The sequence below is a fragment of the Dactylosporangium sp. NPDC049742 genome (assembly GCF_040674675.1).
In the GTDB taxonomy this organism is placed as follows: Bacteria; Actinomycetota; Actinomycetes; order Mycobacteriales; family Micromonosporaceae; genus Dactylosporangium; species Dactylosporangium maewongense.
The window spans coordinates 5,006-96,070 of sequence record NZ_JBFANF010000036.1 but is presented as its reverse complement, the minus strand read 5'-3'; the positions used below and the strand labels follow the sequence as shown (position 1 = coordinate 96,070).

84 protein-coding genes, 1 other RNA gene and 2 pseudogenes are annotated in these 91,065 nt (G+C 72.5%); 44 read left to right on the top strand and 43 right to left on the bottom strand.

Features of this window, described 5'->3' with window-relative positions:
* Nucleotides 1-1,393 precede the first annotated feature (1,393 nt).
* From AB0J72_RS35555 to AB0J72_RS35535, 5 genes and pseudogenes are all read left to right on the top strand, one after another.
* A pseudogene (locus AB0J72_RS35555) lies at nt 1,394-3,124 on the top strand (HD domain-containing protein); the annotation flags it as partial.
* Between the two features lie 18 nt (nt 3,125-3,142).
* Nucleotides 3,143-3,658, top strand: coding sequence for an NUDIX hydrolase (locus tag AB0J72_RS35550; protein ID WP_363406582.1), 516 nt, complete (start codon nt 3,143-3,145; stop codon nt 3,656-3,658).
* Nucleotides 3,655-4,494, top strand: coding sequence for a sugar phosphate nucleotidyltransferase (locus AB0J72_RS35545; protein WP_363406579.1), 840 nt, complete (start codon nt 3,655-3,657; stop codon nt 4,492-4,494). Before AB0J72_RS35550 ends, AB0J72_RS35545 begins: the two co-directional genes overlap by 4 nt.
* A gap of 36 nt (nt 4,495-4,530) precedes the next feature.
* On the top strand, nt 4,531-4,818 hold the full coding sequence (locus tag AB0J72_RS35540; protein WP_344506344.1) for an Lrp/AsnC ligand binding domain-containing protein: 288 nt from the start codon (nt 4,531-4,533) through the stop codon (nt 4,816-4,818).
* A 148-nt stretch (nt 4,819-4,966) separates the two neighbouring features.
* A complete protein-coding gene (locus AB0J72_RS35535; protein ID WP_344506267.1) occupies nt 4,967-5,983 on the top strand; it encodes an aspartate-semialdehyde dehydrogenase in 1,017 nt (338 codons plus the stop codon).
* A gap of 50 nt (nt 5,984-6,033) precedes the next feature.
* Here the strand turns inward: AB0J72_RS35535 and AB0J72_RS35530 are convergent, their stop codons facing one another.
* Nucleotides 6,034-7,974 carry a S9 family peptidase gene (locus AB0J72_RS35530; RefSeq protein WP_363406575.1) on the bottom strand — a complete coding sequence of 647 codons (1,941 nt, stop codon included), beginning with the start codon at nt 7,972-7,974 and terminating at the stop codon, nt 6,034-6,036.
* Nucleotides 7,975-8,042: 68 nt separating this feature from the next.
* On the opposite strand from AB0J72_RS35530, the gene AB0J72_RS35525 reads away from it, so the two are divergent.
* A complete protein-coding gene (locus AB0J72_RS35525; RefSeq protein ID WP_363406572.1) occupies nt 8,043-8,885 on the top strand; it encodes an alpha/beta fold hydrolase in 843 nt (280 codons plus the stop codon).
* Between the two features lie 110 nt (nt 8,886-8,995).
* Here the strand turns inward: AB0J72_RS35525 and AB0J72_RS35520 are convergent, their stop codons facing one another.
* The 5 genes from AB0J72_RS35520 to AB0J72_RS35500 all read right to left on the bottom strand — a co-directional run bounded on the left by AB0J72_RS35520 (nt 8,996) and on the right by AB0J72_RS35500 (nt 14,128).
* The gene (locus AB0J72_RS35520) at nt 8,996-9,703 is read right to left on the bottom strand and encodes an MBL fold metallo-hydrolase (protein ID WP_363406569.1); all 708 of its coding nucleotides are present in this window, start codon (nt 9,701-9,703) and stop codon (nt 8,996-8,998) included.
* Nucleotides 9,704-9,860: 157 nt separating this feature from the next.
* A complete protein-coding gene (locus AB0J72_RS35515; RefSeq protein WP_363406566.1) occupies nt 9,861-11,498 on the bottom strand; it encodes a ubiquinol-cytochrome c reductase cytochrome b subunit in 1,638 nt (545 codons plus the stop codon).
* The gene (locus AB0J72_RS35510; RefSeq protein ID WP_363406564.1) at nt 11,495-12,589 is read right to left on the bottom strand and encodes a ubiquinol-cytochrome c reductase iron-sulfur subunit; all 1,095 of its coding nucleotides are present in this window, start codon (nt 12,587-12,589) and stop codon (nt 11,495-11,497) included. Before AB0J72_RS35510 ends, AB0J72_RS35515 begins: the two co-directional genes overlap by 4 nt.
* The gene (locus AB0J72_RS35505) at nt 12,586-13,452 is read right to left on the bottom strand and encodes a cytochrome c (protein WP_344506261.1); all 867 of its coding nucleotides are present in this window, start codon (nt 13,450-13,452) and stop codon (nt 12,586-12,588) included. The genes AB0J72_RS35510 and AB0J72_RS35505 overlap by 4 nt, the downstream gene beginning before the upstream one ends.
* A gap of 76 nt (nt 13,453-13,528) precedes the next feature.
* On the bottom strand, nt 13,529-14,128 hold the full coding sequence (locus AB0J72_RS35500) for a heme-copper oxidase subunit III (RefSeq protein ID WP_344506260.1): 600 nt from the start codon (nt 14,126-14,128) through the stop codon (nt 13,529-13,531).
* A gap of 87 nt (nt 14,129-14,215) precedes the next feature.
* On the opposite strand from AB0J72_RS35500, the gene AB0J72_RS35495 reads away from it, so the two are divergent.
* The 6 genes from AB0J72_RS35495 (at nt 14,216) to AB0J72_RS35470 (ending at nt 18,518) form a co-directional block, all read left to right on the top strand.
* A complete protein-coding gene (locus tag AB0J72_RS35495; RefSeq protein ID WP_363406560.1) occupies nt 14,216-15,184 on the top strand; it encodes a cytochrome c oxidase assembly protein in 969 nt (322 codons plus the stop codon).
* The gene (locus AB0J72_RS35490; RefSeq protein WP_363406557.1) at nt 15,181-15,573 is read left to right on the top strand and encodes a hypothetical protein; all 393 of its coding nucleotides are present in this window, start codon (nt 15,181-15,183) and stop codon (nt 15,571-15,573) included. Before AB0J72_RS35495 ends, AB0J72_RS35490 begins: the two co-directional genes overlap by 4 nt.
* A gap of 2 nt (nt 15,574-15,575) precedes the next feature.
* Nucleotides 15,576-16,619: an anthranilate phosphoribosyltransferase gene (gene trpD / locus AB0J72_RS35485; protein ID WP_363406554.1), complete on the top strand. Its 1,044-nt coding sequence runs from the start codon at nt 15,576-15,578 to the stop codon at nt 16,617-16,619.
* Between the two features lie 261 nt (nt 16,620-16,880).
* Nucleotides 16,881-17,654 (top strand): hypothetical protein, encoded by a 774-nt coding sequence (locus AB0J72_RS35480; RefSeq protein ID WP_363406551.1) that lies wholly within the window; start codon nt 16,881-16,883, stop codon nt 17,652-17,654.
* A 49-nt stretch (nt 17,655-17,703) separates the two neighbouring features.
* On the top strand, nt 17,704-17,904 hold the full coding sequence (locus AB0J72_RS35475; RefSeq protein ID WP_363406548.1) for a hypothetical protein: 201 nt from the start codon (nt 17,704-17,706) through the stop codon (nt 17,902-17,904).
* Between the two features lie 77 nt (nt 17,905-17,981).
* On the top strand, nt 17,982-18,518 hold the full coding sequence (locus tag AB0J72_RS35470; protein WP_363406545.1) for a phospholipase: 537 nt from the start codon (nt 17,982-17,984) through the stop codon (nt 18,516-18,518).
* A gap of 47 nt (nt 18,519-18,565) precedes the next feature.
* Here AB0J72_RS35470 and AB0J72_RS35465 read toward each other — a convergent pair whose 3' ends face one another.
* The gene (locus AB0J72_RS35465) at nt 18,566-19,009 is read right to left on the bottom strand and encodes a cytochrome c oxidase subunit 4 (protein WP_363406542.1); all 444 of its coding nucleotides are present in this window, start codon (nt 19,007-19,009) and stop codon (nt 18,566-18,568) included.
* A 16-nt stretch (nt 19,010-19,025) separates the two neighbouring features.
* On the bottom strand, nt 19,026-19,889 hold the full coding sequence (gene coxB / locus AB0J72_RS35460; protein ID WP_363406539.1) for a cytochrome c oxidase subunit II: 864 nt from the start codon (nt 19,887-19,889) through the stop codon (nt 19,026-19,028).
* A gap of 104 nt (nt 19,890-19,993) precedes the next feature.
* Here coxB and AB0J72_RS35455 point away from each other — a divergent pair, with 104 nt between their 5' ends.
* Together AB0J72_RS35455 and AB0J72_RS35450 are read left to right on the top strand one after the other, a co-directional pair.
* The gene (locus AB0J72_RS35455; RefSeq protein ID WP_363406536.1) at nt 19,994-21,130 is read left to right on the top strand and encodes an aminotransferase class V-fold PLP-dependent enzyme; all 1,137 of its coding nucleotides are present in this window, start codon (nt 19,994-19,996) and stop codon (nt 21,128-21,130) included.
* Nucleotides 21,127-21,342, top strand: a complete 216-nt coding sequence (locus tag AB0J72_RS35450) for a sulfurtransferase TusA family protein (protein ID WP_344506251.1) — start codon at nt 21,127-21,129, stop codon at nt 21,340-21,342. Before AB0J72_RS35455 ends, AB0J72_RS35450 begins: the two co-directional genes overlap by 4 nt.
* Nucleotides 21,343-21,830: 488 nt before the next feature.
* Here AB0J72_RS35450 and AB0J72_RS35445 read toward each other — a convergent pair whose 3' ends face one another.
* From AB0J72_RS35445 to AB0J72_RS35420, 6 genes are all read right to left on the bottom strand, one after another.
* A complete protein-coding gene (locus AB0J72_RS35445) occupies nt 21,831-22,241 on the bottom strand; it encodes a DUF4395 domain-containing protein (RefSeq protein WP_363406533.1) in 411 nt (136 codons plus the stop codon).
* Complete coding sequence (locus tag AB0J72_RS35440; RefSeq protein WP_363406530.1) at nt 22,238-22,786, bottom strand: hypothetical protein; 549 nt, start codon at nt 22,784-22,786, stop codon at nt 22,238-22,240. Before AB0J72_RS35440 ends, AB0J72_RS35445 begins: the two co-directional genes overlap by 4 nt.
* A 50-nt stretch (nt 22,787-22,836) precedes the next feature.
* Nucleotides 22,837-23,235, bottom strand: coding sequence for a thioredoxin family protein (locus tag AB0J72_RS35435; protein WP_363406527.1), 399 nt, complete (start codon nt 23,233-23,235; stop codon nt 22,837-22,839).
* Between the two features lie 60 nt (nt 23,236-23,295).
* Nucleotides 23,296-24,276: a carbohydrate kinase family protein gene (locus AB0J72_RS35430; RefSeq protein WP_360569055.1), complete on the bottom strand. Its 981-nt coding sequence runs from the start codon at nt 24,274-24,276 to the stop codon at nt 23,296-23,298.
* 208 nt (nt 24,277-24,484) lie between these two features.
* The gene (locus tag AB0J72_RS35425; RefSeq protein ID WP_239136685.1) at nt 24,485-24,802 is read right to left on the bottom strand and encodes an iron-sulfur cluster assembly accessory protein; all 318 of its coding nucleotides are present in this window, start codon (nt 24,800-24,802) and stop codon (nt 24,485-24,487) included.
* 148 nt (nt 24,803-24,950) lie between these two features.
* Nucleotides 24,951-26,069, bottom strand: coding sequence for a glycerate kinase (locus AB0J72_RS35420; protein WP_363406524.1), 1,119 nt, complete (start codon nt 26,067-26,069; stop codon nt 24,951-24,953).
* A gap of 65 nt (nt 26,070-26,134) precedes the next feature.
* On the opposite strand from AB0J72_RS35420, the gene nadA reads away from it, so the two are divergent.
* The 5 genes from nadA (at nt 26,135) to AB0J72_RS35395 (ending at nt 34,228) form a co-directional block, all read left to right on the top strand.
* The gene (nadA, locus tag AB0J72_RS35415; protein ID WP_363406521.1) at nt 26,135-27,298 is read left to right on the top strand and encodes a quinolinate synthase NadA; all 1,164 of its coding nucleotides are present in this window, start codon (nt 26,135-26,137) and stop codon (nt 27,296-27,298) included.
* A gap of 181 nt (nt 27,299-27,479) precedes the next feature.
* Nucleotides 27,480-28,823: a UDP-N-acetylglucosamine 1-carboxyvinyltransferase gene (gene murA / locus AB0J72_RS35410; RefSeq protein ID WP_363406518.1), complete on the top strand. Its 1,344-nt coding sequence runs from the start codon at nt 27,480-27,482 to the stop codon at nt 28,821-28,823.
* 74 nt (nt 28,824-28,897) lie between these two features.
* Nucleotides 28,898-29,521 (top strand): DUF3043 domain-containing protein, encoded by a 624-nt coding sequence (locus AB0J72_RS35405; protein WP_363406515.1) that lies wholly within the window; start codon nt 28,898-28,900, stop codon nt 29,519-29,521.
* Nucleotides 29,522-29,712: 191 nt separating this feature from the next.
* Entirely contained in the window at nt 29,713-33,219 is a 3,507-nt protein-coding gene (locus tag AB0J72_RS35400) for a WG repeat-containing protein (protein WP_363406512.1), read from the top strand.
* Nucleotides 33,220-33,229: 10 nt separating this feature from the next.
* The gene (locus AB0J72_RS35395) at nt 33,230-34,228 is read left to right on the top strand and encodes an aldo/keto reductase family protein (RefSeq protein WP_360569051.1); all 999 of its coding nucleotides are present in this window, start codon (nt 33,230-33,232) and stop codon (nt 34,226-34,228) included.
* A gap of 36 nt (nt 34,229-34,264) precedes the next feature.
* Here AB0J72_RS35395 and AB0J72_RS35390 read toward each other — a convergent pair whose 3' ends face one another.
* Together AB0J72_RS35390 and AB0J72_RS35385 are read right to left on the bottom strand one after the other, a co-directional pair.
* Nucleotides 34,265-35,053 (bottom strand): site-2 protease family protein, encoded by a 789-nt coding sequence (locus AB0J72_RS35390; RefSeq protein WP_363406509.1) that lies wholly within the window; start codon nt 35,051-35,053, stop codon nt 34,265-34,267.
* 4 nt (nt 35,054-35,057) lie between these two features.
* Nucleotides 35,058-35,261: a hypothetical protein gene (locus AB0J72_RS35385; protein ID WP_344506240.1), complete on the bottom strand. Its 204-nt coding sequence runs from the start codon at nt 35,259-35,261 to the stop codon at nt 35,058-35,060.
* Nucleotides 35,262-35,367: 106 nt separating this feature from the next.
* On the opposite strand from AB0J72_RS35385, the gene AB0J72_RS35380 reads away from it, so the two are divergent.
* Both AB0J72_RS35380 and AB0J72_RS35375 read left to right on the top strand, forming a co-directional pair.
* Nucleotides 35,368-37,140 carry a bifunctional adenosylcobinamide kinase/adenosylcobinamide-phosphate guanylyltransferase gene (locus AB0J72_RS35380; protein ID WP_363406506.1) on the top strand — a complete coding sequence of 591 codons (1,773 nt, stop codon included), beginning with the start codon at nt 35,368-35,370 and terminating at the stop codon, nt 37,138-37,140.
* Complete coding sequence (locus AB0J72_RS35375; RefSeq protein WP_363406503.1) at nt 37,128-37,895, top strand: adenosylcobinamide-GDP ribazoletransferase; 768 nt, start codon at nt 37,128-37,130, stop codon at nt 37,893-37,895. Before AB0J72_RS35380 ends, AB0J72_RS35375 begins: the two co-directional genes overlap by 13 nt.
* A 159-nt stretch (nt 37,896-38,054) precedes the next feature.
* Here AB0J72_RS35375 and gcvT read toward each other — a convergent pair whose 3' ends face one another.
* On the bottom strand, nt 38,055-39,152 hold the full coding sequence (gene gcvT, locus AB0J72_RS35370; RefSeq protein WP_363406500.1) for a glycine cleavage system aminomethyltransferase GcvT: 1,098 nt from the start codon (nt 39,150-39,152) through the stop codon (nt 38,055-38,057).
* Nucleotides 39,153-39,269: 117 nt separating this feature from the next.
* Between gcvT and AB0J72_RS35365 the strand changes: the two genes are divergently transcribed.
* The gene (locus tag AB0J72_RS35365; protein WP_363406497.1) at nt 39,270-40,823 is read left to right on the top strand and encodes a leucyl aminopeptidase; all 1,554 of its coding nucleotides are present in this window, start codon (nt 39,270-39,272) and stop codon (nt 40,821-40,823) included.
* On the opposite strand, the gene AB0J72_RS35360 is transcribed toward AB0J72_RS35365, so the two are convergent.
* Nucleotides 40,820-41,131, bottom strand: coding sequence for a hypothetical protein (locus AB0J72_RS35360; RefSeq protein WP_363406642.1), 312 nt, complete (start codon nt 41,129-41,131; stop codon nt 40,820-40,822). The genes AB0J72_RS35365 and AB0J72_RS35360 overlap by 4 nt on opposite strands.
* 167 nt (nt 41,132-41,298) lie before the next feature.
* On the opposite strand from AB0J72_RS35360, the gene lpdA reads away from it, so the two are divergent.
* The 3 genes from lpdA (at nt 41,299) to AB0J72_RS35345 (ending at nt 45,520) form a co-directional block, all read left to right on the top strand.
* Entirely contained in the window at nt 41,299-42,681 is a 1,383-nt protein-coding gene (lpdA, locus tag AB0J72_RS35355) for a dihydrolipoyl dehydrogenase (protein WP_363406494.1), read from the top strand.
* Between the two features lie 61 nt (nt 42,682-42,742).
* The gene (gene sucB, locus AB0J72_RS35350; protein ID WP_363406491.1) at nt 42,743-44,542 is read left to right on the top strand and encodes a 2-oxoglutarate dehydrogenase, E2 component, dihydrolipoamide succinyltransferase; all 1,800 of its coding nucleotides are present in this window, start codon (nt 42,743-42,745) and stop codon (nt 44,540-44,542) included.
* Between the two features lie 78 nt (nt 44,543-44,620).
* Complete coding sequence (locus AB0J72_RS35345; RefSeq protein WP_363406488.1) at nt 44,621-45,520, top strand: TIGR01777 family oxidoreductase; 900 nt, start codon at nt 44,621-44,623, stop codon at nt 45,518-45,520.
* On the opposite strand, the gene AB0J72_RS35340 is transcribed toward AB0J72_RS35345, so the two are convergent.
* Complete coding sequence (locus tag AB0J72_RS35340; RefSeq protein ID WP_363406485.1) at nt 45,493-46,713, bottom strand: PHB depolymerase family esterase; 1,221 nt, start codon at nt 46,711-46,713, stop codon at nt 45,493-45,495. The two genes, AB0J72_RS35345 and AB0J72_RS35340, sit on opposite strands and share 28 nt — an antisense overlap.
* A 120-nt stretch (nt 46,714-46,833) precedes the next feature.
* Here AB0J72_RS35340 and lipB point away from each other — a divergent pair, with 120 nt between their 5' ends.
* The 3 genes from lipB (at nt 46,834) to AB0J72_RS35325 (ending at nt 49,348) form a co-directional block, all read left to right on the top strand.
* A complete protein-coding gene (gene lipB, locus AB0J72_RS35335; RefSeq protein WP_363406482.1) occupies nt 46,834-47,472 on the top strand; it encodes a lipoyl(octanoyl) transferase LipB in 639 nt (212 codons plus the stop codon).
* Nucleotides 47,473-47,667: 195 nt separating this feature from the next.
* Nucleotides 47,668-48,603, top strand: a complete 936-nt coding sequence (lipA, locus tag AB0J72_RS35330; protein ID WP_344506230.1) for a lipoyl synthase — start codon at nt 47,668-47,670, stop codon at nt 48,601-48,603.
* A gap of 46 nt (nt 48,604-48,649) precedes the next feature.
* Nucleotides 48,650-49,348 carry a DUF4191 domain-containing protein gene (locus AB0J72_RS35325; protein WP_363406479.1) on the top strand — a complete coding sequence of 233 codons (699 nt, stop codon included), beginning with the start codon at nt 48,650-48,652 and terminating at the stop codon, nt 49,346-49,348.
* A 17-nt stretch (nt 49,349-49,365) separates the two neighbouring features.
* Here AB0J72_RS35325 and AB0J72_RS35320 read toward each other — a convergent pair whose 3' ends face one another.
* Nucleotides 49,366-49,731, bottom strand: coding sequence for an RDD family protein (locus AB0J72_RS35320; RefSeq protein ID WP_363406476.1), 366 nt, complete (start codon nt 49,729-49,731; stop codon nt 49,366-49,368).
* Nucleotides 49,732-49,913: 182 nt separating this feature from the next.
* Between AB0J72_RS35320 and glnA (AB0J72_RS35315) the strand changes: the two genes are divergently transcribed.
* Entirely contained in the window at nt 49,914-51,338 is a 1,425-nt protein-coding gene (gene glnA, locus AB0J72_RS35315; RefSeq protein WP_344506227.1) for a type I glutamate--ammonia ligase, read from the top strand.
* Nucleotides 51,339-51,612: 274 nt separating this feature from the next.
* Here the strand turns inward: glnA (AB0J72_RS35315) and AB0J72_RS35310 are convergent, their stop codons facing one another.
* The 3 genes from AB0J72_RS35310 to AB0J72_RS35300 form a co-directional block, all read right to left on the bottom strand.
* Nucleotides 51,613-52,362, bottom strand: a complete 750-nt coding sequence (locus AB0J72_RS35310) for a ferredoxin reductase (protein WP_363406473.1) — start codon at nt 52,360-52,362, stop codon at nt 51,613-51,615.
* A complete protein-coding gene (locus AB0J72_RS35305) occupies nt 52,332-52,931 on the bottom strand; it encodes a sulfite oxidase-like oxidoreductase (protein WP_360569040.1) in 600 nt (199 codons plus the stop codon). Before AB0J72_RS35305 ends, AB0J72_RS35310 begins: the two co-directional genes overlap by 31 nt.
* A gap of 114 nt (nt 52,932-53,045) precedes the next feature.
* Nucleotides 53,046-53,945: an LD-carboxypeptidase gene (locus AB0J72_RS35300; protein ID WP_363406469.1), complete on the bottom strand. Its 900-nt coding sequence runs from the start codon at nt 53,943-53,945 to the stop codon at nt 53,046-53,048.
* A 23-nt stretch (nt 53,946-53,968) separates the two neighbouring features.
* Here AB0J72_RS35300 and AB0J72_RS35295 point away from each other — a divergent pair, with 23 nt between their 5' ends.
* Together AB0J72_RS35295 and AB0J72_RS35290 are read left to right on the top strand one after the other, a co-directional pair.
* Nucleotides 53,969-54,763, top strand: coding sequence for a type 1 glutamine amidotransferase (locus AB0J72_RS35295; protein WP_363406639.1), 795 nt, complete (start codon nt 53,969-53,971; stop codon nt 54,761-54,763).
* Nucleotides 54,763-57,660: pseudogene (locus tag AB0J72_RS35290) on the top strand (bifunctional [glutamine synthetase] adenylyltransferase/[glutamine synthetase]-adenylyl-L-tyrosine phosphorylase); the annotation flags it as partial. The gene AB0J72_RS35295 and the pseudogene AB0J72_RS35290, both read left to right, overlap by 1 nt.
* Nucleotides 57,661-57,729: 69 nt before the next feature.
* Here the strand turns inward: AB0J72_RS35290 and glnA (AB0J72_RS35285) are convergent.
* Nucleotides 57,730-59,082: a type I glutamate--ammonia ligase gene (glnA, locus tag AB0J72_RS35285; RefSeq protein WP_360569037.1), complete on the bottom strand. Its 1,353-nt coding sequence runs from the start codon at nt 59,080-59,082 to the stop codon at nt 57,730-57,732.
* A gap of 151 nt (nt 59,083-59,233) precedes the next feature.
* On the opposite strand from glnA (AB0J72_RS35285), the gene AB0J72_RS35280 reads away from it, so the two are divergent.
* Nucleotides 59,234-60,958 (top strand): NAD+ synthase, encoded by a 1,725-nt coding sequence (locus AB0J72_RS35280; protein WP_363406466.1) that lies wholly within the window; start codon nt 59,234-59,236, stop codon nt 60,956-60,958.
* Nucleotides 60,959-61,179: 221 nt separating this feature from the next.
* Nucleotides 61,180-62,010, top strand: coding sequence for a 3-methyl-2-oxobutanoate hydroxymethyltransferase (gene panB / locus AB0J72_RS35275; protein WP_363406463.1), 831 nt, complete (start codon nt 61,180-61,182; stop codon nt 62,008-62,010).
* A gap of 112 nt (nt 62,011-62,122) precedes the next feature.
* On the opposite strand, the gene AB0J72_RS35270 is transcribed toward panB, so the two are convergent.
* From AB0J72_RS35270 to AB0J72_RS35255, 4 genes are all read right to left on the bottom strand, one after another.
* Nucleotides 62,123-63,313 (bottom strand): cytochrome P450, encoded by a 1,191-nt coding sequence (locus tag AB0J72_RS35270; protein ID WP_363406460.1) that lies wholly within the window; start codon nt 63,311-63,313, stop codon nt 62,123-62,125.
* A complete protein-coding gene (gene npdG, locus AB0J72_RS35265) occupies nt 63,310-64,002 on the bottom strand; it encodes an NADPH-dependent F420 reductase (RefSeq protein WP_354891426.1) in 693 nt (230 codons plus the stop codon). The genes AB0J72_RS35270 and npdG overlap by 4 nt, the downstream gene beginning before the upstream one ends.
* Nucleotides 63,999-65,411, bottom strand: coding sequence for an RNB domain-containing ribonuclease (locus AB0J72_RS35260; protein ID WP_363406456.1), 1,413 nt, complete (start codon nt 65,409-65,411; stop codon nt 63,999-64,001). Before AB0J72_RS35260 ends, npdG begins: the two co-directional genes overlap by 4 nt.
* Nucleotides 65,412-65,504: 93 nt before the next feature.
* Nucleotides 65,505-66,389, bottom strand: coding sequence for a hypothetical protein (locus AB0J72_RS35255; RefSeq protein WP_363406453.1), 885 nt, complete (start codon nt 66,387-66,389; stop codon nt 65,505-65,507).
* Between AB0J72_RS35255 and AB0J72_RS35250 the strand changes: the two genes are divergently transcribed.
* The 5 genes from AB0J72_RS35250 to AB0J72_RS35230 all read left to right on the top strand — a co-directional run bounded on the left by AB0J72_RS35250 (nt 66,355) and on the right by AB0J72_RS35230 (nt 72,769).
* Nucleotides 66,355-68,997: a hypothetical protein gene (locus AB0J72_RS35250; RefSeq protein WP_363406450.1), complete on the top strand. Its 2,643-nt coding sequence runs from the start codon at nt 66,355-66,357 to the stop codon at nt 68,995-68,997. The genes AB0J72_RS35255 and AB0J72_RS35250 overlap by 35 nt on opposite strands.
* Nucleotides 68,998-69,556: 559 nt before the next feature.
* Complete coding sequence (locus tag AB0J72_RS35245; RefSeq protein ID WP_363406447.1) at nt 69,557-69,940, top strand: hypothetical protein; 384 nt, start codon at nt 69,557-69,559, stop codon at nt 69,938-69,940.
* Nucleotides 69,941-69,991: 51 nt separating this feature from the next.
* On the top strand, nt 69,992-71,272 hold the full coding sequence (gene aroA / locus AB0J72_RS35240) for a 3-phosphoshikimate 1-carboxyvinyltransferase (protein WP_363406444.1): 1,281 nt from the start codon (nt 69,992-69,994) through the stop codon (nt 71,270-71,272).
* Nucleotides 71,269-72,048 (top strand): inositol monophosphatase family protein, encoded by a 780-nt coding sequence (locus AB0J72_RS35235; protein WP_363406441.1) that lies wholly within the window; start codon nt 71,269-71,271, stop codon nt 72,046-72,048. The genes aroA and AB0J72_RS35235 overlap by 4 nt, the downstream gene beginning before the upstream one ends.
* 64 nt (nt 72,049-72,112) lie before the next feature.
* Nucleotides 72,113-72,769 carry a hypothetical protein gene (locus AB0J72_RS35230; protein ID WP_363406438.1) on the top strand — a complete coding sequence of 219 codons (657 nt, stop codon included), beginning with the start codon at nt 72,113-72,115 and terminating at the stop codon, nt 72,767-72,769.
* Here the strand turns inward: AB0J72_RS35230 and AB0J72_RS35225 are convergent.
* From AB0J72_RS35225 to rnpB, 4 genes are all read right to left on the bottom strand, one after another.
* Nucleotides 72,753-73,196, bottom strand: a complete 444-nt coding sequence (locus AB0J72_RS35225; protein WP_363406435.1) for a pyridoxamine 5'-phosphate oxidase family protein — start codon at nt 73,194-73,196, stop codon at nt 72,753-72,755. The two genes, AB0J72_RS35230 and AB0J72_RS35225, sit on opposite strands and share 17 nt — an antisense overlap.
* A 46-nt stretch (nt 73,197-73,242) precedes the next feature.
* Nucleotides 73,243-73,725, bottom strand: coding sequence for a hypothetical protein (locus AB0J72_RS35220; protein ID WP_363406432.1), 483 nt, complete (start codon nt 73,723-73,725; stop codon nt 73,243-73,245).
* Nucleotides 73,718-74,188, bottom strand: coding sequence for a sigma-70 family RNA polymerase sigma factor (locus AB0J72_RS35215; protein ID WP_363406429.1), 471 nt, complete (start codon nt 74,186-74,188; stop codon nt 73,718-73,720). Before AB0J72_RS35215 ends, AB0J72_RS35220 begins: the two co-directional genes overlap by 8 nt.
* A gap of 471 nt (nt 74,189-74,659) precedes the next feature.
* Nucleotides 74,660-75,030, bottom strand: an RNA gene (gene rnpB, locus AB0J72_RS35210) — RNase P RNA component class A.
* 30 nt (nt 75,031-75,060) lie between these two features.
* On the opposite strand from rnpB, the gene AB0J72_RS35205 reads away from it, so the two are divergent.
* On the top strand, nt 75,061-75,828 hold the full coding sequence (locus AB0J72_RS35205; RefSeq protein ID WP_363406427.1) for a sulfite exporter TauE/SafE family protein: 768 nt from the start codon (nt 75,061-75,063) through the stop codon (nt 75,826-75,828).
* A gap of 107 nt (nt 75,829-75,935) precedes the next feature.
* Here the strand turns inward: AB0J72_RS35205 and AB0J72_RS35200 are convergent, their stop codons facing one another.
* The 5 genes from AB0J72_RS35200 to AB0J72_RS35180 are packed head-to-tail and all read right to left on the bottom strand — an operon-like array spanning nt 75,936 to nt 80,676.
* Nucleotides 75,936-77,342: a bifunctional RNase H/acid phosphatase gene (locus AB0J72_RS35200; RefSeq protein ID WP_363406424.1), complete on the bottom strand. Its 1,407-nt coding sequence runs from the start codon at nt 77,340-77,342 to the stop codon at nt 75,936-75,938.
* Complete coding sequence (locus tag AB0J72_RS35195; RefSeq protein WP_363406421.1) at nt 77,339-78,079, bottom strand: C4-type zinc ribbon domain-containing protein; 741 nt, start codon at nt 78,077-78,079, stop codon at nt 77,339-77,341. The genes AB0J72_RS35200 and AB0J72_RS35195 overlap by 4 nt, the downstream gene beginning before the upstream one ends.
* The gene (locus tag AB0J72_RS35190) at nt 78,076-78,867 is read right to left on the bottom strand and encodes a Nif3-like dinuclear metal center hexameric protein (RefSeq protein WP_344506193.1); all 792 of its coding nucleotides are present in this window, start codon (nt 78,865-78,867) and stop codon (nt 78,076-78,078) included. Before AB0J72_RS35190 ends, AB0J72_RS35195 begins: the two co-directional genes overlap by 4 nt.
* 9 nt (nt 78,868-78,876) lie before the next feature.
* Nucleotides 78,877-79,419: a flavoprotein gene (locus AB0J72_RS35185; RefSeq protein ID WP_363406417.1), complete on the bottom strand. Its 543-nt coding sequence runs from the start codon at nt 79,417-79,419 to the stop codon at nt 78,877-78,879.
* 24 nt (nt 79,420-79,443) lie between these two features.
* Complete coding sequence (locus AB0J72_RS35180; protein WP_363406414.1) at nt 79,444-80,676, bottom strand: helix-turn-helix domain-containing protein; 1,233 nt, start codon at nt 80,674-80,676, stop codon at nt 79,444-79,446.
* A gap of 193 nt (nt 80,677-80,869) precedes the next feature.
* On the opposite strand from AB0J72_RS35180, the gene AB0J72_RS35175 reads away from it, so the two are divergent.
* Nucleotides 80,870-81,508 carry a bifunctional DNA primase/polymerase gene (locus AB0J72_RS35175; RefSeq protein ID WP_363406411.1) on the top strand — a complete coding sequence of 213 codons (639 nt, stop codon included), beginning with the start codon at nt 80,870-80,872 and terminating at the stop codon, nt 81,506-81,508.
* A gap of 358 nt (nt 81,509-81,866) precedes the next feature.
* Here AB0J72_RS35175 and AB0J72_RS35170 read toward each other — a convergent pair whose 3' ends face one another.
* The 6 genes from AB0J72_RS35170 to aceE form a co-directional block, all read right to left on the bottom strand.
* Nucleotides 81,867-82,289, bottom strand: coding sequence for a hypothetical protein (locus AB0J72_RS35170; RefSeq protein WP_363406408.1), 423 nt, complete (start codon nt 82,287-82,289; stop codon nt 81,867-81,869).
* A 281-nt stretch (nt 82,290-82,570) separates the two neighbouring features.
* Entirely contained in the window at nt 82,571-83,308 is a 738-nt protein-coding gene (locus AB0J72_RS35165; protein WP_363406405.1) for an ABC transporter permease, read from the bottom strand.
* A 2-nt stretch (nt 83,309-83,310) separates the two neighbouring features.
* Nucleotides 83,311-84,192 carry an ABC transporter ATP-binding protein gene (locus AB0J72_RS35160; RefSeq protein ID WP_363406402.1) on the bottom strand — a complete coding sequence of 294 codons (882 nt, stop codon included), beginning with the start codon at nt 84,190-84,192 and terminating at the stop codon, nt 83,311-83,313.
* On the bottom strand, nt 84,192-84,494 hold the full coding sequence (locus AB0J72_RS35155; protein ID WP_363406400.1) for a transcriptional regulator: 303 nt from the start codon (nt 84,492-84,494) through the stop codon (nt 84,192-84,194). The genes AB0J72_RS35160 and AB0J72_RS35155 overlap by 1 nt, the downstream gene beginning before the upstream one ends.
* Nucleotides 84,487-85,128, bottom strand: coding sequence for a transporter (locus AB0J72_RS35150; RefSeq protein WP_363406397.1), 642 nt, complete (start codon nt 85,126-85,128; stop codon nt 84,487-84,489). Before AB0J72_RS35150 ends, AB0J72_RS35155 begins: the two co-directional genes overlap by 8 nt.
* Nucleotides 85,129-85,204: 76 nt before the next feature.
* A complete protein-coding gene (gene aceE / locus AB0J72_RS35145; protein WP_363406394.1) occupies nt 85,205-87,949 on the bottom strand; it encodes a pyruvate dehydrogenase (acetyl-transferring), homodimeric type in 2,745 nt (914 codons plus the stop codon).
* A 251-nt stretch (nt 87,950-88,200) separates the two neighbouring features.
* On the opposite strand from aceE, the gene AB0J72_RS35140 reads away from it, so the two are divergent.
* From AB0J72_RS35140 to AB0J72_RS35125, 4 genes are all read left to right on the top strand, one after another.
* Nucleotides 88,201-88,650: a hypothetical protein gene (locus AB0J72_RS35140; protein WP_363406391.1), complete on the top strand. Its 450-nt coding sequence runs from the start codon at nt 88,201-88,203 to the stop codon at nt 88,648-88,650.
* Between the two features lie 13 nt (nt 88,651-88,663).
* Nucleotides 88,664-89,077, top strand: coding sequence for a YjbQ family protein (locus AB0J72_RS35135; RefSeq protein WP_363406388.1), 414 nt, complete (start codon nt 88,664-88,666; stop codon nt 89,075-89,077).
* Between the two features lie 48 nt (nt 89,078-89,125).
* The gene (locus tag AB0J72_RS35130; protein WP_363406385.1) at nt 89,126-89,569 is read left to right on the top strand and encodes an NUDIX hydrolase; all 444 of its coding nucleotides are present in this window, start codon (nt 89,126-89,128) and stop codon (nt 89,567-89,569) included.
* A 54-nt stretch (nt 89,570-89,623) separates the two neighbouring features.
* Nucleotides 89,624-91,065 (top strand): thiamine pyrophosphate-dependent enzyme (locus AB0J72_RS35125; RefSeq protein ID WP_363406382.1); only part of this gene is annotated, 1,442 nt, incomplete at its 3' end.

The following is a 91,065-nucleotide window of genomic DNA, read 5'->3' as shown; positions in this document are numbered from 1 at the left end:
CGACAGCGCCTCGCACGACAGCGCCTCGCACGACAGCGCCTCGCACGACAGCGCCTCGCACGACAGCGCCTCGCACGACAGCGCCTCGCACGACAGCGCCTCGCACGACAGCGGCTCGCACGACAGCGGCTCGCACGATGCGGCACCGCAGGGCAGCACGTCACAGGACAGCGCCTTGCAGGATCAGGTCTCGCACAACGGGCACCCACAGGACAGCGCCTCGCAGGACCGGGAAGCTCAGAGCGAGGGCCCGCAGGACGAGGCGGGACGCGGCCGGACGGCGCAAGTTGAAGGCGCCCAGGACGAGGGCCGCTGGAGCGGTACGGCGCAAGGGCAGGAGCCGGAGGCCGGGCAGGCCCAGGACCCGGCGGCCCAGGACGGTGCGGGGCGGAGCTGGGGGTCGCGGGGCGAGGGGTCTCGGGACGCGGACTGGCAGGGTGGCGCGCGGGTAGGCCGGGACGTGGGGACTGTGGAGAGTCAGGCTGCGGTGGTGGCGGCCCCGGGCGAGGCCGTGAGCGAAGCGGCGCCCTGGCAGCGGGTGCCGGTGGATGGGAAGAGCTGGCAAGGAGCGGCCGGGGGCCAGAGCGCCGCGGACGCGGAGCAGGACGGAGCGGGTGGCTCCGGGCACGACGGTGGCGTTGGCGTATGGGGCGAGCAGCAGACACCCGGGCAGAGCACCGCAGGCGGCTCCGGGCACGACGACCTTGGCGTACGGGACGAACAGCAGACGCCCGCGCAGTGGACCGGGCACGACAACCTAGGCGTACAGGGCGAGCAGCAGACACCTGCGCAGTGGACCGGGCAGGAGGCGGCAGGCGGGTCCGGGCGCGACAACCTGGGCGTACGGGACGAGCAGCAGACGCCCGCGCAGTGGGCGGGGCAAGGGCAGCGACCGCAGCGGGCGGCGCAGGATCAGAGTGACGGGCGCAGGGACTGGCCGGCCAACGAGCGGCCGCCGGCGCCGCGGGGCAATCCCGGGAGTGCCGCCGGTGGGCGGGCACGCAACGAACGGTCCGCCGGGGAGCGGGCGGGGTCGGACCCGGGAGCCGACGCCGGGGGCGAGCGGGACGTCGCGGGCAGGAACACCGGCGCGGAAGCGAACGGTGCCGCCGGGCAGAACGGTGCCGCCGGGCAGACGGGCGCGGCCGCCGGTGCACGCGACGACACGACCGCCGGGAAGGCCAAGGACAAGGCGGCCCGGAAGGGTGGCAGGGACGCGGCGGTGAAGCGGGCGGTGCCCGTGGACGACCGGTTCGCGGCGCCGCGGGCCAGGCTCACCGCGCCGCCCACCGAGGACTCGCCGGCGGTGCCGCCGCCGCCGTCGTATTCGGCGCTGGTCGGCGGGGCGGTGCCCGGGGACCCGACGTCGACGTACTCGGCGATCATCGGGTCGCGGCTGCGGGCGATGCTGCCGTGGCAGTCGGCCGAGGACCCCATGTCCAACGTGCTGCGGTCGCACCGGACGATCCACCCGACGGGCGACGTGGCGTTGCTGCGGCGGGCGTACGCGACGGCCGAGCAGATGCACCGCGGGCAGATGCGCAAGAGCGGCGAGCCGTTCATCTCGCACCCGCTCGAGGTGACGGAGATCCTCGCCGACCTGGGGATGGACACGACGACGCTGGTGGCGTCGCTGCTGCACGACACGGTCGAGGACACGGACTACACGCTGGGCGCGCTGGAGCGGGACTTCGGCGGCGAGGTGGCGCTGCTCGTCGACGGCGTGACGAAGTTCGACAAGATGTTCTACGGCGCGGACGCCGAGGCCGAGACGATCCGCAAGATGATCGTCGCCGCCGGGCGGGACGTGCGGGTGCTCGTCATCAAGCTGGCGGACCGGCTGCACAACATGCGCACGCTGGACGCGCGGTCGATCAAGTCGCAGGTGCGGATCGCGACCGCGACGCGGGAGGTGCTGATCCCGCTGTGCGAGCGGCTCGGCATCCAGGCGCTGAAGCGGGAGCTCGAGGACTGGGTGCTGCGGGCGGTCAGCCCCGGCGGGTACGCGCTGATCGACGAGTACGTGCGGAAGCGCAAGGGCTGGGACGGCTACCTCGAACGGGTCATCACGGCCGTCAACACGGACCTGCGGAAGTTCGGCATCGACGCGCAGGTGTCGCCGCGGCCGAGGCACCTGTACTCGATCTGGAAGGACACCGTCGACGGCAACTACGAGGACCCGCACGACATGCCGCGGGTCGTCATCATCGTCGACGGGCCCGAGACGGACTGCTACGCCGCGCTCGGCGCGGTGCACGGCAAGTGGCGGCCGGTGCCGGGGCGGTTCAAGGACTTCATCGCCACGCCGAAGGGCAACAACTACAAGTCGCTGCACACGACGGTGCTCGGCCCGGAGGGGCAGTCCCTGGAGGTGCTGATCCGCACCGAGGAGATGCACCAGGCCGCCGAGTACGGCATCGTCGCCAACTTCCGGTATCCGCACGTGGCGGCCCGCTTCGGCCCCGCGTCGAAGGCGGAGCAGCTGAACTGGCTGCGGCGGCTGCTGGACTGGGAGGCGGCGGCGTCGGACCCGTCGCAGTTCATCGCGTCGCTGCGGTGCGACCTGGCCGAGGACCAGATCCTGGTGCTCGCCGAGGGCGGCGGGCGGCCGGTGCTGCTGCCGCAGGACGCCACGCCGGTCGACCTCGCGTACATCCTCGGCGCGGACGTCGGCAACCGATGTATCGGCGCGAAGGTGAACGGCCGGCTGATCGCGGTGTCGTCGCCGCTCGCCGACGGTGACACGGTCGAGATCATCACGCGGACCGGGCAGCGCGACGAGTTCGACTTCGACGCCGACGCCCCCGCGCGCGGGCCGTCGCCGGAGTGGCTGGAGTTCGTGAAGACGCCGCACGCCCGGCTGCACATCAGCCGGTGGTTCGAGGCGCACGAGGCGCCCGCGATCACCGTCGCCAACAAGGTGCGGCTCGGCCGGCTCGCGATCGGTCTGGCGCTGCGCCGGCAGGGCCGCGGCCTGGCCAGCGACCTGCCGCTGGTGCGCCTGTCGGCCCGGCTCGGGTACCCGGACCTGGAGACGCTGCTCGTCGCCGTCGCCGACCACAGCCGCACCGCGGACGAGGTCGTCGAGGAGTTGATCGCCCTGGTCGACCACTCGCCCCGGTAGGCCGCTAGCCTTTCGGAGATGGCGGTAATACAACAACTGCGCATGATGGCGTACCGGACGTTCTACCGTCTCCCGTCCCGCTGGAAACGCCGGATCGTGCGGACGTTCCAGCCGACGTACACGGTCGGCGCCGTCATCCTGGTGCGCGACCCCGAGGCGAGCCGGATCCTGCTGCTGCGGCAGCCGCCGGGCGCGGGCTGGTCGCTGCCGGCGGGGCTGATGGACCGCGGTGAGCGGCCCGTGCAGACCGCCGCGCGCGAGCTCGCCGAGGAGACCGGGATCAAGCTGCCCCTGGAGCGCTTCCGGCCGGCGAACCCGAACGCCCTCGTGCACACCCGCGGACAGTGGATCGACATGGTGTTCGAGGTGGAGGTCGAGCCGCCCGCCGAGCTGGTCGTCGACGCCGCGGAGGTCATCGAGGCCGCCTGGCACCGGCTCGACACGCTGCCGCCGCTGACCGTGTCGACGTCGCAGCTGCTCGCGCACTACGGGATCGGGCCGTACAAGGACTACCCCGAGGTGCTGACGAAGTGACCGGCATCTGTGCGGTGATCCTCGCCGCGGGTGAGGGCCGCCGGCTGCGGCCGCTGACCGAGCACCTGCCGAAGGCGCTGTGCCCCGTCGGCAACGTGTCGCTGCTCGACCGGGCCATGGCCAGGGTCGCCGCGCTCGGGATCGCCGGCCCCGCCGACCTGGCGGTCAACGCCTGCTATCTCGGGGACCAGGTCGTCGCGCACGTCGGCGACCGGGCGCACCTCTCCGTCGAGCCTGGTGATCCGTTCGGTACCGCGGGCGGCGTCGCGCTGCTGAAGGACTGGATCGGCGGCCGCGGCGTCCTGGTGGGCAACGCCGACGCGTACCTGGCGCCGGGCGGCGCGGGTGGTCCGGGTGGTCCGGCCGCCGACATCGCGGAGCTGCTCGACGGCTGGGACGGTTCGACGGTACGGATGCTCGGCGTGCCCGGGCCGCCGAAGGAGTTCGGCCGGCACCGGTTCGCCGGGTTCTCGCTGCTGCCGTGGGACCTCGTGGAGCGGCTGGAGGCGGTGCCGTCGGACCTGGTGAGGACCACGTGGCGGCCCGCGGAGCGGGAAGGGCGGCTGGAGGTCGTCGAGTACCGCGGGACGTACCTGGACACGGGCACACCCCGGGACTACCTGACGGCGAATCTGCACGCCGTACACCATGAAACCCTGATCGGTGACGGTGCCGTGGTGACCGGGAGCGTGGAGCAGGCGGTGATCGGCGCTGGGGCCGTCGTCGCCGGTCGGGTGGTTCGCGGGGTGGTGTGGCCGGGCGGGGAGGTCCGCGCGGGCGAAACGCTGCGCGACGCGGTCCGGGTCGGCCGGGAGCTCACCGTCGCGGCGGATTAGCATGACGATGTCCACATGCTGGAAGGAGCACCGCAGGTGATCACCGCGATCGTCCTCATCGACTGCGCGACCGACTCGATCCCCGAGGTGGCCGAGAACATCGCCAACCTTCCCGGGGTCAGCGAGGTGTACTCGGTCGCCGGCAACGTCGACCTGATCGCGATGGTCCGGGTGCGGCAGTACGAGGAGATCGCCGAGGTCATCGCCGGCGGCATCTCGAAGGTGGCGGGCGTGATCGACACCGACACGCACATCGCGTTCCGCGCGTATTCGCAGCACGACCTGGAAGAGGCGTTCTCGATCGGCCTGCCCGACACGGACTAATTTCCAGCAAATTTGCCGCCCCTTGCAGCAAGCCGTTCGCCGCAGCTGTCGGCAAGCCGCAAGAAACCGGGAAAACCGCTGGTAAGGGCCCCGACAGTGCGCCAAATCGCATCGAACCCGGCCCGGCGACGCGGTAGCCTCGACGCCCATGAGGATCGGCATCGTCGGAGCCACGGGTCAGGTCGGCAGCGTCATGCGCCACATCCTGGCCGAGCGTCAGTTTCCGGTAGACCAGTTGCGCCTGTTCGCGTCCGCCCGCTCCGCGGGCCGGCCGATCGACTGGCAGGACCAGCAGATCACGGTGGAGGACGCGGCGACCGCCGACTACTCCGGCCTGGACATCGTGCTGTTCTCCGCGGGCAAGGGCACGTCGAAGGAGCTGGCGCCGAAGGTGGCCGCCGCCGGTGCCGTCGTCGTCGACAACTCCTCCGCCTGGCGGATGGACCCGGACGTGCCGCTGGTCGTCGCGGAGGTCAACCCGCACGCGATCGCGAACCGCCCGAAGGGCATCATCGCCAACCCCAACTGCACCACCATGGCCGCGATGCCGGTGCTGCGCCCCCTGCACGAGGAGGCCGGCCTGGTCGCGCTCGTCGCCGCCACCTACCAGGCGGTGTCCGGCGCCGGGCTCAGCGGCGTCGCCGAGCTCGACGAGCAGGTCCGCAAGGTCGCTGACGGCGCCGCCGCGCTCGCGTTCGACGGCTCGGCCGTCGAGTTCCCGGCGCCGAAGCAGTTCTCCCGGCCGATCGCCTACAACGTGCTGCCGCTCGCGGGCTCGATCGTCGACGACGGCTCGTTCGAGACCGACGAGGAGCAGAAGCTCCGCAACGAGAGCCGCAAGATCCTCGAAATCCCCGGCCTGAAGGTGTCCGGCACCTGCGTGCGCGTGCCCGTGTTCACCGGCCACTCGCTGCAGCTCAACGCCCGGTTCGAGCGGGCCGTCTCGGTCGAGCGGGCGATCGAGCTGCTCTCCGCCGCGCCCGGCGTGGTCCTGACCGACGTGCCGACGCCGCTGCAGGCCGCCGGCGCCGACCCCAGCTTCGTCGGCCGGATCCGGGTCGACGAGACCGTCGAGCACGGCCTGGCGCTGTTCGTCTCCAACGACAACCTGCGCAAGGGCGCGGCGCTGAACGCCGTCCAGATCGCCGAGCTCCTCGTCAAGTGACCAAGGGTGGGGGCGGTCCTCACGAACCGCCCCCACTCCTCACGATCAGCTCACACGTGCCGGCCGAACCACTCCAGGATCGCGTCGAAGCGCGCCACCCGGTGCGACGGCCGCCCGGACCGGGACAGCTCGTGCCCCTCCCCCGGGAAGAGCAGCAGCTCCACCGGCGTCCCGCGCCGCTTCAACGCCACGAACAGCCGCTGGGCCTGCTCGACGGGGCACCGCCAGTCCTGCTCCGAGTGGATGATCAGCACCGGGATCTCGATCTTTCCGGCGTACGTGAGCGGGCTCTGCTGCTCGAACGAGCCGCCGTTCGCGCCGTAGAGCGAGTCCGCGAACAGCCAGCCGATGTCGGAGCTGCCCTGGAAGCTGTCGATCGCGTTGACGGCCCGCTCGGAGACCGCGGCCTTGAACCGGTCGCCGTGCCGGCCCGCCAGCCAGGTGGTCATGAACCCGCCGTGCGACCCGCCGAGCACGCCGACCCGGTCGCCGTCGAGGTCGCCGGCCTCCAGCGCCGCGTCCAGCAGGGCGAGCAGGTCCCTGGCCGAGACCTCGCCGACGTTGCCGCGGACGGCCCGGCCGTGCGCCTCGCCGTAGCCGGACGAGCCACGCGGGTTGCCGTAGACGACCGCGTAGCCCGCGCCCGCGTAGACCTGTGCCTCGTCGAAGAGGCGCCACCCGTACTGCGCGAACGGCCCGCCGTGGATCATCAGCAGCACCGGGTGGGGGCCGTCGCCGGCGGGCCTGACCACCCAGCCGTGGACCGGGTAGCCGTCCGGTGCGGTCGCGGTCACCTCGACCTGCTCGAGCGCGGTGACGCCGGCGGAGAAGCCGGTGAGCCTGACGTCGCCGGCGTAGACCTCGCCCCAGTCCGCCGGCCCCGCGATCGTCGTCACCAGCGTGCCGTCCGCGGCCTCGGAGAAGCCGGCCACCTGGCGCGGCCCGTCCACCACGATCTCGGGGGCCCCGCCGTCGTACGGGACGCGCAGCAGCTGCACGGCGCCGCGGTGCTCGTTGGTGAACAGCACGCCGCGCTCGGTGGCGGCGATGTCACCGCCGGGCGCGGCGAGGGTGTAGGCCTCCGCGTCCAGCAGCTGCCGCGCCGTCCCGCCCTCGACGGGCACGGACCACAGCGACTCGTTGCGGATCACCGGGTCGACGCGCCCCTCGCCGGCCAGGTTCGCGGTGAAGACGACCGACCGGCCGTCCGCCGCCCACCGGCACAGCCCGGCGCTGTACGTGGTGTCCGTCAGCACCCGGATCTCGCCGCCGCCGGCGGGCATCACGCACACGTCGGACGCGAAGTCGTCGCCCCTCGTGTCGTGCCGCTCCGACACGAACGCCAGGGTCCGCCCGTCGGGGCTCCAGTCCGGGTCGCCGTGGCCGAGCTCTCCGTCGGTCAGCTGCGTCACGGTGCCGTCGAGGTCGGCCACGTGCAGGTGGGCCGGCCGGTCCAGGAGGAAGCCGAGGCCGTCGACCCGGTAGAAGTAGCGGGTGATCCGCCGGGGTGGCTCGCCGTCCGCGCCGATCGTCTCGCCGTCGTCGGTCTTCCCCGTGCCGTAGCGGCCGTCCTGCGGTACACGGGCGGAGAACGCCAACCGGGCACTGTCCGGTGACCAGGCCGGCGTGCCGGCGCCCAGCGGCAGGTCCGTGAGGCGGCGCGGTTCGCCGCCGGCCAGGGGCATGACGCACAGCTGCGGCGCGCTGTCGTGCTCGGCCTTCGGGCCGCCCGCCCGGCTCCCCGCCGCCTTCGTCGCCCGCAGGAACGCCAGCCACCGCCCGTCCGGCGAGATCCGCGGCGCGCTGTCGTGCCACCCGTGGGTGAGCTGGGTGGGTTCGGCGCCGCCGTCGGTCCGCACGAGCCAGAGCTGGGAGGTGTACGAGTCGGCGGCGAACTCCAGCCGGGACACCGGCACGACGGCGATCGTGCCGTCCGGGCTGGCCGCGGGCGCGCCGGGGAGGCGCATTTGGGACAGATCGATTGGCTTCACGCCCCGCACAGTAGTCTGAGTCACACTTCTTACTCGCCAGTAACCTCCTACCTCTACCCTACGAATCCATGGAGTCCGTGGAGTTTCTTGATCGCGGCGCCGATCGCGTCGCGCTGCACGCGTATCCAGCGGACGACGCCCCCACCCTCGCGGTGCTGTGGCCCGCGATGGGCGTGCCGGCCCGCTACTACCGGCACTTCGCCGCCGCCCTGAACGCCACCGGCGTCGAGGTCGTCGTCGCCGACCTGCGCGGCACCGGCGACAGCACCCCGCGCCCGTCCCGGTCCTCCCGCTACGGCCTCGCCGAGCTCACCACCGACGTCGAGGCCGTCCTGGACGTCCTGAAGCCCCGCCGCGCCGGCCGCCGGACGCTGCTCGTCGGCCACTCCCTCGGCGGCCAGGTCTGCGCCCTGCACCTCGCCGTCCGCCACGCCGCCGGCCTGGACCCCGGCGTCGACGGCCTCGCCCTGCTCGCGGTCGGCCTGCCGTACTGGCGCTGCTACCCGGGCTTCACGGGGCCCGGCACGCTCGCGTTCACGCAGGCGATCGCCGCCGCCTCGACGGTCCTCGGCGTGTGGCCGGGCTGGGGCTTCGGCGGCCGCCAGTCCCGCCCGGTCATCCAGGGCTGGGCGCACACCGCCCGGACCGGCCGCTATCCCGCGCTGGACGGCGTCGACGTCGAGGCGTCATTGGCAGGTGTACGACTCCCGGTGCTGGCCGTCGACATGGAGGCCGACCAGTACACGCCCGCGCCCACCGTCGACCGCCTGACCGCCAAGCTGTCCGCGGCGACGGTCGTCCGCGAGCACTACTCCGCCGCCGAGGCCGGCTCCCCGATCGACCACTTCACCTGGGCCCGTCACGGCACTCCCCTGGCCGCCCGCGTCGCCGCCTGGGCCGCCACCCTGTAGCGCACCCACCGCTGTTGCGGCGCCAGCCTCTCACCCTGGTGCGGCGTCGGCAGGTTGCTTACCGCGGTGCGGCGCCGGCCTCTTACGCGGTGCGGCCTCGGCCAGGTTGCTTACCGCGGTGCGGCGGCGGTCAGGAGCCTCGCCGCCTGGTCGGTGAGCGGGGCGCCGTGGCCGAAGCAGACCGTCCCCGGGCGCAGGGCGGCCTGCCGGCGGAACGACTCGGCGACCCGGCCGGGGTCCGCGTTGAACACTCCCGGGATGACCGTGCCGTCGGGTGCCCTGGCGATCGTGTCGCCGGTGAACAGGACCCCCGGCCCGGGCAGGTGAAACGCCACGCTGCCCGGGGTGTGCCCCGGCACCTCGACGGCCGTGGCCGTCACCCCGCCGCCGAGGTCGACGAGGTCGCCGTCGCGCAGCTCCCGGTCCACCCTGGCCGGCGGCGCCGGGGCGTCGGGCAGGGTGGCGTGGACCTGCTCGTACAGGTCGCGCTCCCAGCCGTCGAGCACGGGCGGCGGGACGGCCGCCCTGCCCCGGACGGCCTCGGCGTCGCCCGCGTGGGCGTGGACGGTGACGTCGCCCCAGGCGGCGATGTCCGCGGCGGCCCCGGTGTGGTCGGGGTGGGCGTGGGTGAGGAGGAGGTTCCGCACGTCGCGCCGGTCGAGGCCGAGGGATTCGATGGCCGCCGCGATCAGGGGCGCCGAGCCCGGCAGTCCGGTGTCGACGACGGTCAGCCCGTCGGGGCCGCGCCAGAGGTACGCGTGCCCGACGGGGAACGCGAACTGATAGAGACGCTCGGGCAGGAGCTCGACCAGGTCCATCCCCGCACCGTAGGCCCGGCTGCGTGCCGGGGCCCAGAGCGGTCCGCCCACAGCGGATCCGCTATCGGCGAACCCCCGCGAGGTTTCCCATTCGCGGTCCTGACATGACGAAACCCCCGGCTCCGCGAGGGAGCCGGGGGTTTCGCACGGGATCGGGTCAGTGACCGCTGGTGATTTCCTCGCGGTCACGGTCCTCGGCGACCTGGCGCGGCTTGGGAGCCGGGCCGGCCTTCTCGATCGGGTAGAAGAAGCCCTTCACCGTCGGGGCCAGGGCACCGAGGCGGTTCATCTTCTTCGGCACGACCCAGCCGGCGTAGTCGAGGCCGTGGGCCTCGCCGTGCGCCTCCTCGGCGGGGCCGTGGCCGTTGCCCGAGGGCAGCGGCTGGTGGATCTCGACGAACTTGCCGTCGGGGAGGCGGCGGATGATGCCGGTCTCCACGCCGTGGGCGAGGACCTCGCGGTCGTGCTGCTGCAGGCCGAGGGCCACCCGGTACGCCACGTAGTACGCCAGCGGCGGGAGCACCAGGATGCCGATGCGGCCGGCCCACGTCATCGCGTTGAGGCTGATGTGGAACTTGTCCGCGAGGACGTCGTTGCCGCCGGAGATGAGCAGGACCACGTAGAACGCGATGGCCATGGCGCCCAGGGCGGTCCGCAGCGGGTTGTCGCGCGGGCGCTCCAGGAGGTTGTGGACCCGTTTGTCCTTGCTGAACCTGGCCTCGATGAACGGATAGAAGATCGGCAACATCGTCAGGATGCCTGGTAGCACCACCGTCGGCCAGAAGATCGGCGGGATGGTGTACCCGTCACCGTAGAAGAAGTCGAACCGGATCTCCCAGGCCGGGAAGAGACGGGTCGAGCCGTCGAGGAACATGACGTACCAGTCGGGCTGGCTCGCCGCCGAGACGACCGCCGCCTTGTACGGGCCGAACAGCCAGATCGGGTTGATCTGGAACAGGCCCGCGAGCGCCGCGATCATGGCGAACACGATCATGAAGAAGCCGCCGGCCTTGGCCGCGAAGCCGGGGAACATGCGCACGCCGACCACGTTGTTGTTGGTGCGGCCGGGGCCGGGCCACTGGGTGTGCTTCTGCTTCACCAGCAGGCCCATGTGCACGCTGATCAGGCCGAGCAGCGCGCCCGGGACCAGCAGCACGTGCACGATGTAGAGGCGGTCGAGGATGACCTCACCCGGGAACTCACCACCGAACAGCGACGTGGTCACCCAGGTGCCGACGATCGGGATGGACAGCATGATCGCGCTGGCGATGCGCAGGCCGGTGCCGGACAGCGCGTCGTCGGGCAGCGAGTAGCCGCCGAAGCCCTCGAGGAAGCCCATCCAGAAGAGCAGGACGCCGACGATCCAGTTGGCCTCGCGGGGCTTGCGGAACGCGCCGGTGAAGAAGACCCGGAACATGTGCACCACGATCGCGGCCATGAACAGCAGCGCGGCCCAGTGGTGCATCTGGCGCATGAAGAGGCCGCCGCGCACGTCGAACGAGATGTGCAGCGCCGTGTTGTACGCCTGGGACATCTCCACGCCGCGCAGCGGTGCGTAGCTGCCGTCGTAGACGACCTCGCGCAGCGACGGGTCGAAGAACAACGACAGGAAGATGCCGCTGAGCAGCAGGACGATGAACGAGTAGAGCGCGATCTCACCCAGCAGGAAGGACCAGTGGTCGGGGAAGACCTTGTTCATCAACCGCCGCAGCGGGGTGGCCGCCTGGAACCGCTCGTCGAGTGCCTTGGCGGAGTTGGCCGGGAGAGCCCGGACGTCGATCTTACGCCGTTTCATGGCCGCTCCCAGAAGGCCGGTCCGACCGGAATCTTGTAGTCCGAGGTCGCGATGAAGTACCCCTCATCGTCCACCGTAATCGGCAGCTGGGGCAAGGCGCGGCTGGCCGGACCGAAGATGGGCCGCGCGTTGTCCGTGATCTGGAACTGCGACTGGTGGCACGGGCACAGCAGGCGGTTGGTCTGCTGCTCGTACAGGCTGGCGGGGCAGCCGGCGTGGGTGCAGATCTTCGAGTAGGCCACGAAGTTCTGCCACTGGGAGCCCTTGTTGATCTCCTTGGCGTTGCCCAGCGTCGCCTCGGCGTCCACCTCACGCAGGTGGATGAGCAGCGTCGGCGAGTCGGCCCACTTGTTGGTGGCACCGTGCGGGATGCCGGGGAAGACCGTGATCTGGCCGCCGATGCTGACGTCGGCGGGGCGGATCGGGGTGCCGTCCTCGTGGGTCAGGCGCACCGGCTTGCCGTCGTTGTACTTCGGGTCCCAGCCGGTGGTGAAGAAGACGTTGTCGCCGTTCTGCGTCGGCGCCTTGATCAGCGAGCCGACGAGCAGCGCGCCCGCGACCGCGCCGAGCGGGGCGGCACCGGCGAGGAACGCCATGCCGACGAACCGGCGGCGCTTGAGGCCGAGCTCGTCGCCCATGTTCAGGATCGTCGCCGCGGTCAGGACCTGCTCGGTGCTGTCGGACGGGCCGTCGTGCCGCTCCTGGATCGAGACCTCTTCGGGCAGGAGCTTCTTGCTCCACACGACGATGCCGAGGCCGAGGGTGAGCAGGGCCAGGCCGAGCGTCGCGCCGAGGACCGGCGTGTAGTACGGGTACAGGTCGCGGTAGGTCGCGTCGCCCTCGCCGTACTTCCACGGCCAGGCGATGTAGGCGACCACGAACGCGGTCGACGCCAGGCCGGTGAGCAGGAACAGGAACGCCAGGACGCGCTCGATGCGGCGCTCCGCGCGGGTGCCCGGGACCGGGAACCGCGGCGCGTAGTGCACGATCTCGACACCGTCGCGGCGGGCGCCCTCCCTGACCAGGTCGAACCTGGTCAGGGACGCGTCACTCGCGTCGAACTCGTCGTCGGACGGGTGGTGGGTGGTCATGACTTCCCTGCAATCCACAGCGTGGCGAACACGAGCGCCGCGATACCGACGAGGAAGATGACGAGGCCCTCGGGGACTGGGCCGTACCGGCCGAGGTTCCAGCCGCCCGGGTCGCTCGCCTGGCTCTTGTTGAGGTTCTGGATGTAGGCGATGATCGCGGCCTTGTCGTCCGGGCTCAGCTGGTTGTTGCCGAACACGGGCATGTTCTGCGGGCCGGTCAGCATCGCCGCGTAGATGTCGCGGTTGGTCGAGTGCTCCAGCGACGGGGCGAACTTGCCGGACGACAGCGCGCCGCCGCCGGTGGAGAACGCGTGGCACGAGGAGCAGTTGACCCGGTACAGCTCGCCGCCGTGGGCGAGGATCTTGTCGTCGCCCCGGGCCTGCTTGATCTGCTCGTCGAGGCTCGCCGCGCTGGGCAGCTGCGGACCGCCGCCGAGCTCCTGGATGTAGGCGCCCAGCTGCGCGGCCTGCTCCTCGTTGAACTGCGGCTGCTTGCGCTCGGCCTGCGCCTCCTGGCGCGCGAGCGGCATGCGGCCGGTGTTGACCTGGAACTCCACCGCGGCGGAGCCGACGCCGATGAGGCTCGGTCCCCGGTCCTCGACACCCTGGGCGTTGCGGCCGTGGCAGGTGATGCAGCTGACCTCGTAGATCGCCTTGCCCTCGGCGGCCGCGTCGGACAGCTTCACGGTGTCCTCGGCGCGGCCGACGCCGGGCGCGTATGACGTGTAGAGGCCGCCGACGATCGTGAGCGCCGCGACCAGGCGCACAGCCGCCGACAACCGCCGGCGCAGCTTGCCTCGCGCCGCGCGCGCGCCACCCGGCACCAGCCGGGCAAGCGGCCGCTTGCTCTGCTCAGAAGTCATGGCCTCACCTTTGTGATCATCACCTAAGTCGTGGAGGAGAAGTGGTGGTCCCGGGAGCGTGACGCGGCCCGGACTCCTACTGCAGGAAGTAGATCATCGCGAACAGTGCGATCCACACCACGTCGACGAAGTGCCAGTAGTACGACACGACGATCGCCGCGGTGGCCTGGGCGGGGGTGAACCGGCCCATGGTGGTGCGGATCAGATAGATGATGAAGGCGATGAGCCCGCCCGTGACGTGCAGGCCGTGGAAGCCGGTCGTCAGGTAGAACATCGAGCCGTAGCCGTCACCGTTGATCTTCACGCCCTCGGAGACCAGGGTGACGTACTCGTTGGCCTGGCCGAGCACGAAGATCAGGCCCATCACGAAGGTCAGCGCGAACCACCGGCGCAGGCCGTGCACGTCACCGCGCTCGGCGCGGAACACGCCGATCTGGCAGGTGATGGACGACAGCACCAGGACGGTGGTGAAGGTCAACGCGTACCAGACGTTGAGGACCTCGGTGTGCTCGTGCCACAGCTCAGGGGCCGCCGCACGGATCGAGAAATACATCGCGAACAGCGCCGCGAAGAACATCAACTCGCTGGAGAGCCACACGATCGTCCCGACACTGACCATGTTGGGCCTGGTCAGTGAGTGGATCTGGCTCTTGGCAATCGCTGGGGCCGCAGTCACGCCGTCATTATTGCCCCCCGATCATCAGCGACTCTTCACGGGGTCCACCAGAGAGGGACGATTCGGCGTCCGGCATAGGCTGTGCACGTGTTGCGAGCTGCAGAACCAGGGCCTCCGTCCGTCGCGGGCATCCTCGGCACGGTGCACGTGTCGTGGCTGACGCTGCTGCTGGTCGTCGCCGCCGGGGTGTACCTCGCGGGCGTGCTGACCCTGCGCCGGCGCGGCGACGCGTGGCCGGTGGCCAGGATCGTGCTCTTCCTCGGGCCGGGCCTCGGCTCGATCGCGGCGGTCACCATGACCGGCGTCGAGCGCTACGACACGACGCTGCTGAGCGTCCACATGATCCAGCACATGATGCTGTCGATGATCGCGCCGATCTTCCTCGCCCTCGGCGCGCCCGTCACCCTCGCGCTGCGCACGCTGCCGCCGCGGGGCCGGCGGGTGGTGCTGGCCGTGGTGCACTCGCGGGTGGCCCGGATCCTGGCGTTCCCGCTGGTGGCGTTCGGCTTCTTCGTCGTGACGCCGTTCGTGCTGTATTTCACCAGCCTGTACGAGCTGACGATGCGCCACGGCTGGGTGCACGAGCTGACCCACGCGCACTTCATCGCCGTGGGCTGCCTGTTCTTCTGGCCGCTGATCGGGCTCGACCCGTTGCCGGGGCGCTGGCCGTACCCGGCGCGGGCGCTGCTGATGTTCCTGTCGACGCCGTTCCACACCGTCCTCGGGCTGACCATCATGCAGAGCAAGGAGCTGCTCGGCGGCGACTGGTATCCGTCGCTGGGCCTGGCCTGGGCGGACCCGGTGCACGACCAGGTCGTCGCCGGCGGGATCCTGTGGGCGGGCGGGGAGTTCGTCTCCGTCACGATGCTCGCCGTGCTCGTCGTGCAGTGGATGCGCCAGTCGGACCGGGAGGCGAAGCGGATCGACCGGCGCCTCGACCGCGAGGAGCGGCAGCGGATCGAGGAGCAGGAGTGGTCCGCCCGCACCGGCATCACCATCACCGATGACGGTACGATCCCCGAGGCACCCGCCACACGAGGAGCAGCGCGCACATGACACAGCACACCGTCCTGCTGTACAGCGACGATCCCGAGGTCCGCGACCGCATGCGGCTCGCCATCGGCAGCCGTCCCGCGGCCGACCTCACGGTGAAGTTCGTCGACGCCTCCACCTACGCGGAGGTCGTCAAGCTCGTCGACGACACCGACGTGGACCTGCTGGTCCTCGACGGCGAGGCGACCCCCGGCGGGGGTCTCGGCATCGCCCGCCAGCTCAAGGACGAGATCACCGACCCGCCGCCGGTCGTCCTGGCGATCGCCCGGGCCGCCGACCGCTGGCTGGCGTCCTACGCGCGGGTCGAGGGCACGATCATGTATCCGCTGGACCCGGTCACCACGGGCAAGACGGTGTCGGACCTCCTGCGCTCGCTCCCCGTCCAGGGCTGAGCATGGGCGAGCGGACCTGGCCCCAGCTGCTCAACGCCCTGCTCCGGGGCGAGGACCTGTCCAACGACGACACCGGCTGGGCGATGGGCGAGATCATGGCCGGCTCGGCCACGCCCAGCCAGATCGCCGCGTTCGTCGTCGCGCTGCGCGCCAAGGGTGAGACGATCACCGAGGTGGCCGGCGTCGCCGAGACGATGCTGTCCATCGCGCCGAAGGTCCCGCTCACCGACGCCCAGCGCGACGCCGCCGTCGACATCGTCGGCACCGGCGGCGACCGCGCCAACACCGTCAACATCTCCACGATGGCCGCGATCGTCACCGCCGCCGCCGGCGTGCCGGTCGTGAAGCACGGCAACCGCGCCGCCTCCTCCTCCACCGGCGCCGCGGACCTGCTCGAGGCGCTCGGGGTCACCATCGACCTCGGCCCCGACGAGGTGGCCCGCTGCGTGCAGGAGGTCGGGATCGGCTTCTGCTTCGCGGCCCGCTTCCACCCCGGCATGCGCCACGCCTCGGCCACCCGCCGCGAGATGGGCGTGCCGACGGTCTTCAACTTCCTCGGCCCGCTCACCAACCCGGCGCAGCCGACCGCGGCGACCATCGGGTGCTTCGACACGCGCATGGCGTCGGTGATGGCGTCGGTACTGGCGAAGCGCGACTTCTCCGTGCTGCTCGTCCGCGGCGAGGACGGCCTGGACGAGTTCACCACCGGCGCGCCCACCCGCGTGTGGGCGGTCAGCGGCGGCTCGGTCACCGAGACGGTCCTCGACGCGGCCGACCTGGGCCTGGCCCGCTCCGCCCCGGGTGACCTGCGCGGCGGCGACCCGGCCCACAACGTCGCGGTGGCGCACCGCATGTTCGCCGGCGAGACCGGCCCGGTCCGCGACGCGGTCCTGGTCAACGCGGCGGCCGCCATCGCCGCCCGCGACGGCCTCTCCCCCAGCGGCCTGCCCGACCAGCTCCGCGCCGGCATCGCCCGCGCCGCGGCCGCCGTCGACTCGGGCGCCGCGACCGCCCTCGTCACCCGCTGGGCCGCGTTCAAGCCGTAACGTCTGCTTCTCCCTCCTTGATCGAATGGCGGATCTGGTCGTGATGACGGCCGGATCCGCTATTCGACCAAGGTGGGCGGCACGCGGGATGTTGCCTCGGTTATGTCGTGGCGCTGCGCGCCACGACATAACCGAAATTCCGGATATGTCCGCGGAGCGGACATATCCGGGGAAGGGCCGGCGCCGACCGCGTGACCCGGAAGCGGTGCGGGGCGTTGACGAAACGTGGCCAACACTCCCAACTCGCAGAAAAAGGCGCTGGTGTCGGCGGTCCTTGCCGGGGCGTTGACGCTCGGGTTCGCCGGCATGATGGCGAAGTCGTGCGGCGCACCGGTGCAGGAGCAGGCAGAGGCCGCCAACCCCGCCCTCGAGCTGGTCGACAGTCTCGCGTCCAGGCTGGTGCTCGGGCTGCAGACGGACGCGACGATCCAGTACCAGACCGCCGCCGGGGTCGGCGTCGTCGTCTCGCAGTCGATGCCGCGGCGCGCCTACCGGGGGCTCGGTGTCACGTACATCGCGACGCCCGACGGCACGTACCTGTGCCGGAACGTGACCCCCTCGCCGTCCCCGAAGGCCAGGAAGAGCCCTCAGCCGGTCCCTCAGTGCGACGAAGGCCCCGGGGCGGACACGATGTCCCCCTCTCAGGCCAGGGACATCAGCGACGCGTTCGGGGGCGAGTTCATGGCCCCTGAGGCGGCGATGGGCAGGCTCGCCACGATCGCCCGGGGTGAGGAGGTGCGGACGGGCACCTCCAAGCGCGGCGACGCCCAGTGCGTGTCGGTGACGGCGCGCGGGATCCGCACCGAGACGGCGTGCGTCAACCCGGCCGGTCTGCTGGCGTACTTCGAGGGCACCACGGACGCCGGGAAGTACACGCAGCTCACCCTGCAGTACACGACCCCCAGCGTCAGCGACGAGGCGTTCCTGCCGCCGACGGTCAAGCCGGCAGCGAAGGCGCCGGCCTCGGCGAAGCCCGCCGCGAAGGCGACGCCCAGCCCCACCCGGGCCCCGAAGCCGAGCGCTACCGAAAAGTGATGTGACACGCCGCGGGCCGTCCCGGGCTGGGGCGGCCGGCGGTGGCAGCGTGACCCGCATGGAGCTGCACTGCGACACCTGCGCCCGGCAGCGGATCTTCGAACAGCCGGCGTGCCCCGACCACCCGCGGGCGACCTGCCCCGACCGGGCCTGCACGGCCTGCGGCGCCGCGATCATGATCGCGCCGGTCATCCTGCTGATGGACCGCCGGTCGCGGGTGATCCTCCGGCAGCGGCGGAAAGCGGCCTGAACGACCGTTCAGCTCTCCGTGGATACCGTTCGGCGCAAGTTCCCCGCCGGTACACATCGAGGCCGGACAATCTGTTCATGAATCTCCGGCGCGCCGCCGGCCTCGCGCTCGCTTGCGCTGTGGCCGGCATCGTCACCACCGCATCCCCCGCCGCCGCGGCCGGCATCGACGAGAAGCTGGCCGTCATGTCGTCGTGGTCGCAGCCGACCGCCGCGAGCTACAACGCCTGGAACACCGCCCGCCAGCACCAGTCCGACTGGGCCTCCTACGCCTTCGACTGGTCCACCGACTACTGCTCCAGCAGCCCCGACCAGCCGCTCGGCTTCGACTTCCGGCTGTCGTGCCAGCGGCACGACTTCGGCTACCGCAACTACAAGGCGGTCGGGCAGTTCCCGGCCAACAAGTCCCGCATCGACGACGCGTTCTACCGCGACCTGAAGGCCAAGTGCGCCACGTACAACGCGTTCGTCCGGCCGGCCTGCACCAGCCTCGCGTGGACGTACTACCAGGCCGTTTCCGCGTTCGGGAACCTCGCCGTCAGCGACGGCGACCTGCAGCGCGCCGCGGACCTCAAGGAGCGCGGCGAGCTCGCCGCCGCCAAGTCCAGGGCATGAAGAAGGGGGCCACCCGGGGCCCCCTTCACTCAACGAACCTCAGTGCCTCAGTGCTCGGCTCCGCGGCGGCTGCCGGTGTAGTACTCGAACATCAGCCCGCAGGTGGCGACGACGACCGAGATCAGGCCGACCGCGACGAGCCACCACTGGTCGAACGCCAGGCCGACGCTGGCCGTCGCCGCGGCGAGCGCGATGCCGAACGGCCAGTAGCTGCCCGGGCTGAAGAAGCCCAGGTCGCCGGCGCCCTCGTGGATCTCCGCCTCGGGCCGGTCCTCGGGACGCGGCTCGATGCGGCGCGAGATCAGCCACAGCGCGCTGCCGATCATCGTGAGCAGCAGCCCCGACAGGACCAGCGCGACCACGCCGATCCACTCGACGCCGCGGTGTCCCGTCTGCTCGTGCGGGGCCACGTTGGTCCACCAGCCGTAGAGCGCGGCCATCGCGAACACGAACAACGCGAGCACGAAGAACAAGCGTCCTTCTGACTTCATCGCCGTGCGCCCTTTCTCAGCTCGAGGACCGCTTGGTGCGGTCGGTGTCGAACGGCTGCGTCTTCGTCGCGTAGCCCTGGTTCGGGAAGCCCATCTGCGCCAGGGCCTCCGGGGTGCTCTTGCCTTCGGTCCGCAGGGCCAGGTACTGGCTGTACTGCTCGGCCGACACGACCCGCAGCTCGAAGTTCATCATCGAGTGATACGTGCCGCACAGCTCCGCGCACCGGCCGACGTAGGCGCCGGCGGCGTTGTCCTTCAGCTTGATCTCGAACCTGTTCTCCACCCCGGGGATGACGTCCCGCTTGAACAGGATGTCCGGCACCCAGAACGAGTGGATGACGTCGCGCGAGGTCTCCTTGAACTGCACCGACTTGCCCGCCGGCAGCACCAGCACCGGGATGTAGTCGTCGGCGCCGACCGTCGTGATCGGCTTGCCGTCCGGGCCCTTGGAGTCGCTGTACACGAACTGCCAGTTCCACTTCGAGGCGATGACCTCGATGTTGACGTCCGGGTTCTTCGACAGCCGGTCGACGTCGGTCTGGATGATCGCGGTGTAGAAGAACAACACGGCGATGACCACGAACGGCGCGACCGTGTACAGGATCTCGAACGGCATGTTGTACCGCGTCTGGGGCGGCAGCTCGTCGCCGCGCTTGCGGTACCGCACGACGCACCAGAAGATCAGGCCCCACACGAAGACACCGACCACGAGCGCGGCGACCACGGACCCGATCCACAGGTCGTACATGCGATCGCCCTGCTGGGTGATGCCCTTCGGCCAACCGAACCCGGCGAACGCGTCGTCGACGGAGCACCCGGCCAGCAGGGTCGTCACCGCGACGGCCGAGACGGCGAGCCCGACGGCGCGCGCGGGGCTCAAACCCTTTGAGACCACCTGCTCCTGCCTCCTTAGCAGCGCCGCGCGGCCCGTCTCCGGATGCGTCACGCGGCAAGCCTCACCAACGCTGGCGAGCGTACTCGACCATGAGTGGTCCGCCCGGCTTGGGGTGGCAGTGTCCGGCTCGCGATAGCGTTGCCCAGGTGGGTGTCTACTTCGACGCGGCCACCGCGATGCCGCCACATCCCGTTGCGCGGCAAGCTTTTCTGGCCGCACTGGACGACGGCTGGGCCGACCCCGGCAAGCTCTACACCCCTGCCCGGCGGGCCCGCCGGCTGCTGGACGCGGCCCGGGCCACCGTCGCGGACGTCCTCGGCGTCCGCCCCGACGAGCTGCACTTCACCGCCGGCGGCACCGACGCCGTCCGGCGCGCCGTCAGCGGCGTCCGGAAGGCCCGCGACCTGCGCCGCGTCGTGCACAGCGCCGTCGAGCACTCCGCGGTCATCAAGGCCGCGGGCGCCGACGCCACCGCGGTGCCGGTGTCGCTGACCGGCCGGGTCGACCTCGACGCCCTCGAGAAGGCACTGGATTCGCCGGAAGTGGCCCTGGCGGCGGTCCAGAGCGCGAATCATGAGGTGGGGACGCTGCAACCGGTCGAGGCGGCCGCCTCGCTGTGCGCCGCGGCCGGCGTGCCGCTGCTGGTCGACGCCGCCCAGTCGATCGGCCGCGCGCCGCTGCCCACGGGCTGGTCGCTGCTGGCCGGCAGCGCCCGCAAGTGGGGCGGGCCGGCCGGGGTGGGCGTCCTCGCCGTGCGCAAGGGCACCCGCTGGGAGCAGCCGTGGGAGCCGCCCGCGGACGTGCCGGCGGTGGTCGCCGCCGCCGCGTCGTTGCGGGCCGTGCACGCCGAGGCGGCGGCCGAGGCCGTCCGGCTGAGCGCCCTCGTCGACGAGATCCGCACCACGGTCGCCGCCACCGTCCCCGACGTGGAGATCGTCGGCGACCCCACCGAACGGCTGCCACACATCGTGACCTTCTCCTGCCTGTACGTCGACGGCGAGGTCCTCCTGCACGCCCTGGACCGGGCCGGGTTCGCGGTGTCGTCGGGCTCCGCCTGCACCGCCGACACCCTCCAGCCGTCACACGTCCTGGCCGCCATGGGCGTCCTCACCCACGGCAACGTCCGCGTCTCGCTCCACAGTGGAGTCACCGCCGACGACGTCCACCGCTTCCTGGCGGTGCTGCCCGGCCTGGTCGCCGACGTGCGGGCCGAGGTGGGCATGTGAGCGCGCCACTGGTGGTCGAGGCCCTCGGCAAGCGCTGCCCCCTGCCGGTCATCATGCTGGCGAAGCTCGCCGCGACGCAGCCTCCGGGCACGCGCATCGAGGTCCTCGCCGACGACCCGGCGGCCGCGGTGGACATCCCCGCATGGTGCCGCCTGCGCGGCCACACCTTCATCTCCACCGACGACACCCGCCACACCGTCGAGCTCCGCTGACCTGACCACGCTCCCGACTACCGGTATGCTACGTACAGTAGCGACGCCGAACATCAACTTGGATGCCTGGGGTACGGTCGAGGAACAGCGGAGGCCCGTCGCCGGATCATCCGAATCGGGTTCGCCGCGCTTCGGACGGGACGCAATCGGCTTCTACTGCGTTGGACGAAGGGTCACCGAACTGGGCGTAGGTCGACCGCGCTGAAGCACCTGCGTCGGGCGGTCGGGCGACTGCGCCGGGCGACCGCGCCGGGCGGTTGGGCGGCCGCGCTGACGGTTGGTCGATCGCACTGAGCGACTGCGTCGGGCAACTGCGTCGGGAGGTTGGGCGACCACGCTGGGCGAACAGGCCGGGCGACCACGCTGGGCGACCACGCTGGGCGACCACGCTGGGCGACCACGCTGGGCGACCACGCTGGGCGACCACGCTGGGCGACCACGCTGGGCGAAGGCGCTGGGCGAAGGCGCGATCGGGTGTCTCGATCGGGTCACTGCGCCGGGCGGAGGCGCTTGATCAGCAGATACGCCTCACAGCCCAGGCAGAGGCCGAACGCGGAGTTCAGGAAGGCCGCCACCAGCGCGAACGACGCGCCGACGACGCCGAGCACGGTGACGCCCGACAGGTAGCCGGCGACGGTGACCACGGTGAAGAGCAGACCGACCGCCTGGGCGAAGCGCACCGGGGCACCGTCCTCCCGCTCGGCGGGCGGCGCGAGGCGCGGGGCGACCATGTGGCGGTAGAGCAGCCCGTACGGGGTGAGGCGGGGGTCGTACGCGCCGATGGCGAAGATCACCGCCTGGGCGAGGGCGAGCCAGCCGCTGCCGGTGAGCAGGACGATCACGAAGACAACCGTGGTGAGGGCGGCGGCGAAGCGCGGGCCGCGCGGGTCGAGGGTCATACGGCCAGAACCTCCGTGACAGTGGCGCGCGGGACGGCGCGGTTGGGCAGGCCGACGCCGACCTCGATGGCGTGGCGGGCGATGGCGTGGCGGGCGATGGCGTGGCGGGCAATGGCGTGGCGGGCAATGGCGTGGCGGGCAATGGCGTGGCGGGCAATGGCGTGGCGGGCAATGGCGTGGCGGGCGATGGCGCTGCGCCGGCCGCGGGAAGCACGCGATGGAGGCCATACGGCCAGGACATCGGTGACGTCGGCGCGTGGGGAAGCCCAGCTGGCGGCATGGCGAGCGGTGGGGTAGCGGGCTGCGCTGAGGCCGGGGGTCATGCGACCACGATCTCCGCGGGTGGCGCGCCAGACGGCGCGGTCGGGGACGTGGGCGCAGGCGGCGCGACGGGCGATGGCACTGTGCCGAGCAGGCAACCCGGCGAGCGCTTCACCCGGCACGGCGGACAGGTCGCGCGCCGGGGGCCATACGGCCAGGATCTCCGTGGCGATGGCGGGCGGGGAAGCGCAGCCGGCGACCACGCCGTGCAGGGTGGGAGCCATACGGCCATGAGTTCCGTGGGCGGCACAGGCCGGGCCGAGCGGGGTGGAGGTCATGCGGCCAGGACTTCCGTGACGGTGGCGCGGAGGGTGGCGCGGTCGGGGACGCCGACGGTGCGGCGGGCGATGGTGCCGTGCGCGTCCACGACGAGGAGTGTCGGCAGGCGCCAGATGCCCAGCTCGCGGACGGCGTCGAGGTGCTCCTCGGCGTCCAGTTCGACGTGGCGGACGCCGGAGACGGTGGTGGCGAGGTCGGTGCAGACGGCGCGGACCTGGCGGCAGGGGGCGCACGTCGCGGAGGAGAACTGCAGCAGGGTGACCGTGTCGCGGGCCGGGGAGAGCAGGCCCGGGGGCAGGTCACCGCCGGCCGCGCGGAGGCGGCCGTAGCGGGCCCGGTAGACGAGGCCCGCCACGGTCGCGAGGGCGAGCAGCGCCACGACCACGATCGTCACAGCGGCAACTGTACGCCCGTACCTACTACACCGATAGGGATGGTTCAGAGAGCGGAAGGGTCAGGCGGGGAGGTAGGCGCGGATCTCGTCCGCGGCGGCGTCGCCGTACGACTCGGCGATGCGCTTGGTGAACTCGGCGGGCAGGATCTCGTACTCCTGCGGGCCGACGGTCTCGAGGACCAGGGCGGCGACCATCGAGCCGACCTGCGCGGCGCGCTCCAGGCCCAGGCCCCACGACAGGGCGGAGAAGAAGCCGGCCCGGAAGCCGTCGCCGACGCCGGTCGGGTCGTTGGCGACGACGCCCTTGGCGACCGGCACGTGGATCTCGGCGGGCAGGTCGCGGCCGCGGATGAGGGCGCCGTCCTTGCCGAGGGTGGTGACGAGGACGCCGACCTTGTCCAGCAGCGACTCGGTCGTGAGCCCGGTCTTCGACTCGAGGAGCTCCTTCTCGTAGTCGTTGGTCAGCAGGTACGCGGCGCCGTCGATCAGCTTGCGGATCTCGTCGGCGGACATGCGGGCGAGCTGCTGCGAGCAGTCGGCGGCGAAGGGCACGCCGAGCGCGCGGGCCTCCTCCGTGTGCCGGACCATCGCGACCGGGTCGTTGGCGCTGATGAGGACGAGGTCGATGCCGCCGACCCGGTCGTTGACCGGGGACAGCTCGATGTTGCGGGCCTCGGACATGGCGCCGGCGTAGAACGAGGCGATCTGGCACATGTCGTCGTCGGTGGTGCAGACGAACCGGGCGGTGTGCGCGATCTCGCTCACGTAGACGGAGTCGCAGTCGACGCCGTGGCGGGTGAGCCAGCTGCGGTAGTCGCCGAAGTCGGCGCCGACGGCACCGACGAGGATCGGCTCGAGGCCGAGCAGGGCCATGCCGTACGCGATGTTGGGCGCGATGCCGCCGCGGCGGACCGTCAGGTCGTCGACGAGGAACGACAGCGAGACCTTGTGCAGCTGGTCGGGCAGGAGCTGCTCGGCGAAGCGGCCCGGGAAGTGCATCAGGTGGTCGGTCGCGATCGAGCCGGTGACGACGATCTTCATGGAAACCTCGGTCTCAAGACGGCAGGGCCTGAACAGACTACTGGCCCGGTCCAGCCAGCGCGGACACCCCACAGAAAGCTCAGGAAGAGCACCAAAAGGCCACCTTCCAGGAGCAGGAAGAGCACCGAAGGCCGCCCTTCCAAAGGCAGGAAAAGCACCGAAGGCCGCCCTCCAGGGGTCGGAGAGCGGCCTTGGGAAGAGGCGAGATCTAGTGGAAGGAGTCGCCGCAGGCGCAGGAGCCCTGGGCGTTGGGGTTGTCGATGGTGAAGCCCTGCGCGTCGATCCGGTCGGCGAAGTCGATCGTCGCGCCGGTGAGGTAGGGCACACTCATGCGGTCGACGACGACCTCGAAGCCGTCGTAGGTGCTGACCTTGTCCCCGTCGAGCGAACGCTCGTCGAAGAAGAGCTGGTAGCGCAGGCCGGAGCAGCCACCGGGCTGGACGGCGACGCGCAGCCGCAGGTCGTCCCGCCCTTCCTGCTCGAGCAGGCCCTTCACCTTGACAGCGGCATCCGCGGTGAGGCCGATGCCGGCCGGGTTGTCCGTCTGAACAGGCTCGGCAAACTTCGGAGAAGCGGTCACGATCAAGGCTCCCTGCGGTGATGTCTACGGTTCCACCGGTTGCCAACGCGGAGGCGACCGACGGCATTCCCTCTCATAGTGACACGGTTTCGTGCTAGCGGCTCCACTGCGGAGCCAGCCGTTCGCCCAGTTCCCGCAGGCCGTCGGCCGGTCGGGCGAGCGCCTCGGCGACGCTGCCGAAGTGCTGGACCAGGGAATGCGTCTCCGTGACGCCGATGCTGGCGGCCTCCCGGCGGCCCGCGTCGACCCGCCCGGCGACCACGACACAGGGCACGCCGAGGTCACGTGCGGCGTTCGCCACACCCGCCACGACCTTCCCGCGCAGCGACTGCTCGTCGAAGGCGCCCTCACCGGTCACGACCAGGGAGACCTCCTCCAGTTCGGCGTCGAGGCGGGTCAGCTCCCGGACCAGGCCGATGCCGGAGGTGACGCGGCCGCCGAGGGCGAGCAGGGCGGCGCCGAGCCCGCCGGCGGCGCCCGCGCCGGGCTGGTCGGCGAGGCCGGCGGGGGCGGTCGGCAGGGCCTGCAGGACGCCGGCCCAGCGGGTCAGCGCGGCGTCGAGCAGGAAGACGTCCTCCCTGGTCGCGCCCTTCTGCGGGCCGTAGACGGCGCTCGCGCCGTGCAGCCCGAGCAGGGGGCTGTCCACGTCCGTGGCGGCGACGATCCTGGCGTCGCGCAGCCGGGGTGTACCGCCGAGCGAGGCGCACTCCGTCAGCGCGGCTCCCCCGTACGGCAGCGCGTAGCCGGACGGGGACAGCGGCGCGGCACCGAGGGCGGCGAGCAGGCCGGCGCCGCCGTCGTTGGTGCCGCTGCCGCCGAGCCCGACGACGAGCGTGGTGGCGCCGGCCTCGACCGCGGCGAGCAGCAGGGTGCCGAGCCCGAAGGTCGTGGTGTGCTTCGGATCACGTTCGGCGTCGGCGAGCAGGTGCAGGCCGCAGACCTCGGCGCTCTCGATGTAGGCGGTCGTCCCGTCGAGCACGACGTGCCCTTCGGCCGGGCGGCCGAGGGGGCCGGTGGCCGGCACGGTCAGGACGCGTGCGTGCGGCAGCGCCGCCGCCAGTACCCGGGCGAAACCCGGGCCTCCGTCCGACAGCGGCCGCAGGACGAGCTCGTCGCCGGGCCTGGCCGCGAGCCAGCCGGCGCTGAATGCCTCGGCGGCGTCGACGGCCGTGATCGTGCCGGCGAACTTGTCGGGGCACACCAGGACACGCATCCGGACATTGTGCACGTCTGCTAGGTCACAGTTCCGCGGTACCGCACGCGTGGGACGATCGAGTGGTGACCTGGGCTGAACCGTCGTCAACCGCCACCGCGCTCCTGCTGCTGGGCCGCGGCACCGACCCTGACACCGAGAAGGGTGTCGAGTGCCCCGGCGACCTGCCCGCACCGAGCGACCCCGACCTCGTCGAGCGCGCCCGGCGCGCCAAGGCCGCCCTCGGCGACCGCGTCTTCGTGCTGGGCCACCACTACCAGCGCGACGAGGTCATCCAGTTCGCCGACGTGACCGGCGACTCGTTCAAGCTGGCGCGGGAGGCCGCCGCCCGGCCCGACGCGGAGTACATCGTGTTCTGCGGCGTGCACTTCATGGCCGAGAGCGCCGACATCCTGACCTCCGACCGGCAGCAGGTCGTGCTGCCGGACCTGGCCGCCGGCTGCTCGATGGCCGACATGGCCGCGCTCGTGCAGGTGGAGAAGGCCTGGGACCACTTCACCGAGCTGGGCATCGCCGGTGACGTGGTGCCGGTGACCTACATGAACTCGACCGCCGACATCAAGGGGTTCGTCGGCCGCCGTGACGGCGTCGTGTGCACGTCGTCCAACGCGGAGACGGCCCTGAAGTGGTCGTTCGAGCAGGGTTCGAAGGTGTTCTTCCTGCCGGACCAGCACCTGGGCCGCAACACGGCCGTGCTGAAGCTGGGCATGAGCCTCGACGACTGCGTGCTGTACGACCCGCACAAGCCCGCCGGTGGGCTGACCGACCAGCAGCTGCGCGACGCGAAGATGATCCTGTGGCGCGGCCACTGCTCGGTGCACGGCCGGTTCACCCTCGACAGCGTGCGCGACGTGCGGGAGCGGGTGCCGGGCGTCAACGTGCTGGTCCACCCCGAGTGCAAGCACGAGGTCGTCACGGCCGCCGACCACGTCGGCTCGACCGAGTACATCATCCGGATGATCGAGGCGGCGCCGGCCGGCTCGGCGTGGGCGGTCGGCACCGAGCTCAACCTGGTCCGCCGGCTGGCGCTGGCGCACCCGGACAAGCAGATCATGTTCCTGGACCGCAACGTCTGCTACTGCTCGACGATGAACCGGATCGACCTGCCGCACCTCGTGTGGGCGCTGGAGGAGCTCGTCGCCGGTCGCGTGCCGAACGTGATCACCGTCGACGCGGACACGGCTCACTACGCCCGGGTGGCACTCGATCGGATGCTCGCCCTCCCGTAACGCGGACCGTCCCGTCACCCTCTGTGGTGGTTGAAGGTTGATCGCTGTCGGAGTCACGTCTTCGTGCCATGACGGACGTGCGGTCGGCGCTCGCATGCCGTAGATGTGGTTATGCTGCTGCGCGGGTTCACGCTCCGTCAGCACATCAGCCTTCAATCCCTGCCTGCAGGAGGGTCTTTCCGTGACCAACTACGACGCCGGTGACGTCCTCACCGTGCACGGTGGCGCGCCGCTCAATGGCGAGCTGCGGGTGCGCGGCGCCAAGAACCTCGTGTCCAAGGCGATGGTCGCGACGGTGCTGGGCGAGACTCCGAGCACGCTGTTCGACGTGCCGGCGATCCGCGACGTCGAGGTGGTCACCGGCCTGCTGGAGCTGCACGGGGTGAAGGTGACCCGCGGCCCGCTCGACGGCGAGCTGCACTTCGACACCTCTGACGTCGAGTCGGCCAACGTCGACGAGATCAACGTCCACGCCGGCTCCAGCCGCATCCCGATCCTGTTCTGCGGGCCGCTGCTGCACCGCCTCGGCCACGCGTTCATCCCCGACCTCGGCGGCTGCAACATCGGCGGGCGCCCCATCGACTTCCACATCCAGGCGCTGCGCGAGTTCGGCGCGGTCGTGGAGAAGTCCGAGAAGGGCATGGACATCACCGCGCCCAACGGGCTGCACGGGGCGAAGCTGGAGCTGCCGTACCCGAGCGTCGGCGCGACCGAGCAGATCCTGCTCACGGCCGTGCGCGCCGAGGGCGTCACCGAGCTGCGCAACGCCGCGGTCGAGCCGGAGATCATCGACCTCATCTGCGTGCTGCAGAAGATGGGCGCGATCATCAAGGTGCACACCGACCGGGTGATCGAGATCCAGGGTGTACCGCGGCTCACCGGCTACACGCACCGCCCCATCCCCGACCGCATCGAGGCGGCCAGCTGGGGCGCGGCGGCCCTCGCCACCCGCGGTGACGTGTTCGTCCGCGGCGCCCGGCAGGCCGACATGATGACGTTCCTCAACCTGTTCACGTCCGTCGGCGGCGCGTTCGAGATCGACGACACCCCGGGCGTGGGCGGCATCCGCTTCTGGCACCCGGGCGGCGAGCTCAACGCCGTGGCGATGGAGACCGACGTCCACCCGGGCTTCATGACCGACTGGCAGCAGCCGATGGTCGTGGCGCTCACGCAGGCCCGCGGGCTGTCGATCGTGCACGAGACGGTGTACGAGCGGCGGCTCGGCTACACGGCGGCGCTCAACCAGATGGGCGCCACGATCCAGACGTACCGGGAGTGCCTGGGCGGGACGCCGTGCCGCTTCGGCCGGCGCAACTTCATGCACTCCGCCGTGATCGCCGGCCCGTCCAAGCTGCACGCCGCCGACCTGGTGATCCCCGACCTGCGGGCCGGGTTCAGCCACCTGATCGCGGCCCTGGCCGCCGAGGGCACGTCCCGGGTGTACGGCGTGAAGCTCATCCAGCGCGGCTACGAGGACTTCGAGGGCAAGCTCAACGGCCTGGGCGCCCACGTCGAGCTGGGCTGACGTTCTTTCGCGGACAGTGTGCGACCGGCCCGTGGCGTTGGGCCGCTCGCACACTGTCCGCTACCCTTCACGGCGTGCCGTCGTTGTTTTCCCGTAAGTCAGCAGAGCCCGCCGCAGCAACCACCCCTGAGCCCGACGAAGCCGAGGTCACGGCCGGTCGGCGCCAGACGCTGAGCAAGCGCGAGCAGGGCAAGACCACGCCGAAGCGGGTCGTGGCCGGTCGGCGTGTCGCCGAGCCGCCCGCGGCGAACCGGCGCGAGGCCGCGAAGAAGATGCGGGAGCGGCAGCGGGCGGAGCGCCTCGAGGCCCGCGAGGGCATGGCCAACGGCGACGAGCGCTTCCTGCTCGCCCGCGACAGGGGCCCCGAGCGGCGGCTCGTGCGCGACATCGTCGACTCGCGGCGGACCATCGGCACCTTCTTCTTCGGCACCACGTTCCTGGTGATGCTGGTGGGGTTCAACAAGAACCTCAACCCGAGCATCTACTTCGCGGCGAACGCCCTCTTCGGCGTCATGGCCGTCGCGACCGCGATCGACAGCTTCCTGATCTCGCGGACCGTCAAGCGTCTCGTCAAGCAGCGCTTCCCCAACAGCACCGAGAAGCTCGGCCGGCTGTACTTCTACGCGATCATGCGGGCGATCTCGTTCCGTTTCATCCGCAACCCGAAACCGCAGGTGAAAATCGGCGCGACCGTCTGACGGCCGCCTGGCCGGCGGTTCCGGCTCTCCGGGCGACAACGATTCGGCGGCGGCGCTCCGTCCGACGGTGGCGGTGGGAGGCTCCCAAGCCGTACCCTCCCTTCGCGACCGGACCACGATTTTCACCGGGTAGGCGCGTGGCGGGCGCCGGTGCATGATCGGCGCCGGTGTGGGGCGAGGAGAGCGAAGCTGTGAGCGACGAGTACCCGGGGGAAGAGCCGGGAACCGCCGCGCCCACCTGGGCCGCAGCGCAGACGATGCCGTGGACCAGGGTGCCGGAGCAGCGACGTGACGAGCAGGCGCCGCCGGGGCGCGGCGGTCCGGAGCAGCACGGCGGCGAGCAGTGGGGCGACGACCCGTCCGGCCGCCGCCAGCAGGGCCGGCCGTACGGCGACCCGCGCCACCCCGGCGACCCGCGCCTGACCGATCCGCGTGCCGGTGACCCCCGCGGGCCCGTCGACGAGCACGGCCGCCCGCAGCCACGCTGGGTGCAGGGCGGGCCGCCGCCGCAGGGGTACCAGCCGCCGCCGCAGGTGCCGCCGCAGGGCCGCCACCCGCAGCAGGGACGTCCGCAGCAGGGCGGCTACCAGGGGCAGCAGGGCTATCCGCAGGTGCCGCAGCAGGGCCGCCACCCGCAGCAGGGGCGGCCGCAGCAGGGCCGCGACGACCGGCGCGACGATCGCCGCGGGTATGAGCGCGGCCACGACGGCCCGTACGACGACCGCCGCGGGTACGACGCGCCCTTCGACGACCGCCGCGGGCAGGACGCCGGGTATGACGACCGGCGCGGCTACCCCGGTCACGACGACCGCCGCGGCGACCCCCGCCGGGACGACCGGCGCGGCGACCCCAGACGCGACGACCGCCGGGACGACCGGCGCGGGTACGACGACGACCGGCGCGGCGACGTCCGGCGCGACGACCGCCGCGGGTACGAGCCCGGCTACGACGGCCGCGGGTACGAGCCGGGCTACGACGACCGCCGGGACGACTTCCGCCGCGACGACCGCCGTGACGACCGGCGCGACGACCGCCGTGACGACCGGCGCGACGACCGCCGTGACGACCGGCGCGGGTACGACGCCGGCTACGACGACGACCGCCGCGGGTACGACGACCGGCGGGGCTACGACGGGCCGCCGCCCGGGTACGGGCGCCCGCAGCAGGGGCACGGCCGGCCGCGCAACCCCGCCCTGGACGAGCCGACCGACGAGGTCCCCCGGGTTCGCCGCGGCGCCGCCCCACCGGCCGCGCCGCAGTCGGCCCCGCCCGGCGCGGGCCGGGCCACGGTCTACGGCGCTCCCCCGCCGGTGGACGCGCCGATGAGCGCGCCGCCGGCCGGGACGACGTACGGCGGTCAGGGCCGTTCCACCGTCTACGGCGCCCCCGCCCAGCCGGGCGGCGGACCGGGCCAGCAGGGTGCCCCGCAGCAGGGACGCACCTACGGCGCCCCGGTCCAGGGCCCGCCGGCGCACGGCGACCACGGCATGCCCGAAGCGCCCGTCTCGGCCGCACCGGTCTCGGCCGCGCCCGTGTCGGCGGCGCCGGTCTCGTCGGCGCCGGTCTCGGCCGTGCCGCACCACCACGCGCCGGGTCACGCCCGCCCCGAGGACCTCACCGACCGGCCCGTGTCGTCCGCGCCCGCGCGGCACGCCGGGCACGGCCGGCACGAGGACCCGGGCAACCGGCCGGTGTCCGCGGCGCCCGTCTCCGCGGCCCCGGTCTCCGCGGCGCCCGTCTCGTCGGTGCCGGTCTCGTCGGTGCCGGTCTCCTCGGTCCCGGTCTCGTCCGTGCCCGTCTCCGCCGCGCCGGCGCAGGCTGTACCGGCGCACGCCGCACCGGCGCAGGCCGCGCCCATGCCGCCCGTGCCCGTCCAGTCCGCTCCCGTCCAGCCCGCGCCCGTGCCGCCTGCTCCTGTCCCGCCCGCGCCCGTCCAGCCCGCGCCCGCGCCCGTGTCAGCGGCGAACGCGGACACGGCGAACGCGAACGGCGGCGCCGGTCCGGCGGGTGGGGGCGCGGAGCCGCCGGCCGGCGATGACGTGGTCGTGACGGTGGCGCCGCTGAGCGCGCCGCCGGTGGACGCACCGGACCTGCCGTTCAACGCGTTCGGGCCCGCCGGAGGCGGCGACGCGGAAGGGCCGGCGCAGGCAGTACCGACGCCGCAAACGGAACACGAGGGGTCAGGCACGGTGCAGCAGACCGCGATGGACGCCTACCGCTCCGCGCCGTTGACCGGGGCGGGCGTCGACGGGTTGCAGGCGACGGGCTACCTGCCGATCGTGCGGCCCGGGGCGGAAGGGTTCCCGGCCGAGCTGGCGGCGCTGCTGCCGACGTCGCCGGCGGCACCCGGACGCAGCGAGCCGAAGCCCGAGGAGGCCGCGGGGCCCGACCCGGAGCAGGTCCTCGCCGGGTACGTGTGGCGCTTCGACCCCGACACGCTGCGTGAGCAGATCGAGGGCGCCGAGGTGCAGGAGCTCACCGACATCCGCGACTCGCTGACCGCGAAGCTGAACCGCGTCGAGGACAACCCGACGCGGGCGCGGCTGCTGAGCCTGCGCGCCGTGGTGTCCCGGATCCTGAACGACCTGCCGAAGGCGTTCGCGGACGGCAAGCTCGCCCTCGCGCACGCCGAGGCGACCGGTGAGCTGCGCCGGATCGCGATCGCGCAGGCGCGGCTGGCGCACGTGCTGCAGTGGCGGGAGGAGTTCGAGGAGGCCGACCGGCTCTTCACGCTCGCCAACTCCAGCGAGCTGCCGGACCGGCTGCGCGCCACCATGCACCAGCACGCCGGCAAGTGCGCCTACGACCAGGGCCGCTACATGGAGGCCTGCAATCACTTCGAACGGGCCCTCGACCTGCGCAAGGAGGAGGACCCGGAGCTCATCGCGCAGACCGAGCTGGCGCTCGACGCGGTGTTCCGGCGGGTCGCCGAGAAGGGGTGGGGCCCGTACCCGCGCAGCCGCGACGACATCCTGCAGATCCGCAAGGCGCCGGCGCCCGCGTTCGACGAGCAGACCCAGCGCTGGGGGTATGTCGAACCCGACGGCAACTTCTGCATCGGCCCCGGCTACCTGGACGTGCAGCCGTTCCGCGACGGCGTGGCGTGGGTGCAGCGGCAGGGGTCCGAGACGTGGGAGCTCATCGACGACACCGGCAAGCTGCTCATCGAGCCCGCCGCCGGGTACCTGGGCGTCGGCAGCTTCTCCGACGGGGTCGCCTGGGTGTCCCGCGACGGCACGAACCGCTGGATCGCGATCGACAAGACCAACGCGGTGCTCATCTCGACCGGGTACGACGACGTGCGGCCGTTCCGGCGCGGGGTCGCGGCGGTCCGGCGCGGCGAGCACTGGGGCGCCGTCGACAGCGTCGGCCGGGTCGTCGTGTCGTTCCAGTACGACGGGTTCGCCACCGCGCTGCTCGACGGCCGGTACATCGACGGCTTCAGTGACGAAGGTCTCGCCGTCGTGTCCCTGGACGGGCGCAAGGGTGTCGTGGACCGGTCGGGCCGGGTCCTGGTGCCGCCGATCCACCACACGCTGATGATCCACCCGGTCGCGTTCCTGTTCGCGGACGACTCGCAGCGGTGGGGCGCCCTCGACCGGCGCGGCCGGACGGTGATCGAGGCCACGTTCCCGAGCCGGACCGGGGTGACGGACGAGATCGACCGTCTGCTCGCCGACACGCGCCCCGTCATGTAAGCAGTTAGTCATGGAGTTTCGTCACCTCGGCCGGTCCGGGATGCTCGTCAGCGAGATCTCGTACGGCAACTGGATCACCCACGGCTCACAGGTCGAGGCGGAGCAGGCGACCGCCTGCGTGCACGCCGCCCTCGACCTCGGCATCACCACGTTCGACACCGCCGACGTCTACGCCGGCACCCGGGCGGAGGTCGTGCTCGGCGAGGCGCTGAAGGGTCAGCGCCGCGAGGGCCTGGAGATCTTCACCAAGGTCTACTGGCCGACCGGCCCGGGCCGCAACGACCGCGGCCTGTCCCGCAAGCACATCCTCGAGTCGATCAACGGCTCGCTCCGTCGGCTGCAGACCGACTATGTCGACCTGTACCAGGCTCACCGGTACGACTACGCCACCCCGCTCGAGGAGACCATGGAGGCGTTCGCCGACGTGGTGCGCAGCGGCAAGGCGCACTACATCGGCGTCTCGGAGTGGCGGGCCGACGAGATCAGGGCCGCGCACGAGCTCGCCCGCGAGCTTCGCATCCAGCTGGTCTCGAACCAGCCGCAGTACTCGGCGCTGTACCGGGTCATCGAGGCCGAGGTCGTCCCCACGTCGCAGGAGCTCGGCGTCGGGCAGATCGTGTGGTCGCCGCTGGCGCAGGGCGTCCTGACCGGCAAGTACCTGCCGGGCCAGCCGCCGCCGGCCGGGTCGCGGGCCACCGACGAGAAGTCGGGTGCCAACTTCATCTCCGCGCTGCTGCGCGACGAGGTCCTGACCGCGGTGCAGCAGCTCAAGCCGCTCGCCGAGCAGGCCGGGCTGACGATGGCGCAGCTGGGTGTCGCGTGGGTGCTGCAGAACCCGAACGTGTCCTCGGCGATCGTCGGGGCGACCCGCCCCGAGCAGCTGCAGGACAACGTGAAGGCGGCGGGCGTGAAGCTCGACGCGGAGCTGCTCAAGCGGATCGACGAGGTGCTCGACCCGGTCGTGGAGCGCGACCCGGGCAAGACGCAGAGCCCCGCCAAGCGTCCCTGACCGGTGGTGACGGGGGCCGCTTCGGCGGCCCCCGTCTCACGACCAGAAGCGGAACAGGCTGAGACCGTCGGAGACCAGGGAGGACGGCAGGCCGAGCACGTCGCCGAACCCGAACACGACGTTGAAGAACCAGTTGTTGATCACCGGTGACCACAGCAGCGCGATCAGCAGCAGCATCCCGTACGGCGCGACGTGGTTGAACCCCCGCTGCCACTGCGGGCTCAGCCACGGGAAGAGCAGGTTGCCGCCGTCCACGCCGGGTATCGGCACGAAGTTGAGGATGCTCGCCGTCAGCTGCAGGAACGCCAGGAACGCCAGCGCCGACCAGAACGCCTCGGTGCCGCCGTTGTCCATGCCCATAGCGAACGGCAGGACCAGCACGACGGCGAGGACCATGTTGGTGGCCGGGCCGACGAAGCTGATCAGGCTGTCCGTGAACCGGCTGCGGATCGCCGAGTGGTTGACCCACACGGCGCCGCCCGGCAGGCCGATCCCGCCGATCAGCAGGAACACCACCGGCAGCACGATGGACAGCAGCGGGTGGGCGTACTTCAGCGGATCGAGCGTCAGGTAGCCCCGGTGCGCCACGTCGTGGTCGCCGCCCTTGTACGCGACGAGGGCGTGCGCGTATTCGTGCAGGCAGAGCGAGACCGTCCAGCCCGACGCGACGAACAGGAACACGTCGAGCTGCTCGCTGCCGAAGCCCGTCCACGTCATCCAGCCGGAGACCGCGAACAGCGCGAGGATGCCCAGGAAGATCGGGCTCGGCCGGAACGCCTCGCGGGGCAGCCCCGCGACGCGCCCCGGCGACCGGCCGAAGGCCACCGCGTCAGCCTCCCGCCGCGGGCAGGAGGCTCATCTTGTATTCCGTGCGCTCGTCCTCGGTCAGGATCGCCGTCGTCGCGCCCTTGGCGACCAGCTCACGCCAGCTCTGGCCGAGCCAGGACTCCGCGTCGGACTGGCTGGAAAACGCCTCGTTCGGGCCGTCGACCGTCCGGCTCTCAGCGTCTTCGAAATGCCATGTCCACGCCATCAGTCACGCTCCCGTCCCAGGTAGGTAGTTTCGAGCGTATCGGGAAGACCGCGATGTGCCGATGCCGCCCACCGGAAAGTGAACCCCTGGCCATAAAGTACGGGGCATGCGGTTGCTGGTGCTCGGTGGAATCCGGTCCGGGAAGTCGGAAGTGGCGGAGTCGCTCGTCGCGGACGCGGAGCGGGTGCGCTATGTCGCGACCGCCCCCGAGCTGCCGGGCGGACTGACAGATGAGGCGTGGGCGGCGCGGCTGGCCAGACACCGGGAGCGGCGGCCCGCGGGCTGGAGCACCGAGGAGATCGGCACCGAGCCGGAGCGCCTCGCCGACCTGCTGCACAGCGCGAAGCCCGAGGACGTGCTGCTCGTCGACGACCTCGGCGGGTGGCTCACCGCCGTGTTCGACACCGGCGGCGACTGGTCCGACGCGCACGCCGCCGACGCCCGCATCGCCGCGCTCGCCGACGCCGTCCGCGGCTGCCCGGCGGCGCTGCTGGTCATGGTCTCGCCCGAGGCCGGGCTCGCCGTGCTGCCCGCCACCGCGGCCGGGCGCACCTTCGCCGACGCCAACGGGCTGCTCAACCAGCGGGTCGCGGCGGCCAGCGACGGCGTCGCCCTGGTCATCGCCGGGGAGGTCACCTGGCTGCGCGGCGGCTCCGCGGTCGGCTTCGCGGGCGGCCGGGAGGCTGCCGCCCCGGTTGCGGACACCACGCCGTTCACGTTCACCGGCGCGGTCGCCGGCTCGGTGCTGTCGACGGCTGACGGTGGCGAGGCGCTGTCGTTCCAGCCGGGCATGGAGCTGCCGCTGCCCGACGAGTCGACGTCGGCCGAGGCCGGCGAGCGGCTGCTGACCCTGAAGCTCAACGGCGCCGGCCTGGGCGGGCTCGTGCCCGTCGTCCGGTTCGCCGGCGGCACCCAGGGCCGGCCCGACCCGCGCCCGTGGCAGCAGCCGCGGATCCTGGTCCTGCGCGGCGACCGGACCGGCGGCTTCGCGGCCGGTGACTCGTCGGCGGCCGCCGACGAGCGCCTCCAGGACGTCGTGGACGGCACCGGCACCCTGGCGATGCTCGCCGCCACCGCCGGCGCCAGCGTGCAGGCGATCGACTGCCCCGAGGCCGGCCCCGCCGAGCTGCACGACGCCCTCGACGACACCAGCGTCGACGCGGCGCTGACCCTCGGCTGGCGGCTCGCCGACGCCGCCGCCAACGAGGGCGTCGACCTGCTCGTCCTGGGTGCCTGCGGCTCCGGCTCCGACGCGGCCGCCGCGTCGATCGTGGCCGTCCTCACCGGCGGCGAGCCCGCCGCGCTGCTCGGCCGGGTCGTCGACGCGACCGGTTTCGTCGACGACGCCGCCTGGATCCGCAAGGTCGGCGCGATCCGCGACGCCCGGCACCGCATCCGCGCCCGCAGCCGCGAGCCGCACACGATCCTGTCGATGCTCGGCGGCGGCGACATCGCGGTCGCGACCGGCGTCCTGCTCGGCGCCGCGTCCCGCAAGCTGCCCGTCATGATCGACGGCCCCGTGGGCATCGCCGCCGGCCTGGTCGCCCGCGACTACGGCGCGCAGACCCGGCACTGGCTCCTCATGCCCGACCACGGCGACAACCCGACGGTGAGGCTCGCCGCCGACGTGCTCGGCGTGACCCCGTTCCTGCAGCTCAAGCTCGGCCTCGGCGAGGGCGGCACGGCCCTGGCCACGCTGCCGCTGATCAACACGGCGCTCACCCTGGCCGCGGCGACCCCGCCCCGCGTGCCCGCCCCCGCCGAGCCGCCGTCGGACGGCCTGACCGAGCAGGAGCGGATCGAGGCGGAGATCCAGCGGGTCGTCGCCGACTCCCCCACCGCCGAGATGCCGTACGTGAAACCGTCGTGGGAGGACTGAAGCTCGCCCTGACCCTCTTCACGATCGCCCCGCTGGGCGTGTCCCGGGTCGACCGTCCGGCGGCGCGGACGGCGATGGCCGTGGCTCCCCTGGTCGGCGTCATGCTGGGAGGTGTACTGGCCGGCGCCGCCCTCGGGCTCCGCTCCGCGGGCGCTTCACCCCTCCTCGCGGCGGCCGCGGCGGTGGCCCTGGCCGCCGTCTGCACCCGTGCCCTCCACCTGGACGGCCTGGCTGACACCGCCGACGGCCTGGGCTCCTTCGCCCCGAGCGACAAAGCCCTCGAAATCATGAAAAAATCGGACATCGGCCCGTTCGGCGTGGTGTCCATCGTGGCGGTGCTGCTGCTCGACACGGCCGCCCTGACCAGCATCCTGGCCCACCCGTGGCCGGCGGCCCTGGCCATGGTCGTCACCGGCACCGCCGCGGGCCGCCTCGGCGCCACCGTCGCCTGCCGTGCAGGGCTGCCCGCCGCGCGCCCCGAGGGCCTCGGCGCCCTGGTCGCCGCGACCCTCCCCCGCCCGCTGATCGCCGCGGTCACCCTGCTGCTCGCCGCCGCCGCGGCCGCCCTGGCCGCCACGACGGGCTTCACCGACCCGGTCCGCGCCCCCCTCGCGGTCCTCCTCGCCGCCGCCACCGCCTGGTCCCTGACCCACCACACCAGACGCCGCCTGGGCGGCATCACCGGCGACGTGATCGGCGCCGCTGTGGAACTCGCCACACTGACCGCCTGGCTCGTCCTCGCCACCACCCGCTGACCCCAGCCCCCGCCCGCCGGTTGTCGTCACCCCGGGCTGACACCCCAGCTGTGGAAATCGCCACAAACGACGGTCTGACCCACCCCTCGTGGAGTGGGAGCGGGGCGAGACGGTCCGGGCGGGGTGCGAGAGGCGGCAGGCCCGCCCGGAGCGACGCGGTCAGCGGACGTTGGACTTCACGAACGGGGGTTTGACGACGCGGACGGTCGAGCGGCGGCCGCGGACGTCCAGGGCGACCTCGTCACCCTCCGAGACCCCGGCCGAGGTGTCGATGAGGGCCAGGCCGATGCCGACCTTGCGGGTCGGGGAGAACGTGCCGCTGGTCACCTCGCCGATCGGGGTGTCACCGGAGGCGGGGAGGACGGCCATGTGCGCCCGGGGGATGCCGCGGTCCAGGGACTCGATGCCGAAGAGGAGGCGGCGCGGGCCGGCGGCCTTCTCGGCGAGCAGGGCGTCGCGGCCCCAGAACTGCTCCTTGCCCCAGCCCACGGCCCAGCCGGAGCGGGCCTGGACAGGGCTGATGTCCAGCGACAGGTCCTGGCCGTGCAGGGGGTACCCCATCTCGGTGCGCAGCGTGTCGCGGGCGGCGAGGCCGCACGGACGGGCGCCGGCGGCGGTGATCGCGTCCCAGAGGGTGTGCGCGTCGTGGGAGGGCACGACCAGCTCGTAGCCGTGCTCGCCGGTGTACCCCGTGCGGCACACGACGACGTCGCTGCCCTCGAAGGCCGAGACGGTGAAGCTCATGTAGTCGTGGTCGGTCGGCAGTCCGATGCCGGACAGCAGCTCCGCGGAGCGGGGGCCCTGCACGGCGAGGACCGCGAAGAGCTCGTGCTGGTCGACCACGCTGATCCCGTTCGGGGCCGCGGCGACCAGCCGGCGGACCACCTCGGCGGTGTTGGCCGCGTTGGGGATGAGGAAGACGTCGTCGTCGCCGAAGCGGTATGCGATGAGGTCGTCAACCACGCCGCCGGACTCGTCGAGGCAGAGGGTGTACTGCGCCTGACCTGCGGCGATACGGTTGAGGTCGTTGCTGAGGCAGCGGTTGACGAAGTCGGCGGCGCCGCGGCCGCGGACCCGGGCCTTGCCCAGGTGCGACACGTCGAACACGCCGGCGTCCTCCCGGACCGCCGTGTGCTCCTTGAGCACGCCGCCTCCGGCGTACTCGAGGGGCATCTCCCAGCCACCGAACGCCGCGAACTTGGCACCGAGCGCCGCATGACGGTGATACAACGCGGGGTGCCGCAAGGGTTGCGTCATGCCCGCAACCTATCGCGTTGGTTATCGTGTCCAGCACCCGAATCGGCGGCATGCTGAAGGTGCGGTACCGCCGCAGCCGACGCTGACGCAGAACACCACCAGTGATGTGGAGCCCGAGTGACCGCCCTGAACCTGGTCGACACCGACCCCGCCGAGCTCGCCGTCGACGCCGTGGTCGTCGGCGTGTACGCACACGACGGCGGTGACGCCAAGCTGCTGCTCGCCTCCGGAGCGGAGAGTGTCGCGGCGGCGTTCAGCGACCGGCCGGGTGGCGGGCTGGCGGAGACGCTGCGGGTCCTCGGCGCGACCGGGGCGGTCGGCGAGGTGACGAAGGTCGCCGCGTTCGGCGCGGTGGCGGCGCCGCTGGTGGTGGCGGTCGGGCTCGGGCCGGAGCCGGCGGGTGCCGCGCCCGCGGCGGAGACGCTGCGGCGGGCCGCCGGGTCGGCGACGCGCGCCCTGGCCGGGTCGGCGTCGGTGGCGCTCGTGCTGCCGCTGTCGGACCGGGACACGCCCACCGACGACGAGCTGACCTCGGGCGTGCGGGCCGTCGCCGAGGGCGCGGCGCTGGGGGCGTACCAGTTCACCGGGTACAAGACGAAGGGCGTCCGCAAGGAGCCGGTCCGCAAGGTGGTGCTGCACGTGCCCGACGCGGCGGCGCGCCTGGCGAAGGCGGCCGTGAAGCGGTCGGGCACGGTGACCGCGGCGGTGGCCCGGACCCGGGACTGGATCAACACGGCGCCGAACGAGCTGCGCCCGCCGCAGTTCGCCGATCAGGCGAAGGAGGCCGCGGAGGCGGCGCAGCTGGACGTCACCGTCCTGGACGAGAAGGCCCTGGCGAAGCAGGGGTACGGCGGCATCCTCGCGGTCGGGCTCGGCTCGGCGGCGGCGCCGCGGATGGTGCGGATCGCGTACGAGCCGGCGGGCGCGACGCGAAGGGTCGCGCTGGTCGGCAAGGGCATCACGTTCGACACGGGCGGCGTGTCGATCAAGCCGGCGGCGGGCATGTGGGAGATGAAGTCCGACATGTCGGGTGCGGCGGCGGTCGTGTCGACGATGATCGCGATCGCGGCCCTGAAGCCGAAGGTCGCCGTCGTGGCGTACGCGCCGATGGCCGAGAACATGGCGTCCGGCAGCGCGTACCGGCCGGGCGACGTCGTGACGATGTACAACGGCCACAAGGTCGAGGTGCTCAACACCGACGCCGAGGGCCGCATGATCCTCGGCGACGCGATCGCCCGGGCGTGCGAGGACGAGCCCGACTACCTGTTCGAGGTCTCGACCCTGACCGGCGGCCAGGTGATCGCGCTCGGCAAGCGGATCTCCGGGGTGATGGGCACGCCGGAGCTGTGCGAGCGGGTCCGGGACGCGGGCGAGCGGGTCGGCGAGCCGGCGTGGCCGATGCCGCTGCCGGAGGACGTCCGCAAGGGCATGGACTCCGAGGTCGCCGACATCTCGCAGGTCAACGCGGGCATGGACCGGGCCGGGCACATGCTGCAGGGCGGCGTGTTCCTGTCCGAGTTCGTCGCCGAGGGCGTGCAGTGGGCGCACATCGACATCGCCGGCCCCAGCTACCACTCCGGTGAGGCGTTCGGCTACTGGGCGAAGGGCGGCACCGGCGTGCCGGTGCGCACCCTGATCGGCCTGGTGGAGGAGATCGCCGCCGAAGGCTAGGTGGTCTTGTTGCGGGCGTTGTAGTCGCGCATCCGCTGCGGGTAGCCGACGAGCGCCACGTCGTAGATCGGCATGCTCAGCTTGTGGGCGAACTGGCGGGCCGCCTGCGGGTCGTCGACGCGGCGGCGGGTCCACTCGCCGTCGTGTGCGATCAGCAACAGTGTCGTTTCTGTCACTGCGGTGCGGGGCTCGATGAACCCTTCGACGCCCCGCCGGGACCGGACGAACTCCTCCAGGTGCCGCACGTCGTCACGGTTGGCGGCGCGCCCACCTGCGGCGGCTCTGTTGCGGCGGAACCAGGCCAAGATCCGTGCCCCTCCCCGTGATGATGCCCCGACGAACCCCCGCGAACGGGCACCCGGCGGTCGACGTCGGGGCACCTACCGTCGCAGGCGGACAGCGGTGATGACAAGATGGCCAAGGATCGTCATGCCATCACGGACCCAACCGGTCCGTGCATCACCTGGGAGAATCCGTGAGCGACCCACACGCCAACTCCTTCGACGTCCTGATCCTGGGCGGCGGCAGCGGCGGCTACGCGGCGGCGTTCCGCGCGGCGCAGCTCGGCCTGTCCGTCGGCCTGGTCGAGAAGGACAAGCTCGGCGGCACCTGCCTGCACCGCGGCTGCATCCCGACGAAGGCGCTGCTGCACGCAGGTGAGGTCGCCGACGCGGCCCGCGAGGCGGAGCAGTTCGGCGTCCAGGCGACGTTCAACGGCGTCGACATGAAGGCGGTCAACTCGTACAAGGACGGTGTCATCACCAAGCTCTACAAGGGGCTGCAGGGCCTGGCGAAGGCCCGCAAGGTGACGCTGATCGAGGGCGAGGGCCGGCTCGTCGCCGCCGACACGGTCGAGGTGTCGGGCACGCGGTACAAGGGCAAGAACGTCATCCTGGCGACGGGCTCCTACTCCAAGTCCCTGCCGGGCCTGGACGTCGACGGCGAGCGGGTGCTGACCAGCGAGCACGCCCTGGCCCTGGACCACGTGCCGGCGTCGGCGGTGATCCTCGGCGGTGGCGTGATCGGCTGCGAGTTCGCCAGCGCGTGGAAGTCCTTCGGGGTGGACGTGACGATCGTCGAGGCCCTCCCGCGGCTCATCGCGGTCGAGGACGAGGCGAGCTCGAAGGCCCTGGAGCGGGCGTTCCGCAAGCGTGGGATCAAGTTCAAGACCGGCAAGCCGTTCGAGAAGGTCGAGCGCGCCGGCGAGGGCATCAAGGTGACCATCCAGGGCGGCGAGACGATCGAGGCGGAGCTGCTGCTCGTCGCGGTCGGCCGCGGCCCGACGACGGCCGGCCTCGGCTACGAGGAGCAGGGCGTCAAGATGGAGCGCGGGTTCGTCATCACCGACGAGCGGCTGCGCACCAGCGTCCCCGGCGTGTACGCGGTCGGCGACATCGTGCCGGGCGTCCAGCTCGCGCACCGCGGCTTCCAGCAGGGCATCTTCGTCGCCGAGGAGATCGCCGGGCAGCACCCGCAGGTGATCGACGAGGCCGGCATCCCGCGCGTCACGTACTCGGAGCCGGAGGTCGCCTCCGTCGGGCTCAACGAGTCGAAGGCCCGCGAGCTGCACGGCGACAAGATCGAGGTGATCCAGTACGACCTGTCCGGCAACGGCAAGAGCCAGATCCTGAAGACCGCCGGTTTCGTGAAGCTGGTGCGGGTCAAGGACGGCCCCGTCGTCGGCGTCCACATGGTGGGCGCGCGGGTCAGCGAGCTGATCGGCGAGGGCCAGTTGATCTACAACTGGGAGGCATTCCCGGGCGACGTCGCCCCGCTCGTGCACATGCACCCCACGCAGAACGAGGCCATCGGTGAGGCGTTCCTGGCGCTCGCCGGAAAGCCGCTGCACGTCCACTGATTCCGTCTGGGACCCGACCGCCACAAGCACTGTCCAGCAGCGTTTCAAGGAGACTGTTCATATGCCGGTATCGGTCACCATGCCCCGGTTGGGCGAGAGCGTCACTGAGGGCACCGTCACCCGCTGGTTGAAGCAGGAGGGCGACCAGGTCGAGGCCGACGAGCCGTTGCTCGAGGTCTCCACCGACAAGGTCGACACGGAGATCCCGTCACCGGCGGCCGGGGTGCTCACGCGCATCGTGGTGCAGGAGGACGAGACCGCCGAGGTCGGCGCCGAACTCGCCGTCATCGGCGACGCCGGCGACGCGGGCGGTGCGGCCCCGGCCGAGGAGCCGGCCGCCGCCGAGGAGCCCGCTCAGGCCGAGGAGCCGGCCCCTGCGGCCGAAGCGCCCCAGGCCGAGGCCCCGAAGGCCGAGGCGGCGCCCGCCGCGGAGGCGTCGGGGGAAACCACGTCGCTGAAGATGCCGGCGCTGGGCGAGTCCGTCACCGAGGGCACCGTCACCCGCTGGCTCAAGCAGGTCGGTGACGCGGTCGAGGCCGACGAGCCGTTGCTCGAGGTCTCCACCGACAAGGTCGACACGGAGATCCCGTCGCCGGTCGCCGGCACGCTGCTGGAGATCAAGGTCGCCGAGGACGAGACCGTCGAGGTCGGCGCCGAGCTGGCCGTCATCGGCGCCCCGGGCGCGGGCGGCGGCGCCCAGCCGGCGCAGCAGGCCCCGCCCGCCCAGCAGGTGGAGCAGCCGAAGGCCGAGCCCAAGCCGGAGCCCAAGCCCGAGCCGAAGCCGCAGCAGGCCGCCGCCCCCGCGCAGGCGGCCGCCCCGGCCCCCGCGCAGCCGGCGCAGGCCAAGCCGGCCGCGGCCGCCCCTGTCGCCGCGGGCCCGGCCACCTCGGTCGAGCCGAGCGTCAACGGCAAGGCCGAGGGCGACGCCGGGTACGTGACGCCGCTGGTCCGCAAGCTCGCCTCCGAGCACGGGGTCAACCTGGCGTCGCTGTCCGGCACCGGGGTCGGCGGGCGCATCCGCAAGCAGGACGTCCTCGACGCCGCCGCCAAGGCCAAGCAGGCCGCCGCCGCTCCCGCGGCCGCGCCCGCCGCGGCCGTCGCGGAGAGCAAGCCGGCCGCGAAGGCGGCGCCGAGCCCGCTGCGCGGCCAGACGCAGAAGCTGACCCGCATGCGCGCGCTCATCGCCCGCCGCATGGTCGAGTCGCTGCAGGTGTCGGCGCAGCTCACCACGGTCGTCGAGGTCGACGTCACCAAGGTGGCGAAGCTGCGGGCGAAGGCGAAGCAGCAGTTCCTCGACACGCACGGCGTGAAGCTGTCGTTCCTGCCGTTCTTCGCCCTCGCGGCGGTCGAGGCGCTGCGGGTGCACCCGTCGGTGAACTCCTCGATCGACCTGGAGGCGGGCACCGTCACGTACCACGACGCCGAGCACCTCGGCATGGCCGTCGACACCGAGAAGGGGCTCATCGTCCCGGTCATCCGCAACGCGGGCGACCTGAACCTCGGCGGCCTCGCCAAGCGGATCGCGGACGTGGCCGAGCGCACCCGCACCAACAAGCTCAACCCGGACGACATCACCGGCGGCACGTTCACGCTGACGAACACCGGCAGCCGCGGCGCCCTGTTCGACACGCCGATCATCAACCAGCCGCAGGTGGCGATCCTCGGCACCGGCGCGGTCGTGAAGCGTGCCGTCGTCGTCAACGACCCGGAGCTCGGCGAGATCATCGCGCCGCGGTCCATGGTGTACCTGGCGCTGTCCTACGACCACCGGATCGTCGACGGCGCCGACGCGGCCCGCTTCCTGACCACGGTCAAGGAGCGCCTCGAGGGCGGCAACTTCGAGGCCGACCTCGGCCTGTAACACCGCGACGCGAAACAGGGGCGCCCATTGGGCGCCCCTGTTTGTGGTTTACGGGCCCCCGCTGGGCAAGATGACGGCATGCAGATCCTCATCGCGGGCGCGTCCGGGTTTCTCGGCGGGCGGCTCGTGCCGCACCTGCGCGCCGCCGGGCACCAGGTCACCCAGCTCGTGCGGCGGCCCGCCCGCGGCCCCGGCGAGCTGCGCTGGGACCCGGCCGCCGGCCTGCTCGACGCGTCGGCCGTCGCCGGCAAGGACGCCGTCATCAACCTGGCGGGGGCCGGTGTCGGCGACCGGCGCTGGACCGAGCAGTACAAACGGACGCTGCGCACCAGCCGCGTCGACACCACCGCGACCCTCGCGAAGGCGATCGCGGCCGCCGGGGCGCAGCGGCCGGCGGTGCTGCTGAACTCGTCGGCGGTCGGGTTCTACGGCGACACCGGCGACCGGGCCGTCGACGAGCAGTCACCGGCCGGGGCGGGGTTCCTCGCCGACCTGTGCCGGGTGTGGGAGGCGGCGACCCGCCCCGCGGAGGACGCCGGGACGAGGGTCGCGCTGCTGCGCACCGGGTTCCCGCTCGCCCGCGACGGTGGGCTGCTGAAGCCGCTGTACCTGCAGTTCAAGCTGTTCGCCGGCGGGCGGATGGGCGGCGGCCGGCAGTACCTGCCGTGGATGTCGCTGCCGGACTGGCTGGGCGCCGTCGAGTTCGTCCTGGAGCGGGACCTCGCCGGCCCCGTGAACCTCACCGGCCCCGAACCGGTCACCAACGCCGAGTTCTCCGCGACCCTGGCGAAGGTGCTGCACCGGCCCAACCTGCTGCCGGTGCCCGGGTTCGCGCTGAAGGCCGCCGTCGGCGAGTTCGGCGGCGAGGCCCTGGTCAGCCAGCGGGTGCTGCCCGGGGTCCTGGTGCGCGAGGGTTTCCCGTTCGCGCACCGGACCGTCGAGGCGGCGCTTCAGCAGGCGGTGTCGGCGACGACGTAGAAGTTCGGGCCGGTCTGCTGCAGGCCGTGCGTGGTGAACACGTTGTAGAGGCCCATCGCCTGGTTGGACCCGTTGGCGTACACGTAGCCGCCGCTCTGGTGCGCCCGCCCGGCGGTGACGTGTGCGTAGTTCGACGCCCGCACGCACGGGCCGGCGGACGGGGTCGACGACGGGGTGGCCGACGGCGTCGCGGAGGGCGAGGCGGTCGGCGAGCCCGTGGGGTTCACGACGCCGCCGTCCAGGCCCCAGTCGCGGGCCTGGTAGTACGACGAGCAGATGGTGTCCTTGTAGTACGTGCCGGCCGTCCCGCACTGCTCGGTGGCGCTGCCCGGGTCGACGGGCGTCGCGTGCGTCATGCCCTGCACCAGGTACACCTTGACCTTGTCGCCGTAGTTCGACAGGGACGTGCCGCCGGGCAGCGACGCGGTCGACGTCGGGGTCTGCGAGACGCCGAGGACGTTGGTCCACTGGTCGCGCAGCTCGGTCGCGTTCGCCGGGGCGACGGTCGTGTCCGACGTGCCGTGCCAGATCGACACCCGCGGGCGGGCGCCGGTGTAGCCGCTGTAGGCGTTGCGGACCAGGTCGCCCCAGGCCGCGGGGGTCTTGTCGACGCCCGGGTTCATGCAGCTGAAGGCGCTCGTCGTCGAGGTCGCGCAGCGGTACGGGATGCCGGCCATGATCGCGCCGCCGGCGAAGACGTCCGGGTACGTGGCGAGCATCACGGCGGTCATGGCGGCACCGGCGGACAGGCCCGTCACGTACACCCGGCCGCGGTCGACCTGGTAGTTGGTGGCGGCGTAGTCGACCATCTGCTTCACGGACAGGGCCTCACCGGAGCCGCGGGCCGTGTCGCCGGTCTCGAACCAGTTGAAGCAGCTGGAGCTGTTGTTCGCGGACTTCTGCTCCGGCAGGACCAGGGCGAAGCGCCACAGGTCCGCGTACTTGCGCCAGCCGGCGTTGGTGAAGTAGTCGGTGGCGTTCTGGGTGCAGCCGTGCATGGCGACGACCAGCGGCGCGTTCGCCGGCAGGCCGTCGGGGCGGTAGCTGTACATGGCGAGGTTGCCGGGGTTGGAGCCGAAGCTCGACACGGTGGTCAGCGACGCGGCGTAGGCGGGGGTGGACACGACGGTCAGGCCGACGGCGGTGCCCACGGCGGCGAGCACGGGCAGGACGAAGCGCAACCAGCGGGGCATGGCGGTGCCCTTTCCTCTCGGGGATGCCCACGCTAGGTGTGACGCTTCACGCACCACTATGTCCGTTGTCCACACATTCCTGGCCCGGTCGGCGTGCGGGCACCGGCGTTAGGCTGAGGCGTGACCAGCATTCTGGGTTTTGAGGTTGTACGGGCCGGCCTGGTCGACTACGAGACGGCCCTGGCCGAGCAGCGGCGGATCCACGAGGCCGTCGCGAGCGGCGCCGCACCCGACACGGTGCTGCTGCTGGAGCACCCGAGCGTCTACACGGCGGGCAAGCGGACCGAGCCCGCGGACCGCCCGTTCGACGGCACCCCGGTCGTCGACGTCGACCGCGGCGGCAAGATCACCTGGCACGGCCCGGGGCAGCTGGTGGGCTACCCGATCGTCAAGCTGCCCGACCCGATCGACGTCGTGGCGTACGTGCGCCGCATGGAGCAGGTCCTGATCGACGTCTGTGCCGAGTTCGGCCTGCCCACGGTGCGGGTCGAGGGGCGCAGCGGGGTGTGGGTCGCCGCCGACGGGCGCGGGCCGGACCGCAAGGTCGCCGCGATCGGGATCCGGGTCGCCCGGGGTGTGACGCTGCACGGGTTCGCGATCAACGCCGACTGTGACCTGTCCCGCTACGACATCTTCGTCCCGTGCGGCATCCGCGACGCGGGCGTGACGTCGCTGTCGGCCGAGCTGGGCCGCGCCGTCACGGTCGCCGAGGTCCTGCCGGTGGTCGAGCGGCACCTGGCGACGCTGCACCAGGGCTGACGCGGCTGGTGGGGGCCTGTCCGGCACCGGGCAGGCCCGCCGGACACCGACCTGGCCGGCCGCGGACATAGACCACCGACGTGTCGCCGAGCACCACGGTTCCGTGATTGCCGGGTGTACGGATCGGGAGCCTCGCGGACGTGACGTCAATCGCGTTCCCGGCGGCTGGGCAGGCCTCGGGCGTAGGCTTCCCGTGTGACCGCCGTTGTTCCGGAAGGCCGTCGTCTGCTGCGCATCGAAGCGCGAAACGCGGAGACGCCGATTGAGCGCAAGCCGCCGTGGATCAAGGTCTCCGCGAAGATGGGGCCTGAATACACGCACCTGCGAGGCCTCGTGCAACGCGAGGGCCTCCACACGGTGTGCCAGGAGGCCGGCTGTCCCAACATCTACGAGTGCTGGGAAGACCGCGAGGCGACGTTCCTCATCGGCGGCGACCAGTGCACGCGCCGGTGCGACTTCTGCCAGATCGACACCGGCAAGCCCGCCGAGTTCGACGCCGACGAGCCGCGCCGGGTCGCCGAGTCCGTGGCGACGATGGGCCTGCGCTACGCGACGGTGACCGGTGTCGCCCGCGACGACCTGCCCGACGGCGGCGCGTGGCTCTACGCGGAGACCGTCCGGCAGATCCACGGCCTGGTCGACGGCTGCGGCGTGGAGCTGCTCATCCCCGACTTCAACGGCGAGCCGAAGCTGCTCGGCGAGGTCTTCGAGGCCGGCCCCGAGGTGCTCGCGCACAACGTGGAGACCGTCCCGCGGATCTTCAAGCGGATCCGTCCCGCGTTCCGCTACGAGCGCTCCCTCGACGTGATCACGCAGGCCCGCACCGCCGGCCTCGTCACCAAGTCCAACCTGATCCTCGGCATGGGCGAGGAGCGGGCCGAGGTCACCCAGGCGCTGCGCGACCTGCACGACGCCGGCTGCGAGCTGGTGACGATCACGCAGTACCTGCGGCCGACGCCGCGGCACCACCCGGTGGAGCGCTGGGTCAAGCCCGAGGAGTTCGTGGAGCTGCGCGAGGAGGCCGAGCAGATCGGCTTCGCCGGCGTGCTCAGCGGGCCCCTGGTGCGCTCGTCCTACCGGGCCGGCCGCCTCTACCGCCAGGCCCTGGACAGCCGCGCGCTGAAGGCGTGACGGCCGGGCGCTGAAGGCGAGCGCGTCGCCCACTAGAGTGGGGGGTATGGCAAAGGCCCAGGAGCCGGAGAAGGTCTCCTTCTTCACTCGGCTCAAGCAGATCGGCATGGTGTTCTCGTTCACCGCCAAGCGGGACAAGCTCTTCGTTCCGCTGGTCCTGGTGGTGGTCCTCGTGCCGCTCATCGCCGTCGGCGTGGCCATCGCGCTCGGGGTGTCCTGGGTATGGGCGCCGATCGGTGTCCTCGCCGCGCTGCTGGGCACCGTCATCGTGCTCAACCTGCGCTCGCAGAAGGCCATGATGCGCGAGGCCGAGGGGCAGCCGGGTGCGGCCGCCTCGATCATCGAGAACATGCGCGGCGACTGGCGGGTCACCCCCGCGATCGTCTCCACGACGCAGTTCGACATGGTGCACCTGGTCATCGGCCGGCCCGGCGTGATCCTCCTCGGCGAGGGCAACCCGAGCCGGGTCCGCGGCCTGATCAACCAGGAGCGCCGCCGTCTGGTGAAGGTGATCGGCAACGCGGAGCTGCGCGACTTCGTGATCGGCAACGAGGAGGGTCAGCTGCCCCTCGCGAAGCTGCGCAACACGCTGGTCCGGCTGCCGCGCACGATCACCGGCAAGGACGTCAACGCGCTCGACAAGCGGCTCACGGCCCTGTCCGCGCGCCCGCAGATGCCGCGCGGCGCGATGCCGAAGAACATGAAGCCCCCGAAGGGCGCGTTCAAGGCGATGCGCGGCCGCTGAGCGGTCCGCTGCGGGACCTACGAGGCCGCCGGCTGGGTGTTCACGACCCAGGAGCCGGCGGCTTTGTCGTGCAGTCCCCGGCCGTCCTTGTCCATGATCAGCGCCGGTACGAAGAGCAGCAGCAACGCGCCCCGCAGGATCGCCTTGGGCACGCCGATCGGGCCGCCTGTGGTCATTGACACACACCGGATGCGCAGCAGCCGCATCCCGAGGGTCTGGGCGAAGAAGCCGACGAACAGCCCGTACACCACCAGCAGCAGCCCGGGAGCGAGCCACGGCGCCTCGACCGGGTCCGCGAACGCCCTGCTGATGACCAGGCACAACAGCCAGTCGACGAGGATGGCGCAGAAGCGCCTGGACAGCGATGCGGCGGTGAGCTCCACGGCGGACCAGCCTACCGGGCGCCTCACCTGTCACTGATTTGTCAAACGACTGTGGCGAAACACAGTGGAAACAATCGAGACATGACCGGGCAATCGCACGGTTCTACGGTCGCCCTCAACCAGCCACCTTCACACTGAAGTGATCACCACGAGACTGGTACTGCCTGCGACCTGGAGGACGAGTGTTCGCCAATTCTGACGAGCTGCTGCGATACGTGAAGGACGAGGGCGTCCGCTTCGTCGACATTCGCTTCTGCGACCTGCCGGGCGTCATGCAGCACTTCAATGTCCCCGCCGAGGCGTTCGACGAGAGCGTGTTCAGCGACGGTCTCGCGTTCGACGGTTCGTCGATCCGTGGCTTCCAGGCGATCCACGAGTCGGACATGATGCTGCTGCCGGACCCGACGTCCGCCTTCATCGACCCGTTCCGGATCGAGAAGACCCTGGCGCTCAACTTCTTCATCCACGACCCGTTCACGCGTGAGGCCTACTCGCGTGACCCGCGCAACGTGGCGAAGAAGGCCGAGGCGTACCTCGCGTCGAGCGGCATCGCCGACACCGCCTACTTCGGCCCCGAGGCCGAGTTCTACATCTTCGACTCGATCCGGCACGAGACGTCGGCGAACCAGGCGTACTACTACATCGACTCGGTCGAGGGCTGGTGGAACTCCGGCAAGGAAGAGCCGGGCGGCAACCGCGGCTACAAGACCGCCTACAAGGGTGGCTACTTCCCGGTCCCGCCGGTCGACCACTACGCCGACCTGCGTGACCAGATCGTCCAGCGCCTCCTCGGCGCCGGCTTCATCGTCGAGCGCTCGCACCACGAGGTCGGCACCGCCGGCCAGGCGGAGATCAACTACCGCTTCGGCACGCTGCTGCAGGCCGCCGACCAGCTCCAGCTCTTCAAGTACATCGTGAAGAACACCGCCTGGGCCGCCGGCAAGACCGCGACCTTCATGCCGAAGCCGCTCTTCGGCGACAACGGCTCCGGCATGCACACCCACCAGTCCCTCTGGCTGGGTGGCGAGCCGCTGTTCTACGACGAGGCCGGCTACGGCGGCCTGTCGGACACGGCCCGCTGGTACATCGGCGGCCTCCTGCACCACGCGCCGTCGCTGCTGGCCTTCACCAACCCGACGGTCAACTCCTACCGCCGCCTGGTCCCCGGCTACGAGGCCCCGGTCAACCTGGTCTACTCGCAGCGCAACCGCTCCGCGTGCACGCGTATCCCGGTCACCGGCACCAACGCCAAGGCCAAGCGCGTCGAGTTCCGCGTCCCGGACCCGTCGGCCAACGTCTACCTGGCCTTCGCGTCCATGCTGATGGCCGGCCTGGACGGCATCAAGAACAAGATCGAGCCGCCGGCCCCGATCGACAAGGACCTCTACGACCTCCCGCCGGAGGAGGTCGCCAACGTCCGGCAGGTCCCGGCCTCGCTCGACGAGGTCCTCGACACCCTCGAGGGCGACCACGGCTTCCTCCTCGAGGGCGGCGTGTTCACCCAGGACCTGATCGACACCTGGATCTCCTACAAGCGCGCCAACGAGGTCGACCCGGTGCGCCTGCGCCCGACCCCGCACGAGTTCGCGATGTACTACGACGTGTGAGTTGACGTCAGCGCGCTGATCCGGCGCTGTCCCCGCTGACCAGCTCCGCGGGGACAGGCTCCGGCCCGACGCACGAAACGGCGGTCACGCCAGGCTCTCAGCCGGCGTGGCCGCCGTTTCGCGTGTACCGAGCACTCCGGTCGACCAGTACCGCCCGCCCGCCGAAGCGCATCACGAGGCCGGAGCACGCCAGGCCGTCGTCCTGCGGCCGCCGCGGGCCGCCGGCTGGCGGGCTGGCGGGCTGGCGGGCTGGCGGGACGCTCCCCCGGTGGCGTCAGCCGTAGCGTTCGGTCCGGATGCTTCTGGCGTCGTGGCCGAGGGCGACCATGACGTCGGCGGCGGTCTCCACGAAGCCGGTCGGGCCGCAGACGAAGACGGCGGGGGCGAAGTCGGCCGGCCAGGCGTGGGTGTTGACGTCGGCGACGCCGATCCGGGAGCCGCGCACCCTCGTGTAGATGAACTGCACGTCGAGGCCGCGGTCGTCGCGGGCGCGCTCGCGCAGCTCGTCGGCGTAGATGACGTCCTGCGGGGTGCGCACCGAGTAGAGCAGCCGGAACGGGGTCCGCACGCCGTGCGCCGCGCGGGACCGGATCATCGCCATCAGCGGGACGATGCCGGAGCCGCCCGCGACCAGCTGGACCGGGGCGGGGTCGGTGTGCCGCCACACGAACCAGCCGCCGATCGGCCCGCGCAGCTCGATGGGCTGGCCGACGTCGTAGACGTCGGCGAGGAACGGGCTGACCTCGCCGTCGTCGAGCCGCTGGACGGTGATCTCCACGCCACCCGCTCCCAGCCCGTCGCCACCGGGCGCGGCGACACCCGTCGCCGACGCGATCGAGTAGCTGCGCTGTGCCGTGTACCCGTCCTCGGCCGTCAGCCGCAGGTCGACGTGCTGCCCCGGCAGGTGCCCCGGCCATTCCGGCACGTCGAGGACCAGGGTCCGCGCCGACGAAGTCTCCCAGCGCGCCGCCACCAGGGTCGCCTTACGCCAGGTCAGTCTCCCTGGTACCGCTGCTCGCGCCATGGGTCTCCGTAGTCGTGGTAGCCGGCCGCCTCCCAGAAGCCCGGCTCGTCCTCCAGCATCAGCCGCAGGCCGTGCACCCACTTCGCGGACTTCCAGAAGTACAGGTGCGGGACCAGCAGCCGCGCGGGGCCGCCGTGCTCGGGGGTGAGCGGCTCGTCGTCGTAGCGGTAGGCCACCCACGCCTGGCCGTCGAGGAGGTCCTCCAGGGGAAGGTTGGTGGTGTAGCCGTCGTAGGAGTGTGCCATCACGAAGTCGGCGGCCGACTCGACGTCCTGCATCAGCGTGTCGATCGCGACACCCCGCCAGCCGGTCTGCAGCTTCGACCACTTCGTGACGCAGTGGATGTCGACGGTGACGTCCTCGTGCGGCAGCGCGGTGAACTCCGCCCACGTCCACGTCGTCCGCGCCCCGGTCTCGGTGGTGATCACGAACTCCCACCGGTCCGTGCTCAGCTTCGGCGTCGGCCCGGCGGACAGCACGGGGAAATCATGGGCGAGATACTGCCCCGGCGGCAGGTCAGGCTCCTGCGAACGCCGCCTGCCCCCGAACCCCGTCGTCACGAAACTCATGCCGCCGGCTCGCTTCGCTCCCCGACGACATGAGCGCCAAGTTCACCCTGCAACATGATTCGTTCGCGAAGCTCACTCATGCCGCAATCCTGCCCCAGCAACTCAGCCACGCCATCAGTCAAAAGACTGGTCGGCGCGTGACGTGAGACAACCCACGGTCGTGTCCAGCTCGGCCCGGGCGCCCAGGACCACCGTCTCCTGACCGACCCCGTGCCCGATCCTCAGCCCGCCCAGCACCGGCACCCCCAGCCCGCCGAGGCACGAGCGCAGCACGTCCACGACCGTCGGCCCCGCGCCCACGCAGTCCGTGAACTGCCCCACAGCCACCCCCGCGACGCCCTCGAACGCGCCCGCCCGCCGCAGGTGCGTGAGCATCCGGTCCACCCGGTACGGCGCCTCACCCACGTCCTCCAGCACCATGATCGCCCCGGCGAACGACGGCATGTCGGCGGTGCCGGCCGTGCTGGCCAGCATCGAGAGGTTCCCGCCCAGCAGCACCCCGCCGACCACCGGCCCGGGCACCGTCACCGCGCTCGTCTCCTCGTCGTCGCTCCGGTACGACCGCAGCGGCCCCGACGTGAACAGCGCGGCCCGCAACGACTCCGCCGAGGAGGCCGGCAGGCGGTCGTCGAACCACGCGCCGCCCGGCCCGTGCACGCTCGCCCAGCCGACCCGCCGCCACACCGCGAGCTGCAACGCGGTGATGTCGGAGAACCCGACGAGATGCTTCGGCGACGCCAGCCGCAGCCCGTCGACGATGCGTTGGGCGCCGTAGCCGCCTCTCGTACACACGACGGCGCGGATCTCGGGATCCTCGAACGCCTCGTTGAGGTCGCTGAGCCGGTCGGCGTCGTGCCCGGCCAGGTAGCCGCTGCGGTCGAACACGTGCCGGCCCGCGCGGACCTCGAGCCCCCAGCCCGACAGCAGCTCGATGCCGCGGGCCACCCGGTCCGGCCTGGTCGGGCCCGACGGTGACACCAGTCCGACCACGTCTCCGCGTCGCAGCGTTCGCACGCCGTTATTGTCGGGTCGTGACGATCGAAGGGTCCCCGCGGGGACGGGTGGCGCTCGTGGTGGAGAACGACCCCAGCGACGGCCTGGCGCGTCTCGGCGGCTGGCTGACCGGCGGCGGCCTGGAGCTGGCCGTCGTCCGCCCGCACGCCGGTGAGGAGCTGCCCGCCGACCTGGACGGGTATGCCGCGCTGGTCGTGCTCGGCGGCGAGCAGGACGCGTTCCCAGGGCCGGACGGGGAGCGGGACGCGCCGTGGTTCGCCCAGCTGGAAGGCCTGCTGCGCAAGGCGGTCCGGCACAAGGTGCCGACCCTCGCGGTCTGCCTCGGCGCGCAGCTGCTCGCGCAGGCGCACGGCGGCACGGTCGAGCGCAGCGCCGCCGGCCCGGAGATCGGGGTGCGGCTCGTCGCCCGCCGGGACGTCGCCGACAACGACCCGGTGTTCGCCGCGGTGCCGTTCGCCCCGGACGTGCTGCACTGGCACCGCGACGAGATCGTCGAGCTGCCCGTCACCGCGACGCTGCTCGCCGCGTCCACCCACTACCCGGTGCAGGCGTTCCGGATCGGGCCGTCCGCGTGGGGCCTGCAGTTCCACATCGAGTGTGACCTGGAGATGTTCGCCGCGTGGGCGATGGACGGCGTCGGCACGCTGGGCGAGCTCGGCATCGACCCGATCGAGCTGCTCGAGAGCGTCGAGGAGGCGCTGCCGGACGTCGCCGAGGTGTGGCAGCCGTTCGCGGAGCGGTTCGCGGCCGTCGCGCTGGGCCGCACCCCCCGCGGCGACGGCGGCCTGCGGTCCCTGCCGCTGCTGGGGCCCGCCTGATGCCCCCCGCCGGCCACCTCGCCCGGTTCGGGTTCACCGACGACGCCCGCTCGTCCGCGCTCGCCGGCCCCGAGGGGCTGCGGCTGTGGGACGCCGAGGCGCGCCGGCCCGTCGACGACGACGCCGCGACGCTGCTCGACACGCTGTACTTCGCCGCCGACCCCGACCTGGCGCTGTTCCAGCTGCACCGGCTCGTCGAGGCGGCCGGGGACGAGGTCCGCGCGGCCGTCCTCACCGACCGGTCGCTGCGGCAGCGGCTCATCGGGGTGCTCGGCGTGTCCGCGACCCTCGGCGACCTGCTCGTCGCCAACCCCGACGAGTGGAAGGAGCTGATCGGCGAGCAGAACAAGCGGCCCGCCGGCTTCACGACCCGCGACGTGTCGACCGTGCCGTCGTTGCGCAGCTCGTACCGGCGGGAGCTGCTGCGCATCGTCGCGGCCGACCTGACGGGTGCCGCGGACGTCGACGTCACGATGCGCCGCCTCACGGAGCTCGCCGACGCCACGCTGGCGGCCGCCCTGGCGATCGTCCAGGTCGAGCACCCCTCCTTCGCCGACGTCTGCACGCTGTCGGTCGTCGCGATGGGCAAGTGCGGCGGTCGGGAGCTCAACTACGTCAGCGACGTCGACGTCGTGTTCGTCTGCGAGCCGGTCGGCGGCGCCGACGTCGAGGTCGCGATGCGGGCCGGCAGCACCCTCGCGTCGGGGATGATGGAGATCTGCGGCTTCGTCGCCTGGCCCGTCGACGCCGCCCTGCGCCCGGAAGGCAGCCGCGGGGCGCTGGTGCGGACCGTCGCCTCGCATCTCGCGTATTACCGCAAGTGGGCGAAGACGTGGGAGTTCCAGGCGCTGCTGAAGGCCCGGCCCGCCGCCGGCGACCTCGAGCTCGGCGCCCGCTGGCTGGCGGAGCTGCAGCCGCTGATCTGGTCCGCCGCCGAGCGGCCCGAGGCCGTCGACGAGGTCCGCGCGATGCGCCGGCGCATCATCGAGCAGATCCCGCGCAGCGAGCTCGACCGCGAGATCAAGCGCGGCCCCGGCGGGCTGCGCGACATCGAGTTCGCGGTGCAGCTGCTGCAGCTCGTCCACGGCCGCGCCGACGAGTCGCTGCGGACCCCGACCACGATCGCCGGGCTGCGGGCCCTCATCGAGGGCGGCTACGTCGGTCTCGCCGACGGTGAGGCGCTGCTGCGCGCGTACCGGTTCCTGCGCACCGTCGAGCACCGCCTCCAGCTGCAGCGCCTCCGGCGCACCCACACGGTGCCCGACGACCCTGCCGCGCTGCGCTGGCTCGCGCACGCCCTCGGCTACCGTCCCAACGCCGCGCGGGACGCCGTCGAGTCCTTCCGGGCCGACTGGGTCCGGCACGCGCAGGAGGTACGGCGGCTGCACGCGAAACTGCTCTACCGTCCGCTCCTGGAGGCGGTCGCCAGGGTCCCCAGCGAGCAGCTGCGGCTCACCGCGACCGCGGCCAAGGCCCGCCTGGAGCTGCTCGGCTTCGCCGACCCGGCCGGGGCGCTGCGCCACATCGAGGCCCTCACCGGCGGCGTCTCCCGCACCGCGGCGATCCAGCGGCAGCTCCTGCCGGTCCTGCTCAGCGAGTTCGCCGACGCCCCCGAGCCCGACCGGGGGCTGCTGGCCTACCGGCAGGTCTCCGACAAGCTCGGCAACACCCCCTGGTACCTGCGGCTCCTGCGCGACGAGGGCCCGGTCGCGCTGCGCCTGGCCCGGCTGCTCGCCCTGTCCCGCTACGTCACCGAGCTGCTCGTCCACGACCCGGAGGCGCTGCGGCTGCTCGCCGACGACGCCGAGCTCGCCCCGCGCACCGCCGCGCAGCTCGCGACGCAGTTCGCCGCCGCCGCGGCCCGCCACGACCACCCCGAGACCGCGATCAACGCCGTCCGCGCCTCGCGCCGCCGCGAGCTCTTCCGCATCGCCTGCGCCGACCTGCTCGGCTTCCTCGACGTCTCCGCCGTCGGCGTGGCCCTGTCCGCCGTCATCGACGCCACGCTGCGCGCGACCCTCGGCGTCACGTCGGCGCCTGCTGCCGACCGCGGCCTCGAGTTCGCGATCATCGGGATGGGCCGGCTCGGCGGCGAGGAGACCAGCTACCCGTCCGACGCCGACGTCCTCTTCGTCTACGAGCCGCCACCCGGCATGGCCGACGACGCGGCCAGCGGGCTCGCCCTCACCGTCGCCGAGGACCTGCGCCGCCTCCTCGCCCGCCCCGCCCCGGACCCGCCGCTCGGCGTCGACGCGGACCTGCGCCCCGAAGGCCGCCAGGGCCCGCTGGTGCGCAGCCTCTTCGCGTACCAGCAGTACTACGCCCGCTGGTCGAAGGTCTGGGAGGCGCAGGCGCTGCTCCGCGCCCGCCACGTCGCCGGCTCCGCGGGCGTCGGCGAACGCTTCCTGGAGCTCGCCGACGCGATGCGCTTCCCCGACGGCGGCCTCACCCGCGACCAGATCCACGAGATCCGCCGCCTGAAGGCCCGCGTCGACTCCGAACGCCTGCCCCGCGGCGCCGACCCCACCACCCACACGAAGCTCGGCCGCGGCGGGCTCGCCGACGTGGAGTGGACCGTCCAGCTGCTGCAGCTCCTGCACGGCCGGACCGTCCCCGCCCTGCGCACCACCCGCACCCTGGACGCCCTGGCCGCCGCCACCGACGCCGGCCTCGTCGACCCGGCGGACGCGACCGCGCTGCGCGCCGCCTGGGAGCAGGCCTCCCACGTCCGCAACCTGCTGACCCTGGTCCGTGGCCGGGCCACCGACCAGCTGCCCCGCCAGGGCCCCGACCTGGCGGCGGTGGCGAGGATCCTGGGCGGCGTGGAGCCCCAGGAGTTCCTGGACGAGTACCTGCGCGTGGCCCGCCGGGGCCGCCAGGCCGTCGAACGCGTCTACCCGGCATGCCGGCTGCGACGACGAGGGGGCGCCCGGGAAGCCGGGGCGCGCCGTCGATCAGCCGTGGACCTACATGATGCCGAGGTAGCGCTCGCGCTCGAACGGGGTGACGACGCGGCGGTACTCTTCCCACTCGGTGCGCTTGTTCTTCAGGAAGAAGTCGAAGACGTGCTCGCCGAGGACCTCGGCGACCAGCTCCGAGCCGGCCATGGCGTCGACGGCCTGGGACAGGTTCTCCGGCAGCGACTCGTAGCCGGCGGCGCGGCGCTCGCCGTCGGTGAGGGCCCACACGTCGTCCTCGGCGCCCGGGGGCAGCTCGTAGCCCTGCTCGATGCCGCGCATGCCGGCGCCGAGCATGACGGCGTAGGCGAGGTACGGGTTCGTGGCGGAGTCCAGCGAGCGGACCTCGACGCGGGCCGAGTTGGGCTTGCCGTAGGCGGGGACGCGGACCAGGGCGGACCGGTTCGTGTGGCCCCAGCAGACGTACGCCGGCGACTCGGTGATCCGGTTCGGCACCGACTGCGGGAAGAGCCGCTTGTAGGAGTTGACCCACTGGTTGGTGATCGCGGTGTACTCCCGCGCGTGCACCAGCAGGCCGGCGATGAACGCCTGGCCGACCTTCGACAGCTTCATCGGGTCGCTCGCGTCGTGGAACGCGTTGCGCTCGCCCTCGAACAGGGACAGGTGCGTGTGCATGCCGCTGCCGGGCTGGTCGGTGAACGGCTTCGGCATGAAGGTGGCGTGCACCCCGTGGGAGAGCGCGACCTCCTTGATGACGTGCCGGAAGGTCATGATGTTGTCGGCGGTGGTCAGCGCGTCCGCATACCGCAGGTCGATCTCCTGCTGGCCGGGCGCGACCTCGTGGTGGCTGAACTCGACCGAGATGCCGATCCGCTCCAGGGCGAGGACCGCCTGGCGGCGGAAGTCGCGGGCGACGGCGTGGGTGGTGTGGTCGAAGTAGCCGCCGGTGTCGACCGGGGTCGGCACCGAGCCGTGCTCACCCAGCGACTCGAGCAGGAAGAACTCGATCTCGGGGTGGGTGTAGAAGGTGAAGCCCTTCTCCGCCGCCCGCGACAGGGCCCGGCGCAGCACGTGGCGCGGGTCGGCCCACGACGGCGAGCCGTCGGGCAGGGTGATGTCGCAGAACATGCGGGCGCTCTCCCCCGACATGCCACCCTCGAACGGGAACACCTGGAACGTCGTCGGGTCCGGCTTCGCGACCATGTCCGACTCGTACACGCGGGCGAAGCCCTCGATCGCCGAGCCGTCGAAGCCGATGCCCTCCTCGAACGCCGACTCCAGCTCGGCCGGCGCGACCGACACGCTCTTCAGCGTGCCGAGCACGTCGGTGAACCATAGCCGCACGAAGCGGATGTCGCGCTCTTCGAGCGTCCGGAGCACGAACTCCTGCTGACGGTCCACGGTGGTTCCCCCACGAGCTGCGGTAATCGGCTGATTCGGGCAAGTCTCGCCCGGTGGTGTTACGCCCAAGTTACCGGACCTGCCCATCCCACCCCGCACTGGAGTGAACGTCACAGGAGCACCCCGTGCGGCGTTGGTCCACACTTGAGGCATGCCACGGTTGCGCCTCGCGCTCGCCCAGATCGACCCGACCGTCGGGGACCTGCCCGGCAACTCGTCCCTGGTGCACGGCTGGACCAGCAAGGCCGCCGGTGCGGGCGCACACGTCGTCGCGTTCCCGGAGATGATGCTGACCGGGTATCCGGTCGAGGACCTCGTGTTCCGCCGGTCCTTCGTCGCCGCCTCCAAGCGGGCCGTCGACGACCTCGCCGCCCAGCTCGCCGGCGACGGCCTCGGCGAGACCGTCGTCATCGTCGGCTACCTCGACGCCGACGAGGCCGGCCCGCGCAACGCGCTCGCGGTGCTGCACCGCGGCACGCAGGTCGCCACGTACTTCAAGCACCACCTGCCCAACTACGGCGTCTTCGACGAGGACCGCTACTTCGAGCCGGGCGACACCCTCACCGTCATCCGGGTCGGCGGCGTCGACATCGCCCTCACCATCTGTGAGGACCTGTGGCAGGAGGGCGGCCCGTTCGCGGTCGCCGCGGCCGCGAAGGTCGGCCTGGTCGTCAACATCAACGGCTCGCCGTACGAGCTGAACAAGGACGACACCCGCCTGGCGCTCGTCGCCCGCCGGGCCGCGGAGGCGCGGGCGACCATCGCCTACGTCAACACCGTCGGCGCGCAGGACGAGCTGGTCTTCGACGGCGACTCGATGGTCGTGCGCCCCGACGGGTCGCTGATCGCCCGGGCGCCGCAGTTCGCCGAGCAGCTCATGGTGCTCGACCTGGACCTGCCGGCCGCGGAGCCGGTCCCGCCCGTCGTCGAGGACGCCGAGATGCGGGTCGTCAACGTCCTCATCTCCGACAGCGTGGTGGCCGCCGACCAGCCGGCGCCCGCCCCGGAGATCGCCGCCCGCGTCACCGACGAGGCCGAGGTCTGGCAGGCGCTCGTCGTCGGCCTGCGGGACTACGTGCGCAAGAACGGCTTCCGCGGCGTCGCGGTCGCCCTCTCCGGCGGCATCGACTCGGCGGTCGTCACCGCCATCGCCTGCGACGCCCTCGGCCCGGCCAACGTCACCGCGGTGTCGCTGCCGAGCGGCCACTCCTCGCAGCACTCCAAGGACGACGCCGAGGACATGGCCCGCCGCACCGGCCTGGACTACCGCGTCGAGCCGATCCAGCCGATGGTCGACGGCTTCCTGGCCAACATGGCACTGTCCGGCCTCGCCGTGGAGAACCTGCAGGCCCGCGTCCGCGGCGTCATCATGATGGCCATCTCCAACCAGGAGGGCCCCCTCGTCCTCACCACCGGCAACAAGAGCGAACTCGCGGTCGGGTACTCCACCTTGTACGGCGACTCCGTCGGCGCGTTCAACCCGCTGAAGGACGTGCCGAAGACGCTGGTCTGGAAGCTCGCCCGCTGGCGTAACGAGGAGGCCGAGCGCCGCGGCGACGTGCCGCCGATCCCCGAGCGCTCCATCACGAAGCCGCCGAGCGCCGAGCTGCGCCCCGGTCAGCTCGACAGCGACTCGCTCCCCGACTACGAGGTCCTCGACGCCATCCTCGCCGGGTACGTCGACGGCGACCTCGGCCGCGACGACCTGATCGCCGCCGGCCACGACCCTGCCGTGGTCGACCGCACCCTGCGCATGGTCGACCTCGCCGAGTACAAGCGCCGCCAGAGCGCCCCCGGCACGAAGATCTCCATCAAGGCCTTCGGCCGCGACCGCCGCCTCCCCATCACCAACCGCTTCCGCGAGAACCCCTCCTGACGCTCCCGTCTCCGCTCGCCGCGGGACGGGGCAGGTCAACGGTGCGGGTGGGAATCCGCGCCGCGACCCGCCGCGCCGCGACCCGCCGCGCCGCGGTGGCCGGTGGGCACAGTGAGATTCAGCATCCGTACTGCCGGAAGGTGGAGTGCGGTGCGACCATCGGGGGTGTAAGGCCCGGGGACCCCACGACGGGGCCTCGAGGAACCCGAAGGAGGACAGTGATGTCCGAGGTTCAGTCGCTGTACGGCGGTGCCGTCAACCGCCGGGTGCGCACCAGGGACCTGCTCGCCGCCAAGGAGCGCGGGGAGCGGTGGCCGATGCTGACGTCGTACGACCAGTACACGGCGGGCATCTTCGACGAGGCCGGCATCCCGGTCCTGCTGGTCGGTGACTCGGCCGCGAACAACGTGTACGGCTACGCCTCGACGGTGTCGGTCACCGAGGACGAGCTGCTGCCCCTCGTCAGGGCCGTGGTCCGGTCCACGCGGCGGGCGCTGGTCGTCGGGGACCTGCCGTTCGGCTCGTACGAGGAAGGGCCGGCGCAGGCGCTGCGGACCGCGGTGCGGTTCATGAAGGAGGGCGGCTGTCACGCCGTCAAGCTGGAGGGTGGCGTGCGGGTCGCGCCGCAGATCGCCGCGCTGACCGGGGCCGGGATCCCGGTGATGGCGCACATCGGGTTCACGCCGCAGAGCGAGCACACCATCGGCGGCTACCGGGTGCAGGGCCGCGGGGACGCCGCCGACGAGGTGGTCGCGGACGCGCACGCGGTCGCGGAGGCCGGCGCGTTCGCGGTGGTCCTGGAGATGGTGCCGGGCGAGGTCGCCAAGCGGATCACCCATGAGCTGCGGATCCCCACGGTCGGGATCGGCGCCGGCGGGGACACCGACGCGCAGGTTCTCGTCTGGCAGGACATGGCCGGGATGCGGACCGGGCGGATGCCGCGGTTCGTCAAGCAGTACGCGGACCTGGCCGGCGCGCTCGGCGACGCGACCCGGGCGTTCGCCGACGAGGTGCGCTCCGGGGTGTTCCCGGCCCAGGAGCACACCTTCTAACCGTCCGGGGCGCCCGTCGTACACCGGCGGAAACGGCGAACCGCTCGGCACTCGGGACGCGAGACCGGCCGGCGCAGGCCCCACGACATCTGCGCCGGCTGGTCGGGCTGCCCTACAGGGAGACCTCGAGCTTCTCCAGGCCTCTGATCACGAATCCGGGCTTCCACTGCGGCTCCCGGTCCAGCCGCAGGCCGGGGGCCTTCGCCAGCAGCGCGCCGAACGACGCGGCGAGCTCGATCCGCGCGAGCGGCGCGCCGAGGCAGTAGTGGATGCCGGCGCCGAAGGAGATGTGCGGGTTGTCGCGGCGCTCGATGTCCAGGCGCTCCGGGTCGGTGAACACGGCCGGGTCGTGGTTCGCCGAGCCGAACAGCAGCGCCACCTCCTGGCCCTTGCGGATGGTGTGCCCGCGCACCTCGATGTCCTCGAGCACCCACCGCTCGAACATCTGCAGCGGCGTGTCGTAGCGCATCAGCTCTTCGATCGCCGTCGGTAGCAGCGCCGGATCCGCCCGGAGTTTCCGCAGCTGATCCGGGTTGCGGAACAGGGCCCACCAGCCGTTGCCCGTCACGTTGACGGTCGCCTCGTGCCCGGCGTTGAGCAGCAGCACGCAGGTGCCGATGAGCTCGTCCTCGCTGAGGCCCTCGACCGCGGTGAGGGCGCTGATCAGGTCGTCCTGCGGGTCGCCGGCGCGGTGCCGGGCCAGGCCGCGCAGGTAGTCGGAGAACTCCTCCGCGGCGCGGACCGCCGCGGCCGCCGTCTCCCGTGGCGGATTCAGCTCGTACATCCCGCAGATCGCCGCCGACCAGGGGCGCAGCAGGTGCCGGTCCGGCTCGGGGATGCCGAGCAGTTCGGCGATGACGGTCACCGGGAGCGGCTCGGCGACCTCCGCGATCAGGTCGCCGCCGCCCTTGGCGACGAACGCGTCGACGAGGCCGTCGGCGAGCCGCTGCACCACGGGGCGCAGCGCCTCGACCCGCCGCGGCGTGAACGCCTGCGACACGAGCCGCCGCAGCCGGGTGTGGTCGGGGGGCTCGCGGTCGAGCATGCCGTTGTTGTTGAGCGTCCAGAACGGCTCGTCCTGCGGCGGCGGCGGCGTGCGCCCCATCTCCTCGTGCGTGGCCACGTGCAGGTAGGTGCGGCCGAGCCGGCGGTCCCGCAGCAGCGCGTTGACGTCCTCGTGCCGCGACACGAGGAACTGGCCGCTCGGCTCGAACCAGCTGACCGGGTCCTGTTCCCGCAGCCGCCGGTACCCGTCGTAGGGGTGCGCGACGAACGCCGGCGACCACGGGTCGAAGGTGCTCACAGGTCCGTCACCCGCACACCGGCGTGGACCTTGTACCGCTTGTTGATCGCGATCAGGTTGGCCGTGAGCGCCTCGACCTGCCCCGCGTTGCGCAGCCGGCCCGCGAACACGCCCCGCATGCCGTCGACCTTCCCGGCGATGGCCTGCACCTGCAGCGCCGCGTCGCGGTCGTCGCCGAGGACGAGCACGTCCAGGTCGATCTTCTCGATCTCCGGGTCGGTCAGCAGCGCGGCGCTGACGTGGTGGAACGCGGCGCACACCCGCGCCTCCGGCAGCAGCGTCGCGGCCTGCTCGGCGGCGCTGCCCTCGGCCACCGGCAGCGAGAACGGCCCCTGCTTGTCGAACCCGAGCGGGTTGACGCAGTCGACCACGATCTTGCCGCCGGTCAGGTGCGGCGCCAGCTCCGCGACCGTCGCCGCGTGGCCCTCCCACGGCACCGCGATGACCACGACGTCGGCCTGGCAGGCGAAGGCGTTGTCGCCGCCCTCCGCCGGCTGCTGGACGCCCGGCAGCGCGTTGAGGTCCTCGGCGGCCTGCGCCCCGCGCTCCGTGGAACGCGACCCGAGGACGACCCGCAGGCCCGCCCTGGCGAACCGGTACGCGAGACCGCGCCCCTGCGGGCCGGTGCCACCGATGATGCCGACCCGCAACGCCGAGACGTCGGGCAGTTCGATCTGGTCGTAGGTCATGACTCAAGTCTTACCGTGCTGAAGAGCACCTTGCGGCTGGCGGGGTCCGCAGCTGTGAGGATTACCCGGATCCGCTCCCCCAGCGGCAGCCCGTCGCCCTCGCAGCGGGCCCGGACCGCCGGCTCGTCGAGGGCGATGTCCGCCCGGTGCTTCTCGACGTCCAGCACCGCCGCGTCGAACTCCTCGCCGATGCGGTGCTCCAGCACGACGGCCTCGACCAGGTCGATCGCGCCCCGCTCGGCGGCGTTGGCGACCCGGTCGGTGCGGCTCATGACCTCCGGCAGCCGCGGCAGCGCCTCGCGCGCCCACCCCGGCACCTCGGTGCCGTGGTGCAGGGCCAGGCAGACCTCGGTGACGTACCGGTCGGCGAGGCGCCGCAGCGGCGCGGTGACGTGGGCGTACGGGGCGGCGACGGCACCGTGCAGCGGCTGCTCCGGCCGCTCGCCGTCGAACGGGGTGTAGCCGGCGCCGCGCATCATCTCCGCGGCCTGGTCGATGAGCGCCGCCGCCCGCGGGTCCATCGGGTCGAGCGCCGCGATCACCTCGCCCGGCCCCTGTCCGTCGGGCCAGTCGAGCCGCAGCGCCTTCGCCGCCAGCCGCAGCCTGCGCACCGCCTCCTCCTCCGGCGGCGGCATCGTGCGCAGCAGCCCGATGCCGTGCTCGAGCATGATCTGCGCGGCGGCCATGCCCGTCAGCAGCGAGATCTGCGCGTTGTACTCCTCGACCGGCACCGGCCCGCGGATGGCGAGCCGCCAGCCGTCGCCGTCGGGCTCGATCTCCTGCTCGGGCATCGGCAGGTTGATCGCGCCGCGCCGCAGTCCGTTGCCGGTGAGGAGCCGGCCGATCTCCGGCAGGAGACTGATCGACGCGTGGGCCTGGCCGGCGTCGACGTCGCGCTGGACCTGCTCGTAGCTGAGCTTCGCCCGGCTGCGGACCGTCGCCCTGCGCACGTCGACCGCCGTGGTGGTGCCGCTCTGGTCGATGTCGATCGTCCACAGCACGGCCGGCCGGTCCTGGTCCGGCAGCAGGCTGGCGGCGCCCTCGCTGAGCACCGCCGGGTGCAGCGGGACCTTGCCGTCCGGCAGGTACACCGTCTGCCCCCGCCGCCAGCTCTCCTGCTCGATCGCGGGCGCGTTGCCGGTGAACGCGGCGACGTCGGCGATGGCGTAATACACCCGGTAGCCGCCGTCGCGCCGCTGCAGCAGCAGCGCCTGGTCGAGGTCCTTGGACGTCGGCGGGTCGATCGTCACGAACTCGAGCGCCGTGCGGTCCTCGCGGTCGTCGTGCGGGTCCTTGGCGGCGGCTTCCGCCTCCCGGTCGGCGGCGTCGGGGAAGCCGGTGGGCAGGTCGAGCTCTCGGCGCAGCCCGGAGAAGTCGATGCGGGCGGCTCGGATACGTCGTAAGGCCACGGCACAGTCTTACCACCGGCACCCCGTCACACGGCAGCGCCACGGCCCCTCGTTCCGGACCGTGGCGCTGCGTGTGGTTGTCGCTGTCCGCCGTTACGGGCGGGCGAGGCTCGCCCAGTCCTCGGGCGTCATGCTCGCGGCCTCTTCGACGTTGTTGCCGTTCTCGCGGCCGGGGATCGCCTCGGTGGCGGCACCACCGGCGGGCACCATCGCGGCACCCTCGACGTCACCGGCGCTGCCCGCGTCGAGCCCACCCTCGGACACGACGGCCGGCGGGGTCGCCGCCTCCGCGGGGGCCGGCGCGCTGGCGGCCGGAGCCGGCGACTCGGAGGCCGCGGAAGCCTCCGGGGCCGCCTTCTTCGCCGCCGCGGACTTGGCCGCCTTGCTCGGCGCGGCCTTGGCGGCCTTGGCCGGCGCGGCCTTGCTGGCCGTGGTCTTGCGCGGCGCGGCCTTGGTGGCCTTGGCCGCCTTCGCGGGGGCCGCCTTGGCCGCGGCCGGCGCCGCCGCCGTCTCGGTCGCCGCCGACTCGGTCGCGGCCGGGGCCGTCGCCTCGGCCGCCGTCGCCTCGGTCGCCGCCGCCGGGGTCGCCTCGGTCGCTGCCGACGCGGTCTCGGTCGCTGCCGGTGCGGTCTCGGCCGCTGCCGGTGCGGTCTCGGCCGCTGCCGGTGCGGTCTCGGCCGGGGCCGGGGTGGCCTTGGCCGCGGCCGACTTCGCCGCCTTGGCCGGGGCGGCCTTGGCGGTCTTCGCCGGGGCTGCCTTGGCCGTCTTCGCCGGGGCCGCCTTCGCCGTGGCCTTGCTCGGCGCCGCCTTGGCAGCGGTCGCCTTCGCGGTGGCCTTGGCCGCGGGGGCCGTGGCGGTGGCGGGCGTCGCCGCCGTCTCGGTCGCCGCCGCCGTGCCCGTGGCAGCGGCCGCCTTCGCCGGGGTCGCCTTGGCGCCGGTCGCCTTGGCGGCCGTCGACTTCGCAGCCGTCGACTTCACGGCGGTTGACTTCGCGGCGGTCGACTTCGCGGCCTTCGCCGGGGCGGTCTTCGCGGCCGGGGTCGCCTTGGCGGTGGTCGCCTTGGCAGCCGTCGATTTGGCGGTGGTCGCCTTGGCAGCAGCCTTCGCCGGGGCCGCCGCCGTCTTGGCCGGAGCCGCCTTCGCCGCGGCCTTGCTCGGCGCCGCCTTGGCCGCGGTCGCCTTCGCAGCCGTCGACTTGGCGCCGGTGGCCTTGGCAGCGGTCGTCTTCGCGGCCGCCGCGGGCGCCGTCTTGGCCGCTCCGGCCTTCGCCGGGGCCGCCTTCGCCGTCGTGGCCTTCGCCGCCGCGGTCTTCGCAGCGGTGGCCTTGGCCGCCGACTTGGCCGGAGCCTTCGCCGGAGCCGCCTTCGCGGTGGTCGCCTTCGCGGCCTTCGCGGTGGTCGCCTTCGCGGCCTTCGCGGGGGCCGCCTTCGCCGTGGCCTTGGCGGCCGTCGACTTCGCAGCGGTCGCCTTGGCAGCGGTCGCCTTCGCGGTGGTGGCCTTGCTCGCCGCGGCCTTCGTGGCCGCGGGCGCCGCCTTGGCCGCACCCGCCTTCGCCGGAGCCGCCTTCGCCGTGCTCTTCGCCGCGGTGGCCTTAGCCGCCGTGGACTTGGCGGCGGTGGCCTTCGCAGCCGACTTGGCCGGAGCTGCCTTCGCAGTCGTCGCCTTGGCGGCGGTGGCCTTCGCGGTGGTGGCCTTGGCGGTCTTCGCCGGGGCCGCCTTCGCCGCCGTGGTCTTCGCAGCGGTCGCCTTGGCCGCCGACTTGGCCGGGGCCTTCGCCGGAGCCGCCTTCGCGGTGGTCGCCTTGGCGGTGGTCGCCTTCGCGGCCTTCGCGGGGGCCGCCTTCGCCGTGGCCTTGGCGGCCGGCGACTTCGCAGCGGTCGCCTTCGCGGCGGTGGCCTTGCTCGCCGCGGCCTTCGTGGCCGCGGGCGCCGCCTTGGCCGCACCCGCCTTCGCCGGAGCCGCCTTCGCCGTGGCCTTGGCCGCCGCGGTCTTGGCCGGAGCCGCCTTCGCCGCCGTGGCCTTGGCCGCTGCCGTCTTGGCAGCGGTGGCCTTCGCAGCCGACTTGGCCGGAGCCTTCGCCGGAGCCGCCTTCGCGGTGGTGGCCTTGGCGGTCTTCGCGGGGGCCGCCTTCGCCGCCGTGGACTTCACGGTTGCCTTGGCGGGGGCCGGGGCCGACTTGGCCGCAGCAGCGGTCTTCGCCGGAGCTGCCTTCGCCGTGGCCTTGGCCGCCGCGGTCTTGGCCGGAGCCGCCTTCGCCGTGGTCGCCTTGGCCGCTGCCGTCTTGGCAGTGGTGGCCTTCGCCGCCGGAGTCGCCTTCGCCGTCGTCGCCTTCGCCGCCGTGGACTTCGCCGCGGGGGTGGCCTTCGCCGTGGTCGCCTTCGCCGCCGTCGACTTCGCTGCCGGAGTCGCCTTCGCCGTGGTCGCCTTCGCCGCCGTGGACTTCGCCGCCGGGGTGGCCTTCGCCGTCGTGGCCTTCGCCGCCGTCGACTTCGCGGCAGGGGTGGCCTTCGCCGTGGTCGCCTTCGCCGCCGTCGACTTGGCGGCGGGGGTGGCCTTCGCCGTGGTCGCCTTCGCCGCCGTGGACTTCGCGGCGGGGGTGGCCTTGGCCGTCGTGGCCTTGGCCGCCGTGGACTTCGCGGCGGGGGTCGCCGACCTCGTGGCCCGGCCGGTCGTGGCCTTCGCCGCCGGGGTCTTCGCCGCGGAGGCGCCCGCCGTCTTGGCCGCCGGGGTCTTCGCGGTCGTGGTGCCCGCGGCCTTCGCAGCGGGGGTCTTCGCCGCGGAGGCGCCCGTCGCCTTCGCCGCCGGGGTCTTCGCCGCGGTGGTGCCCGCTGCCTTGGCCGCGGGGGTGGCCGACTTCGCCGCCGCCGACCTTGCCGCCGGGGTCTTCGCCGTGGAAGCGCCCGTCGACTTGGCCGCCGGGGTCTTCGCGGTCGTGGTGCCCGCGGCCTTCGCGGCGGGGGTCTTCGCCGCGGAGGCGCCCGTCGCCTTCGCCGCCGGGGTCTTCGCCGTGGCGGCGCCCGTTGCCTTCGTCGCGGTGGTGGCCGTCGGCTTCGCCGCCGGGGTGGCCGCCGTCGTCGACTTGGTGGACGGGGACTTCGCGGCAGTGGCCGTGGTGGCGGTGCCGGTGGCGGTAGCCTTGGAAGCGGCCGGGGTCGTCTTCGTCGCGGTGGCCCGCTTGGCGGCGGGGCGCGCCGCCCTCGTGGACCTCGGCGAAGACGAAGCCGGGGACGCGGCGGCGGGAGTCGCCGTCGTGGCCGCCTCGGACGTGGCTGCCGGGGTGGTGGCGGTGGGCTGGGCCACCGCCGAGCTGGTCGAGCGCCGGCGGGGAGCGGCGGCGGCGACGGTCTTCGCGGCCCTGGCGGGGGTCGCGGTCAGTGCAGCGTCCGCTGCGGGAGTCGTCGTGGCCGCGCTCGTTGCGGCCGATCTCGTGGTGGCCTTCTTAGCTGCGGCCATCGTGGTCCTCCTGGAGGAGTTCTCCCGCATCCTGCGGGATGTTCGCGGTTGGGTTGTGCGGATGGAGACGGGTCGGACCGGAGTCGTATGCCGGGGCGGTTCGCGGTCGCCTTCGGCTCCGACGTGTTGCTAGCGCTTGCCTTCCCACCGTTCGTCTTCGGCGTCCCACGCCTCGTTGCGTTGCTGGACTGTTTCCAACGCCCGCTGCGCTTCTGACGCCGAATCATAGGGGCCGAGTCGATCCCTTCCGGCGCACATGTCTGCCTCGGACTCGACCCGATGGTGGGAAAGGCACCAGTAGTACCGCTCAGCACCGCTGCTGCTCATGACATCACTGTGCACCGCAAATGAAACACGCGCCACCGAAACCGGCAAATAGCTGGTTGGGATTCCACAGTAGACGCAACCGCCCGACTCCGGGAGCGGACGCCCGCAGAAGGTCCGGAAGTCGCCGCGAACCACCCATCAGGTCGCCGGAAATCCTTGCGCTTCAACGATTCCGGGAATGCGCCGGCGGCGGCGGACGGCTCGCGACAGGCACCGATGAGCACGGATGCCTGTGGTCACGATCACCCGAGGGTGAGCCGTTCGGTGGAGCGAGATTCGAGTCGGACGGGCGATCCTCCCACCATCGTTAGGAGGCGAACAGTCCACGGTGGACGCGGGGCCGCGGGGCCCCGATACTCGGTGCCGTGAACTCGAACGCAGCGGTCCTCGCGATCGGCGGCTCGGCCGCCCCGGGCGACGTCGTGAAGTCCCTGACGGGCGGGCGTCCCGCACTCGCCGCCGACGGGCACGCCCTCGTGCTCTACGACGACGCCGCGGCCGCTGTACGGGACGTCGCCGGCTACCTGCGCCCGCGCGCCATGACGATGGTCCGGTTCGGCCTGCACGTCGGCGGAACACCGCACGGCGAAGAGCGACTGACCGGGCCCGTGGTGGCCGCCGCGACCCGCCTCGCCGACCTCGCCGGGCCCGGGCGGCTGCGCGTCTCCGCCGACGCCGCCGGAACGCTCGGCGACACGGTGCCGCTGGACCCGGCCGGCGACGGCTCGTACGAGATGCGCAAACGCTAGCCGGGTGGGGTTGCCCCGCGGGGCGGCGGCGGGCTGCGGGACAATCGAGGGGTGAGCCTCCATGCCGATGACCTGCCGGACGTCCTTGCCATCACGCCGCTGACCACGCCGCCCGACGTGTCGCTGCGGCCGCCGGGCTCCAAGAGCATCACCAACCGGGCGCTGATCTGCGCGGCGCTCGCGCCGGGGCGCAGCACGCTCACGGGGGTGCTGTTCGCCGACGACACGCACGCGATGCTCGGCGCCGTGCGGGCGCTCGGCGCGACGCTGACCATCGACGAGGCCGCGCACACCGTCGTCGTCGACGGCGTCGACCCGCGCACGCAGACCACCCCGGCGAGCATCGACGCCCGCCAGTCGGGCACCACCGGCAGGTTCGTGGTGCCGGCGGCGGCGCTGCGCCCGGCGCGCAGCGTCGTGGACGGTGCGCCGCAGCTGCGGGCCCGGCCGTTCGGGCCGCTGACCGACGCGCTGCGCGAGCTCGGCGCGACGGTGGAGGACCTGTCCGAGGCCGGGCCCGGGCTCCTGCCGATCGCGGTGACCGGGCCGGTCGCCGGCGGGAAGGTCGCGGTGCCGGGCCACCTGTCGAGCCAGTTCCTGTCCGGGCTGCTGATGGCCGGGCCGCTGATGTCCGACGGCCTGTCGGTGGAGCTCACCTCGCCGCTGGTCTCCGTGCCGTACGTCGAGGCGACCACCGCCGTCATGGCCGCGTTCGGGGTCACCGTCGACGGCCTGCACGTACGCCCGGGCGCGTACCGGGCGACGGACTACGCGATCGAGCCCGACGCGAGCGCCGCGTCGTACGTGCTCGCCGCCGCCGCGATCACCGGCGGCCGGGTCACCGTCGAGGGGCTCGGCACCAGCAGCCTGCAGGGCGACGTGCGCTTCGCGGACCTGCTGGAGCAGATGGGCGCGCGGGTCGAGCGGACCGCCGACCGGGTCACCGTCACGGGCACCGGCACGCTGCACGGCATCGACGTCGACATGGCCGACATCTCCGACACCGCGCAGACCCTGGCGGCGGTCGCGGTGTTCGCCGACTCCCCCACGCGCGTGCGCGGCATCGGCTTCATCCGCAAGAAGGAGACCGACCGGATCGCCGCGATCGTCACCGAGCTGCGCCGCGCCGGCATCGACGCGGTCGAGGACGAGGACGGCTTCACGGTCAACCCGGGGACGCCCGCGCCGACGGCCTTCCACACGTACGACGACCACCGGATGGCGATGAGCCTGGCGCTGCTCGGCCTGCGCGTGCCCGGCATCGAGATCCGCGACCCGCGCTGCGTGTCGAAGACGTACCCGACGTACTTCGTCGACCTGGCGCGCCTGTGAGCGACCTCCTCCTCGCCCGGCGGGCCGCGCTCGCCGGGGCCGAGGTCGGCATGCGCTACTTCGCCGCCCTCGCCGGGCTGCCGAAGGAGATCAAGGCCGACGGCAGCGTCGTCACCGAGGCCGACCGCGCCGTCGAGGCCGCGATCCGGGCCGTGCTGGCCGAGGAGCGCCCCGGCGACGCGGTCCTCGGCGAGGAGGGCGGGCTCACCGGCACCGGCGGCCGCCGCTGGATCATCGACCCGATCGACGGCACCGCGATGTTCGTCGCCGGCGACGACCGCTGGCTCGTGCTCGTCGCTCTGGAGGAGGACGGCGAGATCGTCGCGGGTGTCGCCGCTGTACCGGCGCAGGGCACCATCTGGTGGGCCTCGCGTGGCGGCGGCTCGTTCCAGGGCGGCATCGGCGGCGACGACGCGCGGCGGCTGCGCGTGGCCGCCGACGGCGCCGAGACGCCCGAGGGTGCGACGCTCGGCGTCATCCCCGACGACTACGTCTTCCGGCCCGAGCGGGCGATGCTGGAGCCGCTGACCGCCGTGGCGCGCAAGGAGCCGTGGCCGGTGCACGCGGCGCTGCTCGTCGCCGACGGGCGGCTCGACCTGTGCGTGCAGACCCGCGGGCAGATCTGGGACTTCGCGGCGACGTCGCTGATCGTGCGGGAGGCCGGCGGGCGGTACAGCGGCCTCGACGGCAGGCCGGAACCCGGTCCCGGGGCGTCGGTTTTCGCACGGAGCGCCACTTTGCACGCCGCAACCCTGAAGCTTTTCGACGGGTCTTGACACTCATCGATGCGTTCGTCCAGCATGTCCGGCGGGGTCGTACTACATCACGCTTGGAGTCGCTGTGCGCCGTGCCCGGGGGTTGCTGTCCGCTGCCGTTGTCCTGCTCGCGTTGCTGGTCCCGGCGTCCGCGCACGCCGCGCCCAGCCCTGGCGCCTCCCCCGCGGCCGCCGAGGACGATCCCGCCACGAAGGGGTTGACGCGCACCTCGCTGGACCTCGGCGGCGGTGAGGCGCAGGCGAACGCCCTCGGGCCGGTCGGCATCCCGGGCGCCTCGATCTGCCAGCGGTTCTACATCTACAGCTACCGCACGGCGCGCTACGTCTCGGAGGAGCAGGGGTACACCGGCAGCAGCCACAACATGCTGCGGGCCCGCTCCACGGCCGGCGCGCTGGGCACGTGGGAGCACTTCCGCCTCTGCGCCTACAACGGCCGGACCGACACCATCTACATCCAGGCCAGCTCCGGCTACCTCGTGACCGCCGAATACGGGTACAGCGGCAACCTCCGCGGCATGATGCGCGGGCGGGGCGAGTGGCCGGGCGTCTGGGAGGTCTTCGAGGTCTGGTCCGACGCCGGCGTCTACTACCTGCGCAACCAGTCCACGAAGGGCTGGGTCAGCGTCCGCGTCGACCTGACCGGCAGCTCCGCCAACATGTTGCGCGCCAACGGCGCGAGCGCGGGCCCGTGGGAGATGCTGGCGTTCACCTCGGTGGCGTGAGCGCCGGCAGGTCCCGGCCGGCCAGCTCGTTGGCCTCGCGCCAGGCCTGGATCCACAGCGGCGTCATCCGGAAGTACACGTAGCCCTTCCCCGGCCGGAAGCCCGTCTTCTCGGCGAACGCGTCCTTCGTGCCGTCCGTCAGGTCGCCGGCCGGCACGGTCTGCACGGCACACTCGATGAGCACCACGTCCCGCGTCGGCCCCACACCGACGCGGGCCCGGCCGTTGGCCTGGAGGTTGCGCGCCGTCGGGTTGTTGACGGCCGTCGAGAACAGCAGGGTCGCCCCGTCCCACAGGAACGACAGCGGCACCATGCACGGCTCCCCGTCCGCCGACGCCGTCGCCACCCACGCGTCGACGTCCTCCTCCAGCCGCCGTACCGTGTCCGCCACGCGCTGCTCGGTGCTCCGTGCCGCCTGTGCTGTCATCGCCACTCCCCCGCTGATTTTCGGTCCTCTCAGTATCCGCGGCGCATCAGCGCATATGACACAGCACCCGCACGTCGTGCAGCCCCTCCGGCGGGACGACCACGGGCTCCTCGGCGCGACACCACGGCATGCCGCTGTTCACGGGCTCTCCGGTCGCGACGTACTGCCCCGGCGTCAACCTGATGCTGAACCGCCCGTCGGCCGCCGAGGTGGTGCTCGTGGTCGTGCCGTCAGCCGCGCCGAACCACACCGTCCCGGCGGTGCCGCGCGAATACCCTGGTATCGGCCCGCCGACCATCAGGAGCGTTCCGGTGACGACCGCTCGAGCCGCGGTAGCCGGCTGCTGCTTCTGCCCCCACAGCGTCGGTCCGGCGGTCGCCCCCAGCGCCACCGCCACGACCGCCCCCACGACGGCGAGGTGCCGCCGGTCCCGGTTCCGCCGCTTCCGCACCACCTCGCCGAACGCGGGCGCCTGCCCCGGCTCGTGCCGCTTCGCCTCGGCCGCCAGCAGATCCCTGAGCTCAGACATTCGACGCCTCCTCTCTCAGCAGCCCCGCGAGCGCGCTCCGGGCCCGGCTCAACCGCGACTTCACCGTCCCGGGCGCGACGTCCAGCAGCTCCGCGGTCTGCTCCACGCCGTACCCGAGCAGGTGATGCATGACGACCACCTGCCGCTGCCCGACCGGCAACCGCCGCAGCGCCGCCGTGAGATCCACCCGGTCCCCACTCGGCGGCGACGCGTCCACCGGCGGCCCGTGCCGCAGCAGCGCCCGCAGGGCACTCCGCGCGTTCCGCCGCCGGTTGGCCACCAGCCTGATCGCCACGGTCCGCACCCACACCTCCGGCGACTCGAGCCGGGACACGTGCTCCCACCGCCCGAGCAGCCGCACGAACGCCTCCTGCACGCACTCCTCGGCCTCCGCCCTCCCCCCGGCGACCAGCGCCACCACACCGACGAGCCTCGAGTAGCTGGCCGCGTACAAATCAGACACCGCATCGCGACTGCTGGACCTGCCCATACTCCTGTCACCCCCGAACCCCCGCCCCGGTTCCACCCCGACCGACATTTTCTCTAGGTGCCGCTGAGCCTGTACGGTCGTCGTCCCGTGCCGCCAGTCGCCTGGTCGGCCGTCGCGGTCGGCGTCGTCCTCATCGCCGCGGCCGCCATCCGAACCGTCAACTGAGCGTCGGGTGTGATGCCCCCGGCGACCGGGGCACACCGGACGCAGTCATGCCGCACCGAAGGGCGTCGGTGCCGCGGTGGCGGCCACGCCGGCGACGAGACCGGCACGGAGTGGAGCAACGGACGCGACCGGACGGACCGGCGGCGATGGCGCGCGGGACGCGCAGGTCCTGCCGCGCGCTCAGCGCGCTGGCAGTACGCCACCGCGGCGGCGCATGGGGGTGCGGGTGGGAACCCCCGCCGGGGCCCCGCCGCGGAGCGGTGGGGGTTGTCGCAGCGACGGACGAGTCGACCTGTACGCCGGGTTCTGTCCTCGCCCTGAGGGGCGGGGGCGGCCATCCATCTCGGCCTGCCGTTGCCGGCAGGCTCTAGCGGTCTACCCGCAGGCTCGGGCGGGCCGCCCTCGAACGCCTGCGTCTGACCTTGCTCCGGGTGGGGTTTACCTAGCCGCCCCGGTCACCCGGGGCGCTGGTGGGCTCTTACCCCACCGTTTCACCCTTACCCGGCCCCGAGGGGCCGGGCGGTCTGTTCTCTGTGGCACTGTCCCGCGGGTCGCCCCGGGTTGCCGTTAACAACCACCCTGCCCTGTGGAGCCCGGACGTTCCTCGGCGGCACCGGTGAAGGTGCCGACGCGGCCGCCCGGTCGACTCGTCCGTCGTGATGACTATGGTAGGCGGCACCATGAACCTTGCAGACATCGCGCTCCTGTCCGGGGCCGGGCTGGCCGCCGGCACGGTCAACGCGATCGCCGGCGGCGGGTCGCTGATCACGTTTCCGGCGCTGATCGCGACGGGGTTGAGCCCGGTGGCGGCGAACGTGACCAACTCGGTGTCGGTGTTCCCGGGGTACGTCGCCTCGGTGTACGGCAGCCGGATGGACCTCAGCGAGCTGCCGCGGCGGACGGTGGCGGGTATCGTGCCGACGTCGGTGGTGGCCGCGGCGCTCGGGTGCGTGCTGCTGCTGATCACGCCGACGAGGGCGTTCGACCTGGTGGTGCCGTTCCTGGTACTGGCGGCGGCCACCACCCTGGCGTTCCAGGACCGGCTGCGCAAGCTGGTCGGCAACCCGCGGGACATGTCGCCGGCACGCAGGACGCTGAGCCTGCACGCGATGGTGTTCGCCGGCTCGCTGTACGGCGGCTACTTCGGCGCCGCGCTCGGCGTCATGCTGGTCGCGGCGCTCGGTCTGGTGCTCGACCAGTCGATGGCCAGGATCAGCGCGCTGAAGAACGTCGTGTCCGCGATCGCCGGCCTGGTGACGGTCTGCGTGTTCGCGCTGTTCGGGCCGGTCGAGTGGGTGGACGTGCTGGTGGTGGCGCCGACCGCGATGCTCGGCGGCTACGTGGGCGCCCGCCTCGCCCGGCGGCTCCCGTCCGCGGTGCTGAAGTGGGTGATCGTGGCGTTCGGCACCGGCGTCGGCCTGGTCCTGCTGTACCGGGCGCTGACCTGACCATCCGCACCGGCAACGCGCGGGCCGCTCACGGTCGGCGAGCGCCAGTCCCCACGCCGCGGCCAGCGCCAGAGCCACCGCGGCGCCCGCCATGAGGCGGCCCGGCGTCAGCTCAGGTGTGCGGTGTCGTTGACGGTACGCACGGCGACCCCTCCGTCAGGCCATGAGTCGACGATCGAGAGGCCGGCGGGGTCGAGGTACAGGCGGTACATGAACGCGTCGCCGGCGGCGAGGGCGTCGCGGAGCATCGACTTGATCGGGGTCACGTGGCTGACGACGGCGATCCGCTGCCCCGCGTACTGCTGCTGGAGCCGCCGGACCGCCCGCCGCACCCGGATGGTGACCTGCTGCAGCGACTCCCCGCCGGGCGGTGCGACCAGGGGTGAGGCGAGCCAGCGGTCGAGCTCGGCCGGGTACGCGGCCCGCACCTCGGCGAACGTCAGCCCGTCCCACTCGCCGAAGTCGCACTCGACGAGGTCCTGGTCGGTGACGATCTCGACGTCGCCGACGAGGCCACGCACGGCGGCCGCGGTCTCCAGGCACCGCCGCAGCGGCGAGCTGACCACGGCGGCGAGGTCGGGGGCGAGGTCCCGGATCCGGCCGGCGGCACGACCGGCCTGGTCACGCCCGCGGTCGGACAGCGGGATGTCGCTGCGCCCCGAGTAGCGTTTCTCGGCGGTGTACGGCGTCTCGCCGTGCCTGACGAGCAGCATCCGCAACGGCGACCCGGTCGACGGCGGCGCCCAGGACCGGGCCACGGGCTCCGCCGGCCCGGCATCGACGTCCAACGTATTGACCAACGTCTGTGCTGGGGTGCCGGAGGAACCGGACGAGCGGGCAGCACCGGCCGATCCCGCACCCGAAGACGAGCCCTCGGAAGAAGAGAGGTCCGCGGAAGACGAGCCAGCGGCAGACGACGGGCCACGAGACGAAGACGAGCTCGCGGCGGCGGCGACGGCGCGAGCGGCCGCGCGGCCCGGTGAGTCGGGGCCCGCGACCGGAGCGGCGTCCGCAGCAGCGGAACCAGAAGCGTCAGCCGAACCAGAAGCGTCAGCCGAACCAGAAGCGGCGGCGGAATCAGCAGCCGCGGCGGAGCCGGGAGCGGGGGGCGGGGTGGAGGCGCCGTCCATGGCGGCGTTCGCCAGGTGGTCGGCGTGCTTGTTCCGCTCGCGGGGAATCCACGAGTAGCGGACCGAGCGGAACGAGCGGGCCAGGTCCCCCGCCTCCGCCGCCAGGGGGACCAGCCCGGGGTGCTTGATCTGCCAGCGGCCCGACATCTGCTCGACGACCAGCTTCGAGTCCATGCGGACCTCGACCTCGTCGGCGCCGAGCTCGGTGGCGGCGCGGAGACCCTCGATGAGGCCGGTGTACTCGGCGACGTTGTTGGTGGTGACGCCGAGCCGGCCGAGGCGTTCGGCGAGGACCTCGCCGGTGGTGGAGCGGACGACCGCGCCGTAGCCGGCGGGGCCGGGGTTGCCCCTGGACCCGCCGTCGGCCTCGATCGTGACCTTCACAGGCCGGACTCCGCGGTCCGGACGAGGATGCGCCGGCATTCTTCGCAGCGGACGACCTCGTCGGCGGCGGCGGCCTTGACCCGGGCCTTGTCGCCGCCGGCGAGCTCCAGGCGGCAGCCTTCGCAGCGGCCGTGGCGGAGCATGGCGGCGCCGATGCCGCCGCTGGACTCGCGGATCTTGTCGTACAGGGTGATGAGGTCGGCGGGGAGGTCCGCGGCGAGGGGCTTGCGGCCGGAGCGGCGGAACTCCTCGTCCTTGGCGATCCCGGCCAGGGTCTCGTCGCGGCGCTGCTCGGCGGCCGCCCGCACGGAGCGGGTCTCGGTGAGCCGGCCGGCGACCTCGTCGAGGGCGGCCTGCGCGGTCTCCCGCTGCTCCATCAGCTCCAGCTCGGCGTCCTCCAGCTCGCCTTGGCGCCGCTTGAGCGTGGCGATCTCGTGCTGCAGGGCCTCCAGCTCGCGGGCGGGGCCGGTGCCGGCGTCGAGCCGCGACTGGTCCTTGTCCTTGCGGGCGCGGACCTGCTCGGCGTCGCGCTCGAGGCGGCTGATGTCGCGGTCGAGGTCGTCGACGGCGACCTGGGCGCGGACACGCTCGTCCTCCATCGTGGACAGTTCGCGGGCCAGCCGGTCGAGCTCCGCGTGCTCGGGCAGCGACTTGCGCTTGTGCGCGAGCTGGGTGAGCGCGATGTCGATCGCCTGCAGGTCGAGCAGGCGGCGCTGAGCCTCTGGGTCGGCCTTCACTGGTTGCGGTCCTCCAAGGTGAACGTCCACGGTGAGGTGTCCACATCGGACACGATGGTCTGCAAGCCGGCTTCCTGCCGCAGGAACGCCGCCACGTCGTCGAGCCACGGCCGCTCCGACGCCCAGTGCGAGACGTCCAGCAGCGCGGGGCCGCCGTTGGCCAGGTGCTCGTGCGCCGGGTGGTGGCGCAGATCCGCAGTCAAGTATGCGTCAACGCCGGCCCGCGCCGCGTCGGCCAGGAACGCGTCGCCCGCACCCCCGGACACGGCAACCGTCCGGACCGTGTCCGTGGGGACCCCTGCCACCCGTACATCACCCACTGCCGACGACACGAGCGCGGCCAGGTCCGACAGTGCCATCGCAGATGGCAGCTCGCCGACGCGCCCGTGACCGCGGTCGTCGGCGGTCGGGACCAGCGGCCGGAGGCCGGCGAGGCCGAGCCGTGCGGCGAGCGCGTCGGACACGCCGGGGGCGGCGACGTCGCCGTTGGTGTGCGCGGTGTACAGGGCGATGCCCGCCTTGATCATCCGGTGGACGATCGCGCCCTTGTACGTGGTGGGCGCGACGCTGGACACGCCGCGCAGCAGCAGCGGGTGGTGGGTGAACATCAGGTCCGCGCCGGCGGAGACCGCCTCCTCGACCGTGCGGGGGTCGCAGTCCACGGCGAGGAAGACCCTGGTGACCTCCGCGGACGGCTCACCGAGGGTGAGACCGACCCGGTCCCAGCTTTCGGCCCACGAGGTCGGGTAGCGCTGCTCGATGAGTTCGACGAGTTCGGCGACTAGCACGGCGCGACGTTACTCCACCCGCGGCGGGCCGACCGCCTCGACGGGCAGATGCCAGGGAAAGCGGTCCGTGATCCGCTCGCCCGTGCCCGGCGGGTGCAGGGGCAGGACGTCGGGGCCGTAGAGGACGGTGACGCCCCAGGCCCGCAGCTTCTCGATCGACTCGCCGAACGCGGGGTGCCGGGCCATGGCGGCGTTGGTGAAGGGCACCGCGACGATCGGCAGGCCCATGCCGAGGCCCTCGACGACGAGGCCGAGGGCCAGGGTGTCGGCGATGCCCGCGGCCCACTTGTTGATCGTGTTGACGGTGGCCGGGGCGACGATCATGGCTTCGGCCTGCGGGAGGATGTCGGGGTCTCCGGGGTACTTGTACCGGTGCCGGACCGGGTGCCCGGTCTGGGCGATGAGGCTCGGGATGTCGAGCCACTTGAGGGCGTCCGGCGTGGCGACCACGCAGACCTCCCAGCCTTTCGCCTGGGCGAGCGACACCAGCTTGCTGGCGTGCTGCGTGACAGGCGATCCGCACATCACGGCGTACAGGACATGACCGGCCATGCGGGCATTGTGCTACCCCGTGCCCTACACCCCCACGCTCATGTGCTCGGCGAGTTCAGCGACGGGCGCCGAGGGGGTGCCGCGGGTGCGCCGCAGGACGTCGCTGAGCACCTCCCGGGCCAGCGGCCGGCAGCGGATCTCCGAGGGGGCGAGCCGGTCGCCCTCCAGGAGCATCTCGCTGGCCTGCTCGATGTCGCCGAGGAGGGCGTAGGCGCGGGCCTGGTCGAGGTAGTGGTGCGCGCGGCGCTCCGGCAGCAGCGCGTGGAACGCCTCCAGGTTCAGCGACTCGTGCACCTCGACCGCGTGGCGCCCCTCGCCGAGCTCGACGGCGGCGGCGGCGCGGTGCAGCTTCACGTTCGTCGGCCCGAAGCTGGACCAGTAGTAGTTGTGGTCGCCGTCGAGCCCGCGGGCCGCCTCCTCCGCCCCGCCGAGCAGGTCCCGGACGGTGGCGCCGTCGCCGATGCGGGCGGCGGCCATCGCGCCCTGCAGCAGCAGCATCCCGTAGACCGACAGGCGCTCGGGTGCGCAGTCGTTGCCGTCGGAGCCGGGGGCGAGCCGGTTGGCGATGTTGACGTTGATCTCCAGCGCCGGGCGGGACCGGCCGAGGGCGAGCAGGGCGAGGGCGACCCTGGTGGTGGCGGCGCCGGCGAGGAGCTGGTCGCCGGCGCGCTGCGACACCGCGATCGACCGGTCGGCGGCGAGCCAGGCCAGCTCGTGCTCGCCGAGCTTGCGCAGCGCCGAGGAGGCGATCTGGTAGACCTGCCCGAGCAGGTGGGCGGCCTCGCGGCTCTGCCCGCCGTCGACGTAGGCGGTGTCGGCGGCCTGGGCCTCCCGCAGGAGGCGGGGCAGGGTGCGGGCGAGCATGCCGTACTTCGCGTGCTGGTAGCTCAGCCACGCGTGGGTGACGGCCTTGCGCATCTCGGCGAGGGGCGGCGGCTCGGGCGGCGCGTAGAAGAAGGCGCTGATCTGGTCGTAGCGCTCCAGCGCGGCGCGGATCTCCTCGACCTCGACCTGGTCGACGCAGTTGACGCTGTCGGGGCGCCGCTCGGGGTCCTTGCCCAGCAGGATCTGCACGTCGAGCTGGAGCACGTCGGCGATCTCGTAGACCACCGAGAACTTGTCCAGGCGCCGCACGCCGCGCTCGACCTTGTCGACCCAGCTCTTCGACTTCCCGAGCCGGTCCGCGAAGACCTGCTGGGACATCTTGCGCCGGTTCCGCCAGTAGGCCACGCGCCGCCCGATCGGCAGCTCATCCACGCCGCTCACCTCCGGAGGTCACCCGCTCGGCCGAAATCGCACCTTTTGTGCGGTTCGTCCGGCGTTCGTGCTCATACGTTCTGATGTGCAAGTTGCAGACCCCGTTGTCATTGCCAACGACGCACACGACGTCCGGTGACGCGACGTGGTTCTGTGTGCACTTTCGAGTGATCTCCGCTGCTAGGAGGAGCACATGCGGTCCTGGGAACGCGCCAAACTCCGCAAAGCGGCCGTCCGGTACGCCGAACACGGCTGGCACGTGCTGCCCGGCGCCTACCTGGTCGGCCAGAGCGCGGGCCGGCACGCCAGGGAGCGCCGCTTCGACTGCGGCCAGCCCGGCTGCCGCACCGTGGCGTGCCACCCCACCGCCAACACGCCGAGCCGGTCTCCGTCGGCCGTCGCCGAGTGGTGGCGCGTGCACCCCTACAGCGTCCTGTTCCCGACCGGGTACGCCTTCGACGTGCTGGAGGTCCCCGGCGCGCTGGGCCGGGCCGCGCTGCTCGGCGACGGCTTCGTCGCGGCGCGCGGGCCGGTCATGGTGGCCCGACAGAAGGGTCAGGGGGACCGCTGGTCGTTCCTGGTGCTGCCCGGGCACGGGCTGCTGCCGGAGCTGGCCCAGCAGCCCGGCGTGGTGCTGCACGGGCAGGGGTCGTGGGTGCCGGCGGCGCCGAGCCCGCAGTTCGGCGGGCGGGTGCGCTGGGAGCTGTCCCCCGAGTCGCACGGCTGGCGGCCGGCGGAGCCCTACGCCGTGCAGGCCCTCATGCTCGACGCGATCGGGGCCGGGCCCTTGGCGGGCGCCGGACAGCGGGGCACCTGGCGCACCGCCGCCTGACCCCACCACAGCCGACGGCCGGTCCTCTCGGGGGGACCGGCCGTCGCCGTTCTCCGCGACCGGGCCGCCACTCAGCCACGGGCAACCAGCGCCGTCGATGGGCGATGTCCCGTGACCAGCGCCGTGACGGCCGCCGGCGCCCGTGCCCGGGAGGCCTCCGCCGCCCGGGCACGGGACATCGCCCGAGCGGCGGGGGTCGACGAGCGCGCTAGGCATCGGAAAAAATTCACGTGCAGAATTCATGCCGCTGCCCAACGTAGCGCCGGTGTAGCCCTACGTCGACCCTTGTCGCCCGACAGGGCTACTCAAGGGTTGCGTGAATACCTACTCAACCCTGAGTGTTGATCTACTCAATTGATCAGTAACTCACCAGGACGTCCACGGTTGCCACCACCCGGCGAACGTCGGCGCCCGCATTCCGGTCGGGCACCTCGGTCGGCTGGGCGGCGGGGTCGACCCGGACGATCCGGCCGCCCTCGGGCAGCCTGACGCCGCGCGCCGCGAGCAACGCAGTCAACGCACCGTAGACGACCGCCTCCGCTCGGTCGGGTGCGGCCCACGCCTGGAGCCCGATCCGCCAGCGGGTCTGCCGTGCCCACGGCAGGCGGGAGCGGACCGGCTCCCCCACCGCCTCCACGAGCAGGACCGCTGGATCACTCGTCGGATTGGCCGGTCGCGAGGTCACCAGGGTCGCGTCGGACAGATGGTGCTGTGCGCGCAGGTACGCCACGACGAGGCCGACCGCGTCCGGCTGCGCCACGGCCGTCACCGCCCCCGTCACCCTCGTCCCCTTCGCCCGCGCCCTCGTGGAGGACAACGGGACGCGCACCGCCTGGTCGCGGTACCAAAGATACATTTCATATTCCCCGAAGAAAGAATTCATGTGTGATCGGAGAAACGGCGCGTCCGGTCGAACGGTTCGTAGAATTCCACCGCCGGTGGTAGCCGCCGCCCCCCACTCCAGGGTAATGACCAGGAAAGATCCGGTGGGCGCTTTTGCGACAAACATCGGCGCCCCCCAATCGGCATTTTGTCGCCGACCGGGGGGCGCCGGAGTGCGGATCAGCTGAAGCGGGCTCCCTCGTCGCGGCGGTGCGCCCAGGCCGCGAGGCCCGCCGCCGCGACCGTCCAGGCGGCCAGGGAGACCATCGAGGTGGCCGACACCGTGAAGTCGCCGACCGCGGCCCAGAGCAGCTCGGCGGCGCCGCGGGTCGGCAGGAACGGCGCGATCGTCTCGACGAACCCGGGCGCGTCGCCGGGCGACGACAGCAGCCCGCCGCCGAACGCGAGCGGGAAGAAGATGATCTGCGCGACCGCGAGGGCGGCCTTGGTCGGCAGGGAATAGCCGATCGCCAGGCCCATGAACGTGAACGGCAGGGCGCCGAGCACGACCGCGCCGAGGGCGAGCAGCAACTGCACCGGGGAGGCGGTGGCGGCGGTCAGGGTGGCGCCGATGATGACGACCGGGATCAGCGACAGGAACATGAACGTGAGCCCGGACAGGACCCGCCCGGTGAAGGCGACGGCGGGCCCGGCCGGCAGGGTGCGGCTGTAGGGGTCCCACGGCTGGGCGCGGTCCTCGGCGACGCCGACGCCGTAGGTGAACAGCGAGCTGGTCATCACCGCGAACATGACCATCGAGGCGGTCGCGTAGGTGGCGCCGACCGGGTCGTCCCCGGCGAACGGCACGACGAAGAACAGCATCGACGCGGCCGGGAAGAACGCCCCGCCGACGACGGCGACGGGGATGCGGGCGGTCTCCAGGATGCGGAACCGGGCATGCGTGAGCGCGAGCGACATGATCAGCGTCCCGTCAGGGTCAGGAATGCCTCTTCGAGGCTGGTGGGCCGGACCTGCAGCCCGCGGAACGGCACGCCCGTGGTGACGAGGTCCCGCACGAGCTGGTCAGGGTCGGCGGTGAGCAGCGAGGTGCGGCCGTCGGCCTGCTCGACGCCGACGACGCCGGGCAGCGCCGGCAGCTCGGGCAGCGTCGCGCTGTCGAGGCTGACCCGGTGGATGCCGACCATGGCGCGGATCGCGGCGACGGTGTCGTCGGCGAGGACCCGGCCGCCGCCGAGGACCACGACCCGGTCGGCGAGGGCCTCGATCTCCTCCAGGTAGTGGCTGGTCAGCACGACGGTGCCGGTGCGCCCGTACGCCCGGATGTGGGCCCACAGGTCGCGGCGCGCCTGCACGTCCAGGCCGGTCGTCGGCTCGTCCAGGAACACCAGGTCGGGACGGCCGGCGAAGGCGAGCGCGACGGCGAGGCGGCGCTTCTGCCCGCCGGACAGGCCGCCCGTCTGCCGGCCGGCGACCTCCGTCAGGCCGAACCCTTCCAGGAGCTCACCGGTGGGGACCGGGTCGGCGAAGTGGGCCGCGACGAACGCCACGCACTCGCGCACCCGCAGCGTCGCGGGCAGGCCGGTCTCCTGCGGGGTGACCCCGATCCGGCGGCGGGAGGCCGGGTCGCGGGGGTCGCCGCCGAAGAGCTCGACGGTGCCGCTCGTCGGGCGGCGCAGGCCGACGAGCAGGTTGACGAGCGTCGACTTGCCGGCGCCGTTGGGGCCGAGCAGCCCGACCACGCCCCCGGCATGGATGTCGAGGCTGACGCCGTCGAGCGCGACCTGGGCCTTGGCGCCGGCGCCGTAGCGCCGGGCGACGTCGACGGTGCGGGCGAGGAGCATCAGGACTCCCTGGTGGGGTCTAGGAGGGCGCGGACGGCGGTCGTGTAGTCGTCGAAGGCGACCCGGCCGCGGGTGCTGAGGGCGGCCGAGGTCGTCGGGGTGCGGCCGCGGAAGGACTTGACCAGGTCGACATAGCCGGCCTGCTCGAGCTTCGTCAGGTGCACCGACAGGTTCCCGGCCGTCATGTCGAGCAGCTCCTGCAGGCGGGGGAAGGTCATCCGGTCGCCGGCGGGCAGCCCGGACAGCGCGGCCATGATCCGCAGCCGCGCCTGGGCGTGGATCACGGGGTCGAGCTCAGCCACGCCGCCGTCCCCGCCACCAGAAGACCACCGCCAGCAGGCACAGGCCGCCGCCACCGCCGGCGGAGATCAGCAGCGAGTGCCAGCCGGGGCCGAGGGCGACGCCGGCGATGTTGATGACGGTGAGCCAGGCGCCGAGGACGAACATGTCGCGCGACAGCCAGATGGCGGCGCCCGTCATGTACATGACGGCGACGGTGCCGACCGAGACGCAGGCCCACAGCAGGCCCTGCTCGTCCTGGGGCAGGTAGCGGACGAAGCGCCCGGTGGTGGAGCCGACGCCGGCGAACGCGAGGAACCAGGCGATCCCGTAGGCCGTGCCCTGCCACGACGAGCGGCCCTCGACGCCGCGCCCGCGCCGGACGGACGCGACCAGGGTGCTCACCATCGCCGCCGCCATCGCCGCGAACAGCACGACGAGCGGCAGCCACTCGGGCAGGTCGACGAAGACCCGGCCGCCGGGGCCGAACCGCAGGAACAGCAGCCCGTAACCCACCAGCCAGGCGAGGCCCCAGGGCAGGTAGTAGACGAGCGGGTTGGGGGTGATGGTGCTGGTGACGGCCGTGCGCTCCTGCTGGATGAGGGCGAGGGACTCCGCCGGCGAGGCGGGCGGCGCGTCGTCATCGACCGGGGTCATGCAAACTACTTTACGCCGCAAACCTCTTTGCCGAAAGAGAGGGCCGTCCGTGCGGACGGCCCTCGCTACCCGTCGATCAGGAGTCGCCGCCGGTCTCCCCCACCGGGGCGGCGTTGACGTCGTCGATCGCGTACTTCTTCGCCGCGTCCGCGGCGGCCGACGCGGGCACCTCGCCGCGGCGGGCGAGCTGGCGCAGCGTGGCGACCACGACCGACTCGGCGTCGACGTGGAAGTGCCGGCGCAGCGCGTGCCGGGTGTCGGACAGACCGAAGCCGTCGGTGCCGAGCGACGTGTAGTCGGTGGGCACCCAGCGGGCGATCAGGTCCGGCACGGCCCGCATGAAGTCGGAGACCGCGATGACCGGGCCCTCGACGTCCTGCAGCGCCTGGGTGATGTACGGCACCCGCGGCTCGTCGGCCGGGTGCAGCAGGTTGTGCTCCTCGGCGACGATCGCGTCGCGGCGCAGCTCGGTCCACGACGTCGCGGACCACACGTCGGCGGCCACGCCCCACTCCTCGGCGAGCAGCTTCTGCGCCTTCAGCGCCCACTGCATGCCGGTGCCGGAGGCGAGGATCTGTGCCTTCGGGCCCTCCTGCACCGGTGCGGGCAGGTACTTGTAGAGGCCCTTGAGCACGCCCTGCACGTCCAGGCCCTCGGGCTCGGCCGGCTGGAAGATCGGCTCGTTGTAGATCGTCAGGTAGTAGATGAGGTCCTCGGGCTTCTCGCCGTACATCCGGTTGACCGCGTTCTCGGTGATGTGCGCGATCTCGAAGCCGAACGCCGGGTCGTAGGCCACCACGGCCGGGTTCGTCGCCGCGATGAGCAGCGAGTGACCGTCCTCGTGCTGCAGGCCCTCACCGTTGAGCGTGGTGCGGCCCGCGGTGGCGCCCAGCAGGAAGCCGCGCGACATCTGGTCGGCGGCCGCCCAGATGCCGTCGGCGGTGCGCTGGAAGCCGAACATCGAGTAGAAGATGTAGACCGGGATGATCGGCTCGCCGTGGGTGGCGTAGCTGGTCGCCGCGGCCGTGAACGACGCGACCGAGCCGGCCTCGTTGATCCCCTCGTGCAGGATCTGCCCGCTGGTGGACTCCCGGTAGCTCAGGAACAGCTCCCGGTCGACCGGCGTGTAGTTCTGCCCGTGCGGCGAGTAGATCTTCGCGGTCGGGAAGAGCGAGTCCATGCCGAACGTGCGGGCCTCGTCGGGGATGACCGGCACCCAGCGCCGCCCCATCCCCTTGTCGCGCATCAGGTCCTTGAGCATGCGGACGAACGCCATCGTGGTGGCGACCTTCTGCTTGCCGGAGCCGCGCTTGATGTCCCCGTACACCGACGACTGCGGCAGCTGCAGCGGCACGTGGGTGGTCCGCCGGTTCGGCACCGGTCCGCCCAGCTGCGCCCGCCGCTCGCGCATGTACTGCATCTCGTCGGACTTCTCGTCGGGCCGGTAGTACGGCACCGCGTACGGGTTGTCGCCGATCGCGCTGTCCGGGATGTCCAGGTACAGCCGGTCGCGGAAGTCCTTGACGTCCTGCAGCGTCAGCTTCTTCATCTGGTGGGTGGCGTTGCGGCCCTCGAAGTGCGAGCCGAGCGTCCAGCCCTTGATCGTCTTGGCCAGGATGACCGTCGGCTGGCCGGTGTGCTCGGTGGCCGCCTTGTACGCCGCGTACAGCTTGCGGTAGTCGTGGCCGCCGCGCTTGAGGTTCCAGATCTCGTCGTCGGACAGGTGCTCGACCATCTTGCGCGTGCGCGGGTCGCGGCCGAAGAAGTGCTCCCGCACGTACGCGCCGGACTCCGCCTTGTAGGTCTGGTAGTCGCCGTCCGGGGTGACGTTCATCAGGTTGACCAGCGCGCCGTCGGTGTCGGCGGCCAGCAGCGGGTCCCACTCCCGGCCCCAGACGACCTTGATCACGTTCCAGCCGGCGCCGCGGAAGAACGCCTCGAGCTCCTGCATGACCTTGCCGTTGCCGCGGACCGGGCCGTCGAGGCGCTGCAGGTTGCAGTTGATGACGAAGGTGAGGTTGTCCAGCTCCTCGCGGGCGGCGACGCCGATCGCGCCGATCGACTCCGGCTCGTCCATCTCACCGTCGCCGAGGAACGCCCATACGTGCTGCTGGCTGGTGTCCTTGAAGCCGCGGTTGTGCAGGTACCGGTTGAACCGCGCCTGGTAGATCGCGTTGATGCCGCCCAGGCCCATCGAGACGGTCGGGAACTCCCAGAAGTTGGGCATCAGCCGCGGGTGCGGGTAGCTGGGCAGGCCCTTGCCCATGCCGCCGTGCGACAGCTCCTGGCGGAACCCGTCGAGCTGCTGCTCGCTCAGGCGGCCCTCCATGAACGCGCGCGCGTACATGCCCGGCGAGGCGTGCCCCTGGAAGAAGATCTGGTCGCCGCCGCCCGGGTGGTCCTTGCCCCGGAAGAAGTGGTTGAAGCCGACCTCGTACAGGCTGGCGGCGCTGGCGAAGGTCGAGATGTGACCGCCGACGCCGACGTCGGGACGCTGGGCGCGCTGCACGAGCATCGCCGCGTTCCACCGGATGTAGGCGCGGATGCGCCGCTCCACGTGCTCGTCGCCGGGGAACCAGGGCTCACGCTCCGGCGCGATCGTGTTGATGTAGTCGGTGGTCGTGAGCGGCGGCACGCCGACCTGTCGCTCCCGCGCGCGCTCCAGCAGGCGCAGCATCACGTACCGGGCGCGCTTCGTGCCGCGCTCGTCGATCACTCCGTCCAGCGACTCGACCCACTCGGTGGTCTCCTCCGGGTCGATGTCCGGCAGTTGACTCGGCAGGCCGTCGCTGATCACTGGGCGCTTGCGTTCGGTGGACACAGGCGTTCCTTCTAGGTGTAGGACCGGTCGCCCCCGAGGTAGGACGGTGGTGGCCGGTCGGGATGGCCTCTGGGTGTTCGGGTTGAGGCAATGTGTGAGCCCATGTCCCATCCTGCCTGCCCTCAGTGCAATCCGTCACGTCTACGGGGCGTCAACTGCGACGCGCGACACGATACCGGCGGGTAACTTCTGCGTGACAAAACCGCGACTGATCGACCGTACCGCGGGTCCGGATCGGCTACGGTCCGGCCGTGTCCGACAACTCCGCCTGGTGGCTGCTGGTCCCGGTCCTCTGCGTCACCGCCTCGATCATCACGGTGGTCGTCGTCGTCACGTTCGTCGTGCGCCGGGTGGTGCGCGGCACCGTGAGCTCCGCCTTCAACAACACGACCGGCGGCGGGCTCCGGCGCGGCGGCCCGTCGTCGTCCTCGTTCCCCTTCGGCGCCGACCAGCTCGGGCCCGACTGGACCCCGGACGGCGGCGGCTCCGGCCCCTCGGGCGGGCACCACAGCTCCCACGACTCCCACGGCGGTCACGTCCACGGGTGGGGGCACAGCATGGACCACGGCCACTCGCACTCCCACTCGCACGACTCCGGGTCGTCCTGGTCGTCCTCCGACTCGGGCTCGTCGTCGTCCAGCGACTCCGGCTCCTCGTCGTCGTCCGACTCGGGCTCCTCGTCGTCGTCCTCGTCCGACTGACAGACTGGGGTCCATGCACTCCGAGGTCATCACCGTGCGCACCGGCTCCCGGCCGGTGGTGCGCGACATCACGGACGAGGCGGCGCGGTTCGTCGCCGGGCACGCGCCGGACGGCGACGGGCTGCTGCACGTGTTCGTCCCGCACGCGACCGCCGGCGTCGCGATCATCGAGACCGGCGCGGGCAGCGACGACGACCTGCTGCGCGCCCTCGACGACGTGCTGCCGGCCGACGACCGCTGGCGGCACCGGCACGGCTCACCCGGCCACGGCCGCGACCACGTCATGCCGGCGTTCGTCGCGCCGTACGCGACGCTGCCGGTCGTCGGCGGCCGGATCGCGCTGGGCACCTGGCAGTCGATCTGCCTGGTCGACCCGAACGGCGACAACGCCACCCGCCAGGTCCGTTTCAGCTTCCTGCACGGATGAGCGCGTTTCCTGCCGGGGTTCCCGGCCCCGGCGCGGGAGGATTCTGACGTGATCGAGCGTCGCGTCGCCGTCGTGTTCCTCGTCGACCCGCAGGGGCGGGTCCTGATGCAGCACCGTGACTCCCACGCGAAGGTCTCGCCCAACCAGTGGGCGATGCCCGGCGGCAAGATCGAGGACGGGGAGACGCCGGAGGAGGCGGCCCGCCGCGAGGTGTGGGAGGAGACCGGACTGACCGTCACCGACCTGGAGCACTACGTCACCGGTACGAGACCCTCGGTGACGACCGCCGACGGTCTGGTGGAGATGCATGTGTACTGCGCGGCCACCGACGCCACCCAGGACGACATCGTGCTCGGTGAGGGGCAGGCAATGGTCTTCCTCACACCTGAGGAGGCACTCTCCCGCGACCTCGGCGTGACCGCGGCACTTCTGGTGCCGGGCTTCCTGGAGTCTTCGCAGTACAGAGCCCTGGCGGCGCGCAACGGGCGGTGACCGTCGCGGCACCCGGCGACGCGTCGGACTGGCAGACGAAGACCAAAGTCGGCCATGCTGTCGAACGTGACCACCCCTCAGGACCTCGACGAGCGGTTCCGCGCGGAGCTCGCCGGGCTCGTCGCCGCCACGGTCATCCGGGACCTCGACGAGCCGGTGCGTGACGACACCGCACTCACCGGTGTGCAGGCCCGCGAGCTGTACGACGCCCAGTGCACCAGCCGGCACCTCGACCTCGCGGCCCGCTGGCTGCGCAGCTTCAACGCCGGCTACTACACGATCGGCTCGTCCGGCCACGAGGGGAACGCGGCGGTCGCCGCGGCGCTGCGCCCGACCGACCCCGCCCTGCTGCACTACCGTTCCGGCGGCTTCTACTGCCTGCGCGCCGGCCAGGTCCCCGGCAGCGACCCCATCCGCGACGTCCTGCGCGGGGTGGTCGCCTCGGCGAAGGAGCCGATCGCCGGCGGCCGGCACAAGGTCTTCGGCCACCCCGACCTGCACATCGTGCCCACCACCTCGACGATCGCCTCGCACCTGCCGCGCTCGATCGGCGTCGCGTACGCGCTGGGCCGCGGCCGCCGGCGCACCGGTGCGCACGCCGACGCCGGTACCGGCACCAACGGCCACGGCTGGCCCGGCGACGCCCTCGTCGTCTGCTCCTTCGGCGACGCGTCGATCAACCACGCCGCCGCGACCGCCGCGTTCAACACCGCCGGCTGGTGCGACCACGTCGGGCTGCGCCTGCCGCTGCTGTTCGTCTGCGAGGACAACTCCCTCGGCATCAGCGTCCGCTCCCCCGAGGGCTGGGTCGCCGCCGCCCTCAGCAGCCGCCCAGGGCTCCGGTACTACGCCGCCGACGGGTGCGACAGCGCGGCCACCTACGACCGGGCCGCCGAGGCCGCCGCGTGGGTGCGCCGCTTCCGCCGGCCCGCGATCCTGCACCTCACCACCGTCCGGCTGATGGGCCACGCCGGCGCCGACGCCGAGATGGCGTACCGCACCCCCGTCGAGATCGCCGCCGACCTCGCCCGCGACCCGCTCGTGCACACCGCCCGGCTCATCGTCGAGGCGGGCGTCGCCACCCCGTCGGAGCTGATGGCCCGCTACGACGAGCTCGGCTGGGACGTGCGCCGGGTCGCGGAGGAGGTCCTCGGCGAGCCGAAGCAGGCCAGCGCCTCCGAGGTGACGGCGCCGCTCGCGCCGCGCCGGCCGGTCCGCGTGTCCCGGGCCGTCGCCGATGCCGCCGCCGACCTGGTCGACGAGGCCGTGGACCCCGACGCGGGCAGCGACATCGGCGACGACCTGGAGTTCTCCGAGGCGTACGAGCCGCCGCACTCCCACCGCGCCCCCGACACCGACGCGCCCGCGCCTCCGTCGCCGTCTTCGGGTGCGCCGTCGCCTTCGGGTGCGCCGTCGCCTTCGGGTGCGCCGTCGCCTTCGGGTGCGCCGTCGCCTTCGGGTGCGCCGTCGCCTTCGGGTGCGCCGTCGCCTTCGGG

What these genes read in the sequence shown, in the direction of transcription:
- AB0J72_RS35135 (WP_363406388.1), top strand. Translation starts at nt 88,664, where the DNA reads ATGCACTCCGAGGTCATCACCGTGCGCACCGGCTCCCGGCCGGTGGTG.
- AB0J72_RS35340 (WP_363406485.1), bottom strand. Translation starts at nt 46,713, where the DNA reads ATGCCCCGCTGGTTGCGCTTCGTCCTGCCCGTGCTCGCCGCCGTGGGC.
- AB0J72_RS35175 (WP_363406411.1), top strand. Translation starts at nt 80,870, where the DNA reads ATGCGGTCCTGGGAACGCGCCAAACTCCGCAAAGCGGCCGTCCGGTAC.
- AB0J72_RS35325 (WP_363406479.1), top strand. Translation starts at nt 48,650, where the DNA reads ATGGCAAAGGCCCAGGAGCCGGAGAAGGTCTCCTTCTTCACTCGGCTC.
- AB0J72_RS35385 (WP_344506240.1), bottom strand. Translation starts at nt 35,261, where the DNA reads ATGGCGTGGACATGGCATTTCGAAGACGCTGAGAGCCGGACGGTCGAC.
- AB0J72_RS35345 (WP_363406488.1), top strand. Translation starts at nt 44,621, where the DNA reads ATGCAGATCCTCATCGCGGGCGCGTCCGGGTTTCTCGGCGGGCGGCTC.
- AB0J72_RS35445 (WP_363406533.1), bottom strand. Translation starts at nt 22,241, where the DNA reads ATGACCCTCGACCCGCGCGGCCCGCGCTTCGCCGCCGCCCTCACCACG.
- AB0J72_RS35505 (WP_344506261.1), bottom strand. Translation starts at nt 13,452, where the DNA reads ATGACTTCTGAGCAGAGCAAGCGGCCGCTTGCCCGGCTGGTGCCGGGT.
- gcvT (WP_363406500.1), bottom strand. Translation starts at nt 39,152, where the DNA reads ATGACGCAACCCTTGCGGCACCCCGCGTTGTATCACCGTCATGCGGCG.
- npdG (WP_354891426.1), bottom strand. Translation starts at nt 64,002, where the DNA reads ATGACCTACGACCAGATCGAACTGCCCGACGTCTCGGCGTTGCGGGTC.
- AB0J72_RS35420 (WP_363406524.1), bottom strand. Translation starts at nt 26,069, where the DNA reads ATGCGTGTCCTGGTGTGCCCCGACAAGTTCGCCGGCACGATCACGGCC.
- AB0J72_RS35455 (WP_363406536.1), top strand. Translation starts at nt 19,994, where the DNA reads ATGAGTGGTCCGCCCGGCTTGGGGTGGCAGTGTCCGGCTCGCGATAGC.
- AB0J72_RS35380 (WP_363406506.1), top strand. Translation starts at nt 35,368, where the DNA reads ATGCGGTTGCTGGTGCTCGGTGGAATCCGGTCCGGGAAGTCGGAAGTG.
- AB0J72_RS35185 (WP_363406417.1), bottom strand. Translation starts at nt 79,419, where the DNA reads ATGGCCGGTCATGTCCTGTACGCCGTGATGTGCGGATCGCCTGTCACG.
- AB0J72_RS35220 (WP_363406432.1), bottom strand. Translation starts at nt 73,725, where the DNA reads ATGTCTGAGCTCAGGGATCTGCTGGCGGCCGAGGCGAAGCGGCACGAG.
- trpD (WP_363406554.1), top strand. Translation starts at nt 15,576, where the DNA reads ATGGGCGAGCGGACCTGGCCCCAGCTGCTCAACGCCCTGCTCCGGGGC.
- AB0J72_RS35395 (WP_360569051.1), top strand. Translation starts at nt 33,230, where the DNA reads ATGGAGTTTCGTCACCTCGGCCGGTCCGGGATGCTCGTCAGCGAGATC.
- AB0J72_RS35305 (WP_360569040.1), bottom strand. Translation starts at nt 52,931, where the DNA reads ATGAGTTTCGTGACGACGGGGTTCGGGGGCAGGCGGCGTTCGCAGGAG.
- AB0J72_RS35520 (WP_363406569.1), bottom strand. Translation starts at nt 9,703, where the DNA reads ATGGACCTGGTCGAGCTCCTGCCCGAGCGTCTCTATCAGTTCGCGTTC.
- AB0J72_RS35515 (WP_363406566.1), bottom strand. Translation starts at nt 11,498, where the DNA reads ATGAAACGGCGTAAGATCGACGTCCGGGCTCTCCCGGCCAACTCCGCC.
- AB0J72_RS35280 (WP_363406466.1), top strand. Translation starts at nt 59,234, where the DNA reads ATGCCACGGTTGCGCCTCGCGCTCGCCCAGATCGACCCGACCGTCGGG.
- AB0J72_RS35510 (WP_363406564.1), bottom strand. Translation starts at nt 12,589, where the DNA reads ATGACCACCCACCACCCGTCCGACGACGAGTTCGACGCGAGTGACGCG.
- AB0J72_RS35490 (WP_363406557.1), top strand. Translation starts at nt 15,181, where the DNA reads ATGACACAGCACACCGTCCTGCTGTACAGCGACGATCCCGAGGTCCGC.
- panB (WP_363406463.1), top strand. Translation starts at nt 61,180, where the DNA reads ATGTCCGAGGTTCAGTCGCTGTACGGCGGTGCCGTCAACCGCCGGGTG.
- AB0J72_RS35205 (WP_363406427.1), top strand. Translation starts at nt 75,061, where the DNA reads ATGAACCTTGCAGACATCGCGCTCCTGTCCGGGGCCGGGCTGGCCGCC.
- AB0J72_RS35525 (WP_363406572.1), top strand. Translation starts at nt 8,043, where the DNA reads ATGGAGTCCGTGGAGTTTCTTGATCGCGGCGCCGATCGCGTCGCGCTG.
- AB0J72_RS35470 (WP_363406545.1), top strand. Translation starts at nt 17,982, where the DNA reads ATGAATCTCCGGCGCGCCGCCGGCCTCGCGCTCGCTTGCGCTGTGGCC.
- AB0J72_RS35440 (WP_363406530.1), bottom strand. Translation starts at nt 22,786, where the DNA reads ATGGCTCCCACCCTGCACGGCGTGGTCGCCGGCTGCGCTTCCCCGCCC.
- AB0J72_RS35165 (WP_363406405.1), bottom strand. Translation starts at nt 83,308, where the DNA reads ATGTCGCTCGCGCTCACGCATGCCCGGTTCCGCATCCTGGAGACCGCC.
- AB0J72_RS35225 (WP_363406435.1), bottom strand. Translation starts at nt 73,196, where the DNA reads ATGACAGCACAGGCGGCACGGAGCACCGAGCAGCGCGTGGCGGACACG.
- AB0J72_RS35465 (WP_363406542.1), bottom strand. Translation starts at nt 19,009, where the DNA reads ATGAAGTCAGAAGGACGCTTGTTCTTCGTGCTCGCGTTGTTCGTGTTC.
- AB0J72_RS35160 (WP_363406402.1), bottom strand. Translation starts at nt 84,192, where the DNA reads ATGCTCCTCGCCCGCACCGTCGACGTCGCCCGGCGCTACGGCGCCGGC.
- sucB (WP_363406491.1), top strand. Translation starts at nt 42,743, where the DNA reads ATGCCGGTATCGGTCACCATGCCCCGGTTGGGCGAGAGCGTCACTGAG.
- AB0J72_RS35430 (WP_360569055.1), bottom strand. Translation starts at nt 24,276, where the DNA reads ATGAAGATCGTCGTCACCGGCTCGATCGCGACCGACCACCTGATGCAC.
- AB0J72_RS35550 (WP_363406582.1), top strand. Translation starts at nt 3,143, where the DNA reads ATGGCGGTAATACAACAACTGCGCATGATGGCGTACCGGACGTTCTAC.
- AB0J72_RS35535 (WP_344506267.1), top strand. Translation starts at nt 4,967, where the DNA reads ATGAGGATCGGCATCGTCGGAGCCACGGGTCAGGTCGGCAGCGTCATG.
- AB0J72_RS35150 (WP_363406397.1), bottom strand. Translation starts at nt 85,128, where the DNA reads ATGACCCCGGTCGATGACGACGCGCCGCCCGCCTCGCCGGCGGAGTCC.
- AB0J72_RS35310 (WP_363406473.1), bottom strand. Translation starts at nt 52,362, where the DNA reads ATGGCGCGAGCAGCGGTACCAGGGAGACTGACCTGGCGTAAGGCGACC.